Below are 109,645 nucleotides of genomic sequence, written 5' to 3' on the forward strand. Positions count from 1 at the left end.
GTGACCGAGGCCATGCTGCGCCTCCACACGGCCTACATGCGCGAACAGCAGGCGCTGGCCGGGCTTCGCGGCGGCGCGGGCAGCGATGTGGCCAATCCGCTCGCCGAAGCGCGCCGATTCGTCGCCCAGCGCCGCAACTACTTCCCCGCGCTCGACAGCAAGGCCGAGGCCCTTTCGGAGGAGATCGAAAAGCTCGGCGGCCTGCAGGAAGGCGGGCTCGCCGAATATCTGCGCGGACAGGGCCTGCGCGTGCGCCTCATGCCGGCAGAGATCATGATGGACGCGCTGCGCCGCTATGACCGCCACGCCGAACAGCTGCTGATCGACGAGACGCTGAGCCCGCAGGCGCGCCGCTGGCAGATCGCGCTCCACATCGCCTATACCGCGCTGCGCAGCGAGATCGCCGCCCTCGTGCGCGGTGCCAGCTTCTCGAGCGAAACCGCCGCGCAGCTCGTCCGCCGCGCGCTCGCCGCCTATGGCGCGGCCGCGCTGATCATGCCCTACGACCGCTTCGCCCGCGCGGTGGAAGCGCGCGCCTACGATATCGAGGCGCTGTCCGGCCAATTCGGCGCGAGCTTCGAGCAGGTCGCCCACCGCCTCACCACGCTCAATCGCCCCGGGCAGGAGCGCGTGCCGTTCTTCTTCATCCGCGTTGATGCGGCTGGCAACGTTTCAAAGCGGCTGGACGGCGCCGGCTTCCCCTTCGCAGCGCACGGCGGCGGCTGCCCGCTGTGGAGCCTGCACGATTGCTTCCGGCGCCCGGGCGAAGTGCTCACCCAGTGGCTCGAACTCCCCGGCGGCGAGCGCTTCTTCAGCGTCGCGCGCTCTGTCACCTCGGGCGGCGGCGGCCATGGCAAGCCCGCCGTGCTGCGCGCGATTGCGCTGGGCTGCACCGCCGAACACGCGGCAAGGCTAATCTACGCCCGCGGCGAACAGCCCGCCCCCACGCCCATTGGCGTCACCTGCCGCCTCTGCAATCGCGCCACCTGCACCGCCCGCGCCGAACCGCCCTTGGGCCGCGAGATTCTCCCGGACGACTACCGCAAGACGCCCGAGCCGTTCACCTTTGCGGAAAGCTGAACGCATTTCCAGCACGGTCCATTGCACAAAACCCGATTGACCCCGCCCATTTGCATCCCGAATGTGCCCGCAAAGGGACAATCCGGGGGCCGAATACATGATCACACGTCGCACACTCATGGCTGGCCTCACCGCCGCAACCACGCTCGCCATGCTCCCCCGCTGGGTTTATGCAGCCGCGCCCGCCGAAGGCGTCGATCCCGCGCTTGTCACCTTCATCAAGGGCCTGCCCAAGACCGAATACCACGTGCACCTCGAAGGCACGCTAGAGGCCGAGATGAAGTTTGCCCTCGCCAAGCGCAACGGCCTGAACCTCCCGTTCGCCGACGTCGCGGCGATGAAGGCGAGCTACCAGTACCACGACCTGCCTAGCTTCCTCGCGATCTACTACGACGGCATGAAAGTGCTGCTGAAGGAGCCGGATTTCTACGATCTCGCCTACGCCTACCTCGCCAAGGCCGCCTCGCAGAACGTGATCTACACCGAAATGTTCTTCGATCCGCAGGAGCACCTGAAGCGCGGCGTGGCGATGGAAGCCGTGATCATGGGCATCACCCGCGCCCGCCGCGACGCCGAGGCGAAGCTCGGCATCCGCTCGCAGCTCATCCTGTGTTTCGTGCGCGATCTTTCAGCGGAAAGCGCCATGGCCGCGCTCGATGCCGCGCTGCCCTTCAAGCAGCACCTCGTCGGCGTCGGGCTCGATTCGGATGAAGCGGGCCACCCGCCCGAAAAGTTCGCCGCCCACTTCGCCAAGGCCCGCGCCAACGGCCTCCACGTCACGGCCCACTGCGATGTCGATCAGGTCGACACCTTGAAGAACATCCGCACCGCGCTCGTGGACCTCAAGGTCGACCGGATCGACCACGGCGGAAATATCGTGCAGTCGCCCGAACTCGTCGCCATCGCCAAACAGCGGGGGATGTATTTCACCGTCTGCCCCACCTTCTCCGGCACCCTGCGGCGCGGCATCGCCCAGCCGGTCGATGTGGTGCGTTCGATGCTGGACGCCGGCCTCAAGGTCACGATCTCGTCAGACGACCCCGCCTACATGGCGAGCGAATACATCAACGAGGTGCTGCTGCGCGCCGTCTCCCGCAGCAACCTCACCCGCGCCGATCTCGCCGGAATCGCCCGCAACGGTTTTGAAGCCGCATGGCTGCCAGCGGCTGACAAGGCCGCGCTGATCGCAAAGCTGGAAGCTTATCTCGCGAGTGCCGCCTAGCTGGCTCCATTCCCAAAACCGCTCATGCTGAGCCTGTCGAAGCATCACGCACAACAGTTGCGCCAGCACCCTTCGACAAGCTCAGGGTGAGCGGGGTTGGGAAAGGTCTCTTCACGAAGTTGAGCCCACTTTCCCGTCCAACCTTCTCGCCACCGGCATGGCCGCAGCAATCGCCAGCGCGCAGATCACGCCGCCGACCGGGCCGATCAGCGTATAAGCGCCAAAGCCCTGCGCCATTGCGCCTGCCGCCAGCGAGCCGAGGCTCTGCGAAAGCAGCCACGTCCCCGTGGTCATCACCGCCAGCCGCTCTCCGGCGGGCTGCGCATAGGCAAGCCGCAGCAGCAGCGGATAGGTCAGGAACCAGCTCACCATGAACGCGACGAAGGCCGCACCAAACGCCGCCTCGCTCCCCACCGTGGTCAGCAAGCCGCACATCAAGGCGCACATGCCCAGCGCCGCCGCCAGCGGCCAGGCGCGCGGCAAGCGGCCGATCACCATGGCCAGCCCGGCATTGCCCACCGCACTCGCGAGCACCGCCGCGCTCTGATAAAGCCCGAACTGCGTCGCCGGGATGCCGATGGCGTGCGCGGTCCGCTCGATGAAGGGCCAGATCGCCAGCGAGCCAAACGCGAACAGCGCCATCGCCGCCAGCACGCGCCATCCTTCCGCGCCGATGGGCGCCGCCGCTTGCGCGTGTTCCTCGACTGCACCCTTGCCCCCCGGCAGCAGCAGTGCGCACAGGCCAAACAGCACGGAAATCCCCGCCAGCCCAAGGAACATCCCGTTCGCGCCATAGTCGCGCCCGACCAGCGGCACCACAATCGCGATCCCGCTATAGAGCAAGGTCTGCACCGCGATCCCCAGCGAGATCCACCGCGCCGGATTGCCCGTGCGCCCCGCCGCCAGATTGAGCGCGCTGTTCATCAGGCCAAAGCCCAGCCCCGTGCCGATCCGCCCGGCGAGCAAGAGCGGATAGGCCCCTGTCAGCGCCGATCCTGCCTGCGCCGCAATCACCACCACGCTCGCGATCATCGCCAGCACCCGCGCATCGAGCCCGCGCGCGCGCGGCGCGACAAGAAACATCGCGGCAGCATAGCTCAGCGTCTCGGCCATGTTCCACGCGCCCATCGCAAAGGGTGTGAAACCGAACCGGTCCATCAGTCCGCCGACCAGATAAGTGGTGAAGTTATTGCCGATATGCGCCGCCGCGGTTGCCGCGCCAATGCCGATCAAGGTGGGGACAAAGGGAACGTTGTCCTTCGCCGCGGTTCTTGCGCTGCCTTGCGTTTTATCCATCGCCCGCAGGGGTGGCATGCTGCGCAGCAAGTGGCAATGAGGGCAACGCTTGTTTTACAGTTGTCCAACCAAACGATACGCCATACGCTGCAGCATCATGACATTCTCCTGCTTAGACCTGATCCATGGCCGGCGCCCCGCGTCGTTCCGCTATGGCAAGGTGCAGGATTGGCGCCCGCCGCCACGCAAGGGCTGATCAACATCGTCAGCTGACCCTTGCTCCATGACGGGACGTTTCCATGAAAATCTCAGCCCTTGAGGTGCGGGCGGATGCCCTCCTCGCTACGTGGTCCCGCTCGGGCCGCGTGACTTATCCCACGCTCTGGCTTCGCGACAATTGCCCCAGCGCCTTCCACCCGCAGACCGAGGAACGCGTGCTCGATCTGCTGACGCTCGATCCCGAGCCGGTCCTGCTGGATGCCGAGCGCGCGGGCGACGAAGTGATCCTGCACTTCGCCGATGGCCATGTCAGCCGCGTGCCCATGGCCCTGCTCTTCGAGCATCGTCCCGGCTGCGCCACAAAGGACCCCGCCGCGATTGTGCCCCGGCTCTGGCGCGCGGATCTCACCCCGGCCAGCGTGCCGCGCTATGCTGCGGCCCAGCTGCTCGAGAATGATGGCGCATTGCGCGCGTGGATGCAGGATACCGCCGCCGTCGGTCTTTCGATCGTCGATGGCCTCGACGACCGGATCGACGCGGGCGTGGAGATTGCCTGCAAGATCGGTTTCCTGCGCGAAACCAACTTCGGCATGACCTTCGAGGTCGTCAGCAAGCCCGATCCCAACAACCTTGCCTATACCGCCGTCACCCTGCCGCTGCACACCGATCTGCCCAATCAGGAAGTGCCACCGGGCTTCCAGTTCCTCCACTGCCTCGCCAACGAGGCCGAGGGCGGCGGCTCGCTCTTTGCCGATGGCTTTGCCCTGGCCGAGGATCTGCGCGCGAAGGATCCGGAGGCTTTCCGCCTGCTCAGCGAAATCGCCATCCCCTTCCGCTTCCACGATGCAGACGCCGATATCCGCACCCACGCCCCGGTGATCACGCTGAATGCCACTGGGGACCGCGCGGGTGCCATCAGCGAAATCCGCTGGAACGCGCATATCGCCGCCACGTTCGATATGCCGGCGGACGTCATGCCCGCCTACTACCGCGCCTACCGCGCCTTCATGGCGATGACGCGCGACCCCGCCTACCGGCTCACCTTCAAGCTCAAGGCGGGCGAGATGATCGTGTTCGACAACCGCCGCGTGCTGCACGGGCGCGAGGCATTCAACCCGGCAACCGGCTTCCGCCATCTCCACGGCTGCTACGTCGATCGCGGCGAATTCAACTCGCGGCTGCGGCTGCTGGCGCGCAAGACGCACTGATCGAGCGGCCTGCCGTTCGAATTCCTCATATACAGCGTCCGCAAGGGCGCAGTATCGTGAGGATTCAAGACCGCCGGCGAGGGCTGAGACGGTCACTGGAAGAGGAGAACAGCGCATGTCTGCCACGCGCCCCGTCGCGCTCATCATCGGCATGGGGCCCGGTCTTTCCGCCGCGCTTGCCCAGCGCTTTGCCGCCGGTGGCTATGCGATCGCGGGCTTGGCGCGCAGTCCCGAAAAATCCGCTGCGCTCGCAGCCGCCATGGCAGAACAGGGCCAAAAACTCGATCTGCGCGCGGTTGATGCCGGTGATTTCACCGCCCTCGGTTCCACCGTCCACGCTGTCGAGGCCGAGCTGGGGCCGATCGAAGTGCTGATCTACAATGCCTACAGCGCCACGCCTGCGGTCCCCTCGCAGATCCCGCTCGATGGCTTGGTGGCGGACTTCCGTGTCAACGTCGGCGGTGCGCTGGCGGCGGTGCAGGCGGTGCTTCCGGCCATGCAGGCGCGCGGGAAGGGCACGGTGCTGTTCACCGGCGGCGGCCTCGCGCTCGATCCCACCGGCTGGCTCCCGGCCGCCTCGCTCGCCATCGGCAAGGCCGGGATCCGCAACCTTGCCCAGGCGCTGCACAAGGAACTGGAAGGCTCGGCGATCCGCGTCGGCACGGTCACCGTCACCGGCCAGATCCTCCCCGGCACACCGCTTGCGCCCGAAACGATCGCCGGGCATTTCTGGGATCTTCACACCATGCCCGCCCCCGCCCCGGTGGAAGTGATCTTGTGAGACGCTGCGGTTGCTTGGCCGTAATTGTCTGTTAGACTTGGAGTAATGGAACCATATTGGTGTAGAATAGGTCTGCCGGTACGCTCGGCTGCATTGGCGCTATCCGGGCGGCTTTCACCTCTCCTGCCAGTCGAGCGCGGCCCGCATGGATGACGATATCGTCATTATCGAACGCGTCTCGAAGTCGTTCGGCCCCAAGACCGCACTGACCGACGTTTCCTTCCGCGTTCCGCCCGGCCAGATTTGCGGCCTGCTCGGCCCCAACGGCGCGGGCAAGACCACGCTGTTCCGCCTGCTCATGGGCATTCTCAAGGCCACATCGGGCACGCTGCGCGTCGCCGGGCTCGATGCGTTCGAGGACCGGGTCGAGGTCAAGCGCGCGATCGGCTTCCTGCCCGACGAGCCGGTGTTCTATTCCTACCTGTCCGGCCGCGAGGTTCTTGCGCTCAGCGCCGGGATGCACGGCCTCGACGTGCCGGAGGCGATGGCGAGGATCGAAGCCCTCGCGGTGCGCATGCGCCTTGCCGACGATCTCGACAAATATGCCGAGGAATACTCGCGCGGCATGAAGAAGAAGCTCGGCCTGCTGCTCGCCATGCTGCACCAGCCGCGCCTGCTCGTGCTGGATGAGCCGACCAACGGGCTCGACGTAGAATCTACCCGCCTGTTCTATGATCTGGTGAACGAGGCAGCGGCCACCGGCACCACGGTCCTCTTCTCGACCCATCTGATGGACCACGTTGCGCGCCTGTGCTCGCACGCGGTGATCGTGAACGAAGGCCGCGTGGTCGAACAGGGCGAGCTTGGCGCGCTCGCTGCCCGCCACGGCGAGCCCGATCTCGAAGCGCTGTTCCTGAAGCTGACCGCCCGGCCCGCGCAGGAATGAGCGCCGCCTCTCCCCCCGGCTATTGGGGCACCGTGCGCCTGCTGCTGGCATCGGCGCGCCGCCGCCAGAGCGGGCGCAGCAAGCGGCAGCAGCAGCTGCTCAGCCAAAGAAGCGACGGCAAGGGAACGGATTGGTCGGGCGTCGGCTTGCTGGTCGGCCTGATCATCAGCCTCGTCATCCATGGCTTCGCGGCAGGCTCGGTGTTTGTTGCGGTAACCGCCGGCCAGCGCGCCGAAGCAGAGCTCCACGGGCACATGGTTGTCAGCGAGGAATTCCTCGAACAGGTGCAGGAAGCCGATCAGACATCCTTTGCCTCGCCGCGGGTCCGCAGCGATTCGCTGGCGGAGGCCATCGGCGACGAAGCGGCAAGGATCGCGCGGGATCAGCGCGGCGAGGACGAAAAAGAGATCGCGGCAAAGCTGCGCGCGCGCGTCGCGGCACCAGGCAGCAACGGGCTTGTCCTTGCCGAAAGCGCAGAACCCGGCCTCACCCCGCAAGGTCTCTCGCAACCAATCCCCGCGCTGCTGGGATCGCTGCTCGTCCTGCTCTGGCTGGTAACGCTGGTATGCCAGGGCGAGGGACTGGAGCTCGACATCCAGCGCTGCCGCCATCCCATGTGGGAATGGCTCTTCTCGCACCCGGTGCAACCCGGCGCGGTCTTCCTTGCCGAGATGATCGCGCCGCTTGCCGCCAACCCTACCTATTGGGCCGGACCGCTGTTCGTCGGCGCCCTGCTCGGTCTCACCTACGATGTGCTGCTGGGCCTCATCGGCGCGGTGGTGATCGGCATTCCCCTCACCATTGCGGCGGGCTGCCTGGGCAAGGCGCTTGAAATTTCCGCGGTGCTGCGCCTGTCCCCGCGCACCCGCGGCGGCATGATCGGCGTCATCAGCTGGTTCGGTTTCGTCGGCATGGTTGGCCCGATTGTCGGCGCCGCCACGATCGACTGGCTGGTCGGGCACTTTGCCGGCACCCTTGCCATCGCCGCGCGCCTGCCCGCGCCCCTGCTCGCCTTGCTGCTCGGCTTTGATGGTGCGGGGGGCCGCTCGTTCCTGCGTGCCATCGCCTTTGGCTGGCTCCTCGCCGCCGCCATGCTCGGCTTCGCCGTCTGGCTCAGCGTGCGCGCGCTGCGCAATGGCCTGTCGGGTGCCTTCGCGGCCGAAACGCTGACCACAGGACCCGCACGGCAGACGCGCTTCGGCCGCGAGCCGCTGTTTCGCAAGGAAGTCCTGTGGTTCCTGCGCGATCGCAGCGCCATCGTGCAGACCATCCTGATCCCGCTCACCGTCGCTGGCTACAACATGTTCCAGCTGCGCGGCGCACTCAGTCTCGCCGCCCAATCCTGGAACCTCCTCGCCGGTGCAGCGATCGCGCTCGGCACCTACATGCTCTGGGTTCTCGGCCCCAAGTCGCTGGTCTCGGAAGGCTCGGCGCTGTGGATCGCGCTGACCTGGCCGCAAGGGATCGAAAGCGTGCTCAAGGCCAAGGCCTGGCTGTGGTCGCTGATCGCAACACTGCTGGTTGCAGTGGTCCTGCTGCTGGGCTGCGCGCTGTTCCCGCAGGATTGGTGGAAGATCGCGCTGGTCGGCGTGGGCTGGTACCTCTTCGCCCGCAGCATGGCCGAAAAGGCTGTCACGCTGGTCACGGTCGTTTCGGAATCGGGCGAAGCGCAGCCGATCCCCTCCGGGCGGCGCTGGGCCGCGCAGCTCGGCATGCTGACCTTCGCGATCGGCATCTGCACGCAGGTCTGGTCGCTTGCCATCGTCGGCATCGTCTATTCATGGGTCACCGCCGCCGCGATGTGGGAAAACTTCCGCGCTCGGCTGCCCTATCTCTATGATCCCTGGTCGGAAAAGCTGCCGCCGCCGCCCACGCTGATGCACGCGATGATCGCGGTCAGCGCGATGCTGGAGCTTTCCTCCGTGATCGCCGCCTTCGTTGCGGGCATCGGCGGGCGTGAAAATCTGCCGCTGGCCATGGCCGTCGGCTATTCGGCCAGCGCCGTGCTCGTCTCGATGGTGACAGCGCGCGTCCTGGAAGATCGCGGCATGAATCCAGCAGCCGCGTGGCTGTGGTCTCCTCCGCCCGCGCAGGCCGTGCACATGTTCGTCGCACCGTGGGAGACGCTGTGGAACCTCCTGCGCTATCACGGGCGGGCGATGGCGGAAGGCCTCGCACTCGGCCTGCTGCTCGGCGGCTTCGCCTGGGCCTATATCCACATCCTCGCCATGTTTTCCCCGTTTGCGCACGACATCGCGGCGACTCACGCCCAGTGGGCCGCCAACCCGTCCTTGCGCTTCAGCTATGCCTTCATCGCGATCCTTTGCGCGCCCTTTGCCGAGGAATATCTGTTCCGCGGCCTGCTCTACCGGGCGCTGGATCGGCAATGGGGCGGCTGGAAAGCGGTGCTTGCCGCCGCCGCCTTCTTCGCGATCTATCACCCGCCGATCGCATGGCTTCCGGTGGGCCTGCTCGGGGCGCTCAATTGCGTGATGTTCAAGCGCACCGGCAGGCTCGCCCCGGCCGTCGTGCTCCACATGGCCTACAATACAGTCGTCGTGCTGACCGGATCGTGACCCCGCGCTTGCCCCCGGCCCCCTCGCCCGCTATCGGCGCGCCTTCCGCCATCCACCCGAAAGCCCGCATCCCCTTGGCCACGCTGATCCCGCTTGCCGATATCGATTCCGCGCTGATCGAAGAGGTGCTCGATGCCGCCTTCGGGCCGGACCGCTTCGCGCGCACGGCCTACAAGGTACGCGAGGGGACCGAGTGGCTCCCCGGCCTGTCCTTCGCCGCGCTCGATGAAGGCGAGCATATCGCCGGCACGATCCAGTGCTGGCCTGTCGCGCTGAACGATGAAAGCGGCCGCGCCCACCCGATGATCATGGTCGGCCCGGTCGCTGTCCTCCCGGGCCTTCAAGGCCAGGGCTATGGCAAGGCGCTCGTCACCGCCAGCCTCACCGCAATCGATCCGCGCGCACCGCTGCCGCAGGTGATGATCGGCGATCTGGATTATTATGGCCGCTTCTTCGGCTTTTCCGCCGCGCACACCGGCGGATGGAAGCTGCCCGGCCCGTGGGACCCGGCGCGCCTGCTCTGCCGCACCGCCAATCCGGCCGTCCTGCCCACAGGGGGCATGCTCGGCCCTTGGCGCGGCTGATCTGATCTGGCATCGGCGGTTCGTGCCCTATGAACCGCCCCCCGAACTTGCAGCGCTTTCGCTGAGCGAACTGGCAGAGGCCATCGCTTCACGCCGCTTGCCAGCGGTAGAGAGCTGGTCGCCCGCGAACATCGGCGAAAGCCACATGCGCATCGCGGCAGACGGCACGTGGTTCCACGAGGGCGGCAGGATCACCCGCCCGGCCATGGTCCGCGCCTTTTCCTCGCTCCTCACCCGCGATGCAGCAGGCCGGCACTGGCTCGTCACCCCGGTCGAAAAGCTCGCCATCGCGGTGGATGACGCCGCCTTCATCGCGACCGACATGGAAGTCCGCAGCGACGAGAACGGCCACCCGGTCATCGCGTTCCGCCTCAATAGCGACGACGTGGTCCTCGCCGGTCCCGACCACCCCTTGCGCGCTGCGGGCACGCCCGAAGTGCCTGCCTTCTACCTCGCCGTGCGCCATGGCACCGAAGCGCGGCTCAACCGCAGCACCTACGGCCAGCTGATCGACCACGCGCTCACGCTCTCCGAACCCGAAGCGCTCGCGGTCGAAAGCCGGGGCACCCGCTTCAGCCTGCTGCCCGCATGAGCCTGCGCGAACGCCTCGCCGAACTTTTCGACGTCGGGCATGCCCTCCCCGTCCCGCCCGCTTACGAGGACTGGCGCCCGCTTCCCGATACGCCCTTGCGCGCCGCCGCCGTGCTGATCGCCGTCACCGACCGGCCAGACCATGCGCAAGGCCCCGGCGTGCTCCTCATCCACCGCCCCTCGCACATGCGCGCGCACCCCGGGCAGGCCGCGTTCCCCGGCGGCAAAATCGATGCGGGCGAAACCCCGATCGAGGCCGCGCTGCGCGAGGCGAACGAGGAGCTCGGCATCGATCCCGCGCTGGTGGACGTGATCGGCGCGACCGACCAGTACCGCACTGGCACCGGCTACGACATCACCCCCGTCCTCGCGATGGTTCCGCCAGACCTGCCCATCCAGCCCAATCCTGCCGAAGTGGCGAGCTGGTTCGAGCCCCCGCTCGGCTTCGTGCTCGATCCCGCCAACCACGTCCGGCGGGAGAGCGAATGGGCCGGGCGGCGCGGCAGCTACATCGATATCCAGTGGAATGAGCACCGCATCTGGGGCGTCACCGCCGGGATTATCGCCAATCTTGCGCAGCGGATCCGCTGGCATGGCTGAAACGCGCCTTCCTGCGGCCGACTGGACCCGTCGCGAAGACCTCGCCGCACTCGTCGCCGCGCTCGATCCGGCCGGAGAAGGCCTCGTCCGCTACGTCGGCGGTGCGGTGCGTGATACGCTGCTGGGCATCGCGGTGAAGGACATCGACATGGCCACCCCGCTCGAACCGCCTGCGGTGATCGAGCGGCTCAAGGCCGCAGGCATCCGCAGTGTTCCCACCGGCCTTGCCCACGGCACCGTCACCGCCGTGCTCGCTGACGGCCCGGTCGAGATCACGACCCTGCGCCGCGATGTCTCGACCGACGGCCGCCACGCCACCGTCGCGTTTTCAACCGACTGGTCGGAAGACGCGGCCCGCCGCGATTTCACGATCAACGCGCTCTACGCCGATCCGCAGGGCCTGACGGTTCACGACTACTTCGGCGGCCTCGCAGACCTCAAGGCCCGCCGCCTGCGCTTCATCGGCGATGCAGAGGCGCGCATCCGCGAGGATTACCTGCGCATCCTGCGCTATTTCCGCTTCCAGGCCCGCTTCGGCTCGCTTCCTGCTGATGCAGAGGCGGAAGCCGCCTGCAGTGCGCTCGCGCCGGGCCTCAAGGGCCTCTCGCGCGAACGCATCGCCAGCGAACTCCTCATGCTGCTGGCGCTGCCCAACCCGACGCCCACCGTCGCGCGCATGGCTGAACTCGGCGTGCTTGGCGTGATCCTGCCCGAAGCCGATCCCGCCGCGCTCCCGCCGCTCCTCGCCGCCGAAGCAGCCCGCGCCCTTGCGCCCGAACCCCTGCGCCGCCTCGCCGCGCTACTCCCTGCCGATCCGCTGCTGGCCGAACAGATCGCCGCGCGCCTCAGGCTCTCGATCGCCCAGCGCAAGCACCTCGCCCTCGTCGCCGCGCGGACCAGCCCCGAGGAACCCGCCCGCCCGCTCGCCTACAAGGTCGGCCGCGAAGCCGCGCTTGATCGCTTGCTGATCACTGGCAGCGACACCACCCCGCTCGATGGCTGGGATATCCCGCGGTTTCCGCTCAAAGGCGGCACGATCGTCGCTCGCGGCGTCAGCGCCGGCCCCGAAGTCGCCCGCATCCTCCGCGCGGTCGAAGCCCGCTGGGTGGCGGAAGGTTTTCCAAAAGAAGCCCGCATCGCGGAATTGCTCAGCGAAGAAATCGGCTGAGCAGAAAACAAAGTCCCGTTGGTGTCGAGCCCCTCGACGTCGCTCGGGATGAACTTCCAGCCTGAAGGGCTGGAAGTCGAGACACCATGCGCCAGGCCCTCAGCCCGCGTCAGACCCCTTCCACTCGCGCCGCTCCTCGGCGGCGCGCAGCACTTCATAGGCCGTCTGCAGCTTCAGGAACTCCGCCGCCGCTTCGGCATCGCCGGGGCGCACATCGGGATGCACTTCCTTGGCACGACTGCGCCACGCCTTGCGCACCGCCTCGAAATCGGCGTCCACTTCCAGCCCCAGCGCTTCCAGCGCGCGCATCTCGTCGCGGCTGCGGCTGCCGTCGCCGGGGCCTGCCCAGGCCTGATAGGCCGATTGCGCATAGCCCGAAGCCTCGCCCCGCTCGGCCTTCTCGCGCAGCTCGGCCTCTTCCTTGTCGAGCCCTTCGAAGTAGTTCCACCCGGCGTTGTATTCGGCGGCATGGCGCTCGCAGAAATACCACCGGTCCGGGTTGTTGGGCGATTTGGGAGCAGGCCGGTCGCCCTTCTCGTCGCAGCCGGCCCGGTCGCACAGGCGCACCGGGGCCGCCTCGCGCGCGCCACCATAGCCGCGCCAGCGTGGGAAACCCCAGTCAGCCGATCTGCCTTGCCGTGCCATCGAAGTGGCTAATCCCTTTTCACTGTACGGTGATCGTCACCGCACGGCGGTTCTTCGCCCAGCTTGCCTCGTCCGAACCCAGAGCGACCGGGCGCTCCTTGCCATAGCTCACCGTGGTGATGCGCGAAGCATCGATGCCGAGGCTGACGAGGTAGTTCTTCGCCGCATTGGCCCTGCGCTCGCCCAAAGCAAGGTTATAATCACGCGTGCCGCGCTCGTCGCAGTGTCCTTCGATGGTCACGCGCTTGCCGGGATAGCGCGCCAGCCACTGCGCCTGGCTCTGCAGGATGCCCTGATCCTCGCTGTCCACGTTATAGCGGTCCGTGTCGAACAGGATCGTGTCGCCCAGCACCGAGGCCATGAAATCGGCCTGGCTGCCCGGCACCGGCCCCATCGGCTGGCTGACCGGCGGCGGCGTGGTCGTCGTCGTGGTCGTCGCGCCGGTCGGCTGCGGCGGCAGTTCCTTGGGCTTGGTGGCGCAACCGGCAAGCACGAGGCCGGAGGTGAGCAGCAGGCCAGTCAAGACTTTCGATGGGATGATCTTGCGGGTCACGGACGGGTCTCCTTTGGTCAATCAGCGCCAGAGTGCATTGCACAAGGCGAATCGGCAAACGGTTTTGGCACCAGTTCAGGGCAGAACCGGGCCCCATGCGGGGTCCGATGCATCGACCGGCGTATTCAGCCGCCGCTCGTTGCCTCCGGTCAGGTCCACCTGCCAGATCGAGGTCTTGCCGGTGGTCTTTGCGGTGCGGAAAAACTGCACGATGCGGCCGTTGGGCGACCATGTCGGCGCTTCATCCTGCCAGCTGTCGGTAAGGTAGCGCATCTCGCCGCCCGATGGGTTCATCACCGCGATGCGAAGATTGCCCGCGATGTGGGTGAACGCGATCTGGTCACCGCGCGGGCTCCATTCGGGCGTGGCGGAGCGTCCGCCGAAAAAGCTGATGCGCTTCTGGTTCGTGCCATCGGCGTTCATCACGTAGATCTGCTGGCTGCCTGAACGGTCGCTTTCGAACACGATCTTGCTGCCATCGGGCGAATAGCTGCCGCCCACGTCGATCCCCGGCGAATCCGTCAGCTTCACCGATTCGCCGCCGGTTGCGGGCACGCGGTAGATGTCCGTATTCCCGGCAATCGCCATCGAATAGAGGATGGACTTGCCATCGGGCGACCAGCGCGGCGCGAAAGTCGGCCCCTTGCCCTCGGTCACCAGTCGCTGCTGCCCGCTGCCGATATCATAGACATAGATGCGCGGGGTGCCGTTGAGGAAGCTGAGGTAGGCGATCTTCGAATAGTCCGGCGAATAGCGCGGGGTCAGCGCGGTTGCCTGGCCGTTGGTGATGAAGCGGTGGTTGGCCCCGTCCGAATCCATGATCGCCAGCTGCTTGCGGCGATGATCCTTCGGCCCCGTCTCGGCGATATAGGCGATCTTGCTGTCGAAAAACGGGCTTTCCCCTGAAAGCCGCGAATAGACCATGTCCGCACACTTGTGCGCCGCGCGGCGCCACTCCTCGGGCTTCACCACATAGCCCTGCCGCGCCAGCTCGCTGCCCAGCGCCACGTCATAGAGGTAGCAGCCCACTGTCAGCCGGCCATCGACCCCGCCCTTGACGAAGCCCTGTACCAGCATCTCCGCCGACCGCGCGCGCCAGTTCGGAAACGCCGGCGCGGTCACTTCGCCATAGGCAATGCCTGGCAGCGAATCGGGACCGACCGGGCGGAACAGCCCGTTGTTCTTGAGATCGCCGTAGATCACCCGCGCAAGATTGCGCCCGAGCGCCTCTGTGTTCCCGCCATCGGCTGCGGTGGGCAGCATCTCGTTGGTCGGGAAGGTCGGGATCGCGATGGCAGCATCGTTGTTGATCGTGCCGACCACGTCTTCCTCTGGCGAGGAATCCGCCGGCGCGGCCGATGCGGCAGGCTGGGGTGCAGGTGTGGCAGGTTGCGCCAGAACCGGCGAGGCGGCGAGGAACGCGCAAAGGCCAACGACAAGAGTGCTACGCAAGGGCTCTACTCTTTCCTGAAATTGAGCGTGTAGGTCTTCCAGAAATCATACGTTTCGACAGGAAGGTTGAACGGAGCCGCCGTCCTGATCGCGCGAACCGCGCATTCGGTGAAGCGACCCACCTGCGGCGTGTTGGCAGGAGTCTGGCCGGAAAGAACCGGCGTTGCAATGCTGACGATATTCCCGCTGCGATCAAGCTGGAAGGTCACTTTCGCGCGCAGCTTCTCGATCTCGACGCCGCTCAGCGGACAGCTGTTCCACGGCGGCACCACCTTGCGGTTGATCGTGACGCGGATCGCGGCCTTGGCAGTATCGCTCAGCGCATCGGCCGGATTGCCCGTCGCGCCCGGCCGGGTCCCCGTATTGATCCCCTTGAGGAAATCGGAGCCCAGTTGGCTGGCGCCGCTCGTCGCATCGGGCCGCCGCCGCTGGCGCGGGTCAAGCGGCGGCGCGGCGGCTGCCTTTTGCGCCGGCTTCTGCGGCGGCGCAGGCACGGCACGCTGTTGCGGCTGCGGCTTGATGACAGGCTGCGGCCTCGCAACAGGCCTGGGCTGCGGCGCCGGCTTTGCCTGAGGCGGTGGCGGAGGCGCGGGCTTTGGCAATGGTTGGGGCTGGGGCTGCGGCTTGGGCTGAGGCGGCGCGATCTGCGGCGCAGGCTGCGGCGGCGCGGGCTCTGGCGCAGGCTCGCCCAGCACCGGCGCGACATCGGGCGCAGCTTCGGTCTCGGGCTGCGGCGAGGTCGATTGGTCGGCAGTCTCTTCGGCGAAGGTCACCGTCATCCGTTCGGGGGGCGACATGATCGATTTGCCCGGCGGCGAGAGCGTCAGCGCCGCAATCAACGCGACATGCGCGGCCAGCGCGATGCCAAGCGCCCCAAACGGTATGGGCGCTTCCTCGCGCGTGAGGCCTTGGGAGGAGGAAGAGGCCGTCATGCCCATCGCGCTTAAGGCGCCGTGACTGAACCGTTGGTGACCAGCGAGATCGACTTGAACCCTGCGGCATTGAGCGCGCCCATCACCGCGACCACCCGGCCATAATCGAGGCTGCGATCCGCGCGCAGCGTGACGACGGGCAGCTGGCCACCCGGCCCCGCCACTGCCAGCCCCGTCAGCCGATCGGAAAGCTCACCCGGCGCGAGTTCCTGGTCGTCGAGGAAAATCCGCCCCTCGCCGTCCATGCTCACAGTTATCGCCTTCTGGTCGGTCTTGAGCGCCTCGGCCCGGCTGTCCGGCAAGTCGATCGGCACGCCCGCGGTCAGCATCGGCGCGGTCACCATGAAGATGATCAGCAGCACCAGCATCACGTCGACCAGCGGCGTCACGTTGATCTCGCTCATCGCCGCGCCGCGCCCGCGCCCCCGCCGCCCGCGCCGCCCGCCACCGCCAGAGCCCATGCTCATCGCCATGGCGTTACTGCTCCAACTCGCGGCTCAAGGTCGCATGAAAGCGGTCGGCAAAGCGGAACATCCGCGTCTCGAAGCGGTTCACCCGGTGCGAAAAGCGGTTGTAGGCAATCACCGCCGGGATCGCCGCGAACAGGCCGATGGCGGTCGCGAACAGCGCTTCCGAGATGCCCGGCGCCACCACCGCGAGCGAGGAATTCTGCTGCGCCCCGATGTTGAAAAAGCTGTCCATGATGCCCCACACCGTGCCGAACAGCCCGACGAATGGCGCCACCGCACCCACCGTGGCGAGGAAATTGAGCCGCCCCGCCAGCCGGTCCGTTTCCGCCGTCACCACGCTTTCCATCGCCGAATTGAGCCGCTGGCGCGTACCCTCGCGGTCGATCGTCTTGCCAGAGGTGGAGCGCCGCCATTCTGCCAGCGCCGCCGTCACGATCCGCGCGCTCGGCACGTCCTTGCCGCCGTTCTCCTTGTGGAAGGCATCGACATCGCGCGCTTCCCAGAACGCCGTCTCATACTTGTCGCACTTGCGCTCGGCGCTGCCCATGCGCAGCGAGAAGGAGACGATGATCGTCCACACCCAGACCGAGGCGAGCACCAGCGCGCCCATCACCACCTGAACCACGATATCGGCATGAAGGAACAGCGCGACCGGGTTGAGCCGGGTCGGCATGCCCGCAGTCGCCCCGGCGGCGACAGGCACGGCGGCAGCGGCAAGAACGGAAAGCATCATGGATGGACGGACCCTTCAGGGGGAGGCGCCAGCAGCGCCGTGAAAGCGGAATGGAACGATGCAGGCAGCCGCCGCGCGCGGCCCAGCGGAGAGACGAACGCAACGCGGACCCGGCCCTCGGCAAGCAAGTCCTCGCCGCGCCAGGCCTTCTGCACCAGACTGCACGTGACGCGTGAAACTTCGGCGACGGTGCTTTCGATCACCACATCGTCATCGAGCCGCGCCGGGCGGAGATACTTCAGCGCAAGGTCGGTCACCGCAAAAGCGCCTTCCCCCGCTTCATGCGCACCGCGCTGATCGATGCCGAGCAGGCGCAACATGTCCGACCGCGCCCGCTCGAACCAGCGTAGGTAATTCGCGTGATAGACCACGCCCGAAAGATCGGTGTCCTCAAAGTAAACGCGTATCGCATAAAGATGGCGCGCGCCGTCAAAACAGCCGGAAGGAGGAAGCGGAGCAGGCATATGCCGCGCTGTCCTAGCCTTGCCGCGACTCGCGAGGCAAGATCAAACGCGGCAATTTGTTAACCGCTTCAGGAAGGTTTCAGTCCACCCGCGCCAGCAGCGGGCCGAGCTGACGGCCGGCAAACACATGCACATGCAGATGCGGCACTTCCTGATGGGCATTCGTGCCGGTGTTCGCCAGCAGCCGGTATCCCGGCGCGACCAGCCCCGCCGCGCGCGCCACATGCCCCACCGCGCGCACGAACCCGGTGATCTCGCCATCCGAAGCCTTTGCCGAAAAATCGTCCCAGCTCACGTAGGCGCCCTTGGGGATCACCAGCACATGCGTCGGCGATTGCGGGTTGATGTCGTGAAAGGCGAGGCTCCACTCATCCTCGTAGACCTTCCGGCAGGGGATTTCCCCGCGCAGGATCTTCGCGAAGACGTTCTGGTCATCGTAAGGCTGGGTGGCATCGACCGCCATGGTTCAACTGCTCCTGCTGGCTTTCTCGGCAATCCCTGACGTGCCCTCGCGCCGCTCCAGTTCGGCGGTCACCTGGGCCAGCGAAACGCCGCAATCGCCCATCAGCACGAAGAGGTGGAAGAGCAGGTCCGCCGCTTCCCCCACCAGCGCCTCAGGGCTGCCGGTGAGCGCGGCGATCACCACTTCGGTCGCCTCCTCGCCCACCTTCTGCGCCATCTTGCCGCGCCCTTTGGCGTGCAGGCGCGCGACATAGCTGGCATCGGGGCCAGTAGCAGAACCGGCAGCGCGGCGCGCAGCGATCGTGGCTTCGAGCCGGGAGAGGAGCGTGGTCGGATCGGTGGAGGAAGACATCGCAGCGGGCATGGCGCGCGGCGATGGGAAGGTCAAGCGGGCCAGAAGCTATCGCGCGCCCACTCCGCCCGCCCCCACCTCCGTTGGTGTCAGGCGAAGTCGAGCCACCCGGCGCTGAGGGCTGCCTCAGTCCTCTTTGCGGCGCGCCACGCGGCGGCCGATGATCAGGCCTGCGAGCCCGATGGCAAAAAGCGCGCCGTCGGTCGGTTCAGGAATGGCGATGCCGCCGCTCGCCTGCGCAAGGGCAGGGACGGTTGTGGTGGCAAACACGACAAGGGCAATGGGAATAAAGCGGAGCACGCGGGGGATTTCCAATAAAAGACCTTGCCAAAAGGTTAAAGCAATCCCTGTGCCAACATCCCGAAAATCAAGGAAATAAGCCTATTTCGCTAGTTAACGTCCGCAGCGTTTGGGCGGCATTTGTCAAGAATTCCGACACTAGCGAGACCTATCCCCGCGCCGGAATCCCCGCCGCGCGCAAGGCGGCATGCGCCTCGGCGATCGAGTGCGTGCCGAAGTGGAAGATCGAAGCCGCGAGCACCGCGCTGGCATGCCCCTCACGCACACCCGCCACGAGGTGATCGAGATTGCCGACACCCCCGCTGGCAATCACCGGCACCGGCACCGCATCGGCAATCCGCCGGGTCAGCTCCAGATCATAACCCGCCTGCGTGCCGTCTCCGTCCATCGAGGTGACGAGCAGCTCGCCCGCCCCCAACTTGGCCAGGTTCTCCGCATGGGCCAACGCATCGATCCCCGTGGGCCGCCGCCCGCCGTGCGTGAAAATCTCCCACTTGCCCGGTGCCACCCGCCGCGCATCGACCGAGCCGACCACGCACTGCGCGCCAAACCGCTCGGCAATATCGCGCACCAGTTCGGGCCGCGCGACCGCTGCGGAATTGACCGCCACCTTGTCTGCGCCGGCCAGCAGCAGCGCGCGCGCATCTTCAGGCTCACGCACCCCGCCGCCCACCGTCAGCGGCATGAAGCAAACCTCAGCCGTCCGTGCGACGACATCGAGCAGCGTCCCGCGCCCCTCATGCGTCGCCGAAATATCGAGAAAGCACAGCTCGTCCGCGCCCGCCTTGTCATAGGCCCGCGCCTGCTCGACCGGATCGCCCGCATCGCGCAGATCGACAAAGTTCACACCCTTCACCACACGCCCATCGCGCACATCAAGGCAGGGAATGACACGGACGCGGACGGTCATGCCATCACGCCTCAGCCATCGCTATCGCGGCGGCCAAGTCCAGCCGCCCCTCGAACAGCGCGCGGCCCGTGATCACGCCCTCGATCCCGTCCGCCTCGTGGATCTTGAGCATCCGGATATCGTCGATGCCCTTCACCCCGCCGCTGGCTATCACCGGCAGCCGGGTCGCGCGCGCCAGATCGAGCGTCGCGTCAATATTGCAGCCCTTGAGCAGCCCATCGCGCCCCACGTCGGTAAACAGGATCGAGGCCACCCCCGCATCCTCAAACCGCCGCGCCATATCGACGATGGAAACGTCGGAAACCTCGGCCCAGCCCTCGGTCGCAACCATCCCATCGCGCGCATCGACCGCCACCACGATCCCGCCGGGATAGGCCTTGGCCATGTCCTTCACGAACTGCGGGTCTTTCAAAGCCGCCGTGCCGATCACCACCCGGCTCACGCCAAGATCGAACCAGCCATCGACCGCAATGGGATTGCGGATACCCCCGCCCAGCTGCACGTGGCCCGGAAACACCTTGAGGATGCCCTCGACCGCCGCGCGGTTCACCGCCTCACCCGCGAACGCGCCGTCAAGGTCAACGACATGGAGGTACTGCGAGCCCGCTTCCGCAAACAGCGTGGCCTGCGCCGCCGGATCATCGCCATAGACCGTTGCGCGCGCCATATCGCCCTCGGCCAGCCGCACGACCTGCCCGCCCTTGAGGTCAATTGCCGGAAAAACGATCATCGCAGAGCACCACCCGTCGATTTATACATGGCAAGCCCCTCCCCCGTTCGGGGGAGGCTGGGTGGGGGTAACCACGCCAAAGTCGAGGCGCGACCGCTCAAGGCTTCCACTCCAGAAAACGCCCCAAGAGCGCCAGCCCATAGTCCTGGCTCTTCTCCGGGTGAAACTGCACGCCCAGCACATTGTCCTGCCCCACCGCCGCAACCAGCCCGCCGCCATGGTCGGTCATCGCCGCAATGCTCGCGCCTTCCTCCGGCACGAAGTGGTAGGAATGCAGGAAATAGGCCTCACCCGGCACGATCAATGCGTTGTGGTGCATCGGGGCGACATCGTTCCAGCCCATGTGCGGCACCTTGATGCTCGGATCGCTCGGCAGAATCGCGCGCACTTCGCCGCCGATCCAGCCCAGCCCCTCGGTCACGCCGAACTCGATGCCCCGGTCCGCCAGCAGCTGCATCCCCACGCAAATGCCCAGGAACGGCGCGCCGCCCACCAGCACGCGCTCGCTCATCGCCTCGACCAGCCCCGGCACGCCGCGCAGCGCCTCCACACAGGCCTTGAACGCGCCGACACCCGGCAGCACGATCCGGTCCGCCGCGCGCACCACGTTGGGGTCCGCCGTCACCGCGACGCCTTCCGCCCCCGCCGCCTTCAGCGCATTGGCGACCGAGCGCAGGTTCCCCGCGCCGTAGTCGACCAAGGCAATGACCTCGGTCATTGCGCCCGCTCATCCTGAGCTTGTCGAAGGATGACTTCAGCCACCGAGGATGCCCTTGGTGCTCGGCACCGCATCGCCCTTGCGCGGATCGATCTCCACCGCCGAGCGCATCGCCCGGGCAAAGCCCTTGTAGATGCCCTCGATGATGTGGTGATTATTCTGGCCGTAGAGGCATTCGATGTGCAGCGTGATCCCGGCCGCCTGGCTGATCGACTGGAACCAGTGCTCGAACAGCTCGGTGTCCATCTCGCCCAGACGCGGCTGGGTGAAGCTTGCCTTCCAGATCAGCACCGGCCGCCCCGAAATGTCGAGCGCAACCCTCGCAAGGGCTTCATCCATCGGCGAATAGGCCGTGCCGTAGCGGGTGATGCCCTTCTTGTCGCCCAGCGCCTGCGCAATCGCCTGCCCCAGCGCGATCGCGCTGTCCTCGGTCGTGTGGTGCTGGTCGACATGGAGGTCGCCCTTCACGTGGCACGTCACGTCGATCAGCGAGTGGCGGCTGAACTGCTCGATCATGTGATCGAGGAAGCCGATGCCGGTGCTGACGTCGAAAGTGCCGGTGCCATCAAGGTTCACCGAAACCTGGATGTCGGTTTCGTGCGTGGTGCGGGCGATCGATCCGGTGCGCATGGCCCCCGCCTATAGGCTGGTTCCGCACAGAATCAATTGCCTGCACGCCGCACCCTCTTGACCCGCGCGGCGCTCCAAGCCACCCTAGGCAGGATGAGCGATGCACCCGACAGCCTGATCCCCTACGATGAAATCGTGCAGGAAGCCCTGCGCGCGGTAGTCGGCCGTGTGCTCGGCCAGGTTGAAACCACCGGCGGCACGCTCCCCGGCGCGCACCATTTCTACATCACCTTCAAAACCGGCGCTCCCGGCGTGGCGATCCCGACCCGCCTCAAGGAGCGCTTCCCGGACGAAATGACCATCGTGCTCCAGAACAAGTTCTGGGACCTCAAGGTCACACCCGAAGGCTTCAGCGTCGGCCTATCGTTCAACCAGATTCCCTCCACGCTGGTGGTCCCGTTCAGCGCGATCACCGCCTTCGTCGATCCGGCGGTCGATTTCGGCCTCCGGTTTCAGACGTCGGGCGACAGCGACGACGAGGACGAACCGCTGCACGACGCGGAAAATGATTCGCCTGATGGCAGCGGGCCCGCAGGCCCGGATGATGGTTCCAACGTCGTCACCGTGGATTTCGGCCGGAAGAAATGACCGGGCCCGCGCCGAAGGTGCCGGAACCCTCCGCAAGCGAACCTGCAGGCGATTCGCCGCCCGATCCCGTCGGGCCCGTCACGCGCGCGATCCTCGCCGGCGTCGCCATGCGCACCGGCTCCACCTTGCTGAAGCGCAGCGTCGATCGCGGTATCCTCGGCGCCGCGCCCGAGGCGCTTAAAGCCGCCGCGAAAGCCGCTGGCGCGAAAGCCGCAAAGGCCGCGAAGCCGAAACGCAGCCTCGGCGCGCGAATCCTTACTGCCGCCGCCACGCGCATCGCCACCCGCTCGGTCCCTGGCGCCATCATCGTCGGCGGAGCACTGCTGGCCAAGACGCTCCATGAGCGTCGGAAGAATCGCAAAGCTTGACCGAAACGCCCCCCATGCGCCAACAGCGCGCATGGTCCAGCCGACTCCCCAAACGTCCGACGCACTCCACCGTCGCGGCCTGATGTTCATCATGTCCTCGCCCTCGGGCGCGGGCAAAACCACGATCTCGCGCATGCTGCTGGAGGCCGATCCCGCCATCTGCCTCTCGGTCTCGGCCACCACGCGCCCGATGCGCCCCGGCGAGGTCGACGGGAAGGACTACCACTTCGTTACCCGTGCCGAATTCGACCGCATGGTCGAAAACGAAGAGTTCCTCGAATGGGCCCATGTCTTCGGCAACAGCTACGGCACGCCCAAGGCCCAGGTGAAGGCAGGCCTGCGCGAGGGCCGCGACTACCTTTTCGATATCGATTGGCAGGGCACACAGCAGCTTTACCAGAAGCTCGAAACCGATGTTGTGCGGGTATTCCTGCTCCCCCCCAGCATCGATGAACTGCGCCGCCGCCTGACGGGTCGCGGCACCGACAGCGCCGAAGTCATCGCCACCCGCATGGAACGCGCCCGCGCCGAAATCAGCCACTGGGACGGCTATGATTACGTGGTGGTCAACGACGATATCGACCAGTGCTTCGCCAAGGTCCGCGAAATCCTCCACGCCGAACGCATGAAGCGCGCGCGCCAGACCGGCCTCATCGGCTTCGTCCGCGAGCTTATGCGGCCTTAGGCCGCTAGCAGCGCCGCCAGCTGATCCAGCTGCCCCGGCAAGGCCATCGCCGAACCCTCCAGCGCCTCATCCCGCGCCTCGCGCGAAGGGTAGCGCTCGTGATAGGTCAGCACAGTCCCGCCATCATGATCGGCGAGAGTTACCGTCGTCACCGCCCCGTCGGGGTCCTCGGCATTGGTCCAGACGATTCGCGCATCGGGCACTACCTCGGGATACGTGCCGTGGAACGCCATCGTGCCTTCCTCGCCAAAGGCATAAACCAGCCGGTACGACCCCCCGGTGCGCAGATCGATCTCGCATTCCAGCAAGGTCGCGCCCAACCCCTCCGGCATCCACCACTGTCGGAAAAGCGCATCCTCGGCCCATGCCCGGAACACCTGCGGACGAGGTGCGGCGATCTGCCGCGTAATCGCAAGCTCGCAGTCGCCGATGGCCCGCACCGCGTCTGGATCAGGCATGGTCACGGCCGCCCGGCCCGCGCTGCATCCACTTCGGCCACCAGCACCACACCCTTCGCCGCGCTTTTCGCCACGTCCGCATCGCTGCTCGGCGCGCAGAGCATGAACAAGTGCCGTCCCTCCGGCCCGCCGAGCATGCAGGCATAACACGGCATCTCGCCGGTCGAGACGACCTCCAGCACCGCCCCGCCCTCGCCGATCCGCGCGCATTCGGGGGCAATCGGGTTCGCAATCCACACCGCGCCTTCGGCATCGAGCGCAATGCCATCGGGCACGCGCGGCATGGTATCCGCCCACACCCGCCGCCCCGAAAGCGCCCCGCCGTCGCCAATATCAAACGCCGTCAGTCGCCCGCCCAGCGTCTCGCCGATGATCAGCGTTTTGCCATCGGGCGTGATCACCGTGCCGTTGGGAAAGCTCATATCCGGCGCCGCGACCGAAACCGATCCGTCAGGCTGCACCAGCACCAGGTTGGCTTTGGGATGCTCCGCCAGCACCGCTTCCACGCCCCGCGCGCGCAGCTCGTGGTCGAGATCGAACCCGAAGTTGCCGACATAGGCCCGCCCCTCGGCATCGACCACCATGTCGTTGCACAGATGCGCCGTCAGATCCGCCAGATCGGCATGCATCGCCAGCCGCCCGTCAGGCCAGCGCCGCCACACCTGCCGCTTGCGCATGGAAACAAACAGCAGCGAGCCATCCGGCATCCAGCCCAGCCCCGAAGGCTGATCATCGAGTTCCAGTTCGATCCGGTGGTCGCCCGCCAGATCGACCGAGCGGATGGTGCGGCTGTAGAAATCGCTGAACCACAGCCGCTCCTCATGCCAGCGCGGCCCCTCGCCGAAGTGGAACCCATCGGCAAGCTGGCGGACCGCGCGGCTCATGGTGTTACTCCCCCAGCGGGTTGATATGGTTCTCGGGGATATAGGCGTTCACGATCCCGCCATCGATCGGCAGCGGCGTGCCGATCACATAATCGCCCGCGCGGCTGGCAAGGAAGATCGCGCCGCCCGCCATGTCCTCCAGATTGCCGATGCGCTTCAAGGGGATGCCCCGCGCCGAAGCCTCGGGATTGTTCGCCGCCGCCTTGTTCATTTCCGAGGCGAACGCGCCGGGGCAGATCGCGTTGACGATGATGTTGTCCTGCACCAGCCGCGCCGCCATGCGCCGCGTCAGGTGGACCAGCGCCGCTTTCGAGGCCTGATAGCTGTAGGTTTCCCAGGGGTTGACGCGCAGGCCATCGATCGAGGCGATGTTAATCACCTTGGCCGCCTGATCCACCGCGCCCGCCTTGAGCAGGCCGTGCAGCTTCTGTGTCAGGAAGAAGGGCGTCTTGACGTTGAGGTTCATCACCTTGTCCCAGCCCATTTCCGGGAAATCATCAAACTCCGCGCCCCAGGCCACGCCAGCATTGTTGACGAGGATGTCGATCCGGCTCTCGCGCTGCGCAAGGTCCTCGGCCAGCGCCTCGATGCCCGCGTAAGTCGAGATATCGCCCGGCAGCGCGATGCAGCGCGGCCCCAGTTCCGCCGCCGTCGCCTCGACCACTGCGGCCTTGCGCGCGGTGATATAGACCCGTTCGCAGCCCGCCGCGATGAAGCCCTCGGCGATCATCCGCCCGATCCCGCGCGAACCGCCCGTCACCACCGCCACGCGGCCTTCAAGGCTGAAAAGCTTGGCAAAATCCATCTGTCTGATCCTCAATAGCCGCTGAGCTGCGCAACGCGCTCGGCATGATAATTCGCATCGCCCATGAACTCGGTCAGCGCGCGTTCGCGCTTCATGTAGAGTCCGATGTCGTATTCGTCGGTCATGCCCACGCCGCCGTGCATCTGCACGCCCTCGCGCACCGCCAGATTGCACGCCCGCGCCGCCTTGGCCTTGGCCACCGAGACCATCAGCTCGGCCCGCTCCGAGCCGCCATCCAGCAGCTGCTGCGCCTTGATCACCACGGCCTCGGCGATCTCCAGCTCGGAATAGAGGTGCGCCGCGCGGTGCTGCAGCGCCTGGAATTCGCCGATCAGCTTGCCGAACTGCTTGCGCGTCTTGAGGTAGGTCGTGGTCATGGCAAAGGCCCCGCCGCCGACGCCCGTCTGCTCCGCCGCCGCGCCGATGCGGCCCGCGCTCAGCACCTTGTTCAGCACCGCGCGCCCGCCATCGACTTCGCCGATCACGGCCGAACCGTCGAGCTCGACGCCATCGAACCGCACGTGGCTCGCCATCGAACTATCAACCAGCCGCACCGCATTATGCCCGATCCCGGCCGCATCCTTGGGCACGGCAAACAGCGTCACGCCATCCGCATCGCTATCGCTGCCCGATGTGCGCGCCGCCACGATGATTGCGTCAGCCGACGTTCCATGCACCACGAAGTCCTTCGCGCCCGTCAGGCGGAAGCCGTTGCCCGCGCGCTCGGCACGGCAGGCAATCTTTTCGGGCTTGTGCTTCGCGCCCTCGTCGATCGCGACGGCCAGCACCGTCTCGCCCGCGATGATCCCGGGCAACCAGCGCCCGCGCAGCTCGTCAGAGGCTTCCTTCAGCGCCGTCACGCCCATCACCGACGTCGTCAGGAACGGCGATGGCGTCAGGTTTCGCCCGATCTCGGCGAGCACGATGCCCGCCTCGACATGCCCCATGGCAAGCCCGCCATCGGCTTCCGCCGCCAGCATGCCCGTCAGCCCCATCTCGGCAAACTGCTTCCACAGGGCGTGCCCGAAGCCGTCCTTGCAATTGAAGTCACGCCAGTGGCGCAACTGCTTCTTGATCCCGCCCTCGTCGGCCATGAAGCCGGTGACGCTATCGGCCAGCATGGCCTGATCTTCGGTATAGTACAGCGGCATGGATTTGCTCCTAAGCCTTGAATGCCATCAAAAAACCCAATCCCGCTCATGCTGAGCTTGTCGAAGCATCATGCCCGACGGTTGCGCCAGCACCCTTCGACAGGCTCAGGGTGAGCGGGGTGGGGCGGACGAACCCCTTACGCTCCCGGCAGTTCGAGAATGCGCTTGGCGACAACGTTGAGCATGACCTCGCTCGTGCCGCCCTCGATCGAATTGGCCTTGGTGCGCAGCCACGACCGCGAAGGCGCCCCGCCGCGCGTCTCCTCGCTCTCCCACTCCAACGCGGTGCTGCCGCCTGCCGCCATCAGCAGCTCGTGCCGCCGCTTGTTGAGCTCGGTCCCGGCGTATTTCATCATGTTGGGCTGCGCGGGGTGCGCCTTGCCCACCTTGATCTCGTCGAGGAACTTCTCGCCCATCGCCGCGAAGGCCAGCGCATCGATATCGAACGCCGCCAGTTCCGCGCGCAGCATCGGATCGTCGAGCCCATTGCGCGTCAGCACCTTGCCGATCGTGCTCGTCTGCTCGCCGCCGCCCGCGCCCGAGATCATCTCGCGCTCATGGCCAAGGAGGTACTTCGCCACGTCCCAGCCCCGGTTGAGCTGGCCGACGATCTGGCTCTTGGGCACCACCACATTGTCGAAAAACGTCTCGCAAAACGGCGAGGAACCGCTGATCAGCTTGATCGGCTTGGTCGTCACCCCCGGCGTTGTCATGTCGAACAGCAGGAACGAGATTCCCTGATAGACATTGGTCTTGTCGGTGCGGACGAGGCAGAAGATCCAGTCCGCCTTGTCGGCATAGCTCGTCCAGATCTTCTGGCCGTTGACGACCCAGTGGTCGCCCTTGTCCTCGCCATAAGTCTGCAAGGACACGAGGTCGGACCCCGAACCCGGCTCGGAATAGCCCTGACACCAGCGGATTTCCCCGCGCGCCACCTGCCCCAGATAGTGGACTTTCTGCTCCTCGGTCCCGAACTTGAGCAGCGCGGGCCCCAGCATCCAGATGCCGAAGCTCGAAAGCGGCGGCCGCGCCCCGGCGCGCGTCATTTCCTCGCGCCAGATCTTGGCCTCGGCCGGGTTCATCCCCGCGCCGCCATAGGCCACCGGCCAGTCCGGCACGGTATAGCCCTTGGCCGCGCAGACCTCCATCCACTGCTTCTGCGCCGCGCTCTTGAACACGAAATTGCGCCCGCCCCAGCAGATGTCGTCCTCGCCCTGCACAGGGCGGCGCATCTCTTCCGGGCAGTTCGCCTCGATCCACGCGCGGATCTCCGCGCGGAAAGTCTCCAGGTCCGACATCGCTCGTGTCTCCTCTTTGAATCGGAAGGTTAAGGCGACTCAGCGCACGCTGGCAAGCACCGATTTCGGCACGGTTTTCTGCCAATCCGCACCACTCCCGCATGCCGTAGCGTCAACCCGATCGGCATTGACGAAGGGGCGCAGCAGCCTAAGCTCACGCCAAAATCAGAAACATGGAGAGGTTCCAATGCGATTCCACAACAAGACCGTCGTCGTCACCGGGGCCGCCTCCGGCATCGGCCGCGCCACCGCGCTCCTGTTCGCCGCCGAGGGCGCGAAGGTCTACGCCGCCGATATCGATGAAGCCGGCCTTGCAGCCACCGCCGCCGAATCCAACGGCGAAGTCCACACCGTGCGCTGCGACGTGTGCAACACCGAGGACATCAAGGCCCTGATGGACCGCGCCGCCGCCGAAACCGGCGGGATCGACGCCGTGTTCAACAATGCCGGCGCGGGCGGCGACATGGCCAAGATCGACGAGATCGAGCCCGAGGGCTGGGACCGCACGATGCACCTCCTGCTCCGTTCGGTCGCCTTCGGCATCCGCTATGCGGTGCCCCACATGATCGGCCGCAAGGGTGCTGCCATCGTGAATACGTCCAGCGTTGCCGCAGTCGGCCCCGGCTACTCGCCCAATGCCTACGCCGTCGCCAAGGCCGGCGTGCTCCACCTCACCAAGACCAGCGCTGCCGATCTCGCCCGCCACCAGATCCGTGTGAACGCCGTCCAGCCCGGCTTCATCAACACCAACATCTTCACCACCTCGCTGGACGTCCCAGCCGAACTCGAAGCGCAGGCCAAGGGCGCCATCGCGATGATGAGCCAGGCCGCCCAGCCTGTCGCGCGCGGCGGCCAGCCCAATGATATTGGCGAAGCCGTGCTCTATCTGTGCAGCGAGGCCGCCAGCTTCGTGAACGGCACCTCGATCATCGTCGATGGCGGCCTCACCATCGGCCCGCGCCATTCGTGGGATCCCGAAGTGCCCGATCTGTTCGAAGCGCTGCGCCAGATGAAAGCGGCAGCCGAAGCGCAAGCATCCTGAACTTTCTGCGCTTGATCTGGCGCAAGGTTTAACCGACAGATTAAATCAAGAGACAAGAACGGTGCCCCAGCCCGCACCGCAGGAGAGCAGATATGGATTTCGAACCCACCGAACGGCAGGTCTACTGGCGCAACCGCGTCCGCGATTTCATCGAGAGCAACGTTCGCCCGCGCCACAAGGACTACAAGGCCGAACAGGCCAGCGGCGGCCGCTGGAAGGTGCTGCAGGTGGTCGAGGAAGAGAAAGCCAAGGCCAAGGCCGCCGGCATCTGGAACCTGTTCATGCCGCCGCAGAACTCGGGCCATCACCATGTCGATGATACGTTCGAGTTCGAAGGCCCCGGCCTCACCAACCTCGAATACGCGCTCTGCGCCGAGGAAATGGGCCGCATCGGCTGGGCCAGCGAAGTGTTCAACTGCTCCGCGCCCGATACCGGCAACATGGAAGTGTTCCACCGCTACGGCACGCGCGAGCAGAAGGAGCAGTGGCTGCGCCCGCTGATGAACGGCGAGATTCGCTCCGCCTTTCTGATGACCGAGCCGCTGGTCGCCTCGTCGGACGCGACCAACATCGAAACCCGCATGGTGCGCGAAGGCGATGAATACGTCATCAACGGCCGCAAGTGGTGGTCCTCGGGCCTTGGCGATCCGCGCTGCAAGATCGCCATCGTCATGGGCAAGACCGATACCAGCGCCAAGCGCCACGCGCAGCAGAGCCAGGTGCTCGTCCCCATGGACGCGCCCGGCGTGAACATCCTGCGCCACCTCCCCGTCTTCGGTTATGACGACGCGCCGCACGGCCACATGGAAGTGCTGCTCGAAAACGTCCGCGTGCCCGTCTCCAACGTCGTGCTCGGCGAAGGCCGCGGCTTCGAAATCGCGCAGGGACGCCTCGGGCCGGGCCGCATCCACCACTGCATGCGCACCATCGGCGTCGCCGAAGAAGCGCTCGCCAAGATGGCCAAGCGCCTCCAGTCGCGCGTCGCCTTCGGCAAGCGGATTTCGGAGCAGTCGGTGTGGGAAGAGCGCATCGCCCGCGCCCGCATCGATATCGAGATGACGCGTCTGCTCTGCCTCAAGGCGGCGGACATGATGGACAAGGTCGGCAACAAGGCCGCCGCGCTCGAAATCGCGATGATTAAGGTGCAGGCGCCCAACATGGCGCTGCGCATCATCGATGATGCGATCCAGGCCCACGGCGGCGGCGGTGTCTCGGAAGACTTCGGCCTCGCCGAAGCCTACGCCCACCAGCGCACCCTGCGCCTCGCGGACGGTCCGGACGAAGTCCACGCCCGCGCCGTCGCCCGCATCGAATACGCGCGCCACACCGATCTGCCCAGCGACCCGGGCTTCACCTCGGGCGACATGGCCATCTCGCGCTAAGACGATCAGACCCGCTCCGGCCTTCCCCCTCCCCCGTGAGGGGAGGGCCGGGGAGGGGCGTTCGGCGTCTCGGCAAGGCAGTACGCCCCCACCCAGCCTGCCCCTCACGGGGGAGGAGCCTCACAGTCGGAGAATACGACAATGAAAGCCGCCATCCTCGAAGCCGCCGGCACCCCGCTCGTCATCGACCAGCTCACCGTGTCCAAGCCCGGCCCGCACGAAGTGCTGATCCGCACCGCCGCCTGCGGCCTGTGCCATTCGGACCTGCACTTCATCGATGGCGCCTATCCTCACCCGATGCCCTGCGTCGCGGGCCATGAAGCCGCCGGCATTGTCGAGGAAGTCGGCAGCGAAGTCCGCACGGTCAAGAAGGGCGACGCCGTCGTCACCTGCCTCTCGGCCTTCTGCGGCCACTGCGAGTTCTGCGTCACGGGCCGCATGTCGCTCTGCCTCGGCGGTGATACCCGCCGCCGCCCGGGCGAGGCTCCCCGCCTCACCCGCTCGAGCGACGGCAGCGTCGTCAACCAGATGCTCAATCTCTCGGCCTTCGCCGAAATGATGCTGATTCACGAACACGCCTGCGTCGCGATCAACCCCGAAATGCCGCTCGACCGCGCCGCCGTGATCGGCTGCGCCGTCACCACTGGCGCGGGCACGATCTTCAACGCCTGCAAGGTCACGCCGGGTGAAACCGTCGCGGTGATCGGCTGCGGCGGCGTGGGCCTCGCCACGATCAACGCCGCCAAGATCGCCGGCGCAGGCCGCATCATCGCCGCCGATCCCATGCCCGAAAAGCGCGAACTCGCGATCAAGCTCGGCGCCACCGACGTGATCGATGCGCTCGATCCCGATGCCGCCAAGCAGATCCAGGAAATGACCAAGGGCGGCGTCCACCATGCCATCGAAGCCGTCGGTCGCCCTGCCTCGGGCGATCTCGCCGTCGCCGCGCTGCGCCGCGGCGGCACCGCCACGATCCTCGGCATGATGCCGCTGAACCATAAGGTCGGCCTCTCCGCCATCGATCTGCTTTCGGGCAAGAAGCTCCAAGGCGCGATCATGGGCGGCAACCATTTCCCGGTCGATCTCCCGCGCCTCGTCGATTTCTACATGCGCGGCCTCTTGGACCTCGACAGCATCATTGCCGAACGCATCCCCTTGGAAGGCATCAACGAAGGGTTCGAAAAGATGAAGCAGGGCCACTCCGCCCGCTCGGTTATCGTGTTCGACTCATGACCGAGCCTGTCATCGACGCTCAGGCCGCCTTCACCGGTACCGTCGCCCCCGAAGGCGCAGACAAGCTGGACGAGGCAAAGCTCACCGCTTGGTTCGAAGCCAACGTGGCGGGCTTTCAGGGCCCACTCACCGTCTCGAAGTTCAAGGGCGGCCAGTCGAACCCCACCTACCGGATCGACGCGCCGTCCGGCCCCTACGTCCTCAGGCGCAAGCCGCTGGGCAAGCTGCTCCCCTCCGCCCACGCGGTGGACCGCGAATTCAAGGTCCAGTCCGCGCTCGGCCCCACCGGCTTCCCGGTCGCCCCGCAGTATGGCCTGTGCACCGATGAATCGGTCGCGGGCGCAATGTTCTATGTCATGGGCTGCGTCGATGGCCGCACCATCTGGGACGGCGCCATGCCCGGCGCCACCCCCGAAGACCGCCGCGCCACCTACTTCGCCATGGTCGATACCCTCGCCGCGCTCCACAGCGTCGATGTGGACTCCGTTGGCCTCAGCGAATTCGGCAAGCCCGGCAACTACTTCGGCCGCCAGGTCGATCGCTGGACCAAGCAGTACCGCCTCTCCGAAACCGAACGCATGGAGCCGATGGAGCGCCTTATCGAATGGCTCCCGCGCACCCTGCCCGAACAGACCCGCGTGAGTGTCGTCCACGGTGACTACCGCATAGACAACATGATCTTCGCCCACGGCGCGCCCAAGCCGCTCGCCGTGCTCGACTGGGAACTCTCGACACTCGGCGATCCGCTGGCCGATTTCACCTACTTCGCGATGGCATGGTCGACCGAAAACGGCGGCCGCTCCGGCGTCATGGACCTCGACCGCGCCGCACTCGGCATCCCCGAACTCGATGAAGTGATCGCGCGCTACTGCGAGAAGACAAACCGCGACGGCATCGCCGGCATGGATTGGTACCTCGCCTACAACTACTTCCGCCTCGCCGGCATCATCCAGGGCATCAAGAAGCGCTACCTCGACGGCACCGCCAGCAGCGCCCACGCTGCTGCGATGTCCGACCGGGTCGGCCCGCTGGCGGACATGGCGTGGAACTACGCGGTGAAGGCGGGCGCCTGAAGTCCCCCCCATTTTCACAAAGTGCGAATGGGGAGGTGGACCGCCAACGTCGCGTGTGGTGGGATGGTTTCAAACTCGCTCTAGCTTGTCATCACTCCTCGACAGTTATGATCTTCTTCCGCCTTGTAAATAGGACAAACATACCAAGGATCACATCGCCAACGCCCCAAATAAACAAGAGCAAACCGACTCCTAGAGCCGTGCCGATTGCTGCACCTGCACGCTCGGCATCGTTACTAACGTTTTGGCTGGCGTCTCCGGCAGCAGAAATGCCAGTGATCATCCAAAAGAACATGAGAATGTTAAAGACAATAAAAATCCACTTGATCAACTTACCAAACCCTGATCGATCGCTGACCTCTTTCTGAACCATCGCCATTTTTCAGCCCTCATTTCCAATTCAGATTCGCAGTATTGAAGGTCATTTGCTGCAACCCGTTCTGAAAGAACTCAGCTTCAACGACTGTTTTACGGGATTTTTTTAGTTGCGACAGAAAACTTTTAGAGTTCTCTATAAAAACCATGTTGTTTGAACCATCATTTGCATCAGTACACGCAAATTTTTGCACGGGGCCGTTGTCAAACTTGACGCTAACGTGGGTATTCTGAAAACTGTTGCATAAAATCTGACCACTCGGAACGCCAACTAGAATATCAAAGCCAAATTTAGATGACTGCCGAACCAGTATCTGTCCAGTTTGTTCGCCATATGGAAAATCCAGCTTAATAGGTTCAAGAGCATCGACCTGAGCGAATCTATCCTCACCGCCGCGCATTTCATCTTTCTTCGTTTGATATACCCACGCAGTGACTTCTTCCGCACCAGCAGGCGCAGTCGCTGCGCTGCCCGTCGTAGCGGCAGCCTTGGTTGTGGCAGTATTCACCGGAGTCGTTGACCTGCCAGGCTCCGGCGCAGTCTTTGGCGCGGTGATGCCGACCACAGCAAAAGCCAAAAAGGCCGCTACGCCAAACTGCCAGCGCTTTGCGCCATCGATGTACGGCCTGAACACACCGACGATAGCTGCCAGAAAGACCAGAACGGCTACTGTACTCACAAATGTTGCCCCTTAAACATGGACCACCAACAACGCCACATTAGATACAGCCAAAATTCTCCGCAAATCATTAAATCCAGTGACACCTCAACACGCCCCAACCCCTCTGGCGTTCCGAAGCAACGCCCCCTATGTCCTGCGTTGCAGGCGCAAGACCCGCGAAAGGATGAGGATGACCGAACCAGCCGGGCAAGCGCTTAAATCCGTAGCACCCAAACCCCAGTCCCTGCGCCTCGTGCTCGCCGTCCTCCTCGTCGTCTACATCTTCAATTTCCTCGATCGCCAGATCGTCAACATTCTCGCCGAACCGATCCGCCGCGATCTTGGCCTGTCCGATACGCAGATCGGGCTGATGACGGGGATCGCCTTCGCCGCTTTCTACACCTTCCTCGGCATTCCCATCGCGCGATTTGCTGACAAGCCCTCGACCAACCGCGTCGGGCTGATCGCCGGGGCGCTGATCATCTGGTCGGGGATGACGGCGCTGTGCGGGCAGGCGCAGAATTTCGTGCAATTGCTGCTCGCCCGGATCGGCGTCGGCGTGGGCGAGGCCGGGTGTTCGCCCGCCGCGCATTCGCTGATTGCCGATCTCGCACCGCCCGAAAAGCGCGCCTCGGCCTTGTCCATCTATGCGCTCGGCATCCCCATCGGCACCCTGCTCGGCATGCTGATCGGCGGCCAGCTGGCGGATGCCTATGGCTGGCGGGCGGCGTTTGTCGTGGTCGGCGTGCCCGGCATCGTGCTGGCCGGCGCGGTCGTCCTGCTGCTGCGCGATCCGCGCCGCGCGGGCGAAGCCCTGCGCGCAGCCAATGCCGCCCCGCCGCCCCGCACCTTGTCCAACCGCGAGGCGCTGACCGAAATTCTGGGCTCGCGCGCCTTCGTGCTGTTGCTCGCGGCTGGCTCGGCGGCAGCGTTTCTCAGCTATGGCAAGGCGACGTGGACGACGATCTTCTTCCAGCGCACCCACGGCCTCAGCCCGGGCGATACCGGGTTCTGGTTCGGCATCTGGGGCGGGGTCGCCGCCATCATCGGCACGCTCGCAGGTGGCTGGCTGGCGGACCGCTTCGGCAAGGTCAACCGCCGCCATGTGATGACCGCGCCGGCCATTGGCTTTGCCGTGGCGGTCCCGCTTTCCATCGCCGCCTATTGCATGACCGACTGGCGCTGGGCCCTCGCCCTGCTGATGCTCCCCACTGCGCTCAACTCGCTCTACTACGGCCCCTGTTTCTCCAGCGCGCAGGGGCTGGTCAAACCCGAAGCGCGGGCGATGGCGAGCGCGCTGCTGCTGTTCAGCCAGAACCTCATCGGGCTGGGCCTCGGCCCCCTGTTCTTCGGGATGCTGTCAGACGGGATCAAGCCCATGGCCGGGGAGGAAAGCGTGCGCTGGGTGCTCTATGGCGCGGCGGTGATCGGGTTCGTCCCGGCCTTTTTCTTCTGGCGCACGTCGCTGCGCCTCAACGAGGAGCTAGACCGCAAGGGGCCGTGAGAGCGCCAGATGCCCCCACGGCCCCTCCGTCACGCCCTTACTTGCCGAGGGGAATGCGGAAGCCGACCGAGACCAGCGACTGCCGGCTCTTCGCCTGCAGATCCGCCGGCACGAGGTCGAGCGGCAGCGTCGTCTTGCCGCCATCGCGGTAGTTGTACTGGCCGAACAGCTCGAACTTCGGCCCCAGCTTGTAAGTCGCGCCGGCCATCAGCTGCCACGCGAAGTTGGTTTCCTTGCCCTGCCCGACATCGATGTTCGAGGGGCGATAGTCGAACTTCGTTTCCTGCACGCCCACGCCGCCGCCCACATAGGGCTGGAACGCGCTGCCGGTGTTGATGTCGTAGTAGGCGTTGACGAAACCGGCGATGCCGCGCTGGCTGCCGATCCCGCTATCGACCACCTGGCCCACGGTCGAACCCACGGTCGGGCCGCGCGTCAGGATCGAGGCGTCGATGGCATCGATGTTGGTGCCACCCACAGTCACGCCGCTGTGGCGCCGCACATTGGCGCGCGTGAAGGCGAACTCGCCCTCGATGCGGAAGCCGTTGTCGAAGCGGTGGCCGACCTGCGCCGCGAAGTTGTAGCCCACGTCGAAGCTGGTCTTCCAGCCCAGCGGCGTGCCCGAGGCGATGGCCGGGTAAGCCGGCGAGGTCGTGGCAGGTACATCGGAAGTGAATGTACCTTGGTTATTCGAATTGTGCGGAGCAGAAACACCTGCCGATACACCGACATATGTCTGCGCATTTGCACTGTTAGCCATCGCTACAGCAACACAAGCCGAAGCAAGTAGCAAATAGTTATTCCTCATCACGCGACCCTTTCTCTTGGATACACGCTTGCATTCCAGAAACACTTCGCAAATGTTGCGAGTCATAACTGTATATGTTCGCGGTGGCCTGTCGATACGCCCGGCGCCTGTACTGAAAATGAACAGTGCGATGAGCCGAGTGCGGCGTGCCCAAGCAGGTCGATTCGTCTGTTTTTCTTCCGCGCAAGTGTGGCGAAAATGCCCCAGCCGACCACCCTTGCCGCGCGAGCCCAATCGGCTCTAGGAGGCACGGCCATGGCCGAACCCGCCCCCATCACTGTTGCCGCACTCTATCGCTTCGCCCGCTTCCCGGACCCGGCAGCGCTGCGCACGCCGCTGCTCGAAGCCTGCGAGTCCGCCGGCATCAAGGGCACGCTGATCCTGGCCGGAGAGGGCATCAACGGCACCATCGCCGGCACCGCGCAAGGCATCACGCGCGTGCTCGCGTCGATCCGCGCCCTGCCCGGCTGCGCCGACCTTGATGTGAAACTATCCACCGCCGAGGCGATGCCCTTCGGCCGCCTCAAGGTCCGCCTGAAGCGCGAGATCGTGACGATGGGCGAGCCCGATATCGATCCCCTCGCCGCGGTCGGCACCTATGTCGCCGCGCACGATTGGAACGCGCTAATTGCCGATCCCGAAACCATCGTGATCGACACGCGCAACGCCTATGAGGTCGCCGTCGGCACCTTCGCGGGCGCGATCAATCCCGAAACGCGCAGCTTCCGCGAATTCCCCGCCTGGTTCCGCCGCGAACGGGACCGCCTTCTGGGTGCCGGAAAACAGCCAAAGGTCGCGATGTTCTGCACCGGCGGCATCCGCTGCGAGAAATCGACCGCCTTCCTCAAGGCCGAAGGCGTTGAGGAGGTCTACCACCTTCAGGGCGGCATCCTGCGCTATCTCGAAGACGTGCCCGCCGAAGAGAGCCTGTGGCAGGGCGAATGCTTCGTGTTCGACGAACGCGTCGCGCTCGGCCATGGGCTGACCGAGGGCGAACACATCCTATGCCGCGCCTGCGGCCGCGCGGTGGCAGCGGGCGAAGTCTGCGCTTGCAAGGATTGATTTCGCGCAGAGATCGCCGAGTCCGCAGAGACCTTGGAGTTCACGGCGAAGCCGCTTCTTGTCCTTCGGCAAGGAGAATGCGTCAGGGCCTCCGGCCCGAATTCTCTCTATCTCTGCGATCTCTGCGATCTCTGCGCGAACCCCCTTCTCTTCTCGGCGCCTCCGCGCCACGGGGCGAACCAATTCACCCCACCACAAACGTGAGCGCGCCGTCGCCCTCATCAATCCGAACCGTGCTGCCATCGGGGATTTCGCCCCCCAGCAGCCGTTCGGCGAGCGGATCCTGCACATAGCGCTGCACCGCGCGCTTCAGCGGCCTTGCGCCATAGACCGGATCATAGCCCACCCGGCCCAGCCAGCGCTTCGCCGCATCGGTCAGGTCGATCACGATCTTGCGGTCCTTCAGCAGCTGCTGCACCCGCGCCACCTGCAGATCGACGATCGGCGCCATGTGTTCGTGGCCCAGCCGGTGGAACAGGATGATCTCGTCCAGCCGGTTCAGGAATTCCGGCCGGAAGTGCCCGCGCACCACGTCCATCACCTGCGGCTCGACCGTGCTCACGTCCTGCCCCTCTTCCAGATTGGCGAGGTACTGGCTGCCAAGGTTGGAGGTCAGCACGATCAGCGTGTTGGTGAAGTCCACCACGCGGCCCTGCCCGTCGGTCAGACGGCCATCGTCGAGCACTTGCAGCAGCACGTTGAACACGTCCTGATGCGCCTTTTCCACCTCGTCGAACAGCACGACCTGATAGGGCCGCCGCCGCACCGCCTCGGTCAGCACGCCGCCTTCATCGTAGCCGACATAGCCCGGAGGCGCGCCGATCAGCCGGCTCACGGAATGCTTCTCCATGAACTCCGACATGTCGATGCGCACCATCGCGTTGTCGTCGTCGAACAGGAAGCCCGCGAGCGCCTTGGTCAGCTCGGTCTTGCCCACGCCCGTGGGGCCAAGAAACAGGAACGAGCCCAGGGGCCGGTTCGGGTCCTGCAAGCCCGCCCGCGCGCGCCGCACCGCCTTGGAGACCGCGACCACAGCGTCGCGCTGTCCGATCACCCGCTTGCCGATGGTCTCTTCCATCTTGAGCAGCTTCTCGCGCTCGCCCTGCAGCATCCGCTCCACCGGCACGCCGGTCCAGCGGCTCACCACGCCCGCGATGTCATCGGCAGTCACTTCCTCGCGCAGCAGCGCGTTCTCCGCCATGCCTTGGGCTTCGGCCAGCTGCTTTTCGAGCTCGGGAATCCGGCCATAGGCCAGCTCCCCCGCCTTGCCGAGATCGCCCTGCCGCTGCGCCTGCTCCAGCTCGAGCCGCGCCGCATCGAGCGCTTCCTTGATCTTGCCTTCGGCCGCGATCTTGTCGCGCTCGTTCTGCCAGCGCGTCGTCAGCTCGCTCGATTGCTGCTCCAGATTGGCCAGTTCCTCGCGCAGCGCCGCCAGCCGGTCCTTCGAAGCACTGTCGCTCTCCTTCGCGAGCGCCATTTCCTCGATCTTCAGCTGGATGATCCGCCGGTCGAGGTTCTCGATCTCCTCGGGCTTGCTCTCCACTTCCATGCGCAGTCGGCTCGCCGCCTCGTCCATCAGGTCGATGGCCTTATCGGGCAGGAAGCGGTCCGCGATGTAGCGGTTGGACAGCGTCGCTGCCGCGACAATCGCACCGTCGGTGATCCGCACGCCGTGGTGCAACTCATACTTCTCCTTCAGCCCGCGCAGGATCGAGATCGTGTCCTCCACGGTCGGCTCACCCACGAACACCGGCTGGAACCGCCGCTGCAGCGCGGGGTCCTTCTCGACATACTTCTGGTACTCATCGAGCGTGGTCGCCCCGATGCAGTGCAGTTCGCCGCGCGCCAGCGCCGGCTTCAGCAGGTTGCCCGCATCCATCGCGCCTTCCGATTTGCCCGCACCGATCAGCGTGTGCATCTCGTCGATGAACAGGATGATCTCGCCCTCGGCGCCCTTCACCTCGTCGAGCACGGCCTTGAGGCGCTCCTCGAATTCGCCGCGATACTTCGCGCCCGCAATCAGGCTGCCCATGTCGAGCGACATCAGTCGCCGATGCTTGAGGCTATCGGGCACGTCGCCATTGGCGATGCGGATCGCAAGCCCTTCCGCAATCGCGGTCTTGCCCACGCCCGGTTCGCCGATCAGCGCGGGGTTGTTCTTGGTCCGCCGCGCCAGGATCTGGATCGTGCGGCGGATTTCCTCGTCGCGACCGATCACCGGGTCGAGCTTGCCCTCGCGCGCCGCTTCCGTCAGGTCGCGGGCATACTTCTTCATCGCCTCATAGGCGTTTTCCGCCCCGGCGCTGTCCGCCGTGCGGCCACCGCGCAGCGCGGTGATCGCCGCCTCCAGCGCCTGCGCGGTCACGTTCGCGGTCTTGAGCGCCTGCCCCGCCGCGGTCGTGGTCGCCAGCGTCAGCGCGACAAGCATGCGCTCCACGGTCACATAGGCATCGCCGCTCTTCGCCGCGATCTGCTCCGCCGCATCGAGCACGCGCACGGCATCGTTATCCAGCCCGGGCGTCTGCTGCGCTCCGCCGCCGGATACCGCCGGAATCTTGGCCAGCGCCTTGTCGGTCTCCGCGAGCGCGACAGACGCCGTGCCCCCGGCGCGCTGGATCAGCCCGGATGCCATGCCTTCGCTGTCTTCCAGCAAGGCCTTCAGCACATGTTCGGGGCCAATCCGCTGGTGGCTATTGCGGATGGCAACGGTTTGCGCCGCCTGCAGGAAGCCCTTGGCGCGATCGGTGAATTTCTCGAGGTTCATGGGGTAGATTTCCTCCTGATGCCCCGAAGGTAGTGTGTCATTTCAGCCACACAAGGACATGGATCAAAAATCCGTCCGTAGCTCTCTCCGGGTCCCCTTGTGCCGGGAACCTCGGCACCTTGGCTGCCGCAGCCGCCAGCAACTGCCTAGCGCCCACTAATTGCGCGCCTGTCGATGCACAGATGACGTTCGTCGGGCACCGCCTGTCCTACAGGCCAGCTTGCCGGTATGCTTGAACGCATGACGTTAGTCTGCATCGCACCGATCCGGCCCCTGATCGTTTTCATCGATCAAAAGCCCGCCAGTGATCGATTGCAATTATTCCTCAGGACAGTGTCAACTGTGTCAACTTGCCGCCCAGAGGCCCGCCCATCGGGGCAAGTGGACGCCCGATTCGATTTTGCTTCTGTTCAGCCAAGCCATGCTCTGAAACAGAGCGACATCCCCTCCCAGCGCGGCCGCCGTCCGGCACGCCGCGCCAGCCGCAGGATCACCATGCCCCGTTCGCTGCCCCGTTCGCTGCCCCGTTCGCTGATGGCCTCTTTGCTTGCGCTCCCCGTCCTCCTCGCCGCCGTGCCGGCACTCGCTGCCGATCCTGCGGCGCCCCAAATCAAGGCCGCGCCGGTCGCCGAACTCGTCAACTCGGTGAACATTCCCTACGAGCGCTTCACGCTCCCCAACGGCCTCACCGTCCTCGTCCACACCGATCGCAAGGCGCCCGTCGTGGCGCTGTCGGTGTGGTACAAGGTCGGCTCGAAGAACGAGCCGCGCGGCAAGACCGGCTTTGCCCACCTGTTCGAGCACCTGATGTTCAACGGCTCGGAAAACGCGCCGGACGACTTCTTCGGTCCGCTCAAGGAAATCGGCGCGACCGATGCCAATGGCACGACCTGGTTCGACCGCACCAACTACTACGAGACCGTGCCCAAGGCCGCGCTCGACCGCGCGCTGATGCTCGAAAGCGACCGGATGGGCCACCTCCTCGGCGCGGTGACGCAGGAGAAGCTCGATAACCAGCGCGGCGTCGTCCAGAACGAGAAGCGGCAGGGCGATAACGCCCCCTTCGGCCTGATCGAATACGAAGAGTACGAAACGCTCTATCCGGCCGGTAATCCTTACCACCACACCACCATCGGCTCGATGGCCGATCTCGACAGCGCCAGCCTCGATGATGTGAAGGGCTGGTTCCGCGATCACTACGGCCCGAACAATGCAGTGCTGGTGCTTGCGGGCGATCTCGATCTCGCCACCGCGAAGGCCAAGGTGGAAAAGTGGTTCGGCGCGATTCCTGCCGGTCCCGCCGTCCAGCCGGTCAGCGTGCCGGTGCCGACCCTGCCCGCGCCCATCGCGCGCACCGTGCAGGACCGTGTCGCCACCACCCGCGTCTACCGCATGTGGGCGGTCCCCGGGCTCGACAATCCGGACTATCTCCCGCTGCAGGTCGGCGGCCTGATCCTCGGCGGGCTGGCCAGCTCGCGACTCGATGATGCGCTGGTGCGCGGTGCGCAGATCGCCGTATCGGCCTCCGCCCACGCCGATATCTTCGCGCAGGGCGGCCAGTTCGTGATGGAAGCCGATGTGAAACCGGGTGCGGACCCGGCCAAGGTCGGCGCGGCGCTCGATGCGCAGCTCACGCGACTGATGACCGAGGGCCCCACGCCGGATGAGCTCGCCCGCGCCGCAACCACCTTCGCGGCGGGCGAGATCCGCTCGCTTGAATCGGTGGGCGGCGGCGGCAAGGCGGCGACGCTGGCCGAAGGGCTGATCTATTCGGGCGATCCGGCGCACTACCGCAAGGAACTGGAAGCCGCGGCGAAGCTCACCCCCGCCGCAGTGCGCGATGCGCTGGCCAAGTGGATGAAGCGCCCGGTCTTCGCGCTCACTGTCGTCCCCGGCGAACGTACCAGTGGCGGCGAAGCGCGCGGCGGCGATGCGGCGCTGCCCCCGGCTGTCGCCGCGCCTGCCGCGCCTGTCGCCGTGGCGGCAACCACCGCCGATGCCGATCGCAGCAAGATCCCGCCTGCTGGTGACGTGCCCACGCTCGATTTCCCCGCCATCGAGCGCACCAGCCTCAAGAACGGCATGAAAGTCGTCTTCGCCCGCCGCAGCGCAGTGCCGATCGTATCGGTGCGGGTCTCCTTCGATGCGGGCTATGCCGCCGATCCGCTTGGCGCGCGCGGCACCACTGCCCTGCTGCTGCGCTTGATGAACGAAGGCACCACCAGCCTCGATTCCTCCGCGCTCGCCCGCGCCAAGGAAACGCTGGGCGCCTCGATCGGCGGCATGGGCCTGCCGGATTCAACCGCGTTCGAGCTGAACGCGCTGGTGCCCAACCTCGCGCCCTCGCTCGATCTTCTTGCGGACTATGTGCGCCACCCGGCGCTCGATCCGGCCGAGCTGGAGCGCGTGCGCGCCCAGCAGCTGAGCACGATCCAGTCCGAACGCACCGATCCCTATTCGCTCGCCAGCCGCGTGCTCTACCCCGCGATTTACGGCCCTGCGCACCCCTATGGCTATGCCCCGACCGGCACGGGCGAGGCGGACGTCGTCAAGAAGCTGACCCGGGCCGATCTCGCGGCCTTCCATGCCCGCTGGCTGCGGCCGGACCGCGCGACAATCTACGTCGTGGGCGACACCACGCTGGCCGATGTCATGCCCTTGCTTGAGAAGAGCTTCGGCAACTGGCCGGCAAACCGCATGGCCCCGCCGGTCAAGGACTTCTCCGCACCGATTCCCGCGCCCACCCCGCGCATCGTGCTGATCGACCGCCCCGGCTCGCCGCAGTCGATGATCCTCGGCGGTGAGGTGATCGCCGCCAAGGGCACCGACGATACCGTGACCCTGCGCACCGCCAATGATGTGCTCGGCGGCGATTTCCTCAGCCGCATGAACACCAACCTGCGCGAAACCAAGGGCTGGTCCTACGGCGTCGCCAGCCTGATCAACGACCGGGCCGACCGGCTGCTGTTCATGCTATACGCCCCGGTCCAGACCGACCAGACCGGCCCCTCGATCACCGAACTGCGCGGGGAAATGACGCGCTACCTCGGCGCGAAGGGCACCACGCCGGAAGAAACCGCGCTCGCCACGCAAGGCAGCGCGCGCGAACTTCCCGGCGCGTTCGAAACCTCGGGTGCGGTGCTGGATGGCGTTGCCAAGATCGAGACCTACAAGCGTCCGGACGATTACTACGCCACGCTCCCCGCCCGCTACCGCACGATGACCCCGGCCGATCTCGATGCCGCCGCGAGGAAGACCATCGATCCCAGCCGCCTTGTCTGGGTCGTCGTCGGCGATGCGGCCAAGGTCAAGCCGCAGCTCGATGGCCTCGGCCTGCCGGTGGAAGTGGTGAAGGGGGAGTGAGGGGCTAGCCCCTCACCGCCTATTTCTTGATCCTGGCCCGGCTCACCAGCGTCGGGCTTTCGATCTCCTGCCCGGTGCGCAGATCGACCGGCGTGTCACGGTGATAGCCGAGCACGCCGGGCACCGGGGAGAGACGCGAAATGAAGATGCCGTAGTAGTTGTTGAGCTTGCCGCTGGCATGAAACTCGGCCTGAACCGAAGGCCAGTCCTTCAGGCTGGCGGGCACGCCGAACCGTGGCTCGGACGGGGGCAATGGCAGGCGCGGCTCCTTGCCGGCGGCCACGCGCTTGTCGTTGGCTTCCTTGAGCGCAAGCCGCGCAACGTCCATGTCCTCGCTGCCGTGAGGCGCCGATTGGAGCCAGTTGCCGGTATCGGTGACGACCCCGGCTTTCACCTCGAACTGCACCGTACCCATGCACATGCAGGTACCGCCAGCCGGCAAGCCCGCACCGCCAATGACGTTGCCGTACCAGCGATAGGTGCCGGGCTTCACCGCCTGCAGATAAGTCACCGTCTCGCCCTTGGTGTAGACGAACTGCGGACCGAACGCGGCCACATCGCGCAGCTCGGGCGGATCGACCTGCACGGTTTCCAGCGTGGGTTGGACAGGCTCTGCCGGCGGCTTGGAGTGGTCGGCCTTGGCGTTGTTTGCCAAGACCTGCCAGTTCGCATGTTCGGTCTTGTAGGCGCGCAGTGCCTTGTCGAGCGCCTTCTGCCGGTCCTTCTCCCAGGTCGCGAACGTGGATTCGTCCGGCACGCGCAGGAACATGCCGAACTGCCGGGCCGGCCCGCTGACAAGGATATAGCCCTTGGCCGGATCAAGCGTGGTCTTGCCCGAGACGACATTCTTTTCCTCGACCGGCTCGGCGCGCAGGGCGCCTCCGGCCAGGCAGGTTGCTGCGAGCGCGGCAGCGATCAAGGTGCGCATGATCTTCACAGCCCCAGCTCCTTCGTGGTCGGCGCGGGTCCGGAAGCGACCAGCGCCTGCAGCGCCAGCGCATCATTGCGGACGCCTTCCTTCTTGCGGCCCATGCCTTCCTCGAAATTGAATTCGGTCCACAAATCGCGGCTCAGGCCATAGCGCTTGTAATCCTTGAAATACATGCAGTTGCGCACGTTCTGGCGCCGCTGCGCGCGCCGGGCGGAGGAGCCGAAGATGGCATCCATCATCGCCCCGGCAATCGCCCCGCCGACCCCTGCGGCAAGCACGCTCGAATTGGCCAGGGCGGCGGCAGTCGCTGTGGAGGAATTGAAGTAGATGCTGCTCCCGCTCGCCAGCGCATCGCATTCGTGGATGTCGACATAGGCTTCGACAAACGATGTGTTGGCGCGGTGGAAATAGAAGTACTTGTCGAAGTCCTGTTCGATCTCCGGTGTCGCGGTAAAATCGAGCTTGGGCATCACAAGCCCCTCGGGAGAGGGGATCGTTGCCTCCGGAGCGGCGGGCGCTGCCGCCGCCTCAGCAGCCGGAGCGGGGGCCGATACTGGCGCCAATACTGGCGCCGGCGCGGCTTCCTGCGCGGCAGCCTGCTGCGCCATGGCAGGCGCAGACGCGATAGCGACGGCCAGCACGGCCGCCAGAACATGATTTCGAAGCAAGCATCCCCCCTCTTGATGGCGGGAATAGCAGCACATCGCCTGCGAGATTGGAAGCCCGATTCGGTTTCTGTCGGGGAAATCGCCGGGTCCGGATCACCGGACCCGGCGGATCAAGCGAGCTTCGCTTTCAGCACTTCGTTGACCAGCTGCGGGTTGCCCTTGCCCTGCATCGCCTTCATCGTCTGGCCGACGAAGAAGCCGAACAGCGCTTCCTTGCCGCCCTTGTACTGGGCGACCTTGTCAGCATTCGCGGCGAGCACGGCATCGACCGCCGCTTCGATCGCGCCGGTGTCGGACGTCTGCGTCAGGCCCTCGCGCTCGACGATCACGCCGGGGGCGTCACCCGTTTCGAGCATGATCTCCAGCACCTGCTTGGCCGCGCTGCCGGAAATCGTACCCTTGCCGACGAGCGCGAGCAGTTCGCCGCCCGCTTCCGGGCTGACGGGGCTTTCCAGCAGGCCCTTGCCGAGCTTGTTGAGCGCGCCGAACAGCTCGGAGGTCAGCCAGTTGGCCGCCTGCTTGGCAACCTCGCTCTCGGGCTTGCCCTGCTGCGCGGCGCTCTGCGCCAGCAGCGCCTCAAACCAGCGCGAGGTTTCGACCTCGGCAGTCAGCACGCCGGCGTTGTAAGCCGAAAGGCCCAGCACCGTTTCGTAGCGGTGGCGCTTGGCGTCGGGCAGTTCGGGCAGGCTGGCGCGGCATTCCTCGACGAACGCGTCATCGAGTTCCACTGGCAGCAGATCGGGGTCGGGGAAGTAGCGGTAATCGTGCGCATCTTCCTTGCTGCGCATCGAACGCGTCTCGTTGCGGTCCGGATCATAGAGCCGGGTTTCCTGCACGACCTTGCCGCCGTCCTCGATCAGCGCGACCTGACGCTTGGCCTCCTGCTCGACCACGGCCATCACGAAGCGCACCGAATTGACGTTCTTCGTCTCGGTCCGCGTACCGAACGGCTCGCCGGGCCTCCGCACGCTGACATTGACGTCTGCGCGCATCGAGCCCTGGTCCATGTTGCCATCGCACGAACCGACATAGCGCAGGATCGTGCGCAGCTTGGCGAGATAGGCTCCGGCCTCGGCGGGCGAGCGCATGTCCGGGCGGCTGACGATTTCCATCAACGCCACGCCCGAGCGGTTGAGGTCGACATAGGACATCGTCGGGTGCTGATCGTGCATCAGCTTGCCCGCATCCTGCTCGACATGGATGCGCTCGATCCCGATGGTCTTGGTGCTCTCGGGGTTCTTGTCGTCGAGCTGCACCTCAAGGCTGCCCTCACCCACGATGGGGTGATAGAGCTGGCTGATCTGGTAGCCCTGCGGCAGATCCGCGTAGAAGTAGTTCTTGCGATCAAACCGCGACCACTTGTTGATCTGCGCATTGATGGCAAGGCCGGTGCGCACCGCCTGCCGGATGCACTCGCGGTTGGGCACCGGCAGCATGCCGGGCATCGCCGCATCGACGAGGCTGACCTGCGTGTTGGGCTCCGCGCCGAACGCGGTGGCCGCGCCGGAAAACAGCTTCGACTGCGTGCTGATCTGCGCATGGACCTCGAGGCCGACAACGACCTCCCATTCCCCGGTTGCGCCCTGGATACGATAGTCGCTCATGCTTACCACCACTTCGCCGGACGCGCGGTGAACCCCGCGCGGGCTTCGATCGCGAGACCCGCATCGAGCACGCCCTGTTCATCGAACGGACGGCCGATGAGCTGAAGCCCCAGCGGCAGGCCCTGCCGGTCGAGGCCCGCAGGCACCGACATGGCGGGGAGGCCGGCCAGCGAGGCGGGCACGGCGAACACGTCGTTGAGATACATCGCCAGCGGATCGCTCACCATTTCGCCCAGCCCGAAGGCGGCGGTCGGCGCGGTGGGAGCGAGGATCACGTCGACGCTCTGGAAAGCGTCCATGAAGTCGCGGCTGATGAGGGTGCGGACCTTCTGCGCCTGCGTGTAATAGGCATCGTAGAAGCCCGCCGAGAGCACGTAGGTGCCGATCATGATGCGGCGCTTCACTTCGGCACCGAACCCGGCGGCGCGGGTGGCGGCATACATGTCCTGCAGGCCGGCTCCCTGCGGAAGATCGCGCAGACCATACCGCACACCATCATAGCGCGCGAGGTTGGACGAGGCTTCGGCAGGCGCGATGATGTAATACGCGGGCAGCGCGTACTTGGTGTGCGCGAGATTGATGTCGACGATCTCGGCGCCCGCGTCCTTGAGCCAGGCGATGCCTTCGTCCCACACGCGGGCGACATCGGCGTCCATGCCGTCCATCCGGTATTCGCGCGGGATGCCGACCTTCTTGCCGCGCAGGTCGGCGTTGAGGCTGGCTTCCCACTCCGGCACGGGCATGTCGAGGCTGGTCGAATCCTTGGGATCGAAGCCCGCCATCGCTTCCAGCATGATCGCGCAATCGCGCACATCGCGCGCCATCGGGCCAGCCTGATCGAGGCTGGAGGCAAACGCGACGATGCCCCAGCGCGAGCAGCGGCCATAGGTCGGCTTGATGCCCGAAATGCCGGTGAAGGCGGCCGGCTGGCGGATCGAGCCACCGGTATCGGTACCAGTTGCCGCCGGGGCAATGCGCGCGGAGACGGCGGCGGACGAACCACCCGAGGAACCACCGGGGGCCAGCTGAGCCGTACTGCCCTCACGCCGCCACGGCGAAATCACGTTGCCGAACGCGCTCGTCTCGTTCGAGGAGCCCATCGCGAACTGATCGAGATTGAGCTTGCCGAGCATGCCCGCGCCCGCATCCCACAGCTTCTGGCTTACGGTGGATTCGTAAGGCGGCACGAAGTTGCCAAGGATGTTCGAGGCGGCGGTGGTCTTGGTCCCTGTCGTCGCGAAGAGATCCTTCATGCCGATCGGCACACCCGCCATCTTGCCCAGCGCCTTGCCCGCCGCGCGGTCCGCATCGACGGCGGCGGCGGCTTCGAGCGCCTTTTCGGGCGTCAGCGTGATGAAGGCGTTGAGCGCAGGCTGCGCTGCGGCGACGGCTGCGTTGAAAGCACACGCCACTTCGGTCGCGGCGAAATCACCCTTCGCCACGCCATCGCGGATCGCGGCGACGCCAAGGTCTGTAAGGTCGCTCATTATTCAATCACCTTGGGCACGCCGAAGAAGCCATGTTCGCCCGCCGGCGCGTTGGACAGCACCTTGCCCTGCACGCCGCCGCCGGTCAGCGAATCGGCGCCCACCACGTCATCGCGCAGGCGCTGCTTGTTGGGGATCACCGCCGTCATCGGCGCGATGCCTTCCACGTTCACTTCGCCGAGCTGTTCAACCCAGGCGAGGATGCCGTTGAGTTCGGGCACCATCGCCGCGATCTCGTCTTCGGTCACCTTGATGCGGGCCAGCGAGGCGATTCTGGCCACCGTGGCAGTGTCTACGGACATGGCTGTCTCTCGAAGATATAGGGCCAGCGGGCATGCCGCTGGCCGGGAACCGGAAAATCAGGGCTGCGGCATGCTTTCAGGCGCGGCGCCAGCACCAGAACCGGCCTTCGGCGCGCTACCCATCTGCTGCTGCATTTGCTGGAGCATCTGGCGGCGTTGCTCGATCTCGGCTGCGCTCTTGAAATCGAGCAGTTCGACATCGAACGTCAGATCGCTGTTCGCCGGGATCACGACTTCACCCGTCGAGGGGTTCTTCTGCTCCGCAGCGCCATAGGCGAGCACGGCAGGGATGATCAGCTTGTACTTGCCCTTGCGCTGCATCTTCTGCAGCCCTTGGCTGAAACCGGGGATCACGCCTTCGACCGGCATCGCAACCTGCGTGCCCTTGTCGAATTCCTTGCCGTTGGCGAGGTGGCCGGCATAGTTGACCAGCACGACATCACCCACCGTTGGCGAAGGGCCGGAACCCGCCGTGAGGGTTTCAACGACGAGGCCCTGATAGCGCGTGGCCCAGGCGGCAGTCGCGCCGATCAGCAGCGCGAGAATCACGCCGATCCAGATGCGGGTGAGCGATCCCTTGCCGACCGGCTGGAGCGGAACGCGGGTGATTTCCGACATGTCTTCCCCTTTTGTGGGACCGGCGGGACGGCCCCGATTCCATGCCCTCAAAGCGCGGCCGACGTGTGCCGGACAAGCGAAAGGGCGCCGCGAATACGGCGCCCTCTTGGCCCAGCCGGACCCTTATCGCAAGAGGCTAAGGGCCGGGATCGTCCGGCCCTTATGACAGCTTACTTGCCGCCGTCGCGCTCAAGCCGCTTGCGCTCCATCTTGCGGGCGCGGCGGACAGCGGCAGCCTTTTCACGGGCGCGCTTTTCCGAGGGCTTTTCAAAGTGACGGCGCAGCTTCATCTCGCGATACACGCCCTCACGCTGCAGCTTCTTCTTGAGCGCGCGAAGGGCCTGGTCGACATTGTTGTCGCGAACGAGAATCTGCATAAACCGCTACACCTCAATGCTGATGGCGAGAGCCCGCACCCAGCGGGAATCACCGTAAATGGCAGAAATAGAAAACGCGCCGAATCCGAATGGATCGGCTCTCACGCGGCGCCCGCTACCAAAAGAGCCCCCGCAAGGCAAGCAATCTCGTGCAATCGGCGCCCGCCTGCGTTAGGGGCTTGGCCAATGACAACCACCCCACCTCTGCTTGCCAGCGTTCCCCCTGGCCTTGCTGTCGCTGCTGGCGGCGCTCTCGGCGCATGGCTGCGCTACCAGACTGGCCGCCTGTTTCTTGGCACAATCGGACCAGTCGCGGCCAGCGCATTTCCCTGGGCCACGCTCACGGTCAACGTTCTGGGCAGCGCCGCGATGGGCATCCTGATCGGCTGGCTGGCCCGGCACGGGACGGGGGGCGAGGCTTGGCGCCTGCTGCTCGGCGTCGGCGTCCTGGGCGGTTTCACCACCTTTTCCTCCTTCGCGCTGGAGTTCGCGCTGTTCGTCGAACGCGGCGCACTGGGCCTCGCGGCAACATATGTCGCGGTCTCGCTCGTAGCGGGCTTTGCCGCGCTGTTCAGCGGCCTCTGGCTGATGCGGGTGGCGGCATGACCGGCCCCGGAAACGCGGATGACGTCCGCCAGTTCACTGTCGTCAAGGATGACGACGGCGTGCGGCTCGACCGCTGGTTCAAGCGCAACCTGCCCACCGTGGGCTTCGCGACTGTTTCGCGCTGGGCGCGCACCGGGCAGCTGCGCGTCGATGGCAAGCGCGCCGATGTCGATACGCGGCTCGAAAAGGGCCAGGTGCTGCGCGTGCCGCCGGGCGGCAGCGCGCCCGCCGGGATCAAGGGCACTCGGCCAAAAAAGCCGCTGACCGAGGAACAGATCGCGCTCGCGGAAAGCATGGTCCTCACGCAGGACCGCGCCGCGATCGTGCTCAACAAGCCGCCGGGCCTTGCCACGCAGGGCGGCAGCGGCACGCATGAACACGTCGACGGCCTGCTCGATGCCTATGCCGAGGAGAAGGGCCCGCGCCCGCGCCTCGTCCACCGGCTCGACAAGGATACCTCGGGCGTCCTGCTGATCGCCCGCACCCCGGGCAGCGCGGCATTCTTTTCGAAGCGTTTTTCGGGGCGCACCGCGCGCAAGATCTACTGGGCACTGATCACCGGCGTGCCCGATGTGAAGGACGGTCTGATCGAGCTTCCGCTCGCCAAGCAGCCGGGCACCGGCGGCGAGAAGATGATGGTCGACGAGAGCGAGCATGGCCAATCTGCCCGCACCCGCTACCGGGTGATCGGCCGCGCGGGCAATTCCGCCTGCTGGGTCGAACTGCAGCCGCTCACGGGGCGCACCCACCAGCTACGCGTCCACATGGCGGCGATCGGCCACCCCATCGTGGGTGACGGCAAGTATGGCGGGCAGGCCGCGTTCCTCACCGGCTCGATCAGCCGCAAGATGCACCTCCACGCGCGCCGCCTGCGGATCGAGCATCCCGAAGGCGATCTGCTCGACGTGACGGCGCCGCTGCCCGACCACTTCGCCGCTAGCATGGCGCAGCTCGGCTTCGAGGAAGCCGATGGCGATCTGCCGCTGGAGCCGGTCAAGCTGATCCCCGACAAGGTGATCGAGAAGCGCGCCGCCAAGGCGCACGCCAAGGAATACCGCAAGGAACGCAGGGGCGAGCGCCGCAAGCGCATCGATGCCCCGCCCAGCGGCCGCACCGCGCCCAAGGCGCGCGCGGGCGTCAAGAAGGGCCCTGGCAGCAAGGCGCCCACCGGGACCGACCTCGCCCGCGCATCCGCCGGGCGTGCCTCCGCCGAACGCAATGCGGCGGAACGTAGCGCCAACGGCGGCAAGCCGGTGCGCCGCGCGCCCGCAACGGGCAAGAGCGGCGGCAGCAAGCCGAAAGCCCCAACCAGCGGGGCGCCGCGCCGTAGTCCGAGAGGCTGATGCACCCGAACCCTGCCTTCCGCCCAAATCCGTCAAGCGATGACCGGTCGCTGTTTTCCGCGCTGATCGCGGAAGCCGGCTTTGGCATGGTGTTTCTGACGACTCCCGACGGCCCGCGCGTCGCCCATGTGCCACTGCTGCTGACGGAAGCAGGAACGCTGCGCTTCCACCTCGCGCTCGGCAACGCGCTCACCCGCCACCTCGATGGCGCACGCGCGCTGGCGGTGGTCAATGGGCCAGACGGCTATATCTCGGCGCGCTGGTACAGCGATCCCGATCAGGTGCCGACGTGGAACTACCTCGCGCTCGAGATGGAAGGCCCGGTGCGGCGGATGGACCGCGATGGCCTCCACGCGCTGCTCGAAGACGTCTCCGCCCATCACGAGGCGCGGGTCACCGAAGGCACGCCCTGGACCATGGACAAGATGGCGCGGATCAAGCGCGACCGGATGATGGACATGATCGTCGGCTTCGAACTCGCGATCGAGGCCTGGCGGCCCACGGTGAAGCTTTCCCAGAACAAGCCTGCTGAAGAACGGGCAAGGCTGATCGAGGGGCTGAAGAGCGGAGGCAAGCTCGCGCTCGCCGCGCTGATGGAAGGGCTAGCGGCATGACATCACGCCTCGCCATCTTCGATTGCGACGGCACGCTGGTTGATAGCCAGGCCGATATCTGCGCCGCGATGGATGCGGCCTTTGCCGCGGCCGGGCTGACCCCGCCAGACCGCAACGCCACGCGCCGCGTCGTGGGCCTTTCGCTGCCCGAGGCAATGCGCCGCCTGCGCCCCGATGCCACCGGCGATGATCACACCTTGCTCGCCCAACTCTACCGGGATGCCTTCCGCGAACGCCGCATGGCAGGCCAGGTGGCCGAGCCGCTTTACGAAGGCATCGCCGGATTGATCGAGGAACTGGCGGGCGCGGGCTGGCTGCTCGGCGTCGCCACGGGAAAGAGTGACCGCGGCCTTGTCCATTGCCTCGAATCGCACGGCCTTACCGGGCACTTCATCACGCTGCAGACAGCCGATCGGCACCCGTCTAAGCCGCATCCCAGCATGATCGAGGCCTGCCTTGCTGAAAGCGGCGCTGCTGCGAGCGAGACCGCGATGATCGGCGATACTGCGTTCGACATGGCGATGGCCGTCAACGCCGGGGTCCGCGCAATCGGCGTCGATTGGGGCTACCACCACCCGCGCGAACTGGTCGAGGCGGGTGCCGAGGCAGTCGCCGGATCGATCGCCGAGCTGCGCCTGCTGCTGAAGGGCATGGAATGAGCGAGCCGACGGAAAAGGATCCCGCCGGTGATCCAGCCGCCGCGCGCTTTGCGGTGCTGCAACTGGTGCGGCTTTCGGGCGCATTGCTCGCCTTTGCGGGTGTTCTGATCATTTCCGGCAAAGTCGGCTGGCTGCCGAAGCTCCCCGAGGCGGCCGGCTATGCGCTGCTCGGTGCCGGCCTCATCGACTTCTTCGCGGCCCCCGTACTCCTCGCGCGGCGCTGGAAAAGCCGTCCGTGAAGCGGTTCTACAAGGCCGTTACTGTTGCCGCCGAAGGCACCGGCTTCCGGGTCATGCTCGATGGCCGCCCCTTGCGCACCGTCGGCGGACACGCGCAGATCGTGCCGAGCGCCCCGCTGGCCGAAGCGCTCGCCGCCGAATGGTCGGGACAGGGCGAGGAGATTGATCCAGCGCGCTTCGTCTTCCGCGATCTGGCCGACTACGCCATCGATGTGGTCGTCCCCGGCAAGGCGGCGGTGGTGGAGGAACTCGTGCCCTATGGCGAGACGGACACGCTATGCTACCGCGCCGAGCCCGACGAAGCGCTCGGCATCCGCCAGCGCGCGGCATGGGATCCGCTGCTCGCCGCTGCCGAGGCGCGCTGGGAGGTGCGCTTCGTGCGTGTCGCCGGGATCATGCACCGCCCGCAGCCCGATGAAACGCTGGCGCGCCTGCGCGAGGATCTGGCGAGCCGTGACGGCTTCACGCTGGCGGCGGTGAAGACCACGGCCTCGCTCGCTGCCTCGCTGGTGCTGGGCCTGATGGCGGTCGAACCCGGTGCGGATATCGATGCGCTGTGGGATGCGGCCAACCTCGAGGAAGACTGGCAGGCCGAGCTCTGGGGCAAGGATGACGAGGCCGAGATCCGCCGCGCCCGCCGCCACGCCGCATTTGCCGCTGCCGCGCGGTTTGCCGTGCTGGCACGGGGCTGACCAGCCGTTGACTGATTTGTGACAAATTGTTGCAGATTGTCACACTTGGCGCAGATAGTTCATTCAAAACCAGATACTTACGCTACCTCGACTGCAAGGTTACCGTCAAACTCGCAGCAAAAATGTCATAAAAGTGTCATGGCCACTGCCTAGCCGCCGACCCGTAAACGAGGATCGGAAGGCAGTTTCGGGCATGAGTACCACGGCGTTTCGCGCAGCACTGCTGGCCACCAGCCTGATCGGCGTGGCAGGATCTGCCCAGGCGCAGGTCGATCCTGCCAGCCAGGACGCAAAGATCGCCGCGCTGCAAGCACAGGTCGATCGGCTGACGGCGATGGTCGAGGCCCTGCAGGCCGCCAACCATGCGCAGCCTGTCCAGGCGGCCCCCGCCGCGGCTTTGGCGGCAACACCTGCTCAGCCAGCGGCCGCGCCAGTGCAGCTAGCCGCTATGGCGGCTCCAGCACCCGCCGCTGCGCACGGTGCGGACAAGAAGAAGAAGGCTTGGTACGAAAAGATCATGTTGCGCGGCTACACCCAGCTGCGCATGAACGAGATCATCTCCGGTCCGAAATCCGCCCCCAGCGGCGTGTCGCGCCTGCGTTCGGTGCAGGATGCGGGGATCAATGAGAACGGCAATTTCTCGATCCGCCGCGCCCGCCTCGTCGTGCAGGGCGATCTGTCCGACCGCGTTTCGCTTTACATGCAAGGCGATCTCGCCAGCTCCGTCAGCAATCAATCGGGCACCGAACGGCGCGAGAACTTCTTCCAGATGCGCGATGCCTATGCCGACGTGTTCCTCGACAAGGCGAAGACGCTGCGCCTGCGGTTCGGACAGTCAAAGGTGCCCTTCGGCTGGGAGAACATGCAGTCGTCCAGCAACCGCATTCCGCTCGACCGCACCGATGCGATCAACGCGCCGGTGCCTGGCGAGCGCGATCTCGGTGCGGTCGCCTATTTCACCCCGGTCAAGCTCCAGAAGATCTGGGATGCGCTGACCGCCGACGGGCAGAAGATGTTCGGCAACTACGGCGCTTTCGGCGTCGGCGTGTTCAATGGACAAGGCACCAATCGCACCGAACGCTCTGGCGGGCTGATGACCGTCGCCATGATGTCCATCCCGCTGAAGCTCGATGGTCTGGGCGGCATCTTCGAAGGCCAGGTGGCCGAGTTTGGTGGTGCGGCCATGCGCAACCAATTCCGGCCCGAAGTGCGCAGCGGCGGGGTCTCCACCCTCGCCTACCGCGACGACCATGTGGCGGTACACGGCATGATCTACCCCAAGCCTTTCGGCATTCAGGCCGAATGGACCTGGGGCAAGGGGCCGCAGTGGGATCCTGCGCTGGGCGAGATCGTGAGCAAGCGCACCACGGGCGGCTATGTCATGGGCATGGTCCGCGCCGCGCACACGCCGGTCGGCCAGATCATCCCCTTCGTGCGCTGGCAGCACTATCGCGGCGGCTGGAAGGCAGCAATCAACGCGCCTCGGCTCGAAACGGACGAGACCGAAATGGGCGTCGAATGGCTACCGATGAAAGAGTTGGAAGTGACCGTCAGCTACGCGAACGTGAAGCGCAACGAAGCGGACGAACGCCGCGCCGGCCGGGCGCAAGGCGATATCGTCCGGGCGCAGGTCCAGTGGAACTACTGAGCTGAAACCCAGTCCGCGATTTCGCCCGCAACCTTGTTTGCGGCGCGGTTGAGCGCAGGCCCGATCACGTCTGGCTCGGCATCGACACCCGGAACCGTGCTTTCAAACCGCCGCGTCTCGATCCGCCCATCGGGCAGCCACTTCATTGCATCAAAGCGCACGATGGCAGAGCGCGTCGGCACATCGAAGCCCATGGCGAGCAAACGGCCGCCGATGCGTGTGCCGGTGGTGTTGCGATCGATCTCGACCACCAGCCCCTTTCCGCGCGCGCGCAGCGTGTCGGCAAGCAGGTGCTGGAACGCGCGGCTCGGCCGCTCGACCCACTGCGTCCCCTTGATATAGGCAACGCTGGTTGCATCGATCTGCACGGGAATGCGCAGCACCGAAACCGGTGCCGCCGCACCGGGTTCGACGACCACGGTCGCGTCGCTCAGCGTGCCGCTGCTGCTGGAACCGACCGCGGGCACCGCGTCCGACGTCAGGCTGAGGAACGTACCGGGCGGCTTTGCCCCGATACTGACGCAGCCCCCCAATCCGGCGCTGATCGCAGCCAGCACCACAAACGTTGCGGCAAAAGGTCGGGTCATGCGGACGCTCATGGCTTGTAATCCGGCAGTTTGGGGCTTCCCACGACACTGCTGATGCCACGGTCGCCGATCTGGTCAGTCATCGCGCGGATCGACCGCGAGGTCGCCTCGATATCGCGCAGCGTGGCCTCGAACGCCGGGAGGGTGCGCTCGTTGAACTGTTTCGCGGCGGGCTTGGTCTCGTCCATCGTCGCCTGCAGCGAATCCGCCGCCGCCTGCGCCGACTTGAGCGTCGCGCGCAGCTGCTTGGCAAGGCCGCTCGCCGGGTCGTTGATCGACGCGTCGGTCGAGGCCGCCAGCTTGTCCACTGTCGCTAGCGTAGTGGTCGCCTGCTGCAGGGTGAGTTGCAGTTCGGCGAGCGACTTTTTCACCTCGGGCGAGGCGCTGGCGAGATTGCCGGTAAGCTGGTCGGTATGCGCGAGGATATTGGCAAAGGCCTTCTGGTTCTGGTCAGACAGCACCATCGTCAGCCGCTCTGACAAGGTCGCCAATCGCTCCAGCAGCAGCGGCGCGTTCGAGAGGATTTCGCCGAGCCCGCTGCGCTTGGTCGGGATGACCGGTGCGCCGCCCGGCCCCGGCTCGTCAATCGGCGGCGCGCCCTTGATCGCGCCGGAGAGCTGAATGGTCGAGACGCCGGTGAAGCTGCCCTGCAGGCTCGCCGTGGTGCCCTGGAGGATCGGCACCTTGCGATCGATCTTGATGCGCACGCGCACGAAGCTCGGGTCCTTTTCCCACAGCGTGATGTCCTTCACCTGCCCGACCGGCACGCCGGAATAGGACACTTCCGAACCCTTCGCGACGCCGTCCACCGATTGCTTGAAGAAGATGTCGTAGTCGTTCTGCTCGTGCTGGCTCAGCCGTGCGATCCAGATAAGCAGCGCGGCCAGCCCCGCCATGAGCAGGATGGTGACGATCCCCACCCAGATATGATTGGCGCGCGTTTCCATCGGCTATCCCTATGCCTGATCACCAGCAGTGCCAAGGGCACCGTTGCGCTCGTTGCGCTCGTTCGCCGCCATGGCCGCGCGGCCGCGCGGACCGTTGAAGTAGGCCTTGATCCACGGGTGTTCGGTCGCGATCAATTCGGGGATCGTGCCCACCGCGATCACGCGCTTGTCGGCGATCACCGCCACCCGGTCGCAGATTTCGTAGAGCGTATCGAGATCGTGAGTGATGAGGAAAACGGTGAGACCCAGCGTCTGTTGCAGGCTGCGGATCAGTTGATCGAACCCCGCCGCGCCGATGGGATCGAGCCCGGCGGTCGGCTCGTCGAGGAACAGAAGCTCAGGATCGAGCGCGAGCGCACGGGCAAGGCCGGCGCGCTTCTTCATTCCGCCCGAAAGCTCGCTCGGATACTTGCTGGTCGCTTCCGCCGGCAGTCCCGAAAGCAGCACCTTGTAGCGCGCGATTTCATGGCGCAGCTCGTCGGTGATCTCGGGATAGAACTCTCGCAGGGGAACCTCGACGTTCTCCGCCACCGTCAGCGTGGAGAACAGCGCGCCGCCCTGAAACAGGATGCCCCAACGGCAGCGGATATCGATGTCGTCATCATCGCGCGCATCGGTGATCGGGCTGCCGAGCACCTCGATCGATCCTGCCTCGGGGATCTGCAGCCCGATGATCGAGCGCATCAGCACCGATTTGCCCGTGCCCGATCCGCCAACCACGCCCAGGATTTCGCCCCGCCGCACATCGAGGTCGAGGTTCTCATGCACCACGTGTTCGCCGAACACGTTCTTGAGGCCGCGCACGCGGATCGGGAAATGGTCCGCCTCGCTCCCCGGCGGGGGCGGAGCGGCGCAAGCGGTAAGGAAACCCTCCTCGCTCATCCCCAGCCCACTTCCGAGAAGAACACCGCGAAGAACGCGTCGAGCACGATCACCATGAAGATCGCCATGACCACCGCCGCTGTCGTGCGCGTGCCGACTTCTTCGGCGTCGCTCTTCACCTGCAGCCCCTGAAAGCAGCCCGATGTGGCGACGATCAGGCCAAACACCGGCCCCTTGATCAGGCCAACCCACACATCGTGCACCGGCACCACTTCCTGGATGCGCGCGAGGAAGGTGAAGAAGGGAATGCCCAGCGTAAGCGCCGAAAGCGCCGCGCCGCCGATGATCCCGATCACCGCCGAATAGGTGCCGAGCAGCGGCATCATCAGCATGGTCGCCAGCAGGCGCGGGATCACCAGCGCCTCTATCGGGGAAACCCCGATAGTGCGCATCGCGTCGATCTCCTCGGTCAGCTTCATCGTGCCGAGCTGCGCGGCAAAGGCCGAGCCTGAGCGGCCCGCGACCATGATCGCCGTCATCAGAATGCCCAGCTCTCGCAAGGAAAGCCGGCCGACGAGGTTCACCGTGTAGATCTCGGCACCGAACTGCCGCAGCTGCACCGCACCCTGCTGCGCGATGACGATGCCGACGAGGAAGCTCATCAGGCCGATGATGGCGAGCGCGTTGACGCCCATCAGCTCCATCTGGTGCACCAGCGCGCGCAGGCGAAAGCGGCTCGGATGGCGCAGCAGCACTCCGCTCGCCAGCACGATCTGGCCGAGGAAGCCGAGCACGAGCAGCATTCCCTGCCCCAGCCCGCTCATCACCTGGCCGACATGATCGGGCACGCGCAGCAGGATCGGCAGGCGGTGCCCCTCGACCGAAGAGGTGTTGTCATCGACCGCGCTGATCGCCGCGATCAACCGCTCTGCTTCGGGCGAAGCGCCGGTGAGCGGCGCGCCGAGGCGCTGCGACAGGCTCCACGCGGTCCACGCGCCCACGGTATCGATGCGCGTTGCGTGGCTGATATCGATCGCCGCGAAGGGCCCTTCGAGCGCGCGCAGCCGGTGATCGAGCGTGCCGAGCGCGGAAACGGTCATGGGGCCGGAAAATACCAGCGTTGTCGCCCCTTCGGCGCCCTGCTCGGTCGAAAAATCGGCTGATGCCCGCATGGTAGTGGCTTCATGCGGGAAATCGGCCAAAGCCGCAAGCGCGGGCCGACACCCTGCCCATCCGCGCGAACGCTTGCAGCGCCGTCCCTGCGATGGCAAGGCCCCGGATCATGAACGAAACGACCAATCCCGAAGCCAGCGAGGCCGGAACCCTCGCCAAGACGTTCGAGCCTGCCGGGCTCGAGGCCAAGTGGTATGCCCACTGGGAAGCGAACGGCCTGTTCCGGCCCGAACGCCCCGATGCCGCGCCCTTCACCATCGTGAACCCGCCGCCGAACGTGACCGGCTCGCTCCACATCGGCCACGCGCTCGACAACACACTGCAGGACGTGGTGATCCGCTACGAACGCCTGCGCGGCAAGGATGCGCTGTGGGTGGTCGGCACCGACCATGCCGGCATCGCCACGCAGATGGTGGTCGAACGCCAGATGGAAGCGCGTCAGGACAAGCGCACCAACTACACGCGCGAGCAGTTCGTGGAGAAGGTCTGGGAGTGGAAGGCGGAAAGCGGCGGCACGATCACCGGCCAGCTGCGCCGCCTTGGCTGTTCGATGGACTGGAGCCGCGAGCAGTTCACGATGGACCCGCACTTCACCAAGGCGGTCGTGAAGGTCTTCGTCGATCTCTACAATCAGGGCCTGATCTACCGCGACAAGCGGCTGGTGAACTGGGATCCCAAGCTCAAGACCGCGATCTCGGACCTCGAGGTTGAGACGCGCGAGGTGAAGGGCTCGTTCTGGCGGTTCAAGTACCCGCTTGCTGACGGCGCAGTGCGCGAAGATGGGCTGGACTTTATCGAAGTCGCTACCACCCGGCCTGAGACGATGCTGGCCGATATGCTGGTGGCGGTGAACGCTGATGATCCGCGCTACAAGGCGGTGATCGGGCAGTATGTCGTGCAACCGCTTACCGGGCGCCGCTTGCAGATCGTGGCCGACGAGCACGCCGATCCCGAATTGGGTTCGGGCGCGGTGAAGATCACGCCGGGGCACGATTTCAACGATTTCGAAGTGGGCCGCCGCGCCGGGATCAAGGCGGGCGACATGCTCAACATGTTCGATGCCGAAGCCCGTGTGGTGCAGACGGCGGACGGGCTGGTGCCGGATGAATTCGTCGGCATGGACCGCTTCGATGCACGCGCGCTGATCGTGCAGCGGATGAAGGAAGCGGGCCGCCTAGTGCCGCATGTGGTCAAGGTCAAGGACGGCGAGGAAACGCAGCTCGACGCCGAACCGCGCACGATCCAGACCCCGTTCGGTGACCGCGGCGGCGTGGTGATCGAACCGTGGCTGACAGACCAGTGGTATGTCGATGCCGAAAAGCTTGCCGTCGCACCGATGGAGGCGGTGCGCTCGGGCGCGATCGAGATCGTGCCGAAGACCTGGGAGAAGACGTTCTTCAACTGGATGGAAAACATCCAGCCGTGGTGCGTGAGCCGACAGCTGTGGTGGGGGCACCGGATTCCGGCTTGGTATGGACCGAAGAGAGCTTCATCTGAGGCAGCCATCACCGATCTTTCTTCGTTTATTGAGGAAGTTGCTTTCGTTGCAGAGGACGAAGAAAGTCTGATTTCGAAGGTGCGTGAGTATTATGGATCAGAGGATGAAGTTTACGTCCATGACACAGAAGCAGACTATCTAAACTGGGATTCAGTGGTTTCAGGTGGGGCGAATGGCCCTGAAATGCACTTAGATAAAATTCATATTTATCGCGACGAGGACGTGCTCGACACCTGGTTCTCCTCCGCGCTCTGGCCCTTCGCCACGCTCGGCTGGCCGGAGGCGGATGCGCCACTGCTCAAGAAGCACTACCCCAACGATCTGCTGATTTCCGGGTTCGACATCCTGTTCTTCTGGGATGCGCGGATGGCGATGCAGGGCATCCACTTCATGAAGGAAGTGCCGTGGAAGCGGCTCTATCTGCATGGTCTGGTGCGCGCGGCGGACGGGCAGAAGATGTCCAAGTCCAAGGGCAACGTCGTCGATCCGCTGGGCCTGATCGACAAGTACGGCGCGGATGCGCTGCGCTTCTTCATGTGCGCCATGGAAAGCCAGGGCCGCGACGTGAAGATGGATGAGCGCCGCGTCGAGGGCTATCGCAACTTCGCGACCAAGCTGTGGAACGCCGCGCGGTTCTGCATGGCGAACGGGATCACCGGCAGCACTTCGGTGGCCGCCCCCGCTGCTACCAGCGCGGTCAACCGCTGGATTATCGGCGAAGTGGTCGAAACCGTTGCCGCGCTGGATCAGGCGATGGCGGACTTGCGCTTCGATGCCGCCGCGAACACGGTCTATCACTTCGTTTGGGACCAGTTCTGCGATTGGTACATCGAACTGATCAAGGGCAGCTTCGATGACGAGACCCGTGCCGTCGCCGGCTGGGTGCTCGACCAGATCCTCGTCATGCTCCACCCCTTCATGCCCTTCGTGACCGAAGAGCTGTGGCATGCGCTGGGTGAGCGTTCGGCAGAGCTGATCGTGGCGGAATGGCCCGCTCCTGTGGCCAGCGTCGATTCTGCCGCAAAGGCGGAAGTCGAATGGCTGATCGCGCTGGTTTCCAACTTGCGCGGCGCCAAGAACGAGCTGGGCATAGCACCCGGCGCGCGGCTCGAAGCCTATCTGCCCGAACCGAGCGACGCGACGCGCGCGATCATTGAGAACAATCCCGCCGCCATCGAGCGCCTCGGCCGCCTCAGCGCGATCCACTTCGCCCCGGCACCCGCAGGCGCGGCGATGCAGATCGGTGCAGGCGATGCCAGCCTCATCGTTCCGCTTGAAGGCGTGATCGACATTGCCGCAGAAAAAGCCCGCCTAGAAAAGGCACTTGCGGCTGCCGAGAAGGAAGGCAAGTCGCTCGAAGACCGCCTCTCGAACCCAGCCTTCGCCGAAAAGGCCAAGCCCGAAGCGGTCGAGAAGGCCCGTGCCGACCACGCCCACCACCGCGCCGAGGCGACCCGCCTCGCCGCTGCACTGGCGCGCCTGGGATGAGCCTGACGCTGGCCACCACCACGCCCGGCGAGCCCGAAATCTTCCCTTCGCTGCAGGGCGAAGGCCCTTCGACGGGCCGTCCTTGCGTGTTCGTGCGTCTCTCGCGCTGCAATCTTGCCTGCCGCTGGTGCGACACCGCTTATACCTGGCGCTTCACCGGCGATATCCGCCCGCATCGCGATGATGTGACGTTCGAGCGGATCGACAACCAGATCACGCTCGACGTGCGCGAGGTGGCCATGCGCATTCTCGCGCTCAGGCCGACGCGGCTCGTGATCACCGGGGGCGAACCGCTGCTGCAGGCTCCGGCGCTTGGCCGGCTCATCCCCATGCTCAAGGAAGCGATCCCCGCTCTGGAGGTCGAGATCGAGACCAACGGCAGCGTCCCGCCGCCCCACGCGATCACCCAGCTGGTCGATCAGTTCAACGTCAGCCCCAAGCTTTCACACTCAGGCAACGCCGAGAACCTTGCCATCGTCCCCGATCTGATGCGCGAATGGGCGGCGAGCCAGAAGGCTTGGTTCAAGTTCGTGGTGGGCAGCGAGGACGACCTCAACGAAGTTGCCGAACTGCAGGCGCTCTACCACATCCCGCCCGAGCGGCTGTTCCTGATGCCCGAGGGCACCTCCAGCGAGGTGCTTCGCGAGCGGTCAAAGTGGCTCGCCGGCGCCGCGCTCACGCACGGCTGGCGCTTTACCGACCGCCTGCACATCCACCTTTACGGCGATACGCGCGGGACCTGATCCGCACGCATAAGCCTTCCAATTCCCGCTCACCTTGAACCTGTCGAAGAGTGCTGGCGCGACGTTAGCGCTGTAATGCTTCGACAAGCTCAGCATGAGCGGTTTGGGAATTAGGCTGCAATCCTTCTGAGCCGCGGCTCAGAACGGGATATCGTCGTCGAGATCATCGCCGAAACCGCCGGCCGGCGAACCGCCGCCGCCGCCCTGGTTCCAGCCGCCACCGGACGAGGCACCGCCCGAACGACCGCCGACGCTGGAGGAGCCGCCTTCGTTCCAGCCGCCGCCCGAGCGCTGGCCACCGCCGCCGCCCATGCCGCCGCCGCCCGAACCGCCCTGCGGGCCATCAAGCATGGTCAGCGAACCGCCGACGCCGACCGAAATCTCGGTCGTGTAGCGGTCATTGCCGGACTGGTCCTGCCACTTGCGGGTGCGCAGCTGGCCTTCGATGTAGACCTTGCTGCCCTTCTTGAGAAAGCGTTCGGCCACGCCGACCAGCCCATCGGACTGGAGCACGACGCTGTGCCACTCGGTGCGCTCCTTGCGCTCGCCGGTGGCCTTGTCCTTCCACTGTTCGCTGGTGGCGATGCGCAGATTGGCGATACGCCCGCCGTTCTGGAAGCTCTTCACCTCGGGGTCCTGCCCGAGATTGCCGATCAGAATGACCTTGTTGACGCTGCCTGCCATTGATTCGCGATCCTGTACCGTGTGAGGCCAAGGCCTAGCCCTTGGCGCCGGTCAGAGCGAGTCTGGCACCGCCCCAATTTTTCCACAACTCACCCCAGCCCGCAGGCCACCGCGATCCAGTACGTGATGCCCGCCGCCACATAGGCGAGGCCGAACAGGTAGGCGAGCATGAAGGCGGGCCAGGTCCACCCGTTGGTCTCGCGCCGGGTGACCGCGATGGTCGACATGCATTGCGGCGCGAAGACGAACCAGGCGAGGAAGGCGAGCGCGGTAGCCAGGCTCCAGTTCGATTTGAGCTGGGCGCCCAGCGCCTGGCCCTGCGCGGCATCATCGCTCGCGCCCACAGCGTAAGTCGTCGCCAGCGCGCTGACGGCCACCTCACGCGCGGCCATCGCGGGAATCAGCGCGAGCGCGATATCGCGGTTGAAGCCGATCGGTTCGATCACCACGGCAAGCCCGTTGGCAATATGCCCCGCGACCGAGGCATTGACCTGATCCTGCGGGTTGTCCGCACGCGGGAAATTGAGCAGCAGCCAGAGCACCACGGTCACGCTCAGGATCATCGTCCCTGCGCGGCGCAGGAAGACATAGGCGCGCTGCCACAGCCCGAGCGCGAGGTCCTTGACTGTCGGCAGCTGGTACTTGGGCATTTCCATGATGAAGCCAGAAGCCGCACCCTTGGTCACCGTCCGCCGCAGCAGCAGCGCCGCGCCCATCGCGCCGAGCACGCCGAAGACATAGAGCCCGAACAGCACGAGGCCCTGTTGGCCGATGCCCGGCAGCACTTGGGCGTTGGGCACGAAGGCGGCGATGATCACGGTGTAGACCGGCAGCCGCGCCGAGCAGGTCATCAGCGGGGCGATCAGGATCGTGGTCAGGCGGTCCTTTGGATCGGTGATGCTGCGGGTCGCCATGATCCCCGGCACGGCGCAGGCAAAGCTGGAAAGCAGCGGGATGAAGCTGCGGCCCGAAAGGCCGACGCCCGCCATCGCGCGGTCCATCAGGAAGGCGGCACGCGCCATGTAGCCGGTCGCCTCCATCGTCAGGATGAAGAAGAACAGGATCAGGATCTGCGGCAGGAACACCACCACCGAGCCGACGCCCGCGATCACACCGTCGGTCAGGAAATCGCGCAGGAGCGATGCGGGAAGTGCGCCGCGCACCGCATCACCGAGGGCGGAAGCACCGCCATCGAGCGCATCCTGCAGCGGCGCAGCCCAGCTGAACACGGCCTGGAACACCACGAACAGCAGCGCGAGGAGGATCGGCGGACCAAGCCAGGGATGCAGCAGCACCCGGTCAAGCTGCGCATGGATGCGGTGCTGCGCGGTTTCGGAAAGGATCGCCCCGCGCGCCATCTGGCGAGCCAGCATGCGGCGCTCGGGCCCGGTGACATGCGGGCGCGGTGCGGGTGCCTGATCCGCCGGCGCGTCGCGCAGCGCGGCGACCGCCGCGATGAGTTCGGCCAGCCCGCGCCGCCGCACCGCCACGGTGGGATAGACCGGAACCCCCAGCGCCGAGGATAGCGCACCGGGATCGATCACCAGCCCGTCGCGCTCGGCCAGGTCCACCATGTTGAGCGCGACGACCACCGGCCGGCCAAGCTCGATGATTTCCTGCGCAAAGACCAGATGCTGCTCGAGATTCGAGGCATCGAGCACGATCACCAGCACGTCGGGCTGGGTCTGCCCGGCCATGCGGCCCATGATCACATCGCGGGTGACTTCCTCGTCCGGGCTCGAAGGATTGAGGCTGTAGGAGCCGGGCAGATCGGCCAGTTCAACGGGTTCGCCGCTCGGCAGCAGCATGCGCCCCGATTTGCGTTCCACCGTCACGCCCGGATAGTTGGCGATCTTCTGCCGTGCGCCAGTCAGCGCATTGAACAGCGCGCTCTTGCCCGCATTGGGATTGCCGACCAGCGCGGCGATCATCGTCTGGCGGGTCATGCTGCGGGCACCGTCATGAGTTCGACTTGCATCGCCCGGGCATGCACGCGCCGCAGCGCCACCGTCATCCGGCCGATCTCGATCGCAAGGGGATCGCGCCCCAGAAAGACGCCGCGATAGGCAAGCCGCACTTCGGCGCCTTCCTCGATCCCCAGCGCCTTCAGTCGCTGGGCTTCTTCAGGCACGAGCGCATCCCAATCGACGGAGATGATCCGCGCGGGCTTGCCAAGGGGGAGTTCGTCGAGTGTCACACCGCGAGCGCTGCCACACCGCCCGCGTCATTGCAAGTCATTCGCAATAACTGCTTGCGATCACCGCGCCGGATAGCGCAAGCGGCCGAGCAACCGGGTCACGCTGAAGGTCTCATCCGCAGGTTTTGCGGTGAAACGGGCCTTGGCCTTCTCGAAGCGCATGATGCCGTCGATTCGGCGGGCGAGGAAGGCGCGCGTCTCCTCGCGGTCCTCGCTCTTGTCCTCAGCCATGACCGCCAGCGTCGCGGCATAGATCGAGCCGAGGATCGCGCGCTTTGTATAGTGGTTGTAGTCGGTCGCGGTATCGCCTGCGAGCCGCCACATCGCATCCGCGCTGCGCCACGCGAGCTTGGTCGCGGCGGGGATGTTCCAGGGTTTGGCCATCTCGATCAGCGCGCCGCGCAGCGCTTCCTCGCGCCCGGCAATCTGGTCGAGCCGGAAAGTGACGAGCGCCGTGATCCGCTCGCGTACTTTCATGGTCGCAAGGTGCTTGGCTGGCAGCGCCTCGGCCATCGCGCGGTCGATACTGCCCGCCCACGCGGTGATCATCGCCATTGCCGCCGATTGTCCGCCCTCGCCCTGAAAGGCAAAGCGCGCCGCTGCGGGATCGATCCCGGCGATCTCGGCGGCCTCGTTCACTGCTACTTCGGTCCAGCCGTCGAACGCGGCGGCTTCGGCGATATGCGGGGCAAGGCTAAGGCGAAGACCCTCGAGCGAAAGGTCGGCGGTTGCTGCGTCGATCATGGTCCGTCCGATCAGAACGAGGGGCCGTAGGTCTTCTTCTGACCCGCCGCGCCCCCCTTGGCCGAGTTCGCGATCTCGTTTGCGACCGCACTGTCCTTGCCATCCAGCAGCGCATAATCGCGCGCGGAGCGGCCCGAATTGTCCGGACGGTCCGGATTGGCACCGGCCTTCAGCAACAACCGCACCATGGCCAGATCGCGCCGATGCACGGCGGTGATCAGCGGCGTTTCGCCGGTATTGTTGGGCTCGTCCACCTTGGCGCCCGAGGTGATCAGGTAATCGACACCCTCGATGAAGCCCAGATTGCAGGCCAGCACCAGCGGCGTTGTGCCCCTGGCATCGCGCACATTGACGTTGGCCCCGTGCGAGACGAGAAACTGCATCCACGTCAGGTCGCGCCGCGCGGTCACGATGTGCAGCCCGCTTTCGCCGGTGCTGACATCGCGGGTGTTGACGATCTGGGTGCCCGGCTCATTGAGCGCGTCGGTCACCTTCTGGCCGTCCTTCTTGCGCACGGCTTCGAGGAATTTGTAGCTTTCGGAGAACTGCGCATGCGCGGGGATAGCCGCGCCCAGCGCGCCCAGCAGCGCGGCGGCGGCCAGCCCTGCGCGAAGCCCGCGTGCGATCACCGTCCTGTCCCTCATCACGTCTGCCCCGTCCTTCTCGATAAAGCGCACACTCTGCCCGTCCTGCAGCAGAGTCGCCCCTTGCAAGCCGCTGGTTAGCAGAGCATGAACCGCCGCGCCATGGACCCCAAGAGACCTATTCGTGCCCGCTTGCGCAGCGCCCTCGCGGCTTCCGCGCTTCTCCTGCTTTCCGCGTGCGGCGGCGCTTCCAGCGAACCACCGCCGCTTGAAGGCGCAGCCATCGGCGGCGATTTCACGCTGGTCGACAAGACGGGCAAGACGGTGCGCGCCGCTGATTTCAAGGGGCGCTACACCACGCTCTATTTCGGTTATTCGTTCTGCCCCGATGTCTGCCCTCTCGATGTGCAGGTGCTGATGCAGGGCTACCACCGCTTTGCCAAGGCGCATCCCGATCTCGCGGCCAAGGTCGTCCCGCTGTTCATCACCATCGATCCCGCGCGCGACAAGCCCGAGATAGTCGGCCAGTTCGCCGCGCATTTCGGCAAGGAGCTCATCGGCCTCACTGGCAGCGACGCGCAGATTGCGCAGATCGCCAAGTCCTACGCGGTCTATTACAAGAAGGGTCAGGGCACAGGCCCCAACGACTATCTGATGGATCACAGCCGCGCGGCCTATCTCATGGGGCCGCAAGGCCAGCCGATCGCGCTGCTGCCGGTCGACAAGGATGCGAACGCCGTGGCTGACGAACTCGCCAAATGGGTGCATTGAGGCGCTGATGCCCGGCTCGCTGCCCTCTTCCGGCCGTTTCTGGGACAAGCCGATCGAGGCGCTGACCCGCGATGAGTGGGAAGCGCTGTGCGACGGCTGTGGCAAGTGCTGCCTCCACAAGCTGGAAGACGAGGACACCGGCGAGGTCCATCACACCAACGTCGCGTGCCGCCTGCTCGATCTCTCCACCGGGCGCTGCTCGGATTATCGCCACCGCAAGGCGATGGTGCCCGATTGCCTGCGCCTCACCCCCCGGCTTGTGCGCGAAGTGCCCTGGCTGCCTGCGACCTGCGCCTATCGCCTGCGTGCGGACGGCATGCCCCTGCCCGCCTGGCACTACCTTGAATGCGGAGACCGCGAGGAAGTGCGCCGCACCGGCAATTCGGTGATCGGCCGTGCGGTGAGCGAAGTGCTGGCCGGCCCGCTCGAGGAGCATATCGTGCCGGAAGGCCTCGCCTTCGGGGCGAAAGACGCATGATCTCGCTGCAGCGCCTGCTACCCCGGGGACGTACGGCGCGCCCAGCACCGCCGCCCCGCACGCTGATGGTGGGAGACCGCGAATTGCCGGTGGTTATCCGCCGCCTGCGCACTGCGCGCCGCATCACCTTGCGCCTTGCTCCCGATGGCAGCGAGGCGCGCATCTCGATGCCCGAATGGGGGCGCAGTACCGATGCCCTGCGCTTTGCCGAGCAGCGCCGCGACTGGCTGGCCGCGCAGTTGCAGCGCATCCCGCCCCCGACGCGGATCGAGCCCGGCTGCACGCTCACCGTTCGCGGAGAGGCGCTGCGGGTCGAATGGCGACAGGGTGCCCCGCGCCGCCCGGCAATCACGGACGGCCAGCTTTTGCTGGGCGGTCCGGCCGATGGCATGGAAGGACGCCTGCGCCGCTGGCTCGAAGCCGAAGCGCTGCGGTTGGCGGGCGCCGACCTTGCCCACTACTGCGCCCGCGCCGGTCAGCCGGTGCCGAAACTGGCGCTGTCGCGCGCGCTCCGCCGCTGGGGTAGCTGCAGCAGCCGCGGCGTAATCCGCATCAACTGGCGGCTGGTCATGGCCCCCGATTTCGTGCGCCGCTCGGTCGTCGCGCACGAGGTGGCGCACATGACCCACTTCGATCACAGCCCGGCATTCCACGCGCATCTCGACGAGATTTACGAAGCGCCGATCGAACATGCCAATCGCTGGCTCAAGGCGGAGGGGCGCGGCCTCTACCACCCCTTCGGTTAGTCGACGCGGCAGGCACTGGCGCAGGACCGCACCACGCTCTATCTAGGCCGTCATGAAAGAGTTTTTCCGCAACGTCTCCCCGGTGCGCGCCGCCAAGGACTTCTGGCAGATCCTTGGTGCGCCAAGCGAGTACCGCCTGCGATCGCTGGCGCTGGCGATGCTGGTCACGCTCGGGATCTTCTCGGTCATGTGGCAGCAGGGCGGCCGCGGCCTGCCGCGCCCGCCCGAGGTGATCTACTTCGAAAGCTGGCGCGCCGACCGCAGTGATGCCGAAATCATCGCCGGCAATATCGAGGCGACGAAGAAAGCCCGCGCCGAAGCTGCGGCCGAGCAGGCGCGCGCCGACGATGTGCGCAAGATGTACAAGGCGGTCGGTGCCGCCACCGGCCTTGATACCGAGGCGATGGACCGCCAGGCGCAAGCCGAGCGCGAGGCCGAAGCCCGCGCTGCGGCTGCGCGCGACAAGGCGCTGCTCGATCGGCTGGTAGTGAAGCCCACCGCCGCCCCCGCACCCTCGACCGCCAAGGCGCCCTGAACCCGGTGGCCTTCAGCGATGCCGACTGGCTGGATGCCGCCGCTGCGCTCGCCGCGCGCGGCCGCCCGTTCAGCCACCCGAACCCCGCTGTCGGCGCGCTGATCGTCAAGCATGGCCGCATGATCGGGCGCGGCTGGACCCAACCCGGCGGCCGCCCACATGCAGAGGCGCAGGCGCTGTTGCAAGCAGGCGAAGCAGCACGCGGCGCCACGGCTTACGTCACGCTCGAACCCTGCGCCCACGATAGCCCGCGCGGCCCCGCCTGCGCGCACAGTTTGCGCGATGCCGGGCTTGCCCGTGTGGTGATCGGCTGCGAGGATCCCGATCCGCGCACCGCCGGAGCGGGAATCGCGCTGCTGCGCGAAGCGGGCATTGCGGCAGAGCTGGTCCCCTCGCCTGCCGCCCTGCGCTCGCTTGAAGGCTACCTCACCCGCGCCCACTTTGGCCGCCCGCACACCACGCTCAAGCTCGCCACCTCGCTCGATGGCTGCATCGCGATGGCCGACGGCACCAGCCAGTGGATCACCGGCCCCGAAGCGCGCGCCCATGGCCATGCCATGCGGGCCCGCTGCGATGCCATCCTCGTCGGCGGCGAGACGCTGCGCGCCGATTCGCCCCGGCTCGATGTGCGCCTCCCCGGCCTCGCTGCGCGCAGCCCCGCACGCTGGGTGCTCACGCGCGGCACCGCGCCTGAAGGTTGGCAGGCCATCGCCGATCCGGCGGACGGCCGCTTCGGCGAGGCGCAGTATCTCCTCATCGAAGGCGGCGCGGGCGCTGCCGCCGCCTTCCTCGCCGCAGACAGCATCGATCGCCTGCTGCTCTACCGCGCCCCCATCCTGATCGGCGCAGGCCGGCGCGGCCTGGGCGAGATCGGCCTCGCCTCCCTCGCCGAGGCACAGGGCCGGTGGTGCCTGATCGATCAGCGGCGGCTTGGCAGCGATACGCTCGACGTCTACGACCGCATCCGCTGAAGGAGACCACAGACCCATGTTCACAGGCATCGTCACCGAAGTCGGCCGCATCCGCGCCATCGCCACAAAGGGCGATACGCGCGTGACGATTGCCTGCGCAATGGACCCGGCGAAGATCGCCATCGGCGCCTCGATCGCCTGCTCGGGCGTCTGCCTGACGGTCGTCGATCGCGGTGGCACGGCGGGGGACAGCTGGTTCGCGGTTGACGTCTCGGGCGAAACGATCAGCCGCACCGCCCCGGCGCAGTGGCACGAACATGCCCCGCTCAATCTCGAACCCGCGCTCAAGCTGGGCGACGAACTCGGCGGCCACATCGTGACCGGCCATGTCGATGCCGTGGGCCGTGTGGTCTCGGTAGATCAGACCGGCGGCTCGTGGCACGTGGTCGTGGCGGCCCCGCCGGAACTGGCACCCTACATCGCCGCCAAAGGCTCGATCACCGTCGACGGCGTTTCGCTCACCGTGAACGATCTGGCCGACCAGCCGGACGGCGCGTGCCACTTCATGCTCAACATCATCCCGCACACCGCCGAAGTGACCACGCTGGGCACGCTCGCGCCGGGCCGTGAAGTGAACCTCGAGATCGACGTCCTCGCCCGCTACCTCAAGCGGATGCAGAGCCTCGCTTCGGCGGGCTGAGACATGGCGAGGATCAGCACCGAAGCCAAGGTCCCCGCGATCACGCTCGGCTTCTGGCTGATCAAGATCCTCGCCACCACGCTGGGCGAAACCGGCGGCGATACCGTCTCGATGACCTGGCTGGGCGAGACCACGCCTGATGCGGGGGCTGCGGGGCTCAACGGATACCTTGTCGGCACGCTGATCTTCGGCGCGGCGCTCGCACTCCTTGTCTGGTTGCAGATCCGTGCGAGCCGCTTTGCGCCCTGGCTATACTGGGCCACGATCATCGCCTCCACTACGGCGGGCACCACGCTGGCAGACTTTGCCACCCGCTCGCTCGGGATCGGTTACTCCGGCGGCTCTTTGCTACTGCTGGCCTGCGTGCTCGCCTCGCTCCTTGTATGGTACCGCAGCCTCGGCACCATCGCGGCCGATACCGTGGCTACTCCTGCAGCCGAGCTCTATTACTGGATCACCATCACCTTCTCGCAGACGCTTGGAACCGCGCTGGGAGACTGGGTGGCCGATGCCGGCGCAGGCTATGGCGGCGGCGCGCTGGTGTTCAGTGCGGCCTTGGGCGTGGTTGCGCTGCTTGTCTGGTTCACCAGCGCAAGCCGCGTCGTGCTGTTCTGGGCCGCCTTCATCCTGACCCGGCCGCTCGGCGCAACCGTGGGCGATTTCTTCGACAAGCCCCTTGCAAGCGGCGGGCTTGAGATCAGCCGCCCGCTTGCCACCGCCCTGCTCACAGCGCTGATCGCGCTGTTGATCCTCGTGCTGCCGCAGCGCGCGGGGCGTCATCCGGAAGCGCGCGCCAACTAGCGCGAGCAAAACGCAGACCGTTCAGCCCGCGATGTCGCGCAGCGCGCCGATGAAGCTCTCGATATTGCCGGTCGTCAGGCCCGCGATGTTCACGCGGCCCGATCCGGCCATGTAGACGCCATGCTTCTCGCGCAGCGCCATGATCTGCTCGCCCGAAAGCGGCAGCATCGAGAACAGGCCCTTCTGGTGCCCGAGCGGCGCCATGTTGATCGGCCCGATCTGCTGCGCGGCAGCCAGCCGCTCGCGCACTTCGGCCATGCGCGCGCGCATCGCGGTGAGCTCATCGATCCACTGCGCGGTGAGCGTGGCATCACCGAGGATCAGCCGCACAGCCGCCGCACCGTGATCGGGCGGCATCGACCAGCTCGCGCGCGCGATCGTTGCGCCATTGCCCATGGCATTGGCCAGCGCCGCAGCATCGCTCGTCACCGCATAGAACGCGCCGACACGGTCGCGATAGAGACCGAAATTCTTGTCGCAGCTGTAGGCCACCAGTGCTTCCGGCACGGCGGCAAGCACCTTGCGCAGGCCATAGGCATCGGCTTCCATACCGTCGCCCAGCCCCTGATAGGCAAGGTCGATCAGCGGCAGCACGCCGGAAGCGGCCACCATCGGCGCGATCTCGTCCCACTGCGCCGGCGTGTAATCGACGCCGGTGGGGTTGTGGCAGCAGCCATGGAGCAGCACGACATCGCCCGGCGCGGCATCGGCCAGCGCGGCGCGCAGCGCCTCGAGGTCGGCTGTGCCGTCCGCAGTCATGTGCTTGAAGGTCTTGAGCTCCAGGCCCACCGCCGCCACGATCTGCGCGTGGTTGGGCCACGAAGGCACGCCCATCAGGATCCGCTTGGCGCCCGCGCGCGCAGCCACTTCCACCGCGAGGCGCACCGCGCCGGTGCCGCCGGGAGCCTGCATGCCTTCCACGCGGCTGCGGTCGAAATCGGTGCCGAACACGTAAGGGATCAGCGCATGGACAAAGCCCATGTCGCCCTCGGGTCCGAGATAAGCCTTGGAATCCTGCGTCTCGAGCAGAATGCGCTCGGCCGCCTTGATCGCGCCGAACACCGGCGTGTCGCCATCTCCTGTGCGATAGACGCCCACACCAAGGTCGATCTTGGTCGGCCGGGGATCGGCGTTGTGGAGCTTGATCAGCGCAAGCAGCGCATCGGCGGGCTGGGCGTTCAGGGTCTCGAGCATGGGCGCGCCTTTGCCCCCAAACCGCGCCGGGCACAAGGGGCTGTGGGCATGTGCTAAACGCTCAGAACGGCATCCACTTCTGGGTGCGGCTGAACTTCATGTAGCCCGCATTTACCCCGAGCCGCAGCCCCGCGCCGAAGCGCACCGGGATCACCACCACATCGCCGCGCCGCAGATAGCTCACATTGAAGCCGCCGACGAAATAGGCCTGCCCTTCGCCCGCACCGAAGCGCTTGAACAAGTCCTCGCTGTCATTGAGGTTGTAGACGAGCACGAAGGTGTTCGCCGCATTGGCACCAAGGTCGAAGCCAAGCGAAGGCCCCGTCCAGTAGACCGGCCGCTCGCCTTCGATCTTGTGATGCAGCGTGCCCGAGCCATAACGCAGCCCCACGACCACCGCACCGCCAGCCTCGCGCCCGGTGATATAGGCATTGGGTTGGCCCTGCTTCTTGAGGATATCCTGGATCATCAGCGCCAGCCCCTTGGCGCCCTTGCCGAACACACCCTCAGCCGCGCCAATGAGATCGTCCTCGCGGTACGTCGTGCCATCGGCGGCAGTGCCCTTGGCTGCACCGGCCGCCGGAGGAATCGAGGCCATGCCCGGCCCCGCCGCCGCGCTGCTTGCAGCCGGGGAGGAAAATGACGGATCGTCCGAGCTTGTCGTTCCGGCAGGTGCCGCCGGCGCGCTTGGCGAGGGTGCCAGCTGAGCAGGGGCCGGCGGAAGTGCTTGCGAACCCGGTTTTGCCGGCAAGTCGCCATCGATCGCGGTGTTGGGATCGATCTGCTGCACCTGCGCCCGCGCACCGGCGCCCAGCACTAGTCCCATGGCGGCAAGCGCGATCGCGATGTTCCGGCTCAGCTTCATCACCCAATTCCTATCCTGCGGCCTTTTGCCGGTTTGTCGGCACCGAACACCCGGCACCAGCGCTTGGGCCGAACTTTTTGGCACCCTATCAGGCCCTCATCTTTTGGCCCGGCACAATGAACCGGCGATGAGCCGAGTCGATTTCACGCCGAGGCGAATCCCGGACGTTTGTCGGAATTGCGACCACAAACACCCGCAGGAAGCCCCTTGCCGCCCCCCCACTCCCTCGCTATAGCGCCCCCTCGCCGCTGCGATCCGGAGACGTGGGTGAGTGGCTGAAACCAACGGTTTGCTAAACCGTCGTACTGGGATTACCGGTACCGAGGGTTCGAATCCCTCCGTCTCCGCCAAGCGTCGTTGATTTTAAACAATTAATCGCCCACCTCTGCTCGTTGCCCACGACTAAGCCCACTAAAGGCTTGTAGCAGTCGGCGGTCAGCATTGAACGCGGGCGAATTGTTGATAGCCACTACGTCCTACGGGGTAACCAACGCACGCCAGCTTAACGGCTGCGAGCGCAGCGCAAGACAATCCTTATATGCTGGCGCACGAATGTGCCGATCTAGTTGGCCCCTCTGAACGTGCTTGCCGTCTGTCAGAAAGAAGACGAAGAAAGTCTCGTCGCGGTTATCAAGATAGATTTCGCTGCGTTCAGGCCGTTATGGCGGGTGGCCGACTACTTCTCGACCGACGTGAGCGGCGTTTCCGGTTCGCTCGAATCGAGCAGCAATTCCCAATCGTCCAAAGACACGGCCCCGGTTGTGTCGAACGGCTCAGTCTCCCGGCAGACCAGCCGGAAGGGCACCTTCGTCATTTCTTCGGAGGTCATCGATAGATCGTACAGAAACATCGCACGATCCTCTGGCCCATCCAGCATGGTCGGCAATTCCCAGCCCTCAAACGACCGACTGTCGTTCTGATACGCCTCCAGCCAACTGTCGTCCCGGCAGATCAGCCGGTTCGGCAGCATCCCATCCGTAACGAAGCCCTCCCTAATCCCCTCGCAAACGCGCGCAGACAGTTCAGCTTCCACCTCCGGCTCGCTCGGAGTCGGCTGCGGCGGCGAGGGCGTTGCCTGAAACTCCACTCGCTCGCCCCAGCCCCCGCAGAGGCGCGCCACTGGCTCAGGCGCCGGCTGCAGGTCCGTCGAGATCGGTGCGGTTGGTAGAGTTGTCATAAGGGTCAGTGTACTCTTGCCCGTTTTGCTCGGCAATGACCTCGCAGTGAGCAGCATCTTCCCTGGCGTTACCGGTTTCCAGTTGGGCCAGAACAACGAGCCGCTCCTGCCAATCTCGTTCGCTGGTGAATCCAGCCTCTAGAGCCCGAGGCTTTGCCGCCTCGACACCATGTCAGACAGTGCTCTGTCAGCGGTGTTGGCATTTTGTCATCTGACCTTGTCGGCACATCGGCATCATCATCGAGCAAGCCCATCAACCGCACCACTTTAAGAGAAGCCAGGCTTCCATAGAAAATCAGCCACGTCCCGACTAACACCCTTTCACCGCTCGGGTCTCGTAAGCCTAAGCGGTGCACGACGTGTGCCGAGCACGGGTCCGCCTTTGTCGGGCGGCTCCCGGAATATAAGACCTCTCGTAGGAAATACGGGAGGCGTGCTGCCCCGTGCTCGAACGTTACGAACCACCCGGCTCCAGCCGGGAGCAACGGGGAGTATGCGCATGGCAACGCCTGGGGGACCGGACCAAACATTTGCAGTTGCGAACGATGATTGCCTGATTGAACTCATATCTTCCGCTCGTAATCAGCTTGTTGTCGTCGCGCCGGCGCTCACCACACCCGTTGCGATGGCGTTGGCAGACCGCTGCGACGACGAAAGCGTTGGTATCAACGTGGTGCTGGACGCTGACCCCGAAGTCTATCGGCTACGGTCTTCTCCGTTCTTGAGTGAACGGCGGACCAGTTATGGGAGGTGCAGCGTGAAGGCTACAGTGTTTGGGTGGCAAAAAACCTGGCCAAGTAATCTGTCACTCGTCATTTCTTCCGACGCGATTCTCCGGCGACAAATATTGCTTCGCGAAGGGACATGCCGTTTGCGACGTTTTGTTGAATTTCTACGCGATACGCCTGCGACTCTCTGCGCTCTTGCTCTTCGCGAAGAGCGCGTCGAACCGTACGTTCCGTGACGTCAAACTCCGACATAACGGTTTCTATCGCGATGCCTTTCTTGTCGCCCTGCGAGACAAGGTATTCAAAACGTTCGACGATCAGGTGATGACTTTCCGTTGTGGAATGTCTCTGTCCGCTCTTCGCACCGCCGGGATCAGGTGGCAGGCTCGGATGCTTTACGACGACCAACCTATACTGACTGCGCTGGGCCGAACCGGAAATGAGTTTCCGCAGTGCGAGGGCAATGCGTCTGTCTGGAATGCCCTTGTGCTTAGCGAGATACTGGTCAAGGCTGGTGAGGACACCCTTTTCCAGGTCCATAAGCACGACAAGTTCATGCAGCGGGATCTTTGTCTGACGGCCGAAGCGCTGGAACTTCTTGTCCCTCACGCCGGTATTCGAGATCGGCCGGACTCGCACTCTGCTCTTCTTGTCCATCTGATTTTGCCTGCAGCGATTTAGCAGTGCGAAGCTGGTACGGCTTGTAGCCGTAGTCGTCGACCCTCTCGTTTGCACGGCCGCTTGCGACCAGAGCACGAACCCGCTGCGCGGGAGGGTCGCTTGGGGTGATGTAGCGTAGTATTGTTCAGGCTTTGCGAGCGGCAGGGTCGCCTTGCGACCGTGGAGTTCCTTCAACGCAAAGGAACTCACGATGGATGCTGTCACGACCGCCGCCCCGAACGCATCGCTGCGCCAGCGGATGCTGCAGGATATGCAAATGCGTGGGCTTGGGGAGCACACGCAGAAGGATTACATCCGCCACGTCCGGCGCTTCGCTGCTTTTCTTGGTCAGCCCCCCGATACGGCCACCCTCGAAGATCTCCGGCGCTTCCAGCTCGATCAGCATGAACGTGCCGTTGGTCCCGCGACCATCAATGGGGCCGTGTCGGCGCTGCGGTTCCTCTTCGGTATCACCCTGAGGCGGCCGGAGATGGCGCTGGGGCTTGTCGTCATTCACGTCGCGCCCAAGTTGCGGGTGGTCCTGAGCGTCGAGGAGACCGCGCGGCTGCTCGAGGCGGCGCCAGGCATCAAGTACAAGGCAGCGCTCAGCGTGGCCTATGGCGCGGGTCTGCGGGTCTCGGAGGTTGCCCACCTCAAGGTCGATGACATCGACAGCACCCGGATGCTGATCCGTGTCGAGCAGGGCAAGGGGCGCAAGGACCGCAATGCCATGCTCTCACCGCATCTGCTCGACCTGCTCCGGCAGTGGTGGCGCGAAGGCAAGCGGCGCGGCGTGATGCTGCCCCATGGCTGGCTGTTCCCCGGCCGCAGCGGCACGGATCCGGTCTCGGCTCGCCAGTTGCACCGCGTGGTGCAGGAGGCGGCCGAGCGTGCCGAGATCCGCAAGCGGGTAAGCCCGCACACCTTGCGGCACTCGTTCGCCACTCACCTGCTCGAGCAGGGCGTCGATATTCGCGTCATCCAGGTCCTGCTGGGACACGTGAACATCAACACGACCGGCATCTACGCCCAGGTCTCGAGCAAGACCATGCGGGCGGTGACCAGCCCGCTCGACCAGATCGTAGCCGTGATGGAGGGCAGAGCGCCCCCGGGCTGAACCGGTGCGCTCCTCACTCGAGGTCGCCGATATCTTCCGCAGCGCCGGGCCCGCTTATCGCGCAGCCCATGCCGGGCATCTCAGCCTCGGCCAGCTCAAGGTCATGACGGCGATCGAGACCTGCCGCACCGCTGCCCTGGGCGGTCATGTCGAGGCCTGCGACGACTGCGGGCACTGGCGGATCGCCTATAACTCGTGCCGCAACCGGCATTGTCCCAAGTGTCAGGGCGCCGCCGCGCGCACCTGGCTGGCCGCGCGCGAGGCCGATCTGCTGCCGGTCGGCTACTTCCACGTCGTGTTCACCGTGCCTGCCGGGGTCGCGGATATCGCGTGGCAGAACAAGGCGGCGGTCTATGACCTGCTGTTCCGCGCGGCGGCCGACACGATGCTGACCATCGCCGCCGATCCCAGGCACCTCGGCGCGCGGATCGGCATCACTGCCGTCTTGCACACGTGGGGATCGGCACTGACCCACCACCCGCACGTGCACATGATCGTGCCCGGCGGCGGGATCGCTCCGGACGGCTCGCGGTGGATCTCCTCGCGGCCAGCCTTCCTGCTGCCGGCCCGCGTGCTGGGAGCGTTGTTCCGCCGCTTGTTCCTCACGCGCCTGCTGGCCTTGTTCGATGCCGGCAAGCTGGGCTTCTTCGGCGCTCAGGCCCACCTTGCCGCCCGCAAGGCCTTCCTGCGCCATCTCTCGCCCATCCGTAAGAAGCGCTGGGTGGTCTATGCCAAGCCGCCCTTCGCCGGGCCGGAGGCGGTGCTGGCCTATCTTGCGCGCTATACCCACCGCGTTGCCATCTCGAACCGGCGGCTCATCGCCTTCGACGAGGGCGGTGTGACGTTCCGCTACAAGGACTATCGCCGCGACGGGGCCGAACGGCAGCAGGTCATGACGCTGGCGACCGACGAGTTCATCCGCCGCTTCCTGCTCCACGTCCTGCCGCGCGGCTTCCACCGCATCCGGCATTACGGTCTGCTCGCCAGTTCAACCCACAAGGACACCATGGCGCTCGCCCGCAGGCTGCTGGGCGTGGCGGCGCCAGCCGAGGAACCCGAACCCGACGAACCTCCCGATCATCGCCCGCCCTGTCCATGCTGCGGCGGGCACATGACCATCATCGAGTCCTTCGCCCGGTGGTGCCAGCCCCGTGCGCCGCCGTCATCGGCACCGCCTCTCCGGGAGAATGCGCCATGATCCGGCATGGCTCAGCCTGCACGACGGTTGCGCCTATAGCGTCCTGGCCGATGGTCCAGCGCATGCCTGTCCCAGGACTACCTTGGGCTAAGGGCATATCGGCCGGCCAAACCAACGCCAGGAGCCATGTGACACCGCCCAAAATCACTTCGATCAGGTCGCCCGGAGCACTGCCGGACCGGCAGCGCTCACCCACAAGGACCATCCCAAAGTAGCTTTACCCATAGACCAGCGCCCGGGGCCCGCGGGTTCCTGCACTGGAGGCTTTCGTACGCAAGCGCCCGAAACCCTTCGCAAATCCTGTCTGTCCCACATCGCACCTTGAACGTCCGTGTCTGAAAAAAGCTGCCATGAGGTTCGTTCCAATGGCATCAATCCGGGCTCGAGCATTGAGGCAGAATTGACTGCTTCTGACCCGATGGCGAACAATTTTCACGTATCTCGGGGAATAAAGGCCTTTCATCGCCAGTCTCTCCTTTGAAAACCCTTGAAGGAGATTGCACGTGGTGACGGATAGCTCGCTGCTTGGACGACGCCAGGCCTTGAAATGTCTGGGTTGGTCCGGGACCGGCGCGCTCTATGCGCTGAGCGGCGGGATCGCCGCATCGCTGACGCTCGATCAAGCCATTGCCGCCGTGCCCTTGGGGAAGGAGCCCGGCGTGGCGACCGCGCCCTTCACGTTCCTGCAGATCAGCGATACCCACATCGGCTTTGCCAAGGCTGCCAATCCCGATCCCGTGGCAACGCTGCGTGAAACCGTGGCGAAGGTCCGGGCCCTGCCCGTCCAGCCCGATTTCGTGGTGCACACTGGTGATATCAGCCACCTCGCGAAGCCCGAACAGTTTGATCTCGCACAGCAGGTGCTGGGAGAGATCGGGCTGCCGATCCATTTCGTGCCGGGCGAACACGATCTGGTCGATGGCAACGATCCACGGCCCTACATCGCGCGTTTTGCGCCGGAGGCAAAAGGCAACGGCTGGTACAGCTTCGATGTCAAAGGCGTGCATTTCGTCGCTCTGGTGAACGTGGTCCAGCTCGGCAGCAAAGGCATGGGTACTCTGGGCGCGGACCAACTCGCGTGGCTCAAGGCGGACCTTGCAGGTCTCTCATCCTCAACCCCCATTGTCGTGCTCTCGCACTTTCCGCTGTGGGCGCTGTATCCCGATTGGGGCTGGGGCACCGAGGATGGGGCAACCGCGCTCGCACTGCTCGGCCGCTTCGGTTCGGTCACCGCGCTCAATGGCCATGTGCATCAGGTCCAGCGCAAGCTCGAAGGACACATGAGCTTTCACGCCGCCCGCTCGACTGCCTATCCGCAGCCTGCGCCCGGTGTCGGGCCCGGGCCGGGACCGCTGGTCGTCGCGCCAGAACAATTGCGCTCGCAGATCGGCGTTTCCACGCTGCGCTTTGCCGCGAGCGACACCCCCATCGCCATTCTCGATGCCGCGCTGGCCTGAACCGGAACCGTGATCATGTTTATGCAACGATGTGCGCCAAGGCCGCGATCCCTGCTTCTTGTCACCGCGCTTGCAGTGCTGGCAGGCAGCGCTTCGGCTGGAACCGGACCTGCCCGCCCTGCGCGCCACCAAGCCATGCTTGACAGGAAGCCGGCCGCCGCAATTCCGGGCGGCAATGCTGTCAACGGGGCACGGCTCTATCAGTCCTGCATGGGCTGCCACTCGCTCGGCGAAAACGATGTCGGCCCGCGCCATCGCGGTGTGGTCGGGAGGGCGGCAGGGTCCGTGCCCGACTACGCCTATTCCGCGGCGCTGCGGAAGTCCGGTCTGGTGTGGACGCCTGCCAATCTCGACAAATGGCTGACCAACCCGCAAAAACTGGTGCCGAGTACGAAGATGTATTTCTCGGTCGTCAAGCCGCAGGATCGGGCAGATATCATTGCTTACCTTGCGCAGCAGAAGTGAGCACAAGGCATAGCGATGACCCGCTGGCGACGATCCCCCTGGCTCACGCTGACTTTCAGCCGCGACCGGCCGCGCGATGCGGGGCACGGTCAGGCGGCCCGGTTCGCGTCGCTGATCCTGCCCCATCTCGACAGCGCGTGGCGCTACGCCCGGTTTCTGTGCCGCGATGATGGCGCCGCTGAAGATATCGTTCAGGATGCGTTCGAGCGCGCGCTCAAGGCAATCGATCAGTGCCGCGGCGATTCCCGGGCGTGGCTTTTCGCCATTCTGCGCAATTGCCATCATGACTGGGCGCGGGCGCACACGCGGGCGGCATCGACCGGCTCGGATGACGAACTGGCCGAACTCGCGGCACCAGATGATCAGCACAAGCTCGCGGAGATGGCCGAACTGCGGCAGATGATCGAAGCCCTTCCGGAGCCGTTTCGCGAAGCCCTGGTGCTGCGCGAGCTCGAGGAACTGCCTTATCGCGACATCGCCGCAGTGACGGAGGCGCCAATCGGCACGGTCATGTCGCGGCTGGCGCGGGCACGGCAGATGCTCGGCGTGTTGCTGCTCGATGGGGATACGCCGGACAGAAAGCGAGGAGAGGCATGACACAGCCTTGCCAGGACCGTGAGCTTGCCCTGCAGGCGATGCTCGATGATGAGCTCGACCCGCTGGCCACCGCCGCACTCGAAGACCACCTGAGAGGCTGCGCGGGATGCCGCGAGGCCTATGCCAAAGCCAAGCAATTGCGCCGCGCCCTGCGCGGGTCAGGGCTGCACAGCACTGCGCCAGCCCACTTGCGTGCACGGATCGAGGCACTGGCGGGTGAAGCGGTATCGCCTGCACGGCAGCGGCCGCGCCCCGGTGTCATGCCGTGGCTGGGTGGAGGTGCGATCGGTGCGCTTGCGGCCAGTCTTGCGCTTTTGCTGGCGGTGCCCACGGCAACCGCGCCGATCCTTGCCGACGAAGTGATCAGCAGCCAGATCCGCTCGCTCCAGAGCGGCCACCTGGTCGATGTTGCGACATCGGATCGGCACACGGTCAAGCCGTGGTTCAATGGCCGGATCGATTTCTCGCCGCCGGTCGTCGATCTCGCCCCGCAAGGGTTTCCGCTAGTCGGGGGCAGGCTCGATGTCCTGGAAGGCCGGACAGTCGCCACGCTGGTGTTCAAGCGCCGGCTCCACACCATCAATCTCTTCATCCGGCCCCAACCGGCCGGTGCACGTGATGCGGCGCTGGCCCGGCAGGGTTACGCGATCGAGACGTGGAATGCGGGGGGCCTCGAATACTGGGCCGTATCCGACATTCCTGCCAGCGAGCTCAGTAACTTTCATCGCATCTTTGCCGAAGAGTCGAGGAAATGACGATCTCTATCCGGCCGACCGTGCCTGCCGATGTCCCGCTGCTTCCCCCCATCGAGCAATCGGCGGGCGAGCTTTTTCGCACCGTTCCCGAACTTGCCTGGATCGCCGATGGCGACAATATCCCGCCGCAGCGCCATCTCGAACTGATCGCAGGCGGCGCCTGCTGGGTCGCTGAAGCTGAGGACGGATCATTGGCCGGCTTTCTCGCGGCACAACAAACGGAAGACGCGCTGCACATCTGGGAGCTATCGGTCCGTCAGGACCAGCAACGCCGGGGCATTGGTCGAGCGATGATCGGAGAGGCCGCTGCATTCGCGCGCGAGCAGGGTCTGCAGGCGCTGACGCTGTCCACCTTCGTCGGCGTGGCGTGGAATGAGCCGATGTATCGGCGTCTGGGCTTCATGGTGCTCTCGCCCGAGGATTGCGACGCCCGTCTGCAGGACATCCTGCGGAATGAGCTGGCTGCGGGACTACACAGCGAGCGACGCTGCGCGATGCGGATGCACATTGCCCGGGTCGCTGCCGCGTGATCACCATCCGCCGCGCCGGTCCCGCCGACGGCGCCCGCGTCGTCGAGATCTGGCGCGCGGCAGTCGATGCAACTCATGACTTCCTCTCCGCAGCGGACCGCGATGCGATCGATCACGAGGTACAGCACTGGCTGCCCGATCCACCGCTGTGGTTCGCGGTAGACGAGCACGACCAGGCGATCGCGTTCATGCAGATTGTCGATGCGGCGATGGAAGCCTTGTTCGTGCATCCGGCGCATCACGGATGCGGCATTGGGAGGGCACTGCTGAACCATGCGCTCGCACTTTCGCCTGCACCGGTCCTGACCGCCACTGTCAATGAACAGAACGGGCGGGCAGTCGGCTTTTATGAGCGGCTCGGGTTTCGCCGGACGGGGCGGTCCGAGCTGGATGAACAGGGGCGGCGCTATCCGTTACTGTTTCTCCGGCTGGACAGACCGGGGCGGGCAGGTGCGGCAGCAGAGCCGCTTGCCGAACACGATCTTGCGTTGGCAGAGATCGATGCACTTGAGGATCACCTCTACGCGCACAACCGGATGATGACCGGGCGCGACGATGCGCGCGGCCTTGCCTATGTCATCCGCGACGATGAAGGGCGCATCGCTGCCGCGTGCGCCGGCCATAGCTGGGCGGGGTGTGCGGAAATCAAGCAGCTGTGGGTAGCAGAGCACCTGCGCGGGCGGGGGCATGGCCGCAGGCTGCTGGCCGCGTTCACCGACGGAGCGAAGCGCCGCAGCTTGGAGCAGGTCTTTGTCACGAGCTACAGCTTTCAGGCGCCTGCGTTTTACGAAAGCGCAGGCTTTGAACGCGTGGCGGAGATTGCGGATTGGCCACCCGGTCACATCAATATCCTGCTGTGCAAGGTGCTCCAGCCAAAAGGCATCGCGCGCAATGCCCTGCGCGGATTCTCCAAGTTTCTGAAACTTTTGGCGAAGCCCGTGCGAAAGTGGGTGTGTCCCCCCATATTGGCTGGAGCCTCCCTGATGAAATTGCCCTCCCTCGCGCGGCGCGGTGCGCTGCTTTCTCTCCTTTCTGCAGCGGCGCTGGGCAGTCGTGCCGCCGCACAAGGACTGGGCGCAGCGACCGGCCCACGGCCTGCCATCAAGGCGCTGGCGTTCGATGGATTCACACTGCTCGATCCCCGCCCGGTCGGCGCCGCTGTGGCCCAGCTCGTGCCGGAGAAGGGAGCGCAGCTGGCAGCGGCCTGGGCAAACAAGCTGTTCGCCCTGTCCTGGCTCGAAACGTCGGCGGGTCGCTACAGCGGCTTTTCCGCAATCGCGGATGCGGCGCTGGACTTCAGCGCGCAGGCCATGGGCATCGACCTCACGCCCCAGCAGCGGCAGGCTCTCGTCGCGGTCTACGGCAGGCTTCCCGCTTGGCCTGACACGGCAGCCACGCTCGAGGCGCTGCACAAGTCTGGCGTGCGCCTAGCCTTCCTCTCCAACCTTGGCCCCGACATGCTGCTTTCCAACATGCGCGCCAACCGGCTTGACCAGTGGATGGATGCGCCACTTAGCACGGATCAGGTCCGCGCGTTCAAGCCTTCGCCGCGGGCCTATGCCATGGCTGAAGGGCATTTCGGGCTGCCGCGCGACAAGATCGGGTTTGTCGCCTTCGGTGGCTGGGATGCGCTGGGCGCCAAGTGGTATGGCTACCGCACCGCATGGATCAATCGTCTGGGCGTGACCGAAGAGACGCTCTCACCCCGACCTGATGCGACTGCGCGCGATCTTTCTGCAATCGCGGCCCTGCGCCAAATCTAGCGCGGCAGGGCGCCAATCGATGCGCGAAGCCGGGGTGCTGCGAAATCGAGAAAGGCGCGCAGCTTGAGCGGCACGAGCGGTGGCCCGGTGTGGACAAGGTGCACCGGGATCGGATCGCCGACGAAGGGCTTCAGGATTTCCATCAGCTGCCCGTCGCGCAGCGCGGTAGCGGCCTGGTAGGAAGTCATCCGCGCGATGCCGAGCCCGTTGCGCGCCGCCTCGACCAGTGCATCGGCGGTGTTGACGCCGAGCCGCGGATTGATGGCGAGCGCGCTGCCGTCGGCATCCCCGGCGAAGCGCCAGCTGCGCGAGGTGTGGAGCCCCTCGAAAGCAAGACAATCGTGATCGACAAGCGCCGCCGGGGTTTCGGGCGTACCGCGCCGCGCCAGGTAGTGGGGGCTGGCAACGGTGATCCAGCGCACCTCGCCAACCCGCATCCCGATCAGCCCGCTATCAGGCAGACGCCCCAGCCGGGCGGCGACATCGACATGGTTGTCGACAAGATCGATGATCTTGTCCGCCAGCACGAGCCGCACGTCGACCTTGGGATAGTCGCGCAGGAATTCGAGCACGATGGGCAGGATATGCAGCTTTCCGAAGGCGATCGGTGCGGTGACGAGCAGTTCGCCTAGCGGCTCACGATACTCACCCGCAGCGGCGCGCTCGGCCTCGTCCAGCTCGGCAAGCAGGCGCCGGACGGTGTGTACGAAAGTTTCGCCCGCATCGGTCAGCAGCAGCTTTCGCGGCGTGCGCACGAGGATCTGCGTGGTGAGGTGGTCCTCCAGCTCGGAAATCTTCCGGCTCACCGTCGACAGCGGCATGCGAAGCATGCGTGAGGCGGCGGAGAGGCTGCCGCCGTCGACGGCCGCGATCAGCGTGCGAAGAGCCTCGAAGCGGTCCATAAACCTTCCATTCAGCGGGAGATAACTTCCCGATCATAGCGAATACTCCGCAATAACGGAAGGATCTAGGTCGGCGTCGACGCTGGCACCGGCCCCGGTGTCCGCCCTGACAAGGATCGCAATCATGACCCAGATCACCTACAACTACACGGCCGTGAATGGCCGCCGGATGTTCTACCGCGAAGCCGGGAACCCTGCGCTGCCGACGATCGTGCTGCTCCACGGCTTCCCCACGTCGAGCTTCATGTTCCGCAACCTGATCCCGCTGCTGGCGGACCGGTTCCACGTGATCGCGCCGGACTACATCGGCTTCGGCCAGTCCGACGCGCCCTCGGCCCGCGAGTTCGACTACACCTTCGACAACCTCACCACGCATGTCGCGGGGCTGATCGACCAACTCGGCCTCACCTCCTACGTCCTCTATATGCAGGATTTCGGCGGCCCGGTCGGTTTCCGCCTGTTCACCGACCGTCCTGAGGCCGTGCGCGGCTTCGTGATCCAGAACACAAATGCCTATCTCGAGGGTGTTGGCGAGCCAGCCGCCAAGGTGTTCCTGCCGTTGTGGGAAGAACGCAACGCGGAGACCGAAGCGGGCGCCCGCATGTTCCTCGCAGCCGGGACGACGCAGTTCCAGTACCTCGTCGGCGCACGCAACGTGGCTGCCATCAGTCCGGACAACTGGACGCACGATCAAGCGCTGCTCGATCGACCGGGCACCGATGCCAATATGCTGAATCTGCTGGTCGATTATCAGACCAACGTGGTCGCTTACGAAAGCTGGCATGCCGCATTCCGCGCGTATGCGCCGCAGACGCTGATCGTCTGGGGCCGCAATGATCCATTCTTCACCCCGGCGGGCGCCGAAGCCTTCCGCCAGGATCTCCCGGAGGCCGAACTGGTCTGGCTGGATAGCGGCCACTTCGTGCTCGACGAGAACGCCCCGCAGGTAGCGGGCGAGATTATTCGCGCGTTTGCGCGCTGAGCCACCGTACGCCCAAACCCATTCGGAGAAAGTCCATGTTCAAGAAGTCACTGCTCGCCGCTGCCGCCATGGCGCTCGCCATCGGCTGCGCCGGATTCGCCACCGCTCAGGATGCTGCCCATCCTGCGCACGAAGGCCCGTCTGTCAGCATTCCTGCCGACCAGATCTCGTTCTTCAACTCGGGCGTGAAGACAGAGAAGGGCGAGCTTCAGGCTGGCCCTGCCTACGGCGATCTGCAACACGGCCGCCACGGCACCTTCATTCACATGCCGGCGGGCTTCGTCAGCCCCGTTCACACCCACACCGAGGATTACTTCGCGGTGGTGATTATGGGGATCGGCGCAAACCAGTTGCCCGGCGGCAAGATCATCCCGCTGCCGGCCGGATCCTACTGGTTCCAGAAGGGCGAGGAAGCGCACGTCACCCAGTGCCTTTCCAAGGAACCCTGCGTGTTCTTCATCATCCAGCCGGGCAAGTTCGACTACGTCCCAGTCCAGTAAGCCCTTGAGACCGGCCGGTGGCCTTGCTGGGCCGTCGGCTGACCCCCTATCCTGCCAAGGTTTACCCGACATGATGAGTTCGCGCCTGCGCCGCCCCGCGATCGCATTGCTGCTACTTCCTCCAATGCGGGGTCAGCAATGAGTGCGCGCGTTGCCCTCGTTACGGGGGCCAGCCGCGGGATTGGCCGAGCTGTCGCCTTGCGGCTGGCGCGCGATTTCGACCAGGTTGCGTTTGTCGGCCGTGATCTTGCATTGCTGGAGGAGACGGCAGCCGCCGTGCGCGAGGCGGGCGCGGCTGCGATCAGCATTACCCGCGATCTGCGTCGGCCCGATGCGCCCGCCGAAGTGGTGCGCAGCGTACTTCGAGAAACCGCGCGGCTCGATGCTCTGATCTGCGTCGCGGGGGCCGTACCGCAGAAGGATCTCTTCGCGCTCAGCGATGGCGATTGGGATGATGGCCTTTCGCTCAAGTTCCACGCGGCACGCCGCATGACCCTCGCCGCGTGGGATGCACTCAAGGCTGCCAGCGGGTCAGTCGTCATCACTTCAGGCGCGTCTGCTCTTGCGCCCAAGCCCGAATTTGCCGCGGTCGGCGTCATCAATGCGGCAATCATCGCGCTCGCCAAGGCCTTCGCTGAGCGCGGATTGCTTGACGGCATACAGGTCAACAGCCTCCTCCCCGGCGCGGTGCTGACCGACAGGCGCCGCGCGATGTTCCGGCAGCTTGCCGCCGTCGACGGGACCAATCCTGCCTCCGCTATGGCTGGCTTCATGGCCCGGACGGGGATTGCTCGGTTGGGAGAACCGGAAGATATCGCCGAGGCGATTGCATTCCTTGTCTCACCGCGAGCCCGCTGGATGACCGGGATCGCGCTTCGGGTCGATGGCGGCGAGACCAAGATGATATAAAAAGGACAGATGACTGGATTAGGGTAGATACCTGCCGAAGTTTGACATGGTGCGAATGACTGAAAAGTCCCACAATGCGGCGTTCCGCTTCCGGCAGCACGCGACCAGAATGCGACATTCCGGTGCCGTTGGGTGAACGTCCGCTGGCGGCCTGAGCTGACGATCCCGGCACCGACGATGCACAATTGGAAAGTCCCATCATCACGCGTGAGCCTATGTCGACAATCGACTTGCGAGGTTCCAGCACCAGCAGTGGCCGAGGTTGGCTGCAGTCAAGCCTGCTGATCGCCCAGCCAGGACGAAATGCGCGCTGCCTGCTAATCTGTTGGATCACAGGATTGCGGCTCGGTTTGTCCGACCCCGCGTTTCGCGCTGGCCGCGACAACCGTTGCCGTCATCAGAAGAGCTAGGTTCACGATCAGGAGTGGGCTGGGGCCCAGGCCTGAAACCACAAGATGTGCTGCCCCTGTGCATCCGAGCGCAGTGGCCAGGGCAATCCGCAATGCATGGTCGCAGGCAACGCGTGGCCAGGCTATCATACCACCTATCATTGCAGCCAGCGTCAACCAGAACAGCATGGCCAGCGGCACATCCGGACCCACAAGCCAGCGTGCCCATAGCGCGAACACCAGCACAAGCGGAGTTCCCCAGACCACGGTCTTCCAGCCTGCGGCAAGCCGCGTGACGCTATAACCCGCCCGTTCACGCTTGCGCAGCCACAGCGTGGTTCCGGTCGCAGTGATGGCGCACAGCGCAAGGCCCATCGCGACATAGGCAAGCGCCACCGGAAGCCCGGCGAACGTGCCGAAGTGCAGGCGATAGATCGATGCAAGGGCTTGGCGGCCCACTTCTCCGTCGGACAGACCGACCTTCCCGAGGTAGTCGCCCGCAGCATTGAAGCGATAGGATTCGCCGTAAATCAGGCGGCGGGGATGTTCGGCGAGGATCTGGATCCCCTGCCCCCGCGTGCCGGGATGATCGATGATGACAAACGTCGGCCGCACGTTCGGAATGCGCGCGGTCAGGATTGCCAGCGCCCGCGCGGTGTTTGCGAGCGGCGCGGGCACCGGATCTTCTCGCGGTTCCTCGCCGAAGATCAGGCCGTAAATTGCCAGTAAGTTGCCGCCTGCATCGCTGCGGGCAAGCAGCGCAACGCTTGCGGACCCGAGGCCGATCACCGCGCCGGTCAAGGCGATGGTCAGGGCAAAGGGCAAGGTCCAGGTGCCCAGCCGGTTGTGCCAGTCGGCACGCGCGATCCACGGATCATGGCGCGCGCGCAGCCGAAACGCGTCGCGGATAATCTTCGGAAGCGCGAGCACGCCGGTCAGCGTGATCGCGGCAAGGGCCACGCCGATGCCGCCAACAACGAGCATGCCCCAGGTTACCGGCAAAGTCAGGTTGATATGCAGCGCAAGGAGAAACTCGGTCCAGGCGTTCGCTTCGGGGGCTATCGGCTGGCCTGCGCCATCGACGTACCAGGAGGCGTGATCCGTCGTTACCGTGGTGCGCGGGAGGTCCTCGTCAGGCAGACGCACATAGAGGAACGTACTTGGCGATTTGCCCGCATCACGCGCCAGTGCGGCGGCTATCGCGGACTGGACGGCTGCAGGGCTGATGGCTCTTTGCTCCGGGGCAGCAGGCTGCTCCCAGCGCTGCAACTGCGGGGCCACGACAACGAGCGTGCCGCTGAGCGCGATGATGTAGAGCAGCGCCGATGCCAGCAAGGCGATCGCGCCGTGTGCGGCAAGGGCCCGCTGCGCGAGGCTGGACTTTTGCTGTCCTTCGGCGTTCATGCAAGGCTCCACAGCGCGAGTCCGGCTGCTACGGTCAGCGCGAGCGGACGGAGCATCCGGACCGGGCCGGGTTCGAGCATCTGCCAGACAATCAGCAGCGCCCAGATCACCGGCGCGACAAAAAGGGTGAACGCAACGCTGTCTGCACTTGGCGGCCCGCCTCCGCGCAACAGGGCCTGACTGGCATAGGCGAGCCACAATGCTGCACAGAACGCGCCGGGGACGACCAGCACGAAGACCGCAAGGCGGCGTGCGAGCGAGATATCTTCGCGGCCAGCGGGCAAAGCCGACTTTCGCAGTTCCCGTCGCGGTGCCCTATGTGCGGACCGCGCAGCTGCATGCAGGACGAGAGCCAGCGCGGCAACGATGCCCACGACGAATCCGGTCGCGATCCCCCAAACCCCGGAGTGAGCGCCCAGCATGGCGACAGTTGCGGTGCCGATTGCCCAGCCGGTCAGCGCGATGCCGCGGCTGATGCTCCAGCCAAGCCGCACGAGGCCGAGCGCCAGAGCCGCCAGGGCCCAGCCGAGCGGAAGCACCAGCGCTTCGCCTGCCACCGCGTCAGAACCGCACGGTAAGCGTGCCGAGCGCGGTCCTCGGCGCAGCATAGAAGCTCTGGCCAAAAGTGAGCGACGACAGATACTTCGCATTGGTTGCGTTGCGGACATTAGCGCTGAGCGAGACGTGAGGGGTCAGGGCATAGCTCGCCAGCAGATCGAGCACGACATAGCGATCCTGCGCGAGGATGATCGGCTGGCCAGTCGTCGACGAGAGCGCGCCGCTGTTCAGCGTGAAGCGCCCATTGTATTGAAGCGAAGCCCCCAGCCTGAGCGCCTGTAGCGATGGCGGGGAGTAGGCGAGGTTGAGCTTGGCGGTCGTGCGCGGCACGAACGTTCTCGCGGGCGTGCCGTCCTCGTTGCTGATCCGCATCGCGGTGAAGCCGGCGGTCAGTTGCAGGCCGGGCACCGGCGATCCGGCCAGTTCGAGTTCCACACCTTCGGACCTTGAATCCACCCCGATATAAATCGTGCGGCCCCGCACCGTATCGAACCCAGCCGCCTGCGCGGTGTTGTCCTGCTGTGCGCGGAACACGGCAGCAGTGGCCAGAAGCCGCCCTTGCGCCAGCTCTGCCTTGATGCCTGCCTCGAGATTGTTGCCTTCGATCGGATCGAGCAGCCGGTTGTTCGCATCGTATTCGGTCTGCGGATTGAAGATGGTGGCATAGCTTGCATAGACCGTCACGCGCGGGGCGATATCGAGCGTGGCCCCCACGAAGGGCAGGAACTTGCTGCGATTGTAGTTCTGCTCGGCGCCGTAGGACACTCCGGCACTGCGCGCGCGGGTGTAGTTTCCGCCCAGCATGAGCCGAAACGGTTCGGCAAGATGCAGACGGGCGAGGCCATAGACAGTTTCCTGCCGCCGGTTGATGTTCAGGCTTTCTGTGAAGGCAGGAAAGTCCGGTTCCGGGAAAGTGCCCGAAAACAGCTGATCCAGCGGTACCGAAATGCCGATGGCGCTGAAATCATAGGCCGAGTTCTGGAGATAGCGCTCGGCACTGCGCACGAAGCCGACAAGAACGTCGTGCTGGCGCCCGCCTGCCGAGACCTTGCCCGATACATGCGCGTCGATGGTCAGGTTGCGGGTGCTGCCAAGGAACGCGCCAGGATAGCTGAGAATGCCGAGCCCGGTTGCGCGTTCGGGATTGCCATAGACATAAAACAGCTTGTTGTTCTCGTTGTTGGCGCGGCGCAGGATGGTGAGCGTCGCGGCCCAGTCCGGGCCGAAGTGATGCGTGATATCGCCGAAAGCCTGCCGTTCGGTGACTTGCCAGCCAGCCCAGTCTGGCCCGGTGTTGTCCGACCGTGCGAATTCGACGGGCGTTCCATCCGTATGATAGAGCGGCACCCCGCCCCATTGGGCCGCCTGACTGCGGTGGTTCTGGTGGGCATAACCCGCGCTTGCAACCGTATCTGGGCCAAGATCGGCCTCGATGATGCCATACCCGGTCCAGCGCCGCAGCTGGTAGCGATCAAGGTAGCTTTCAGTATCAAGGTAGGCACCCACCGCGCGAGCACGCACCGACCCGCCATTGGTCAGCGGCACGCTGACATCGCCGTCGAGCCGCAGATTGTCGTAGGAACCATACTGCGCCGATGCAGACACGCGTGCATCGCGATGGGGTCGCTTGCGGATGAAGTTGACGACGGCCGACGGATTGCCAGTGGGCGATAGCAGGCCCGGCGCACCGCGCACCACCTCGATGCGGTCGTAGATCGCTGTGTCGAGCGAGCCGGTCTGGATGCCGAACGCAAACGGCATGCCCACGCCATCGATCTGGAATGTCTGGATATCGTAGCCGCGCGCCGAATAGTAGACGCGGTCGGTTTCCGCAGCGAGCACGCTGACACCGGGAACCGTCGCCAGCAACTGGTTGACGTCATTGAGTTGGAAGTCCTCGATCTGCGAGCGGGTGACCACGCTGACCGATTGGGGCGTCTCGCGCTGGCTGAGCGGCAGACGGGTGGCGGTGCGCTGCTCTTTCACACCGTAGTCCTCTCGACCTTCGGTGCGCTGACCGGTCACCACAATCGTTGCATCGCGCCCTGGCGCTTCACTGGTCGCTTCAGTGCTTGCGACATCTGCGGCCGAAGTCGTCGCCGGTGCAGCATTGTCGGCATTTCCGGGTGTTGCGCCAGCTGCTGCGGCGAGCAGAACGAAAGCAAGCGTTGGCATCGATGGAGTCTTTCAGGTCTGTTGCTTGAGGGCGCCTCGCCTATGCCAGTGACTATTTGCTAATGCAAATGATTCTCAGTTACATTTCATATTGAACGAACCGCCGTTTCCCGGGTTGTATCCCCACCCTGCTTGCCAGCATCGATGTTGAGGGGGTCGACGCAGCCTCACGGCAGCCGCCCGTTCCGATCCGCCGGTCCTCACGTCAGATCTCGCTAGCGGTCCGATCGACCGAATTGTGATCGCAATTCTCTCCCAACGGACCGTTCGCAGGGCGTCAGGTTTCAGCTTTGGAGCTGCCTCTAAACTCATATGGATGGCATGACGGGTTTGTCCCCGGCCCGGCGAAGTTGGCCCCTCGCCAGCAACGAGGAGCCAACGGTTCAGATCTCAGTATTCTCGGCGAGGGCAAGTGCATCCTCCACGTCAATTCCGAGGTATCGGACCGTATTCTCGATCTTGCTATGGCCGAGGAGGATCTGGACGGCGCGCAGGTTGCCTGTCGCCCGATAGATGATTGACGCCTTCGTCCGGCGAAGCGAGTGGGTGCCATAGTCACTTCGCATCAGACCAACCCCAGTCACCCATTCATCGACAAGCCGGGCGTACTGGCGGGTGCTCAGATGGCCGCTGTAATCAACCCGACTTGGAAAGACATAGTCGTCCACCGTGCCGCCGCGGCGTTCAAGCCACGCCAAGAGGCTGTTCCGGGCGTCGGGGAGCAGTTCGAATTGAACAGGTCTTCCCGTTTTCTGCTGCATGACAATCGCGCGCGTTCGGATCTGCCCACCGCTCACAAGGTCGCCGATTTTCATCTGCACGAGGTCGCAGGCACGCAGCTTGCTGTCGATAGCCAGGTCGAACAAGGCCCGATCTCGAAAGCGGCGGCGTTGATTAAGGTAGAATCTGATCTCCCAAATTTGCTTCGGCTTCAGCGCCCGCTTCGCTCCTACAGTGCGCCCAGCGTTCCAGACCTGGCGCTTGGGGGATGTGTGTTCGGTATCAGGCAATTCCATGTTCATTCTCCGTTGGCCAAAATTGGCCATCGGAAGAACGTCAGGTTGCCCCCGTAGGAAATGCTGCGAGGCTCCTGTCGACCAATCCCGGTCGCTTTCGACCGCCAAAATGTCAGTCTGCTTCGACCAAAAGCCGTCCAAGCGCTTTCTGACCGCGCTTTGACCGCGCCCATGAATGCTTCAGGTTGAAGACCGGGATGACAGATTCCCTAGCAACTTCATTTGCCCCCGCGATCCCGGTTCCCAGAGTGGGCTACTGGAATCAAAAATGTCGCCTCCGCCAGAGAGGCCATCACCTGCCCGGCAAGAGCTTCGCTTGGAAGAATGCGGTCAGCGCCTGGTTGAAAACTACGTGAAACGCTGCGCGATCGAAATTCGGCTCGTCCTGGCACAGAAACCGAGGTGTCTCGGCGTTACACGGTGCGAGAAACGAGAGATGGCTTCCGTTCGGTACGTTGTGGAAATCAATGTCTGAGGTGAGCAGGCGGCGCACGATAGCGGTGTTGCTGGCGTAGGGGACAGTCTGATCCGCTTCACCCGTCCACAACTGGACCGGGACTCTAACTTCCTTCAATCCGTTCGGCTCGAATGCGAAGCCTAAGCCGGGTGCAGCGATCACCGCAGCAGCAATTCGGTCATCATGAATGAACTGAGGCGCCTGATCCGCGGCGCGAGGCGCCAGGATCTTGCAAACGAACTCGGGGGATTTGGCGCAGTGGTCCGCCACCTGCGCGAGATCAGGTTTTCCCCCGATCGAGACAAGTGCGGTCGTCGCTCCCGCGGAAAAGCCGAAGATGCCTATGGCTTTGGGCTTGATACGGCTGTGATCCGACCACTTCTCAAGCATGTCACTGATAGTTTGGTGAACCTGCCGGGACCGATCAACAAACCAGGCCGACTTTCCGACAATCGAGTCGTCCTGGAAATTGTCCCCGGGATGCATCGGAGCGACCACCACAAAACCCGCAGCCGCCAATGCCCTTGCGGTATCGACATGGCTGAGAGGACCCGCTGCTGTTCCATGCGAAATGAGGATCATGGGCAGGCTGGTTCCGCTCGCCGGCGACCAGATTACAAGCGGGATCGGAGCGTGCCCCGGGTCCTCCGCAACCGACTGCTGCACCGTCACCGCATCAGTAGCAGAAGAATGGCTTTCCTGCTGCGCTTCGCCGGCAGATGGCGCAGCAATCGCGAAAAGGGCCAGCGCGCAAATCAAGTGCTTCATGTTCACTCTCCACCAATAGTCTGAGCCATGACATTTCTCAGTTTTCGAAATTTAGGCTCCGCCCGCTCAACCAATGCAAGACTGCTGATCGCAGCAGCTGCAAAGGCAAACAGAGAGCCAATCGCAAACCCGAGAATTGGAGCTTTCGGAGTGGACGCCGTGGTGAATAACCACCCAATCAACATTGCGCCTACGGTTTGTCCAACGACCCGCGCCGTGCCTTGCAAACCACCGGCAGCTGCACTGCGGTACGCCGGGGCAGTGAGAAACAGCGTTCGATTGTTCGGTACCTGAAAGAGCCCGAATCCCAGCCCGCATAGAGCCGCGCCTGCAGCCATCTGCGCGAACATGTTCGAAGTATGCAGCGTTGAGAGCAAGAGACCTGAGCCGAGAACGATTGCCCCCATGACGCAGACCATGGGAGAGCCGAAGCGCTCCGAAAGCCGGCCGGCGACCACGCTCGTCGCGGCGACTGTCAGCGGCCAGAGGCTCAAAATGGTTCCCGCGCCGAGCGGCCCGCTGCCAAGGTTCAATTGAAGATAGAATGGTAACGCGATCAGACCAGCCGATTGCGCCGTGAAACAGCAGATCGAGGCCGCAACCGAGATACGCAGAGGACGCACCGCCAGAAGATCGATCGGCCAGACCGGTTGCTTGGCATGTCTGCCCCTCAGAAACATCATTGTCGCCGACACGATCGCCAGCGCTGCGATCGAAATTGCCACCCAACCATGGTCCGCGCCGATCTGTGCCGCCACCATGAACGCGCAGCAGGTGCACGCGTGGAGGAAGAGGCTCGCGAGATCGATGTGAGATGCCTGGTGCTTGTCCACGGGCAAAGCCATTGCAGCGAACAGCGAAACGGCAGCCAGCGGGAGCTTGATCATGAACAGCCAAGGCCAAGGCGCGATTGCCACTATGGCTGCCCCGCAGAACGGTGCGGCCGCACCGCATACCGCGACAGTAAGCGCGTTCCAGCCAATAGCCATGCCAAGGCGGTCGGTTCCGAGCGCACTGCGGAGCAGCGCTACACCAAGAGCCATGATCGCTCCCCCTCCAAGGCCCTGAAGCACCCTGGCAATGAGAAGCATCGGCAAATTGACCGCAAAGGCGCAGCCAACCGACGCCGCCGTGAACAGTAGGAGACCGGCGATAAACACACGCCGTTCTCCGAACCTTTCTGCCACATGGGCGGATGGCAGCAGGCCAACGACCAGGGCAGCCTGATAGCAACTGACCGCCATAATGATCTGAGCTGGTGCGACGCCAAGGGATCGCGCCAGACTGGGCAATGCGACGTTGATCAGGCCCGCATCGAGCACAACCAGCGCCATCGCGGACAGAACCGCAAGAATGCTTAGGGCGTCCCGTGACCTCCACCGGCTCATGCGATCGGGGCGAACCATTCGCCATCCCGTTCGACAAACCGCGTGATTTGGTGATCGACCTGATCTTCGTGCTTCAAGTCACGCTCGGTGAAACGGAAAACGAGAGCCTGCGGCGTCAGGCACCGCGTGTCATGAATATCGCCGGGCAGATAGGCTCGAGCGTTCCCGGGTTTCAGGACCGTCGTCTCACGCCGAACAAGCCTGTCACCATCCGGACCGGCCACCCGAGCATATGTTCCAATTTCGAGCTCACCCGACTGCACGGCATAGACGACCCACGCGCGGCCATGGTCGTGGGGAGGTCGGTATAGTCCCCCCTGCTCGGCGTGAGCCAGAAGCATGAAACTGCCCGGCTCGCGGTGCAACTCGCGCGTTGCGGGGCGCTCCGCAACAAGGGTGGCCAGCCAGTCTTCGGCCTCGGGGCTGGCGGTCAACTGATCGAGATGATCTCGACACTGCCGGACAAGGCGAGTGCTTATCTGCCCCCAATCCGCGCGAACGGCAGCGATAAATCGGTCCAGGCTGCTATTAGTCATCATGCGTCTCCGATGAGTGCGAGACGCGCTTTACGCCGCTTCGGAACCATGCAGAAGACGCATTGGTTGCACGATATATTTGCGTTTGATGCACTATTGAGTTAGGGACCGGCACCGTGTCCCTGCCCGACTTCAATTTGCTTGTTGCCCTCGATGTGCTGCTCGCCGAGGGCAGCGTCGTCGGCGCCGCCCGACGGTTGAATCTCAGTCCTTCAGCCATGAGCCGTACGCTAACCCGGCTGCGCGAGGTAACCGGCGATCAATTGCTTGTCCGGGCGGGTCGAGGCCTCGTTCCAACACCGCGTGCCTTGGAAATGGCGGCAAAAGTGCGCGAAGTGGTCGAGGAAGCGACAGCAATTCTTCGGCCGACAGACAGGCTCGAACTCGCAACCCTGCGGCGGATCTTCACTTTGCGCACAAGCGACGGATTTGCCGAAACCTTCGGACCCCAGCTTATCGCTCAGGTCCAGCAAGAAGCGCCCGATGTGCAACTACGCTTTGTGCGCAAGCTGGATAAGAGCAGTGAAGGCCTGCGTGACGGAAGCATCGATCTGGAGACGGGCGTGGTTTCCGGGACCCTAGGCCCGGAGGTCCGGTCGCAGGCGCTTTTCACCGACCGCTATGTTGGAGTGGTTCGCGCGGACCACCCGCTCGCCGGAAAGATCGTCCAACCCGCCGACTACGTCGACTGGTGTCATGTTGTCGCATGGCGGCAAGGGCTGAATCTTGGGGGAATAGACGATCTCCTTGCCGCTGCGGGACTTCATCGCACGATCGTTGCAACCGTTGATGGTTTCTCGGCAGCCCTTGCGTTGGCAAGAGACACCGACCTGATCGCCACCGTTCCGGAGCGGCATACTGCTGGCCTGAGGTTCGCTTTGGCGACCTTCGAGATGCCTGTTCCGCTTGAGCCGTTTACCGTTGCCTTGCTGTGGCATCCACGGCTCGATACCGACCCGGCTCATCGCTGGTTACGCGAACTCGTGCGCCGCATTTGCCGAGCATCCGACTAATGCATCGTTCAACTCTTGATTCTCTTTCCACCACAATGCCGCAGTTGATGAGACGACTCCGTCGTTGTCACGATTCGCGCCCCGAAAGACACCAACCGAGAGTCGGGTTTTGGCAACGAACCCGCCGCTGTGGACATCGCGAGGGAATGGCAGCTTTGTCCCAAAACTCGGAGACTGGCTTCAGCTGCAGTCGACCAGATCTCGGCAGTCAGCAATTTGCCTCCTCGCCTGCTCGCTAAATCCCTGGCACAAAATCTCCGGTCAGCTGCTGGCAAGGCTCACTTTGGTAACCGCCAGACTTGATGATTGGCAAAGTCGGTCGTTACCACAAAGCGCCGCAAGATCGATGTACCGATGTTCATATCGGTTGCGCCCTCTCCAACGTCGACGATGACGGGGATGTCCACGAAGTTTTTCGGGCCAATACTCAAGGCCTTGAGAATGAAGTGCACGCGCTCCGCTTCGCCGCCGGTCCCGCCGCCGCGGCTCTTGCCCATCGCACGGCCATCGTTAAACGCACCAATGTGCGCGGCGAACGCGCGGCTGACCATCGGATTGCCGCCATTGCCCAGATCGATGGTCGCTTCGGCACCGTGTCCCTCGGCGTTGACGATGATGGTCTCGACGCCGAACGCTGTCTTGAGCGGAAACAGGAGACCTCTTGCCGGTTCATCCGGCGCAAGCGGTCGAAGCCGCCGGGCATCAATGTCGATTTCCAGCCGCACCAGATCAAAATAGTCGCGCCCCAGAATGACGTCGATCGGAGCACCATTGAGGCGCCGGGATACATCGCCAAGATCGATGGCGGCGGCAGGACCGGTGTGCCGGATTATCCCGGGCGCGGTCATCGTCACGGCCTCGATCAGTTCTGCGCCAACTTTCCCGGCACCCGATCCCTTGGCATCGACTTTGGTGCCTCCCAGCAAATCCAGTCTGCGCGCAAAGGCGCGGTCGAGCAGCGTCAGTTCGGCAGCCGAGTCCAGCAGCGCCTGAACGCGATGGCCGTTGATCTCGGCAGGGATGAACAGCCTGTGCCTGCGGATGGTCATGGCTGTTGCGCCACCCGTGCCGGCACGCGCCGAACCCGGCAGGCCAGCGACGAGACCTGCCAGTGCACTTAGGACAAACTGTCGACGGTTTGCTCGCATTCCCGTTCGCCACTGCGCTAGCCCCTAGTTTCCTACGGAACCGGCAGGGCTGACAAGCTCAATCGCGACCCCGATGAAGAGCCAGTTCGGCGAGGACACCCTTTATGGCGATCCGCTGCGGCGGGAACCTGTCCTTCGCGCGGAGGACGTAGAACGCGGCAAGTTCCGGCCTCAGTGTGTGTCCTGTCGGCATGGCGCAATCACGCGCGCCGTCAGCCGCGCCCGGCACCTTGGGCGGAAACGAAGTCTGCATGGTCATGAAGCTTTCCTCTCAATTCGATGCAGGTCTCCTGCTGCAAGAACGGCTTGGCGTGAAATGCCGCGACCGCATCGGATCGATAGGGACTGAGCAAGCTGGACGCCGGGCAATCAGCATTGTGCATGGAACCTATTCTCCAACAGCATTTGAGCGAGCACGGAACCGGTGGGAGACGTCAGGCGATCAATTGCATTGAAGGGGACTTCCTGATGACCGCTCGATTTCGCCCTGTCCTCGTGCTCATGGCTGCGGCCCTTGCGGCGGGCCCCGGCGCGGCCACTGCTCAGACCGCTGCGCCTGCAGCCAGCCAGTCGGCTGCGCCCGCGACTGGAGTCGTCCGCCTCAAGAGCGCGAACAACTTTGACGAGACCTTAGTCCGCTTGAAGGCGGATGTGCAGGCCAAGGGCATCCGCTTCTTCGACACGATCGACCAGTCCGGGCTTGGCGCACAGGCCAATCTCAAGACGGCACGCTCCACGCTGGTGCTGTTCGGCAATCCGCCGCTGGGCGTGCAGTTCCTTCAGTCGAACCCCTACGCCGGTCTCGACTGGCCTGTGCGCATGCTGGTGGTGGAACAGGCTGATGGCAGTGTCTGGGTGGCCTGGAGCGACTTTGGCTTTATCGCCAAGCGCTATGGCATCACCGACAAGGATCCTCAGTTCAAGATGGCGAGCGAGGTGGCCATGTCGATCGCAAGCGCCGCGACCAACCCCTGATGCCATGACGGGAGCGGGGAACAGGTAATGACGGGCGGGCTCGCCGATCCGGCACATCCGGTCATCCTCGTCGTGGCGTTGCTCTGCGCCGCGGTGATGGGGTTTTCGATCCAGCATGGCGGGACCTGCATGGTCGCGGCAGTTGGACAAGTGCTCTCCGAACGCCGCCTCGGACGGCTGCTCGCCCTGCTCGAATGCAGTTTGTGGGTGGCGGCGCTGGGGGTGGCGGTACGTGCGGCTGGGCTGCGCTTTGCCGCCAGCCCCGAATATCCGGCCAGCCTCGGTGTCGTGTTCGGTGGCGCCCTGCTCGGGCTCGGAGCATGGCTCAACGAGGCCTGCGTATTCGGGGCTATAGCGCGCATCGGGAAAGGCGACCTCCATTTCCTGCTGACCCCGCCGGGCTTCTTTCTGGGGAGCTTGCTCCACGCCCGGTTTGCCGGCGCCTTCGCCGCGCCTTCCATGGCGGCGCCGATCTCGCTTCCCGTTGCTCTTGCCCTCTCGCTGCTGTTCGCTGCAAGCCTCGCAGCAAGCGGTCGGCAGATCCTGGCAGTGCGCCGTGCCGAAACGCCGATTGCGGGCGTTTGGGACTATCGCCATGCCACAATCGCAATCGGCATCACGTTTGTGGTGCTCTGCGTCGCCGCTGGCCCCTGGACCTATACCGAGGCGCTCGGCCGGGCGGCGCACAGCGGCGCACTGCCCGGTTCCAGCACGATCCTGCTCCTCTTCGCGCTGATCGGCGGCGCGATAGCCGGTGGCTGGAGAACGGCGGCGTTTGCGCCGTTCTCAGTGCGCCGCTCGCTCACTTGCCTTGCCGGGGGAGCCCTGATGGGTCTCGGCGGCGCGCTGGTCCCTGGTGGCAACGATAACCTCATTCTGGCCGGTCTGCCCGGGCTGCAGCCACATGCCTGGCTTGCGATAGCGATGATGGTCGTCGGCATCGCGACGGGCTTGCTCGCCGGCCCGAGATTGCGCAGATTGCGACTCGCTGGTCCGATCCTTCGCAAGAATCAAGCCTAGTCCGGGGATTTGGGGGAAGCGACACCATGGAGATGCAACAGGTCCGCTACTTTCTGGCAGTAGCCAAGACACTCAATTTCACGCGCGCGGCGGAGGCCTGCAATGTCACGCAGCCGGCGCTGACCCGCGCGATCAAGCAGCTCGAGGATGAGCTGGGCGGTGAACTGATTCGCCGCGAAGGTCGGCTCAGCCACCTAACCGACCTCGGCACGCGGATGTTGCCGCCGCTAACCCAGTGCTACGAAAGCGCGCTGGGTGCCAAGGCCCTCGCCGCCAAGGTCAAGGCTGGCGATATTGCGACGCTGGCAATCGGCGTTTCACTGACGCTCGATGTCGAAGTGGTGCTGTTCGCCTTATCCGAACTTCAGCGTGCTTTCACAGGGCTCCAGCTGGTGATCCGGCGGGGTGGTGGCAAGGAGATTGCCGAATGGCTCAAGTCCGGTGAAATCGAGCTCGCGTTCGGTGGTCCCCTGGGAGACAGCTGGGACCGGCTCGATACCTGGCCGATGTTCAGCGAGTCCTTCGATCTGGTGATCGCCAACGACCATGCCCTTTCAACGATCAACGACGTCGAGCTGCAGGTCGAACTCCTGCAGCGCTCGCGTTTGCTGGTCCATGCGCAGGAAGACGGGTCCGAACTCAGTCCAGCTTCGCTTGAAGCATCCGGGATTCGCTTTGAAGATGCGCATCAGGTCACGTGCAACCGGGACCTCGAAACACTCGTCGAAGCGAAGTTCGGTATCGCGATCCTGCCGCGCAGCAGTTTCCGTTCGGGCGGCCTGCGACATATGCCGTGCCCCGGCCTCGACTTGCGCAGGACGGTCGCCGTCTACTCGATTGCAGGTCGGGCCCGTTCGCGCGAGGCGACGGCGCTGCTGGGTCTGGTCCGGTCTGCCGATTGGGAGGCGCGGCTAGCCAGCTAGCTTCGCCACTGCCTCCAGCAGAACATCCACGTCCATCCTGCGCCGATAGTTGGGATCGACGTGCCGCGCTCGAACAATGCCGTCCTGATCGAGCAGGAAAACCGCCGGAACCGGCAGAACCCAGCGTCGTCCACCCTGGAAATCGGGGATCCGCTTGCCCGACTTTTCAAGCAGGTCGCGCAGCGGTGGTTCGATGGTGACAGCCAGCCCGATCGTCTCGGCATAGGCGGCGTCGACATCGCTCAGGAACGGAAACTGTGCACCGGTTTCTGCTCGGATCCGGCGAGTGAAGCGCTGGGTTTCAGCAGAGACTGCGACGATCCTCGCTGGCAGAAGCCTGCTGTGCAGCTCGGCAAGAGTGGACAGCGTCGCGTGGCAGTAGGGGCACCAGTGGCCGCGGTGAATCACCAGGACCAGTGGCCCTTGCCGCAACAACGCATCAAGCGAGGTCAGCCGGCCATCCTGATCGGGCATGATGAAGAACGGCAGCGCCTCTCCGGCCGCGGGTGTGTCATCGCCGATGCAGGCGGCTTTCAGCCGGGCAATGAACCGGTCAACCACCTCGGCGCCGTCCGGGTCGCGGGCGCGCAGGTCGGCGGCGATGGTGTCCAGCCGATCATTGAGGGAAGGCGCATGTTGACCGAACCTGAGCGGGCTCTTTGCAGATCGAGTTCCCTTGCCCGGTTCAATTGGCAAGCGCCCGCACTCCTGCAATGATCGCATCCAGTTCCATCCGGCGGCGATAGTCCGGATCAACATGGCGCGTCCGCACGATGCCCTCGCGGTCGAGGATGAACACGGAAGGGACCGGCAGGATCCAGGCCGAACCACCCTGATAGCCAGGGATGTCCCAGCCGGCCCCCGCGATCATCGCGGCCATCACTTCGTCAACCCAGATCGCCAGCCCGGCGGTCAAAGCGTAGCCGCCGTCGAGGTCGGTCAGGAAGGGAAACCGGGCGCCGGATTCTGCGCGCAGCTTCTGCGTGTACTGCTGGCGCTCGGCCGAGATGGCGACGATCTGTGCATCGCCAAGGCTATCCTGAATTTCAGCGAGGCCGACCATGTTCATCCGGCAATAGGGGCACCAGTGCCCCCGATGAAACGCGAGGACTGCCGGGCCCTGCTCGAGAATGGTGTCGAGCGAGACGAGGCTGCCGTTCTGGTCGGGCATGGTGAAGCGCGGCATCTGCTGCCCCACTTGCGGAGCGCCGGTACCGGCTTGCGCTGCCTGGAGCCGGTTCACGAACGTATCGACCGCGCTCGCGAATTCCGGACTGCGGGTGCGCACCTCTTCGGCGATCGCGCGCAGCCGGTCGGCGAGCGGCCAGTCCTTGTCCCTGACTTTCCGAAAGGTTTCGTCGAGCGCCGCGACCAGAGGATGGGTCATGTTCTACTCCTGTAGACCCGCACTTTATGCGGATCGCACCGCATTGACTACAAGGTGGTTGAGACCGCGCCCGCAGCGCGGATGACCTCGCCGCCGCGAATCTCATGCAGCACGAGTCCGTCTAGCGGTTCGATCTCCTTGCGCCACGGCGCCTGCGCCAGCGCCTCGCGCGTGTGCCGGTATCCGGCCTCACGGCGCAGGCGAATGCCGGTCGGGCTGAAATCGATATCCTTCGAATGATCCTCGTTATCGAGCGAGGGGGCCAGCAGACGGATGACGTTCATCCGCGTTTCGCAGCCATAGCCGCGCAGTTCGGCCAGCCGCTCGGCAGAGGCGGCCGTGTCGGGCACCAGCTTGGCGATCTCGGTGACCACATGGCGCAGCCGGTGGAGCTGGCGCTGGCGCTTGATGTTCTGCGCGGCACGGCTCGAATACTGCAGGTCCTTCTGGCGGTTCATCACCTGCCAGATCGAATCCGGTTCGGGCCCATGCGGGTTCCACAGATGGACGGCAAAGACCGTTCCGCTCCGGCGCGGCTCGTCGTCGAACACGGCCTCGACCGGGGTGTTGGAGAGGATGCCGCCATCCCAGTAGAGCTCCCCGTCGATCCGCACCGCCGGGAAGGCTGGCGGCAGCGCGCCAGAGGCCAGCACGTGATCGACGGCGAGCGGCTCGGCGCGGCTGTCGAAATAGACCATCTCCGCAGACTGGACCTTTGCCGCGCCGACCGAGAGACGCATGGCGCCTGTGTTGACCCGGTCGAAATCGATCAGCTCGCCCAGCAGTTCGCGCAGCGGCGAGACCGAATAGTAGGCAGAGGCATTAGCGCCCAGTGGCAGGAACGGGTTGGTAAACGCCAGGGGACGCGGGCTGAAGAAGGCCGGCAATCCGCTGGCGATCGTCATCATGTTGCGGATGGGGAGGCCGGTCCAGTCCGGCAGGGGCAGACCCATGAACTTGCTGGTCGCCACGCGGCTCCAGAACGCGTCGAGCCGGGCGATCCGCTCGTCCTTAGGCGCCCCTGCGATCAGTGCAGCATTGATCGCACCGATCGAGGTTCCGATCACCCAGTCCGGTTCGACCCCCGCTTCGTGGAGTGCCTGATAGACACCTGCCTGATAGGCCCCGAGCGCACCGCCGCCCTGGAAAACCAGAACGATCTGGCCGCGTTCGGCGAGTTCATCATGCAGCTTGGACATAGTCTTCTCCGTGCGGAAGGTGAAACGAGGGAACGGGATTGGTGCCGGCGGGCTCGCCCGTGATCAGCCGGGCGTGGCGCGCGAAGGTCAGGTAGTTCCAGGCAAGGTTCAGCCCGACCACGAAGCGGTTGCGAAAGCCGACCAGAAAATAGACGTGCACCGTCGACCACAGCAGCCAGGCCCAGAGCCCGCGCAGCCGGACGCGGCCGAGATCGGCAACAGCGTGACTGCGCCCGATCGTCGCGAGATTGCCGTAGTTGCGATACCGAAACCGCGGCGGCGAGCGGCCGAGCAACTCGGCGATGATTACCCGTGCGGCATGTTTGCCCTGCTGCTTGGCGACCGGGGCGATCCCGGGCAGCGGAAGACCATCGCTGCCCGGGCAATTTGCTGTGTCGCCGATCACGAAAATCCGCTCCTGGCCCAGTGGATGGAATGCCCCGTCCACCTTCACGCGGCCGGCGCGATCAGCCTCGGCCCCCAGCCAGCTCGCGGCTGGTGATCCTTCGACGCCGGCCGCCCAGATCGCGGTGTGGGTGTGGATCGTCTGCCCCCCGGCAACGACATGATCGGGGGCGATGTGTTCGACCGCTGTCGAAAGCCGCACTTCGACGCCCAGGCGTTCAAGGTCCGCCAGCGCCGCAGCCGAAAGGTCTGCAGGAAATGTTTCAAGCAGACGCGGCGCAAGATTGATCAGGATAACCTTCGAGCAATGTGGCGTGATCGAACGGAAATCGCGGTTGACGGAACGTTGCGCCAGTTCCGCAATCGCGCCGGCCATCTCGACCCCGGTCGGGCCGCCACCGATCACCACGAAGGTGAGCAGAGCCTCGCGCCGGTTCGGGTCAGTTTCGGTCTCGGCCTGTTCCAGCGCGAGCAGGACCTTGCGCCGCACGGCCGTCGCATCCTCGATCGATTTGATGCCGGGCGCATGGCAGGCCCAATCTTCACGCCCGAAATAGCTGTGCCGCGCGCCGGTGGCGATGATCAGCCAGTCGTAGGCCGCGCGCTTGCCGCTCGCCATCAGCACTTCGCACCGATCGCGGTCCACTCCGATCACGATATCGAGCACGACGCGGACGTTGTCCTGCCCGGCGAGGATCGCACGGATCGGCCCGGCGATATCGGCCGGCGACAGCGCTGCAGTCGCGACCTGATAGAGCAGCGGCTGGAACAGGTGATGGTTGCGCTGGTCGATCAGGGTGATCGCGACCGGAGCCCGCGCCAGCGCCTGCACTGCGGCAAGACCGCCGAAACCGGCTCCGACCACAACCACGCGCGGGCCGCCGGGTGGATAACGCTCGCTCATCCTACTGCGCGGTCCAGCCGCCATCGACCGGGATTGCCGCGCCGTTGATCGAAGACGCCATCGGACCGGCGAGGAACAGCGCAAGAGCGCCGATTTCCTCGACCGTGGCAAAGCGCTTGCTGGGCTGGGCGGCAAGCAGGACGTCTTCGATGACCTGCTGATGGGTGAGCCCGCGCGCCCTGGCCGTATCGGCGATCTGCTGCTCGACCAGCGGGGTCCACACATAGCCGGGGCAGATCGCGTTGCAGGTGATGCCGTCGCGGGCAACCTCGAGCGCGACGGTCTTGGTGAGGCCGAGCACGCCGTGCTTGGCGGCGACATAGGCGCTCTTGAAGGGCGAGGCGACCATACCGTGCGCGGATGCGACGTTGATGATCCGGCCGAACCCGGCTGCTTTCATCGCCGGCATTGCGGCACGTACCGTGTGGAAGGCGGCACCAAGATTGAGCGCCTGGATCGCATTCCAGCGCTCGACAGGAAAGCTCTCGATCGGGCTGACGTGCTGGATCCCGGCATTGTTCACGAGGATATCGATCCGGCCATGCCGTTCGATCGCGCCTTCGACGAGCGCTGCGGCGCCTCCGGTGTTGAGCAGGTCCGCTGCATCGTGTTCGACCTCGACGTCCAGTTCGCCGAGCGAGGCGATCGTTGCGGCGATCTCTTCGCGCGAACCGAAGCCGTTCAGGACCACATTGGCGCCGGCACCTGCCAATGCCGTGGCAATGCCCAGCCCGATACCGCTGGTGGAGCCGGTGACCACGGCGAGTTGGCCCTCGAGCGGGCGGCAAGTGGTGAGTTCGCAGGCGGGTTGTGCAATATTCATGAGGCAATCTCCGGTTGGAGTGACTGCCAGAAGGTGGCTTTTTCAGTGTGGTAGCTGAAATGCCGATTACTTCGGCTTTCCATGCACCGCTGTTATGGCCGGGCCAGCCATGTGGGGTCGGCATGGCTTCGATGCGGCAAACCGATTGGAAGCGCAGAGCTTGGCGAAGGAAACTGATGGGGTCGAGGGGCCAGCCTCTCGCCGCTGTTTCCGCAGAGGTCAGGAACCTCGAACAAGGATTGTCGCCATGCTCAAGACTACGCTCGTTTCTTTACTGGCAGTTGCCGCACCGCTTGCCTTGGCCACCCCGGCCGTGGCGGCCGACTGCCCGCAGGGAGGGGAAGTGCCTGCCACCACCACGCTGACCGGTGCGCCGACCATGCCCAAGGACGTCACCGACACCGTGATCGGTTCAATCGATCTGGCCAAGGAAATCGGCGTCCAGGGCCGGTTGCTGCGCACGCGCCGCCTCGTCGTGCAGCCCGGCGGCATTGTCCCGCTGCATGCCCACAAGGATCGCCCGGCCCTGATCATCACTGTCAGCGGCCAGATCACCGAGCATCGCAGCAGCTGCGCAGTGCCGATCGTCCACCACGCAGGCGATATCGCCCGCGAAGCCGATGGCATTTCGCACTGGTGGATCAATGAAGGCACCGAACCTGCTGCGCTGCTCAGTTCGGACGTATTCCACCAGATGTAAGGCGCATGCCGTCACTTCGGTCCGGCGACTTGACCCCTCGGCCGGTACCTGCGGCGCCCTGTCCCCACCCCCCGCACCCTGCGGACGGGGCGCCGCTCCCAACGCAAGCAACGCCGGTATACGATTGCGCGGGCGAAGCGTGAAAACGGATAGGCCGGCTGAGCCATCGCGGCCACCACAGAACAGGATCAAGAGGATGCCTGAACTTGCAGCGCTCCGAAAGGACCCTGCCGACCAGCGCAGTCAGCCGTTGCCGATGGCCTCGTCGATACAGGTCTATCGCAATCCGGTGCTGCTGCGAGCGGTCGATGTCCTTGCCGGCAGTTTTCCGGTCACCCGCGAGATCGTCGGTGCCCGCAAGTTCGAGGCCCTTGCCCTGGCCTTTGTGCGGCACGGCTTGCCGGACATTCGGCCTGCTGCGCATTTGTTTCGCGATTTCCCCGAATGGCTGGCGCGAGAAGCGGGGAGCCGTGTGCTGCCCTGCTTGCCCGACGTCGCGCGCTGTGAGCTGCTCCACATTGAAGCGCTGAGCGCCCCAGACGGACCGGCATTGTCCATCGAGGATCTCGCAAGGTTGCCACCCGAACAGCAGGGCGCGCTCAAGCTGAAGGCTCATCCTTCAACGCGCTTCGCGTGGCTTGCGACGCCAGCGATGACAATCTGGCTTGCCTACCGCAACGGATGCGAGGAGAGGTTTGTGCCGGAGCGCCGATCGGGAGGCGCGATCTTTGCCCGTCAAGGCGCAGACGTCGTCGGCTTTGAACTCGATCCCCCAAGCCACCGCCTTCTAGTGGGGCTGCGGATGGGTGAAACAGTTGGCCATGCAGCCCAGGCCGCGAGCCAGCTTTACCCGGATGCCAATGTGGGCGTTTGCCTCAACCGGCTGGCCGCTTGCGGAGCCTTCGCTGCGCTGGCTGGTGTCTGAGGAAAACGGCAACACACATAGGCCACCTACTTTCAAGGATCCGCATCCGACTTAGAAACGCCAGCAACCAGTATTCAGCGTAAGACCCCGTTGCGGTCGCGCTGCGAGGCTGGTCAGGCAAAATCTGTGTGGCGGGTTTTGGTGAGGAAAGTGCCGCTGCGCAAGTCGCGAAGGAATGACTGTTTTGTCCCAAGATACGGCGTTCGCCTTCGGCGGCATCCGGAAGCGGAACCTCAGCAAAGGGATCTTGGACTGTCGGCGTTCATGCATCTGCAACGATGGTTCGAGTGGGGGCGTGGAGCACTTTGCTCACCCTGCTCCCTGCGGGTGTCATACCTGGGCGGGGAGAATTGAGAGCATGAACACCGTCGATAGCATTCCTCGCGACGGGCAGGCAGACGATCACCCCCTATCGGCCCGCGGTGTCTCGGAGCGCGACACCGAGCGTAGCTAGACTGTTGTTGAGCTTTTCCAGCGCAATCTGGTCCATGCCGGTCGCTTTCAGGACTTGAGCTGGGACACAGCCCAGAGCTGTCCTGGCAAGGTCGCTGCCGGCCTCTGTCAGGCCCAGGCGGACAACCCGTTCATCCTGCTTGTCGCGCGTGCGAGTCACCAAGCCGGCTGCTTCGAGCCGCTTGATCAGCGGGGTGAGCGTGTTCGATTCCAGATGGAGCCGCTCGCCTAGCTCGCTGACCGTCTGGCCGTCCTTGTCACTCAGCGCCACCAGCGCGAGATACTGCGGATAGGTGATGCCGTAGGGATCAAGCAGCGGCTTGTAGACGCGGTTGAACGCCAATCCCGCCGCATAGACGGAAAAGCAAAGGAACTGGTCGAGCGGATTGCCTTCAGGGGCAGAGGGGGGGGCTTGGGTCATGCCCGCAATATAAATCGTACGCGATTAAATCGCAAGGGTTGACAGTGCGACTCATCAGGCTATTTATATCGCACACGATCTAAACGTGAGCGATATAAATAGGGAGCCAAGCCATGACCAAGTCCATCCTGCTCTCCGCCCTCGCCTCCAGCGCCCTGCTGGCCCTGTCGCCCGCAACTGTGCTTGCGCAGACGCTCGAACCTGCCGCCGCGGGCTTTGCCGAGGCTGCCGCCGCCGGGCAGCCGATCTACGAACGGACCTATGTCGATGCCCGCGCCGTTCTGGCCGGGGTGCAGCACGACAAGGTGGAAGCCTCTGCCCCCACGACCACGCAGGATCTGGTCTGGAAAATCGGCCCCACCGGCGCGGTGCGCATCCGCTTGGTCCGTCCGGCGGATGCCCGGGGCAATCTGCCCGCGGTGCTCTATTATCACGGCGGCGGCTGGGTGATGGGCGATCGCAACACGCATGATCACCTCATCCGCGAACTGGCGGTACAGGCCCGCGCGGCGGTGGTCTTCGTCGAATACGACAACGCTCCCGAAGTTCGCTATCCGGTGAACAACGAGCAGGCCTATGCCGCCCTCGAATATGTTGCGGCCCATGGTGCGGACCTTGGTATCGACGGCACACGGCTGGCGGTGGCCGGAGACAGCGCGGGCGGCAATATGGCGATTGCCGTGACCATGATGGCCAAGGATCGCGCCGGGCCGCACATCAGCCACCAGCTGTTGTTCTATCCGGTGACCGACGACGTCTCGAACGATGCCTCGTACCGGGAGTTCGGCAAGGGCCCGTTCCTGACCCGCAAGGCGATGGATTACTTCCTCGAGGCCAACTACCCGGCTGAAAACCGCAAGGACGTGCTCGCCTTCCCGCTGCGCGCCACGACGAGTCAGCTGTCCAGTCTGCCCGAGGCAACCATCATCGTGGCGGAGAACGATCTGCTGCGTGACGAGGGCGAGGCCTATGGTCGCCACCTGATTGAAGCCGGGGTGCCGGTCGCCACCACTCGCTTCGATGGCACGATCCACGATTTCGTCATGCTCAATCCCCTGGCCCGCAGTGAACCGGCCCGCGCGGCCATCTCCCTTGGTGCCGCACGCCTGCGCGGCGCGTTTGGCAACTGATCCCCACAAACCTCCGAAGCAGAAAGGACCATTCCCATGACCAAGATCCTCTATTCCACCCGCGCCACCGCCACTGGCGGCCGCGATGGCCGCGCCCGCACCGATGACGGGAGCTTCGAAGTGTCGCTCGCGACGCCGAAGGAGCTCGGCGGCAACGGCAAGGGCAACAACCCCGAACAGCTGCTCGCCGCTGGCTATGCTGCCTGCTTCCTCAGTGCGATGAAGTTCGTCGGCTCGCAGGGCACACATGCAAATGTGCCCGCCGATGCCAGTGTCAGCGCCACGGTCGGCATCGGCCCGCGCGCGGACAAAGGCTTTGGCCTCGCCGTGACCCTCGCCATCGCGCTGCCCGGACTTGCCCCCGCCGAAGCTGAAGCTCTCGTGGCCGAAGCCGACACGGTCTGCCCGTATTCCCATGCAGTGCGCGGCAACATCGAGGTCCGCCTCGAGGTTACGACCGAGGCGTGATGCCCGGTAGGTCATGGCCGTTCTATTCGGCCCCCGCCCGTGCGAGTTCGCGCGCGA

Annotated in this window: 116 protein-coding genes and 1 tRNA gene (2 of these 117 only partly in view); 56 read left to right on the forward strand and 61 right to left on the reverse strand. The window is 65.2% G+C overall.

The features are described from left to right. Both ACO06X_RS07910 and add read left to right on the forward strand, forming a co-directional pair. Window positions 1-1,080, forward strand: the 3' portion of a protein-coding gene (locus ACO06X_RS07910; protein WP_421839381.1) for a helix-turn-helix domain-containing protein. 318 nt of this gene lie to the left of the window's left edge; the window shows 1,080 of its 1,398 coding nt (coding positions 319-1,398); its start codon lies off the left edge, out of view; it ends in the stop codon at window positions 1,078-1,080. Window positions 1,081-1,177: 97 nt separating this feature from the next. After that, window positions 1,178-2,302, forward strand: a complete 1,125-nt coding sequence (gene add, locus ACO06X_RS07915) for an adenosine deaminase (RefSeq protein ID WP_421839382.1) — start codon at window positions 1,178-1,180, stop codon at window positions 2,300-2,302. A gap of 111 nt (window positions 2,303-2,413) precedes the next feature. Here the strand turns inward: add and ACO06X_RS07920 are convergent, their stop codons facing one another. Next, a complete protein-coding gene (locus ACO06X_RS07920) occupies window positions 2,414-3,598 on the reverse strand; it encodes an MFS transporter (RefSeq protein ID WP_421839383.1) in 1,185 nt (394 codons plus the stop codon). A 239-nt stretch (window positions 3,599-3,837) separates the two neighbouring features. Here ACO06X_RS07920 and ACO06X_RS07925 point away from each other — a divergent pair, with 239 nt between their 5' ends. From ACO06X_RS07925 to ACO06X_RS07960, 8 genes are all read left to right on the forward strand, one after another. Further along, window positions 3,838-4,965, forward strand: a complete 1,128-nt coding sequence (locus ACO06X_RS07925; RefSeq protein WP_421839384.1) for a TauD/TfdA family dioxygenase — start codon at window positions 3,838-3,840, stop codon at window positions 4,963-4,965. A 115-nt stretch (window positions 4,966-5,080) separates the two neighbouring features. Further along, entirely contained in the window at window positions 5,081-5,746 is a 666-nt protein-coding gene (locus ACO06X_RS07930) for an SDR family NAD(P)-dependent oxidoreductase (protein ID WP_421839385.1), read from the forward strand. A gap of 145 nt (window positions 5,747-5,891) precedes the next feature. Further along, entirely contained in the window at window positions 5,892-6,632 is a 741-nt protein-coding gene (locus tag ACO06X_RS07935; protein WP_421839386.1) for an ABC transporter ATP-binding protein, read from the forward strand. Further along, complete coding sequence (locus ACO06X_RS07940) at window positions 6,629-9,208, forward strand: CPBP family intramembrane glutamic endopeptidase (protein WP_421839387.1); 2,580 nt, start codon at window positions 6,629-6,631, stop codon at window positions 9,206-9,208. The genes ACO06X_RS07935 and ACO06X_RS07940 overlap by 4 nt, the downstream gene beginning before the upstream one ends. 74 nt (window positions 9,209-9,282) lie before the next feature. Then, window positions 9,283-9,792, forward strand: a complete 510-nt coding sequence (locus ACO06X_RS07945) for a GNAT family N-acetyltransferase (protein WP_421839388.1) — start codon at window positions 9,283-9,285, stop codon at window positions 9,790-9,792. Between the two features lie 22 nt (window positions 9,793-9,814). Continuing rightward, window positions 9,815-10,384: a DUF1285 domain-containing protein gene (locus ACO06X_RS07950; RefSeq protein WP_421839389.1), complete on the forward strand. Its 570-nt coding sequence runs from the start codon at window positions 9,815-9,817 to the stop codon at window positions 10,382-10,384. Continuing rightward, window positions 10,381-10,983, forward strand: coding sequence for an NUDIX hydrolase (locus tag ACO06X_RS07955; RefSeq protein WP_421839390.1), 603 nt, complete (start codon window positions 10,381-10,383; stop codon window positions 10,981-10,983). Before ACO06X_RS07950 ends, ACO06X_RS07955 begins: the two co-directional genes overlap by 4 nt. Continuing rightward, window positions 10,976-12,151, forward strand: coding sequence for a CCA tRNA nucleotidyltransferase (locus ACO06X_RS07960; protein WP_421839391.1), 1,176 nt, complete (start codon window positions 10,976-10,978; stop codon window positions 12,149-12,151). The genes ACO06X_RS07955 and ACO06X_RS07960 overlap by 8 nt, the downstream gene beginning before the upstream one ends. A gap of 99 nt (window positions 12,152-12,250) precedes the next feature. Here the strand turns inward: ACO06X_RS07960 and ACO06X_RS07965 are convergent, their stop codons facing one another. The 14 genes from ACO06X_RS07965 to hisB form a co-directional block, all read right to left on the reverse strand. Continuing rightward, window positions 12,251-12,796 (reverse strand): J domain-containing protein, encoded by a 546-nt coding sequence (locus tag ACO06X_RS07965; RefSeq protein WP_421839392.1) that lies wholly within the window; start codon window positions 12,794-12,796, stop codon window positions 12,251-12,253. A 19-nt stretch (window positions 12,797-12,815) separates the two neighbouring features. After that, window positions 12,816-13,334, reverse strand: a complete 519-nt coding sequence (pal, locus tag ACO06X_RS07970) for a peptidoglycan-associated lipoprotein Pal (RefSeq protein ID WP_421839873.1) — start codon at window positions 13,332-13,334, stop codon at window positions 12,816-12,818. Between the two features lie 90 nt (window positions 13,335-13,424). Then, the gene (gene tolB / locus ACO06X_RS07975) at window positions 13,425-14,801 is read right to left on the reverse strand and encodes a Tol-Pal system beta propeller repeat protein TolB (RefSeq protein WP_421839393.1); all 1,377 of its coding nucleotides are present in this window, start codon (window positions 14,799-14,801) and stop codon (window positions 13,425-13,427) included. A 5-nt stretch (window positions 14,802-14,806) separates the two neighbouring features. After that, complete coding sequence (locus ACO06X_RS07980) at window positions 14,807-15,733, reverse strand: hypothetical protein (RefSeq protein WP_421839394.1); 927 nt, start codon at window positions 15,731-15,733, stop codon at window positions 14,807-14,809. A gap of 11 nt (window positions 15,734-15,744) precedes the next feature. Then, window positions 15,745-16,206: an ExbD/TolR family protein gene (locus ACO06X_RS07985; protein ID WP_421839395.1), complete on the reverse strand. Its 462-nt coding sequence runs from the start codon at window positions 16,204-16,206 to the stop codon at window positions 15,745-15,747. 4 nt (window positions 16,207-16,210) lie between these two features. Then, a complete protein-coding gene (gene tolQ, locus ACO06X_RS07990; protein WP_421839396.1) occupies window positions 16,211-16,936 on the reverse strand; it encodes a protein TolQ in 726 nt (241 codons plus the stop codon). Further along, window positions 16,933-17,400 (reverse strand): YbgC/FadM family acyl-CoA thioesterase, encoded by a 468-nt coding sequence (locus tag ACO06X_RS07995; protein WP_298168772.1) that lies wholly within the window; start codon window positions 17,398-17,400, stop codon window positions 16,933-16,935. The genes tolQ and ACO06X_RS07995 overlap by 4 nt, the downstream gene beginning before the upstream one ends. A 79-nt stretch (window positions 17,401-17,479) precedes the next feature. Beyond that, entirely contained in the window at window positions 17,480-17,863 is a 384-nt protein-coding gene (locus tag ACO06X_RS08000) for a histidine triad nucleotide-binding protein (protein WP_421839397.1), read from the reverse strand. Window positions 17,864-17,866: 3 nt separating this feature from the next. Continuing rightward, window positions 17,867-18,214, reverse strand: a complete 348-nt coding sequence (locus ACO06X_RS08005; protein WP_421839398.1) for a phosphoribosyl-ATP diphosphatase — start codon at window positions 18,212-18,214, stop codon at window positions 17,867-17,869. Window positions 18,215-18,340: 126 nt separating this feature from the next. Further along, window positions 18,341-18,514 (reverse strand): PEP-CTERM sorting domain-containing protein, encoded by a 174-nt coding sequence (locus ACO06X_RS08010; protein ID WP_421839399.1) that lies wholly within the window; start codon window positions 18,512-18,514, stop codon window positions 18,341-18,343. A 148-nt stretch (window positions 18,515-18,662) separates the two neighbouring features. Next, window positions 18,663-19,424 carry an imidazole glycerol phosphate synthase subunit HisF gene (gene hisF, locus ACO06X_RS08015; RefSeq protein ID WP_421839400.1) on the reverse strand — a complete coding sequence of 254 codons (762 nt, stop codon included), beginning with the start codon at window positions 19,422-19,424 and terminating at the stop codon, window positions 18,663-18,665. A 4-nt stretch (window positions 19,425-19,428) separates the two neighbouring features. After that, window positions 19,429-20,154: a 1-(5-phosphoribosyl)-5-[(5-phosphoribosylamino)methylideneamino]imidazole-4-carboxamide isomerase gene (gene hisA / locus ACO06X_RS08020; RefSeq protein WP_421839401.1), complete on the reverse strand. Its 726-nt coding sequence runs from the start codon at window positions 20,152-20,154 to the stop codon at window positions 19,429-19,431. A gap of 97 nt (window positions 20,155-20,251) precedes the next feature. Continuing rightward, on the reverse strand, window positions 20,252-20,872 hold the full coding sequence (gene hisH / locus ACO06X_RS08025; protein WP_421839402.1) for an imidazole glycerol phosphate synthase subunit HisH: 621 nt from the start codon (window positions 20,870-20,872) through the stop codon (window positions 20,252-20,254). Between the two features lie 36 nt (window positions 20,873-20,908). After that, window positions 20,909-21,502, reverse strand: coding sequence for an imidazoleglycerol-phosphate dehydratase HisB (hisB, locus tag ACO06X_RS08030; RefSeq protein ID WP_421839403.1), 594 nt, complete (start codon window positions 21,500-21,502; stop codon window positions 20,909-20,911). Window positions 21,503-21,595: 93 nt separating this feature from the next. Between hisB and ACO06X_RS08035 the strand changes: the two genes are divergently transcribed. The 3 genes from ACO06X_RS08035 to gmk are packed head-to-tail and all read left to right on the forward strand — an operon-like array spanning window position 21,596 to window position 23,143. Continuing rightward, window positions 21,596-22,090 carry an SspB family protein gene (locus tag ACO06X_RS08035; RefSeq protein WP_421839404.1) on the forward strand — a complete coding sequence of 165 codons (495 nt, stop codon included), beginning with the start codon at window positions 21,596-21,598 and terminating at the stop codon, window positions 22,088-22,090. Beyond that, the gene (locus tag ACO06X_RS08040) at window positions 22,087-22,458 is read left to right on the forward strand and encodes a hypothetical protein (protein ID WP_421839405.1); all 372 of its coding nucleotides are present in this window, start codon (window positions 22,087-22,089) and stop codon (window positions 22,456-22,458) included. The genes ACO06X_RS08035 and ACO06X_RS08040 overlap by 4 nt, the downstream gene beginning before the upstream one ends. Window positions 22,459-22,489: 31 nt before the next feature. Further along, window positions 22,490-23,143 carry a guanylate kinase gene (gene gmk, locus ACO06X_RS08045; RefSeq protein WP_421839406.1) on the forward strand — a complete coding sequence of 218 codons (654 nt, stop codon included), beginning with the start codon at window positions 22,490-22,492 and terminating at the stop codon, window positions 23,141-23,143. On the opposite strand, the gene ACO06X_RS08050 is transcribed toward gmk, so the two are convergent. From ACO06X_RS08050 to ACO06X_RS08070, 5 genes are all read right to left on the reverse strand, one after another. Then, window positions 23,140-23,601 carry an SRPBCC domain-containing protein gene (locus ACO06X_RS08050; RefSeq protein WP_421839407.1) on the reverse strand — a complete coding sequence of 154 codons (462 nt, stop codon included), beginning with the start codon at window positions 23,599-23,601 and terminating at the stop codon, window positions 23,140-23,142. The genes gmk and ACO06X_RS08050 overlap by 4 nt on opposite strands. A gap of 2 nt (window positions 23,602-23,603) precedes the next feature. Continuing rightward, window positions 23,604-24,485 (reverse strand): SMP-30/gluconolactonase/LRE family protein, encoded by an 882-nt coding sequence (locus ACO06X_RS08055; protein ID WP_421839408.1) that lies wholly within the window; start codon window positions 24,483-24,485, stop codon window positions 23,604-23,606. Window positions 24,486-24,489: 4 nt separating this feature from the next. Next, the gene (locus ACO06X_RS08060; RefSeq protein WP_421839409.1) at window positions 24,490-25,290 is read right to left on the reverse strand and encodes an SDR family oxidoreductase; all 801 of its coding nucleotides are present in this window, start codon (window positions 25,288-25,290) and stop codon (window positions 24,490-24,492) included. Between the two features lie 11 nt (window positions 25,291-25,301). Next, window positions 25,302-26,441, reverse strand: coding sequence for an acyl-CoA dehydrogenase family protein (locus ACO06X_RS08065; RefSeq protein ID WP_421839410.1), 1,140 nt, complete (start codon window positions 26,439-26,441; stop codon window positions 25,302-25,304). A gap of 137 nt (window positions 26,442-26,578) precedes the next feature. Beyond that, window positions 26,579-27,739: an acyl-CoA dehydrogenase family protein gene (locus ACO06X_RS08070; RefSeq protein ID WP_298168816.1), complete on the reverse strand. Its 1,161-nt coding sequence runs from the start codon at window positions 27,737-27,739 to the stop codon at window positions 26,579-26,581. A gap of 187 nt (window positions 27,740-27,926) precedes the next feature. On the opposite strand from ACO06X_RS08070, the gene ACO06X_RS08075 reads away from it, so the two are divergent. From ACO06X_RS08075 to ACO06X_RS08090, 4 genes are all read left to right on the forward strand, one after another. Next, window positions 27,927-28,781, forward strand: coding sequence for an SDR family NAD(P)-dependent oxidoreductase (locus ACO06X_RS08075; RefSeq protein ID WP_421839411.1), 855 nt, complete (start codon window positions 27,927-27,929; stop codon window positions 28,779-28,781). A 92-nt stretch (window positions 28,782-28,873) separates the two neighbouring features. Further along, window positions 28,874-30,163 carry an acyl-CoA dehydrogenase family protein gene (locus ACO06X_RS08080; protein ID WP_421839412.1) on the forward strand — a complete coding sequence of 430 codons (1,290 nt, stop codon included), beginning with the start codon at window positions 28,874-28,876 and terminating at the stop codon, window positions 30,161-30,163. A gap of 141 nt (window positions 30,164-30,304) precedes the next feature. Further along, window positions 30,305-31,396, forward strand: coding sequence for a Zn-dependent alcohol dehydrogenase (locus tag ACO06X_RS08085; protein ID WP_421839413.1), 1,092 nt, complete (start codon window positions 30,305-30,307; stop codon window positions 31,394-31,396). After that, window positions 31,393-32,469 carry a phosphotransferase family protein gene (locus ACO06X_RS08090; RefSeq protein WP_421839414.1) on the forward strand — a complete coding sequence of 359 codons (1,077 nt, stop codon included), beginning with the start codon at window positions 31,393-31,395 and terminating at the stop codon, window positions 32,467-32,469. The genes ACO06X_RS08085 and ACO06X_RS08090 overlap by 4 nt, the downstream gene beginning before the upstream one ends. A 91-nt stretch (window positions 32,470-32,560) precedes the next feature. On the opposite strand, the gene ACO06X_RS08095 is transcribed toward ACO06X_RS08090, so the two are convergent. Together ACO06X_RS08095 and ACO06X_RS08100 are read right to left on the reverse strand one after the other, a co-directional pair. After that, entirely contained in the window at window positions 32,561-32,848 is a 288-nt protein-coding gene (locus ACO06X_RS08095) for a hypothetical protein (RefSeq protein ID WP_421839415.1), read from the reverse strand. A 10-nt stretch (window positions 32,849-32,858) separates the two neighbouring features. After that, window positions 32,859-33,524, reverse strand: coding sequence for a hypothetical protein (locus ACO06X_RS08100; RefSeq protein ID WP_421839416.1), 666 nt, complete (start codon window positions 33,522-33,524; stop codon window positions 32,859-32,861). A 172-nt stretch (window positions 33,525-33,696) separates the two neighbouring features. On the opposite strand from ACO06X_RS08100, the gene ACO06X_RS08105 reads away from it, so the two are divergent. After that, on the forward strand, window positions 33,697-35,010 hold the full coding sequence (locus ACO06X_RS08105; RefSeq protein ID WP_421839417.1) for a spinster family MFS transporter: 1,314 nt from the start codon (window positions 33,697-33,699) through the stop codon (window positions 35,008-35,010). 37 nt (window positions 35,011-35,047) lie between these two features. Here ACO06X_RS08105 and ACO06X_RS08110 read toward each other — a convergent pair whose 3' ends face one another. Further along, window positions 35,048-35,884, reverse strand: coding sequence for an outer membrane protein (locus ACO06X_RS08110; protein WP_421839418.1), 837 nt, complete (start codon window positions 35,882-35,884; stop codon window positions 35,048-35,050). A 189-nt stretch (window positions 35,885-36,073) separates the two neighbouring features. Between ACO06X_RS08110 and ACO06X_RS08115 the strand changes: the two genes are divergently transcribed. Next, window positions 36,074-36,880, forward strand: coding sequence for a rhodanese-related sulfurtransferase (locus ACO06X_RS08115; protein WP_421839419.1), 807 nt, complete (start codon window positions 36,074-36,076; stop codon window positions 36,878-36,880). 184 nt (window positions 36,881-37,064) lie between these two features. On the opposite strand, the gene clpB is transcribed toward ACO06X_RS08115, so the two are convergent. Continuing rightward, window positions 37,065-39,644, reverse strand: a complete 2,580-nt coding sequence (gene clpB / locus ACO06X_RS08120) for an ATP-dependent chaperone ClpB (RefSeq protein WP_421839420.1) — start codon at window positions 39,642-39,644, stop codon at window positions 37,065-37,067. Window positions 39,645-40,178: 534 nt separating this feature from the next. Here clpB and ACO06X_RS08125 point away from each other — a divergent pair. Then, a complete protein-coding gene (locus ACO06X_RS08125) occupies window positions 40,179-43,007 on the forward strand; it encodes a M16 family metallopeptidase (protein WP_421839421.1) in 2,829 nt (942 codons plus the stop codon). A gap of 19 nt (window positions 43,008-43,026) precedes the next feature. Here ACO06X_RS08125 and ACO06X_RS08130 read toward each other — a convergent pair whose 3' ends face one another. The 7 genes from ACO06X_RS08130 to rpsU all read right to left on the reverse strand — a co-directional run bounded on the left by ACO06X_RS08130 (window position 43,027) and on the right by rpsU (window position 48,994). Then, on the reverse strand, window positions 43,027-43,944 hold the full coding sequence (locus tag ACO06X_RS08130) for a hypothetical protein (protein WP_421839422.1): 918 nt from the start codon (window positions 43,942-43,944) through the stop codon (window positions 43,027-43,029). Further along, complete coding sequence (locus ACO06X_RS08135) at window positions 43,941-44,606, reverse strand: hypothetical protein (protein WP_421839423.1); 666 nt, start codon at window positions 44,604-44,606, stop codon at window positions 43,941-43,943. Before ACO06X_RS08135 ends, ACO06X_RS08130 begins: the two co-directional genes overlap by 4 nt. A gap of 110 nt (window positions 44,607-44,716) precedes the next feature. After that, window positions 44,717-46,210, reverse strand: a complete 1,494-nt coding sequence (gene gatB, locus ACO06X_RS08140) for an Asp-tRNA(Asn)/Glu-tRNA(Gln) amidotransferase subunit GatB (RefSeq protein WP_421839424.1) — start codon at window positions 46,208-46,210, stop codon at window positions 44,717-44,719. A gap of 2 nt (window positions 46,211-46,212) precedes the next feature. Further along, window positions 46,213-47,697, reverse strand: coding sequence for an Asp-tRNA(Asn)/Glu-tRNA(Gln) amidotransferase subunit GatA (gene gatA / locus ACO06X_RS08145; RefSeq protein WP_421839425.1), 1,485 nt, complete (start codon window positions 47,695-47,697; stop codon window positions 46,213-46,215). Further along, the gene (gatC, locus tag ACO06X_RS08150; RefSeq protein ID WP_421839426.1) at window positions 47,697-47,999 is read right to left on the reverse strand and encodes an Asp-tRNA(Asn)/Glu-tRNA(Gln) amidotransferase subunit GatC; all 303 of its coding nucleotides are present in this window, start codon (window positions 47,997-47,999) and stop codon (window positions 47,697-47,699) included. The genes gatA and gatC overlap by 1 nt, the downstream gene beginning before the upstream one ends. Before the next feature lie 57 nt (window positions 48,000-48,056). After that, window positions 48,057-48,617 (reverse strand): FKBP-type peptidyl-prolyl cis-trans isomerase, encoded by a 561-nt coding sequence (locus ACO06X_RS08155; RefSeq protein WP_421839427.1) that lies wholly within the window; start codon window positions 48,615-48,617, stop codon window positions 48,057-48,059. Window positions 48,618-48,787: 170 nt separating this feature from the next. Next, window positions 48,788-48,994: a 30S ribosomal protein S21 gene (rpsU, locus tag ACO06X_RS08160; RefSeq protein WP_054121618.1), complete on the reverse strand. Its 207-nt coding sequence runs from the start codon at window positions 48,992-48,994 to the stop codon at window positions 48,788-48,790. Between the two features lie 186 nt (window positions 48,995-49,180). Here rpsU and ACO06X_RS08165 point away from each other — a divergent pair, with 186 nt between their 5' ends. The 7 genes from ACO06X_RS08165 (at window position 49,181) to ACO06X_RS08195 (ending at window position 54,795) form a co-directional block, all read left to right on the forward strand. Next, window positions 49,181-49,600, forward strand: a complete 420-nt coding sequence (locus ACO06X_RS08165; RefSeq protein WP_421839428.1) for a CrcB family protein — start codon at window positions 49,181-49,183, stop codon at window positions 49,598-49,600. Further along, window positions 49,597-50,943, forward strand: coding sequence for an RluA family pseudouridine synthase (locus ACO06X_RS08170; RefSeq protein WP_421839429.1), 1,347 nt, complete (start codon window positions 49,597-49,599; stop codon window positions 50,941-50,943). The genes ACO06X_RS08165 and ACO06X_RS08170 overlap by 4 nt, the downstream gene beginning before the upstream one ends. Then, window positions 50,943-51,557: an FMN-binding negative transcriptional regulator gene (locus tag ACO06X_RS08175; RefSeq protein WP_421839430.1), complete on the forward strand. Its 615-nt coding sequence runs from the start codon at window positions 50,943-50,945 to the stop codon at window positions 51,555-51,557. The genes ACO06X_RS08170 and ACO06X_RS08175 overlap by 1 nt, the downstream gene beginning before the upstream one ends. Beyond that, complete coding sequence (locus ACO06X_RS08180; RefSeq protein WP_421839431.1) at window positions 51,554-52,216, forward strand: HAD-IA family hydrolase; 663 nt, start codon at window positions 51,554-51,556, stop codon at window positions 52,214-52,216. Before ACO06X_RS08175 ends, ACO06X_RS08180 begins: the two co-directional genes overlap by 4 nt. Further along, window positions 52,213-52,455 (forward strand): hypothetical protein, encoded by a 243-nt coding sequence (locus ACO06X_RS08185; RefSeq protein WP_421839432.1) that lies wholly within the window; start codon window positions 52,213-52,215, stop codon window positions 52,453-52,455. The genes ACO06X_RS08180 and ACO06X_RS08185 overlap by 4 nt, the downstream gene beginning before the upstream one ends. Beyond that, on the forward strand, window positions 52,452-53,147 hold the full coding sequence (locus ACO06X_RS08190) for an ATP12 family chaperone protein (protein WP_421839433.1): 696 nt from the start codon (window positions 52,452-52,454) through the stop codon (window positions 53,145-53,147). Before ACO06X_RS08185 ends, ACO06X_RS08190 begins: the two co-directional genes overlap by 4 nt. Before the next feature lie 193 nt (window positions 53,148-53,340). Continuing rightward, a complete protein-coding gene (locus ACO06X_RS08195) occupies window positions 53,341-54,795 on the forward strand; it encodes a porin (protein WP_421839434.1) in 1,455 nt (484 codons plus the stop codon). Here ACO06X_RS08195 and ACO06X_RS08200 read toward each other — a convergent pair. Genes ACO06X_RS08200 through ACO06X_RS08215 form a run of 4 tightly spaced genes read right to left on the reverse strand, consistent with a single transcriptional unit; the run spans window position 54,789 to window position 58,323 of the window. Then, a complete protein-coding gene (locus ACO06X_RS08200; protein WP_421839435.1) occupies window positions 54,789-55,382 on the reverse strand; it encodes an ABC-type transport auxiliary lipoprotein family protein in 594 nt (197 codons plus the stop codon). The genes ACO06X_RS08195 and ACO06X_RS08200 overlap by 7 nt on opposite strands. Before the next feature lie 8 nt (window positions 55,383-55,390). Then, the gene (locus ACO06X_RS08205) at window positions 55,391-56,329 is read right to left on the reverse strand and encodes an MlaD family protein (protein ID WP_421839436.1); all 939 of its coding nucleotides are present in this window, start codon (window positions 56,327-56,329) and stop codon (window positions 55,391-55,393) included. Between the two features lie 9 nt (window positions 56,330-56,338). Further along, the gene (locus ACO06X_RS08210; RefSeq protein ID WP_421839437.1) at window positions 56,339-57,211 is read right to left on the reverse strand and encodes an ABC transporter ATP-binding protein; all 873 of its coding nucleotides are present in this window, start codon (window positions 57,209-57,211) and stop codon (window positions 56,339-56,341) included. Continuing rightward, entirely contained in the window at window positions 57,208-58,323 is a 1,116-nt protein-coding gene (locus ACO06X_RS08215) for an MlaE family ABC transporter permease (protein ID WP_421839438.1), read from the reverse strand. The genes ACO06X_RS08210 and ACO06X_RS08215 overlap by 4 nt, the downstream gene beginning before the upstream one ends. Before the next feature lie 110 nt (window positions 58,324-58,433). Here ACO06X_RS08215 and ACO06X_RS08220 point away from each other — a divergent pair, with 110 nt between their 5' ends. Together ACO06X_RS08220 and ACO06X_RS08225 are read left to right on the forward strand one after the other, a co-directional pair. Next, window positions 58,434-61,310 (forward strand): valine--tRNA ligase, encoded by a 2,877-nt coding sequence (locus ACO06X_RS08220; protein WP_421839439.1) that lies wholly within the window; start codon window positions 58,434-58,436, stop codon window positions 61,308-61,310. Continuing rightward, entirely contained in the window at window positions 61,307-62,053 is a 747-nt protein-coding gene (locus ACO06X_RS08225) for a 7-carboxy-7-deazaguanine synthase QueE (RefSeq protein ID WP_421839440.1), read from the forward strand. Before ACO06X_RS08220 ends, ACO06X_RS08225 begins: the two co-directional genes overlap by 4 nt. Before the next feature lie 138 nt (window positions 62,054-62,191). On the opposite strand, the gene ssb is transcribed toward ACO06X_RS08225, so the two are convergent. The 5 genes from ssb to ACO06X_RS08250 form a co-directional block, all read right to left on the reverse strand. Then, window positions 62,192-62,737 (reverse strand): single-stranded DNA-binding protein, encoded by a 546-nt coding sequence (gene ssb, locus ACO06X_RS08230; RefSeq protein ID WP_421839441.1) that lies wholly within the window; start codon window positions 62,735-62,737, stop codon window positions 62,192-62,194. 89 nt (window positions 62,738-62,826) lie between these two features. Then, on the reverse strand, window positions 62,827-64,683 hold the full coding sequence (gene feoB, locus ACO06X_RS08235) for a ferrous iron transporter B (RefSeq protein WP_421839442.1): 1,857 nt from the start codon (window positions 64,681-64,683) through the stop codon (window positions 62,827-62,829). Further along, window positions 64,680-64,934 (reverse strand): FeoA family protein, encoded by a 255-nt coding sequence (locus tag ACO06X_RS08240; RefSeq protein WP_421839443.1) that lies wholly within the window; start codon window positions 64,932-64,934, stop codon window positions 64,680-64,682. Before ACO06X_RS08240 ends, feoB begins: the two co-directional genes overlap by 4 nt. Window positions 64,935-64,994: 60 nt before the next feature. Next, on the reverse strand, window positions 64,995-65,678 hold the full coding sequence (locus ACO06X_RS08245; protein WP_421839444.1) for a COQ9 family protein: 684 nt from the start codon (window positions 65,676-65,678) through the stop codon (window positions 64,995-64,997). Window positions 65,679-65,689: 11 nt separating this feature from the next. Beyond that, window positions 65,690-66,322 carry an ankyrin repeat domain-containing protein gene (locus ACO06X_RS08250; protein WP_421839874.1) on the reverse strand — a complete coding sequence of 211 codons (633 nt, stop codon included), beginning with the start codon at window positions 66,320-66,322 and terminating at the stop codon, window positions 65,690-65,692. Window positions 66,323-66,424: 102 nt separating this feature from the next. Here ACO06X_RS08250 and ACO06X_RS08255 point away from each other — a divergent pair, with 102 nt between their 5' ends. Genes ACO06X_RS08255 through ACO06X_RS08285 form a run of 7 tightly spaced genes read left to right on the forward strand, consistent with a single transcriptional unit; the run spans window position 66,425 to window position 71,204 of the window. Further along, the gene (locus tag ACO06X_RS08255) at window positions 66,425-67,033 is read left to right on the forward strand and encodes an SCO family protein (protein WP_421839445.1); all 609 of its coding nucleotides are present in this window, start codon (window positions 66,425-66,427) and stop codon (window positions 67,031-67,033) included. A gap of 7 nt (window positions 67,034-67,040) precedes the next feature. Beyond that, complete coding sequence (locus ACO06X_RS08260; protein WP_421839446.1) at window positions 67,041-67,511, forward strand: YcgN family cysteine cluster protein; 471 nt, start codon at window positions 67,041-67,043, stop codon at window positions 67,509-67,511. Beyond that, on the forward strand, window positions 67,508-68,257 hold the full coding sequence (locus tag ACO06X_RS08265) for a M48 family metallopeptidase (protein WP_421839447.1): 750 nt from the start codon (window positions 67,508-67,510) through the stop codon (window positions 68,255-68,257). Before ACO06X_RS08260 ends, ACO06X_RS08265 begins: the two co-directional genes overlap by 4 nt. Before the next feature lie 52 nt (window positions 68,258-68,309). After that, window positions 68,310-68,792 carry a hypothetical protein gene (locus ACO06X_RS08270; RefSeq protein WP_421839448.1) on the forward strand — a complete coding sequence of 161 codons (483 nt, stop codon included), beginning with the start codon at window positions 68,310-68,312 and terminating at the stop codon, window positions 68,790-68,792. Beyond that, complete coding sequence (gene ribD, locus ACO06X_RS08275; protein WP_421839875.1) at window positions 68,789-69,763, forward strand: bifunctional diaminohydroxyphosphoribosylaminopyrimidine deaminase/5-amino-6-(5-phosphoribosylamino)uracil reductase RibD; 975 nt, start codon at window positions 68,789-68,791, stop codon at window positions 69,761-69,763. Before ACO06X_RS08270 ends, ribD begins: the two co-directional genes overlap by 4 nt. A 16-nt stretch (window positions 69,764-69,779) precedes the next feature. Continuing rightward, the gene (locus tag ACO06X_RS08280) at window positions 69,780-70,403 is read left to right on the forward strand and encodes a riboflavin synthase (protein WP_421839449.1); all 624 of its coding nucleotides are present in this window, start codon (window positions 69,780-69,782) and stop codon (window positions 70,401-70,403) included. Window positions 70,404-70,406: 3 nt separating this feature from the next. After that, a complete protein-coding gene (locus tag ACO06X_RS08285) occupies window positions 70,407-71,204 on the forward strand; it encodes a hypothetical protein (RefSeq protein WP_421839450.1) in 798 nt (265 codons plus the stop codon). Between the two features lie 21 nt (window positions 71,205-71,225). On the opposite strand, the gene ACO06X_RS08290 is transcribed toward ACO06X_RS08285, so the two are convergent. Together ACO06X_RS08290 and ACO06X_RS08295 are read right to left on the reverse strand one after the other, a co-directional pair. Next, entirely contained in the window at window positions 71,226-72,398 is a 1,173-nt protein-coding gene (locus ACO06X_RS08290; protein WP_298172845.1) for an aromatic amino acid transaminase, read from the reverse strand. A 61-nt stretch (window positions 72,399-72,459) separates the two neighbouring features. After that, on the reverse strand, window positions 72,460-73,263 hold the full coding sequence (locus tag ACO06X_RS08295; RefSeq protein ID WP_421839451.1) for a DUF1134 domain-containing protein: 804 nt from the start codon (window positions 73,261-73,263) through the stop codon (window positions 72,460-72,462). A 257-nt stretch (window positions 73,264-73,520) separates the two neighbouring features. Between ACO06X_RS08295 and ACO06X_RS08300 the strand changes: the two genes are divergently transcribed. After that, window positions 73,521-73,613: transfer RNA gene (locus ACO06X_RS08300), tRNA-Ser, on the forward strand. Window positions 73,614-73,939: 326 nt separating this feature from the next. Here the strand turns inward: ACO06X_RS08300 and ACO06X_RS08305 are convergent. Together ACO06X_RS08305 and ACO06X_RS08310 are read right to left on the reverse strand one after the other, a co-directional pair. Beyond that, window positions 73,940-74,440 carry a hypothetical protein gene (locus ACO06X_RS08305; protein ID WP_421839452.1) on the reverse strand — a complete coding sequence of 167 codons (501 nt, stop codon included), beginning with the start codon at window positions 74,438-74,440 and terminating at the stop codon, window positions 73,940-73,942. An 812-nt stretch (window positions 74,441-75,252) separates the two neighbouring features. Beyond that, entirely contained in the window at window positions 75,253-75,825 is a 573-nt protein-coding gene (locus tag ACO06X_RS08310) for a hypothetical protein (RefSeq protein WP_421839453.1), read from the reverse strand. Between the two features lie 214 nt (window positions 75,826-76,039). Between ACO06X_RS08310 and ACO06X_RS08315 the strand changes: the two genes are divergently transcribed. From ACO06X_RS08315 to ACO06X_RS08350, 8 genes are all read left to right on the forward strand, one after another. Continuing rightward, on the forward strand, window positions 76,040-76,945 hold the full coding sequence (locus tag ACO06X_RS08315; RefSeq protein WP_421837548.1) for a tyrosine-type recombinase/integrase: 906 nt from the start codon (window positions 76,040-76,042) through the stop codon (window positions 76,943-76,945). 4 nt (window positions 76,946-76,949) lie between these two features. Then, on the forward strand, window positions 76,950-78,143 hold the full coding sequence (locus tag ACO06X_RS08320; protein ID WP_421837549.1) for an IS91 family transposase: 1,194 nt from the start codon (window positions 76,950-76,952) through the stop codon (window positions 78,141-78,143). A gap of 506 nt (window positions 78,144-78,649) precedes the next feature. Beyond that, entirely contained in the window at window positions 78,650-79,600 is a 951-nt protein-coding gene (locus ACO06X_RS08325; RefSeq protein WP_421839454.1) for a metallophosphoesterase family protein, read from the forward strand. A gap of 135 nt (window positions 79,601-79,735) precedes the next feature. Then, window positions 79,736-80,065 carry a c-type cytochrome gene (locus tag ACO06X_RS08330; protein WP_421839455.1) on the forward strand — a complete coding sequence of 110 codons (330 nt, stop codon included), beginning with the start codon at window positions 79,736-79,738 and terminating at the stop codon, window positions 80,063-80,065. 15 nt (window positions 80,066-80,080) lie between these two features. Further along, window positions 80,081-80,662 carry a sigma-70 family RNA polymerase sigma factor gene (locus tag ACO06X_RS08335; RefSeq protein WP_421839456.1) on the forward strand — a complete coding sequence of 194 codons (582 nt, stop codon included), beginning with the start codon at window positions 80,081-80,083 and terminating at the stop codon, window positions 80,660-80,662. Continuing rightward, complete coding sequence (locus tag ACO06X_RS08340) at window positions 80,659-81,417, forward strand: anti-sigma factor family protein (RefSeq protein WP_421839457.1); 759 nt, start codon at window positions 80,659-80,661, stop codon at window positions 81,415-81,417. Before ACO06X_RS08335 ends, ACO06X_RS08340 begins: the two co-directional genes overlap by 4 nt. Next, window positions 81,414-81,947, forward strand: coding sequence for a GNAT family N-acetyltransferase (locus ACO06X_RS08345; RefSeq protein WP_421839458.1), 534 nt, complete (start codon window positions 81,414-81,416; stop codon window positions 81,945-81,947). Before ACO06X_RS08340 ends, ACO06X_RS08345 begins: the two co-directional genes overlap by 4 nt. After that, entirely contained in the window at window positions 81,944-83,710 is a 1,767-nt protein-coding gene (locus ACO06X_RS08350; protein ID WP_421839459.1) for an acetyltransferase, read from the forward strand. The genes ACO06X_RS08345 and ACO06X_RS08350 overlap by 4 nt, the downstream gene beginning before the upstream one ends. Here ACO06X_RS08350 and ACO06X_RS08355 read toward each other — a convergent pair. Next, complete coding sequence (locus tag ACO06X_RS08355; RefSeq protein WP_421839460.1) at window positions 83,707-84,612, reverse strand: LysR family transcriptional regulator; 906 nt, start codon at window positions 84,610-84,612, stop codon at window positions 83,707-83,709. The genes ACO06X_RS08350 and ACO06X_RS08355 overlap by 4 nt on opposite strands. 124 nt (window positions 84,613-84,736) lie before the next feature. On the opposite strand from ACO06X_RS08355, the gene ACO06X_RS08360 reads away from it, so the two are divergent. The 3 genes from ACO06X_RS08360 (at window position 84,737) to ACO06X_RS08370 (ending at window position 87,003) form a co-directional block, all read left to right on the forward strand. Then, the gene (locus tag ACO06X_RS08360; RefSeq protein ID WP_421839461.1) at window positions 84,737-85,594 is read left to right on the forward strand and encodes an alpha/beta fold hydrolase; all 858 of its coding nucleotides are present in this window, start codon (window positions 84,737-84,739) and stop codon (window positions 85,592-85,594) included. Between the two features lie 35 nt (window positions 85,595-85,629). Further along, a complete protein-coding gene (locus ACO06X_RS08365; RefSeq protein ID WP_421839462.1) occupies window positions 85,630-86,094 on the forward strand; it encodes a DUF4437 domain-containing protein in 465 nt (154 codons plus the stop codon). Window positions 86,095-86,232: 138 nt separating this feature from the next. After that, window positions 86,233-87,003, forward strand: coding sequence for an SDR family oxidoreductase (locus ACO06X_RS08370; RefSeq protein WP_421839463.1), 771 nt, complete (start codon window positions 86,233-86,235; stop codon window positions 87,001-87,003). A gap of 317 nt (window positions 87,004-87,320) precedes the next feature. Here the strand turns inward: ACO06X_RS08370 and ACO06X_RS08375 are convergent, their stop codons facing one another. The 7 genes from ACO06X_RS08375 to ACO06X_RS08405 all read right to left on the reverse strand — a co-directional run bounded on the left by ACO06X_RS08375 (window position 87,321) and on the right by ACO06X_RS08405 (window position 95,694). After that, on the reverse strand, window positions 87,321-88,796 hold the full coding sequence (locus tag ACO06X_RS08375; RefSeq protein ID WP_421839464.1) for a PepSY-associated TM helix domain-containing protein: 1,476 nt from the start codon (window positions 88,794-88,796) through the stop codon (window positions 87,321-87,323). Further along, a complete protein-coding gene (locus ACO06X_RS08380; RefSeq protein WP_421839465.1) occupies window positions 88,793-89,353 on the reverse strand; it encodes a hypothetical protein in 561 nt (186 codons plus the stop codon). The genes ACO06X_RS08375 and ACO06X_RS08380 overlap by 4 nt, the downstream gene beginning before the upstream one ends. Window positions 89,354-89,357: 4 nt before the next feature. Continuing rightward, on the reverse strand, window positions 89,358-91,529 hold the full coding sequence (locus ACO06X_RS08385) for a TonB-dependent siderophore receptor (RefSeq protein WP_421839466.1): 2,172 nt from the start codon (window positions 91,527-91,529) through the stop codon (window positions 89,358-89,360). 383 nt (window positions 91,530-91,912) lie between these two features. Next, on the reverse strand, window positions 91,913-92,545 hold the full coding sequence (locus tag ACO06X_RS08390) for a tyrosine-type recombinase/integrase (RefSeq protein ID WP_421839467.1): 633 nt from the start codon (window positions 92,543-92,545) through the stop codon (window positions 91,913-91,915). 292 nt (window positions 92,546-92,837) lie between these two features. Beyond that, window positions 92,838-93,770, reverse strand: a complete 933-nt coding sequence (locus tag ACO06X_RS08395; RefSeq protein WP_421839468.1) for an alpha/beta hydrolase family protein — start codon at window positions 93,768-93,770, stop codon at window positions 92,838-92,840. A gap of 2 nt (window positions 93,771-93,772) precedes the next feature. Next, entirely contained in the window at window positions 93,773-95,104 is a 1,332-nt protein-coding gene (locus ACO06X_RS08400) for an MFS transporter (protein WP_421839469.1), read from the reverse strand. A 50-nt stretch (window positions 95,105-95,154) separates the two neighbouring features. Continuing rightward, window positions 95,155-95,694 (reverse strand): hypothetical protein, encoded by a 540-nt coding sequence (locus ACO06X_RS08405; protein WP_421839470.1) that lies wholly within the window; start codon window positions 95,692-95,694, stop codon window positions 95,155-95,157. Between the two features lie 116 nt (window positions 95,695-95,810). Here ACO06X_RS08405 and ACO06X_RS08410 point away from each other — a divergent pair, with 116 nt between their 5' ends. Next, a complete protein-coding gene (locus ACO06X_RS08410) occupies window positions 95,811-96,707 on the forward strand; it encodes a LysR family transcriptional regulator (RefSeq protein WP_421839471.1) in 897 nt (298 codons plus the stop codon). 278 nt (window positions 96,708-96,985) lie between these two features. On the opposite strand, the gene ACO06X_RS08415 is transcribed toward ACO06X_RS08410, so the two are convergent. After that, entirely contained in the window at window positions 96,986-97,756 is a 771-nt protein-coding gene (locus ACO06X_RS08415; RefSeq protein ID WP_421839472.1) for a retropepsin-like aspartic protease, read from the reverse strand. A 157-nt stretch (window positions 97,757-97,913) separates the two neighbouring features. After that, window positions 97,914-98,114 (reverse strand): hypothetical protein, encoded by a 201-nt coding sequence (locus tag ACO06X_RS08420; RefSeq protein WP_421839473.1) that lies wholly within the window; start codon window positions 98,112-98,114, stop codon window positions 97,914-97,916. Between the two features lie 209 nt (window positions 98,115-98,323). On the opposite strand from ACO06X_RS08420, the gene ACO06X_RS08425 reads away from it, so the two are divergent. Genes ACO06X_RS08425 through ACO06X_RS08435 form a run of 3 tightly spaced genes read left to right on the forward strand, consistent with a single transcriptional unit; the run spans window position 98,324 to window position 100,773 of the window. Beyond that, window positions 98,324-98,830, forward strand: coding sequence for a DUF302 domain-containing protein (locus ACO06X_RS08425; RefSeq protein ID WP_421839474.1), 507 nt, complete (start codon window positions 98,324-98,326; stop codon window positions 98,828-98,830). A gap of 27 nt (window positions 98,831-98,857) precedes the next feature. Next, a complete protein-coding gene (locus tag ACO06X_RS08430; protein ID WP_421839475.1) occupies window positions 98,858-99,850 on the forward strand; it encodes a YeeE/YedE thiosulfate transporter family protein in 993 nt (330 codons plus the stop codon). 26 nt (window positions 99,851-99,876) lie between these two features. Continuing rightward, on the forward strand, window positions 99,877-100,773 hold the full coding sequence (locus tag ACO06X_RS08435; RefSeq protein ID WP_421839476.1) for a LysR family transcriptional regulator: 897 nt from the start codon (window positions 99,877-99,879) through the stop codon (window positions 100,771-100,773). On the opposite strand, the gene ACO06X_RS08440 is transcribed toward ACO06X_RS08435, so the two are convergent. The 5 genes from ACO06X_RS08440 to ACO06X_RS08460 are packed head-to-tail and all read right to left on the reverse strand — an operon-like array spanning window position 100,762 to window position 105,491. After that, window positions 100,762-101,469 (reverse strand): peroxiredoxin-like family protein, encoded by a 708-nt coding sequence (locus ACO06X_RS08440; RefSeq protein WP_421839477.1) that lies wholly within the window; start codon window positions 101,467-101,469, stop codon window positions 100,762-100,764. The two genes, ACO06X_RS08435 and ACO06X_RS08440, sit on opposite strands and share 12 nt — an antisense overlap. Next, complete coding sequence (locus ACO06X_RS08445; protein WP_421839478.1) at window positions 101,459-102,160, reverse strand: redoxin domain-containing protein; 702 nt, start codon at window positions 102,158-102,160, stop codon at window positions 101,459-101,461. Before ACO06X_RS08445 ends, ACO06X_RS08440 begins: the two co-directional genes overlap by 11 nt. A gap of 47 nt (window positions 102,161-102,207) precedes the next feature. Next, a complete protein-coding gene (locus ACO06X_RS08450; RefSeq protein ID WP_421839479.1) occupies window positions 102,208-103,359 on the reverse strand; it encodes a patatin-like phospholipase family protein in 1,152 nt (383 codons plus the stop codon). Further along, window positions 103,343-104,668 carry an NAD(P)/FAD-dependent oxidoreductase gene (locus ACO06X_RS08455; protein ID WP_421839480.1) on the reverse strand — a complete coding sequence of 442 codons (1,326 nt, stop codon included), beginning with the start codon at window positions 104,666-104,668 and terminating at the stop codon, window positions 103,343-103,345. The genes ACO06X_RS08450 and ACO06X_RS08455 overlap by 17 nt, the downstream gene beginning before the upstream one ends. Window position 104,669: 1 nt before the next feature. Next, window positions 104,670-105,491, reverse strand: a complete 822-nt coding sequence (locus ACO06X_RS08460) for a 3-hydroxybutyrate dehydrogenase (protein WP_421839481.1) — start codon at window positions 105,489-105,491, stop codon at window positions 104,670-104,672. A gap of 247 nt (window positions 105,492-105,738) precedes the next feature. On the opposite strand from ACO06X_RS08460, the gene ACO06X_RS08465 reads away from it, so the two are divergent. Both ACO06X_RS08465 and ACO06X_RS08470 read left to right on the forward strand, forming a co-directional pair. After that, entirely contained in the window at window positions 105,739-106,191 is a 453-nt protein-coding gene (locus tag ACO06X_RS08465) for a cupin domain-containing protein (protein WP_421839482.1), read from the forward strand. 196 nt (window positions 106,192-106,387) lie between these two features. Then, window positions 106,388-107,116, forward strand: a complete 729-nt coding sequence (locus ACO06X_RS08470) for a putative DNA-binding domain-containing protein (RefSeq protein WP_421839483.1) — start codon at window positions 106,388-106,390, stop codon at window positions 107,114-107,116. 409 nt (window positions 107,117-107,525) lie between these two features. Here ACO06X_RS08470 and ACO06X_RS08475 read toward each other — a convergent pair whose 3' ends face one another. Then, the gene (locus ACO06X_RS08475) at window positions 107,526-107,990 is read right to left on the reverse strand and encodes a MarR family winged helix-turn-helix transcriptional regulator (RefSeq protein ID WP_421839484.1); all 465 of its coding nucleotides are present in this window, start codon (window positions 107,988-107,990) and stop codon (window positions 107,526-107,528) included. A 113-nt stretch (window positions 107,991-108,103) separates the two neighbouring features. Here ACO06X_RS08475 and ACO06X_RS08480 point away from each other — a divergent pair, with 113 nt between their 5' ends. Both ACO06X_RS08480 and ACO06X_RS08485 read left to right on the forward strand, forming a co-directional pair. Then, a complete protein-coding gene (locus ACO06X_RS08480; RefSeq protein WP_421839485.1) occupies window positions 108,104-109,120 on the forward strand; it encodes an alpha/beta hydrolase in 1,017 nt (338 codons plus the stop codon). A gap of 36 nt (window positions 109,121-109,156) precedes the next feature. Then, window positions 109,157-109,588: an organic hydroperoxide resistance protein gene (locus ACO06X_RS08485; RefSeq protein WP_421839486.1), complete on the forward strand. Its 432-nt coding sequence runs from the start codon at window positions 109,157-109,159 to the stop codon at window positions 109,586-109,588. Window positions 109,589-109,610: 22 nt separating this feature from the next. Here the strand turns inward: ACO06X_RS08485 and ACO06X_RS08490 are convergent, their stop codons facing one another. Further along, window positions 109,611-109,645: the 3' portion of a LysR family transcriptional regulator gene (locus tag ACO06X_RS08490; RefSeq protein ID WP_421839487.1), read on the reverse strand. It continues 871 nt past the right edge of the window; only the last 35 of its 906 coding nucleotides appear in the window; the start codon falls outside the window, past its right edge; it ends in the stop codon at window positions 109,611-109,613.

Source organism: Novosphingobium sp., from assembly GCF_965229225.1.
GTDB lineage: Bacteria > Pseudomonadota > Alphaproteobacteria > Sphingomonadales > Sphingomonadaceae > Novosphingobium.

What these genes read in the sequence shown, in the direction of transcription:
- ACO06X_RS08035 (WP_421839404.1), top strand. Translation starts at nt 21,596, where the DNA reads ATGAGCGATGCACCCGACAGCCTGATCCCCTACGATGAAATCGTGCAG.
- ACO06X_RS08485 (WP_421839486.1), top strand. Translation starts at nt 109,157, where the DNA reads ATGACCAAGATCCTCTATTCCACCCGCGCCACCGCCACTGGCGGCCGC.
- ACO06X_RS08200 (WP_421839435.1), bottom strand. Translation starts at nt 55,382, where the DNA reads ATGACCCGACCTTTTGCCGCAACGTTTGTGGTGCTGGCTGCGATCAGC.
- ACO06X_RS08465 (WP_421839482.1), top strand. Translation starts at nt 105,739, where the DNA reads ATGCTCAAGACTACGCTCGTTTCTTTACTGGCAGTTGCCGCACCGCTT.
- ACO06X_RS08060 (WP_421839409.1), bottom strand. Translation starts at nt 25,290, where the DNA reads ATGGATTTTGCCAAGCTTTTCAGCCTTGAAGGCCGCGTGGCGGTGGTG.
- ACO06X_RS08365 (WP_421839462.1), top strand. Translation starts at nt 85,630, where the DNA reads ATGTTCAAGAAGTCACTGCTCGCCGCTGCCGCCATGGCGCTCGCCATC.
- ACO06X_RS08385 (WP_421839466.1), bottom strand. Translation starts at nt 91,529, where the DNA reads ATGCCAACGCTTGCTTTCGTTCTGCTCGCCGCAGCAGCTGGCGCAACA.
- ACO06X_RS08000 (WP_421839397.1), bottom strand. Translation starts at nt 17,863, where the DNA reads ATGGCGGTCGATGCCACCCAGCCTTACGATGACCAGAACGTCTTCGCG.
- clpB (WP_421839420.1), bottom strand. Translation starts at nt 39,644, where the DNA reads ATGAACCTCGAGAAATTCACCGATCGCGCCAAGGGCTTCCTGCAGGCG.
- ACO06X_RS08155 (WP_421839427.1), bottom strand. Translation starts at nt 48,617, where the DNA reads ATGTCGGAAATCACCCGCGTTCCGCTCCAGCCGGTCGGCAAGGGATCG.
- ACO06X_RS08175 (WP_421839430.1), top strand. Translation starts at nt 50,943, where the DNA reads ATGCACCCGAACCCTGCCTTCCGCCCAAATCCGTCAAGCGATGACCGG.
- ACO06X_RS08430 (WP_421839475.1), top strand. Translation starts at nt 98,858, where the DNA reads ATGACGGGCGGGCTCGCCGATCCGGCACATCCGGTCATCCTCGTCGTG.
- ACO06X_RS07995 (WP_298168772.1), bottom strand. Translation starts at nt 17,400, where the DNA reads ATGCCTGCTCCGCTTCCTCCTTCCGGCTGTTTTGACGGCGCGCGCCAT.
- ACO06X_RS08255 (WP_421839445.1), top strand. Translation starts at nt 66,425, where the DNA reads ATGGACCCCAAGAGACCTATTCGTGCCCGCTTGCGCAGCGCCCTCGCG.
- ACO06X_RS08400 (WP_421839469.1), bottom strand. Translation starts at nt 95,104, where the DNA reads ATGGCGCTGGTTGTGCTCGATGCGGGCCTGATCAACGTCGCATTGCCC.
- ACO06X_RS08330 (WP_421839455.1), top strand. Translation starts at nt 79,736, where the DNA reads ATGCTTGACAGGAAGCCGGCCGCCGCAATTCCGGGCGGCAATGCTGTC.
- ACO06X_RS08445 (WP_421839478.1), bottom strand. Translation starts at nt 102,160, where the DNA reads ATGACCCATCCTCTGGTCGCGGCGCTCGACGAAACCTTTCGGAAAGTC.
- ACO06X_RS08115 (WP_421839419.1), top strand. Translation starts at nt 36,074, where the DNA reads ATGGCCGAACCCGCCCCCATCACTGTTGCCGCACTCTATCGCTTCGCC.
- ACO06X_RS08335 (WP_421839456.1), top strand. Translation starts at nt 80,081, where the DNA reads ATGACCCGCTGGCGACGATCCCCCTGGCTCACGCTGACTTTCAGCCGC.
- ACO06X_RS08220 (WP_421839439.1), top strand. Translation starts at nt 58,434, where the DNA reads ATGAACGAAACGACCAATCCCGAAGCCAGCGAGGCCGGAACCCTCGCC.
- ACO06X_RS08110 (WP_421839418.1), bottom strand. Translation starts at nt 35,884, where the DNA reads ATGACTCGCAACATTTGCGAAGTGTTTCTGGAATGCAAGCGTGTATCC.
- ACO06X_RS08475 (WP_421839484.1), bottom strand. Translation starts at nt 107,990, where the DNA reads ATGACCCAAGCCCCCCCCTCTGCCCCTGAAGGCAATCCGCTCGACCAG.
- ACO06X_RS08370 (WP_421839463.1), top strand. Translation starts at nt 86,233, where the DNA reads ATGAGTGCGCGCGTTGCCCTCGTTACGGGGGCCAGCCGCGGGATTGGC.
- ACO06X_RS08390 (WP_421839467.1), bottom strand. Translation starts at nt 92,545, where the DNA reads ATGGAATTGCCTGATACCGAACACACATCCCCCAAGCGCCAGGTCTGG.
- ACO06X_RS08280 (WP_421839449.1), top strand. Translation starts at nt 69,780, where the DNA reads ATGTTCACAGGCATCGTCACCGAAGTCGGCCGCATCCGCGCCATCGCC.
- ACO06X_RS08090 (WP_421839414.1), top strand. Translation starts at nt 31,393, where the DNA reads ATGACCGAGCCTGTCATCGACGCTCAGGCCGCCTTCACCGGTACCGTC.
- ACO06X_RS07930 (WP_421839385.1), top strand. Translation starts at nt 5,081, where the DNA reads ATGTCTGCCACGCGCCCCGTCGCGCTCATCATCGGCATGGGGCCCGGT.
- ACO06X_RS07935 (WP_421839386.1), top strand. Translation starts at nt 5,892, where the DNA reads ATGGATGACGATATCGTCATTATCGAACGCGTCTCGAAGTCGTTCGGC.
- ACO06X_RS08340 (WP_421839457.1), top strand. Translation starts at nt 80,659, where the DNA reads ATGACACAGCCTTGCCAGGACCGTGAGCTTGCCCTGCAGGCGATGCTC.
- hisB (WP_421839403.1), bottom strand. Translation starts at nt 21,502, where the DNA reads ATGCGCACCGGATCGATCGCCCGCACCACGCACGAAACCGACATCCAG.
- rpsU (WP_054121618.1), bottom strand. Translation starts at nt 48,994, where the DNA reads ATGCAGATTCTCGTTCGCGACAACAATGTCGACCAGGCCCTTCGCGCG.
- tolQ (WP_421839396.1), bottom strand. Translation starts at nt 16,936, where the DNA reads ATGATGCTTTCCGTTCTTGCCGCTGCCGCCGTGCCTGTCGCCGCCGGG.
- gatA (WP_421839425.1), bottom strand. Translation starts at nt 47,697, where the DNA reads ATGAGCGACCTTACAGACCTTGGCGTCGCCGCGATCCGCGATGGCGTG.
- hisA (WP_421839401.1), bottom strand. Translation starts at nt 20,154, where the DNA reads ATGATCGTTTTTCCGGCAATTGACCTCAAGGGCGGGCAGGTCGTGCGG.
- ACO06X_RS08345 (WP_421839458.1), top strand. Translation starts at nt 81,414, where the DNA reads ATGACGATCTCTATCCGGCCGACCGTGCCTGCCGATGTCCCGCTGCTT.
- ACO06X_RS08480 (WP_421839485.1), top strand. Translation starts at nt 108,104, where the DNA reads ATGACCAAGTCCATCCTGCTCTCCGCCCTCGCCTCCAGCGCCCTGCTG.
- ACO06X_RS08070 (WP_298168816.1), bottom strand. Translation starts at nt 27,739, where the DNA reads ATGTCGGACCTGGAGACTTTCCGCGCGGAGATCCGCGCGTGGATCGAG.
- ACO06X_RS08185 (WP_421839432.1), top strand. Translation starts at nt 52,213, where the DNA reads ATGAGCGAGCCGACGGAAAAGGATCCCGCCGGTGATCCAGCCGCCGCG.
- gatC (WP_421839426.1), bottom strand. Translation starts at nt 47,999, where the DNA reads ATGTCCGTAGACACTGCCACGGTGGCCAGAATCGCCTCGCTGGCCCGC.
- ACO06X_RS07985 (WP_421839395.1), bottom strand. Translation starts at nt 16,206, where the DNA reads ATGGCGATGAGCATGGGCTCTGGCGGTGGCGGGCGGCGCGGGCGGCGG.
- ACO06X_RS08290 (WP_298172845.1), bottom strand. Translation starts at nt 72,398, where the DNA reads ATGCTCGAGACCCTGAACGCCCAGCCCGCCGATGCGCTGCTTGCGCTG.
- gatB (WP_421839424.1), bottom strand. Translation starts at nt 46,210, where the DNA reads ATGAGCGACTATCGTATCCAGGGCGCAACCGGGGAATGGGAGGTCGTT.
- ACO06X_RS08310 (WP_421839453.1), bottom strand. Translation starts at nt 75,825, where the DNA reads ATGGACAAGAAGAGCAGAGTGCGAGTCCGGCCGATCTCGAATACCGGC.
- ACO06X_RS08080 (WP_421839412.1), top strand. Translation starts at nt 28,874, where the DNA reads ATGGATTTCGAACCCACCGAACGGCAGGTCTACTGGCGCAACCGCGTC.
- ACO06X_RS07965 (WP_421839392.1), bottom strand. Translation starts at nt 12,796, where the DNA reads ATGGCACGGCAAGGCAGATCGGCTGACTGGGGTTTCCCACGCTGGCGC.
- ACO06X_RS08415 (WP_421839472.1), bottom strand. Translation starts at nt 97,756, where the DNA reads ATGACCATCCGCAGGCACAGGCTGTTCATCCCTGCCGAGATCAACGGC.
- ACO06X_RS08460 (WP_421839481.1), bottom strand. Translation starts at nt 105,491, where the DNA reads ATGAATATTGCACAACCCGCCTGCGAACTCACCACTTGCCGCCCGCTC.
- ACO06X_RS08270 (WP_421839448.1), top strand. Translation starts at nt 68,310, where the DNA reads ATGAAAGAGTTTTTCCGCAACGTCTCCCCGGTGCGCGCCGCCAAGGAC.
- ACO06X_RS08040 (WP_421839405.1), top strand. Translation starts at nt 22,087, where the DNA reads ATGACCGGGCCCGCGCCGAAGGTGCCGGAACCCTCCGCAAGCGAACCT.
- ACO06X_RS08095 (WP_421839415.1), bottom strand. Translation starts at nt 32,848, where the DNA reads ATGGCGATGGTTCAGAAAGAGGTCAGCGATCGATCAGGGTTTGGTAAG.
- ACO06X_RS08195 (WP_421839434.1), top strand. Translation starts at nt 53,341, where the DNA reads ATGAGTACCACGGCGTTTCGCGCAGCACTGCTGGCCACCAGCCTGATC.
- ACO06X_RS08295 (WP_421839451.1), bottom strand. Translation starts at nt 73,263, where the DNA reads ATGAAGCTGAGCCGGAACATCGCGATCGCGCTTGCCGCCATGGGACTA.
- ACO06X_RS08085 (WP_421839413.1), top strand. Translation starts at nt 30,305, where the DNA reads ATGAAAGCCGCCATCCTCGAAGCCGCCGGCACCCCGCTCGTCATCGAC.
- ACO06X_RS07955 (WP_421839390.1), top strand. Translation starts at nt 10,381, where the DNA reads ATGAGCCTGCGCGAACGCCTCGCCGAACTTTTCGACGTCGGGCATGCC.
- ACO06X_RS08050 (WP_421839407.1), bottom strand. Translation starts at nt 23,601, where the DNA reads ATGCCTGATCCAGACGCGGTGCGGGCCATCGGCGACTGCGAGCTTGCG.
- ACO06X_RS08405 (WP_421839470.1), bottom strand. Translation starts at nt 95,694, where the DNA reads ATGACTAATAGCAGCCTGGACCGATTTATCGCTGCCGTTCGCGCGGAT.
- ACO06X_RS08170 (WP_421839429.1), top strand. Translation starts at nt 49,597, where the DNA reads ATGACCGGCCCCGGAAACGCGGATGACGTCCGCCAGTTCACTGTCGTC.
- hisF (WP_421839400.1), bottom strand. Translation starts at nt 19,424, where the DNA reads ATGACCGTCCGCGTCCGTGTCATTCCCTGCCTTGATGTGCGCGATGGG.
- ACO06X_RS08265 (WP_421839447.1), top strand. Translation starts at nt 67,508, where the DNA reads ATGATCTCGCTGCAGCGCCTGCTACCCCGGGGACGTACGGCGCGCCCA.
- hisH (WP_421839402.1), bottom strand. Translation starts at nt 20,872, where the DNA reads ATGACCGAGGTCATTGCCTTGGTCGACTACGGCGCGGGGAACCTGCGC.
- ACO06X_RS08125 (WP_421839421.1), top strand. Translation starts at nt 40,179, where the DNA reads ATGGCCTCTTTGCTTGCGCTCCCCGTCCTCCTCGCCGCCGTGCCGGCA.
- ACO06X_RS07920 (WP_421839383.1), bottom strand. Translation starts at nt 3,598, where the DNA reads ATGGATAAAACGCAAGGCAGCGCAAGAACCGCGGCGAAGGACAACGTT.
- ACO06X_RS08165 (WP_421839428.1), top strand. Translation starts at nt 49,181, where the DNA reads ATGACAACCACCCCACCTCTGCTTGCCAGCGTTCCCCCTGGCCTTGCT.
- ACO06X_RS08305 (WP_421839452.1), bottom strand. Translation starts at nt 74,440, where the DNA reads ATGACAACTCTACCAACCGCACCGATCTCGACGGACCTGCAGCCGGCG.
- feoB (WP_421839442.1), bottom strand. Translation starts at nt 64,683, where the DNA reads ATGACCCGCCAGACGATGATCGCCGCGCTGGTCGGCAATCCCAATGCG.
- ACO06X_RS08360 (WP_421839461.1), top strand. Translation starts at nt 84,737, where the DNA reads ATGACCCAGATCACCTACAACTACACGGCCGTGAATGGCCGCCGGATG.
- ACO06X_RS08005 (WP_421839398.1), bottom strand. Translation starts at nt 18,214, where the DNA reads ATGTCTTCCTCCACCGATCCGACCACGCTCCTCTCCCGGCTCGAAGCC.
- ACO06X_RS07960 (WP_421839391.1), top strand. Translation starts at nt 10,976, where the DNA reads ATGGCTGAAACGCGCCTTCCTGCGGCCGACTGGACCCGTCGCGAAGAC.
- ACO06X_RS08425 (WP_421839474.1), top strand. Translation starts at nt 98,324, where the DNA reads ATGACCGCTCGATTTCGCCCTGTCCTCGTGCTCATGGCTGCGGCCCTT.
- ACO06X_RS08470 (WP_421839483.1), top strand. Translation starts at nt 106,388, where the DNA reads ATGCCTGAACTTGCAGCGCTCCGAAAGGACCCTGCCGACCAGCGCAGT.
- ACO06X_RS08205 (WP_421839436.1), bottom strand. Translation starts at nt 56,329, where the DNA reads ATGGAAACGCGCGCCAATCATATCTGGGTGGGGATCGTCACCATCCTG.
- ACO06X_RS08260 (WP_421839446.1), top strand. Translation starts at nt 67,041, where the DNA reads ATGCCCGGCTCGCTGCCCTCTTCCGGCCGTTTCTGGGACAAGCCGATC.
- ACO06X_RS08435 (WP_421839476.1), top strand. Translation starts at nt 99,877, where the DNA reads ATGGAGATGCAACAGGTCCGCTACTTTCTGGCAGTAGCCAAGACACTC.
- ACO06X_RS08395 (WP_421839468.1), bottom strand. Translation starts at nt 93,770, where the DNA reads ATGAAGCACTTGATTTGCGCGCTGGCCCTTTTCGCGATTGCTGCGCCA.
- ACO06X_RS08245 (WP_421839444.1), bottom strand. Translation starts at nt 65,678, where the DNA reads ATGATCGACGCAGCAACCGCCGACCTTTCGCTCGAGGGTCTTCGCCTT.
- ACO06X_RS07980 (WP_421839394.1), bottom strand. Translation starts at nt 15,733, where the DNA reads ATGACGGCCTCTTCCTCCTCCCAAGGCCTCACGCGCGAGGAAGCGCCC.
- ACO06X_RS08250 (WP_421839874.1), bottom strand. Translation starts at nt 66,322, where the DNA reads ATGAGGGACAGGACGGTGATCGCACGCGGGCTTCGCGCAGGGCTGGCC.
- ssb (WP_421839441.1), bottom strand. Translation starts at nt 62,737, where the DNA reads ATGGCAGGCAGCGTCAACAAGGTCATTCTGATCGGCAATCTCGGGCAG.
- ACO06X_RS08180 (WP_421839431.1), top strand. Translation starts at nt 51,554, where the DNA reads ATGACATCACGCCTCGCCATCTTCGATTGCGACGGCACGCTGGTTGAT.
- ACO06X_RS08075 (WP_421839411.1), top strand. Translation starts at nt 27,927, where the DNA reads ATGCGATTCCACAACAAGACCGTCGTCGTCACCGGGGCCGCCTCCGGC.
- ACO06X_RS08105 (WP_421839417.1), top strand. Translation starts at nt 33,697, where the DNA reads ATGACCGAACCAGCCGGGCAAGCGCTTAAATCCGTAGCACCCAAACCC.
- ACO06X_RS08210 (WP_421839437.1), bottom strand. Translation starts at nt 57,211, where the DNA reads ATGAGCGAGGAGGGTTTCCTTACCGCTTGCGCCGCTCCGCCCCCGCCG.
- ACO06X_RS08285 (WP_421839450.1), top strand. Translation starts at nt 70,407, where the DNA reads ATGGCGAGGATCAGCACCGAAGCCAAGGTCCCCGCGATCACGCTCGGC.
- ACO06X_RS08215 (WP_421839438.1), bottom strand. Translation starts at nt 58,323, where the DNA reads ATGCGGGCATCAGCCGATTTTTCGACCGAGCAGGGCGCCGAAGGGGCG.
- ACO06X_RS08355 (WP_421839460.1), bottom strand. Translation starts at nt 84,612, where the DNA reads ATGGACCGCTTCGAGGCTCTTCGCACGCTGATCGCGGCCGTCGACGGC.
- ACO06X_RS08055 (WP_421839408.1), bottom strand. Translation starts at nt 24,485, where the DNA reads ATGAGCCGCGCGGTCCGCCAGCTTGCCGATGGGTTCCACTTCGGCGAG.
- ACO06X_RS07940 (WP_421839387.1), top strand. Translation starts at nt 6,629, where the DNA reads ATGAGCGCCGCCTCTCCCCCCGGCTATTGGGGCACCGTGCGCCTGCTG.
- ACO06X_RS08225 (WP_421839440.1), top strand. Translation starts at nt 61,307, where the DNA reads ATGAGCCTGACGCTGGCCACCACCACGCCCGGCGAGCCCGAAATCTTC.
- ACO06X_RS08450 (WP_421839479.1), bottom strand. Translation starts at nt 103,359, where the DNA reads ATGTCCAAGCTGCATGATGAACTCGCCGAACGCGGCCAGATCGTTCTG.
- ACO06X_RS08455 (WP_421839480.1), bottom strand. Translation starts at nt 104,668, where the DNA reads ATGAGCGAGCGTTATCCACCCGGCGGCCCGCGCGTGGTTGTGGTCGGA.
- ACO06X_RS08065 (WP_421839410.1), bottom strand. Translation starts at nt 26,441, where the DNA reads ATGCCGCTGTACTATACCGAAGATCAGGCCATGCTGGCCGATAGCGTC.
- add (WP_421839382.1), top strand. Translation starts at nt 1,178, where the DNA reads ATGATCACACGTCGCACACTCATGGCTGGCCTCACCGCCGCAACCACG.
- ACO06X_RS07925 (WP_421839384.1), top strand. Translation starts at nt 3,838, where the DNA reads ATGAAAATCTCAGCCCTTGAGGTGCGGGCGGATGCCCTCCTCGCTACG.
- ACO06X_RS08315 (WP_421837548.1), top strand. Translation starts at nt 76,040, where the DNA reads ATGGATGCTGTCACGACCGCCGCCCCGAACGCATCGCTGCGCCAGCGG.
- ACO06X_RS08420 (WP_421839473.1), bottom strand. Translation starts at nt 98,114, where the DNA reads ATGACCATGCAGACTTCGTTTCCGCCCAAGGTGCCGGGCGCGGCTGAC.
- gmk (WP_421839406.1), top strand. Translation starts at nt 22,490, where the DNA reads ATGGTCCAGCCGACTCCCCAAACGTCCGACGCACTCCACCGTCGCGGC.
- ACO06X_RS08375 (WP_421839464.1), bottom strand. Translation starts at nt 88,796, where the DNA reads ATGAACGCCGAAGGACAGCAAAAGTCCAGCCTCGCGCAGCGGGCCCTT.